Source organism: Pseudomonas brassicacearum, from assembly GCF_003732225.1.
Lineage (GTDB): Bacteria > Pseudomonadota > Gammaproteobacteria > Pseudomonadales > Pseudomonadaceae > Aquipseudomonas > Aquipseudomonas brassicacearum_E.
The window spans coordinates 403,700-519,042 of record NZ_MOBJ01000006.1 but is presented as its reverse complement, the minus strand read 5'-3'; the positions used below and the strand labels follow the sequence as shown (position 1 = coordinate 519,042).

Sequence of the window (115,343 nt, the reverse complement as noted above, 5' to 3'; positions counted from 1 at the left end):
AACCGGTGAAGTCTTCAGCCTTGACGCCTTTTTCGTGGTCGTTGACGCGCGAGTCGATGGACGCATCGAGGTCACTGAACAGCTCGGCAATCGGCTCGATCGACTCGTAGTACACACGGGTGGGCGCATAGAGTTTCTGAGCGGTAGCCAGGTCACCTTTTTTCACTGCGTCGGTGAATTGCTGGGTGTGGCTGGCAAACCCGTCGAGCTGTTCGGTGACGTAGATTTTGTAATCCGAAATCGGTCCCACCAGATCCAGCGGCGCTGTGGCAGCGAAAGCCGAAAGTGGGGCGTGGAGCAAGCCAAGGGCAACCAGCAAAGCAAGAGGCGACTTTTTCATGGGACGTTTCCGTGGGTTTGTTGTGATTAGGGGTTAAGCCGTGGTTTTCGGTTGAGTGGCATTGAGCAATGAACGACCGATGAAGTCCTTGTCGCCGGTAACACCTGGCAAGGTGAAGAAATAGCCGCCGCCGATAGGCTTGAGGTACTCCTCCAGCGGCTCGCCATTGAGTCGGGTTTGCACGGTGATGAAACCGTTGTGCAGATCGGCCTGGTAGCAGATGAACAGCAAGCCCATTTCCAGCTGACCGTTTTTGCTCACGCCGTTGGAGTAGTTGAACGGTCGACGCAGGATCAGGTTGGCCTGGGTCGCGGCAGTGCGCGGGTTGGCCAGGCGGATGTGCGCGTCCATTTTGGTCAGCTTGCCGTGCGGATCCTTGGCGTAGTCCGGGACCTGGCTTTCATGGCTGCCGCCCATGGGCGCGCCGGTACTTTTGACCCGACCGAGAATGCTTTCCTGTTCTTGCAGCGGCGTGCGGTCCCAGCGCTCGACAAGGTTGCGGATAATCCGCACCGCCTGATAACTGCCATTGGCCGCCCAGGCCGGCTCATCGCTGCCCGGTTGCACCCAGACAATCTGCTCCATGGTTTTGTTATCGTTGGAATCGGGGTTGGCCGAGCCGTCACGAAAACCGAGGAAGTTGCGCGCGCTCTGCGCAGGTGTCCCAGGCTTGGCCGGCGCTTGCGGCGGCACGCTGCCTTCCTGTTTCCAGCGCACCAGCAGCAAGTCCGGCAGGTTCTTCACGATGTCGCGCAAGGCGTGAATATTGGTGTCCGCGGTGTTGGAGCAGAACTGCAGGCTCAGGTCGCCGTGGCAGAGCTCGGGTTGCAGCGCATCATTGGGGAAGCCGACCATGCGGATCAACCGCTTGGGCTTGGCGCTGGCCAGGCCGAAACGCTCGTCGAACAGCGATTCACCCACCGACACGGTGATGGTCAGGTTGTCGGGTGTCACCACCGGGCCGAGAATCCCCGAGTCCATGGGTGGCAATTTCGGGTCGACCTGAGCCACCGGGCCGCCGGTCATCAGGAACGCGATGCGCTGGTTCAGCGTGCGAAACAACCGCTCCAGGTCTTCGCGATCGGTGGCCAGTACGTCGAACGACACCAGCATGCCACACGCCGGGCGCGGCGTGACGATGCCGGTCTGGTGCGGGCCATGGAAGTCATGGCGATCCTGGGTTTTGTCGCTGTTCGGTGCTTCAGTGACTTGTGCCGGGCTGGCGGCCATGGCCGGGCAGCTCAAGGCGCTGCCCGCCAACGCGACGCCGGCGGCGCCCATGCCCAACAAGACGCGGCGACGCTGGGCATTGATCTGATCTAAATCGTTCATCTGATTTTTTGTCTTCTGCTTACAGGCCGGAAAGGCCAAGGGCGGGATCGATTCCATCGAGTGCATCGGCCAGAGCCTTGGCCTTGTCGGCGAGTCGTGCGCGTTGATCGGCGCCGACGCTGTCGTAACTGCTGTAGCCGTCCTTCACTCGCAAGCCATTGAGTTCGGCATCGAGAGCGTGGGTGGCCGTGTCCAATCGGGTCAGCAACGCTGCGGCAGACTTGGCCAGTAACGGACGCAACAGATCGAGCACTTTGCGGGTGACCTCAAGGTTGGCGGCAAATCCGTTGAGGTCCGTGTGGCTGTAGCGTTCTTCTTCGCCGCTGTTGGCTCGAACATCGGCCATGTTGCGGATGTTGCGTGTGACGATGCTCACCAGTTGCTCCGGCGGGAGCGACTGAGCCAGCAGTTGTTGCTTGAGCTGGGTGACATCGGCCAGCAGGCGCTGAGCGATCGGCGCCAGACCTTCGATTTTTCGTTGCTGGAACAGCGCGTATTCGAGGCGATGGAAGCCGACGAAATCCGGATCCTGCTCGCGCTTTTCAAAGTAATCGGCGCGAGCATTGATGACCTTGTCCAGTTCCGCCAGACGTTGAGCCGCCGGCGCGATACGTTGATAGGCAACGCGGGCCGGCACGTAGAGCGCCTGGGCCTGGCTCAGGTCACCGGCGTCGATAGCCTGTTGCAACGCGGTGACAGCGTTAATCAGTGCAGTGCCCTGACTGCTCAGGTAAACCCGAAATTCCGACAACGGGCCGATAAACGCCACCATCGACGGCCGTGCCTTGGCCGCAGCATCGGATGCCGCGGTGGGCGTGACGTGCAGGGTGCCGCGTGGGTTACTGAGCAGACCGCAGGTAATCGCGTAGTCGCCCGGCAACAGGTTGGCGGTGATCACCTGACTCAGGCCGGGGGCGATGTTTTCCCGCTCTACAAGCACCAGCACGCCGTCGAGGACTTCCCATTCAACGGCACGATCCGAGCGGTTGACGATGCGGAAACTGCTGTGACCCGCCGGGACGCTCAGAGCATTTGGCTCGCAACTGTGCGGGTTAATAGTGACGGTGATCTCGTCGTGGTTGATCTGGCGCTTGGCCGCGGCCATTTGCGACGCGTAGTAGAACAACCCGCCAGCGGCGATCATCACGATCACCGAACCGGCCACCGCCCAACGCAGGGCGCGGGGAGGCGAGGTCTGAAGAGGGGCCTGGTTTGACATGAATGCCCTTAATGGCTGGAAACGGAAGAAGGTGGCGTGGTGGCCGGTTTGGCAGGCGCGCTGCCCGGAAGGAAGAACATCACCAGAGCGACCACCAGATAAATCAGGTACGCGCCCAGGGTGCTGACGGTCGGTGCATCCTGATAACCGAACATGCCGGCCAGCACTGATCCGAGCGGGCCATCCATCGGCAGGGTTGCGCTGAAGTCGAACAGGACCGTTTGCAGGTGATTCCACAGCCCGGCTTCGTGCAGTGCCCGCACCGAGCTTGCGAGAATGCCGGCCGCCACTACCAGAATGAACAACCCGGTCCAGCGAAAGAACACGGCCAGGTTCAGGCGCATGCTGCCGCTGTAGATGAGGAAACCGATGACAATCGACAGCGCCAGGCCGAGCAGGGCACCGGCAGGCGCTCCCGGACCTTCGCTTTGCTGGAATACCGCCAGCAGGAAGAACACGGTTTCCAGACTTTCCCGGGCGACGGCGAAGAACACCATGGCAATCAGTGCAGTGATCTGGTGTTTGGAACCGGCCATCGCGTGATCGAGGGAAGCGTGCAGCGAGTGTTTGATCGAGCGCGCCACTTTGCGCATCCAGAACACCATGGAGCTCAGAATGCCGACCGCCAGCAGGCCGATCACGCCTTCGAAGAGTTCCTGTTGTTTTTGCGGGAACTCGGCGCTGACCAACTCCAGGCCACCACCCACCAGCAGGGCCAGCGCGACGGCGAGGAAAACTCCGATCCACATGGCGGGCATCCATTGGCCGCGTCCGGTTTGCTTGAGGTAACTGGCAATGATGCCGACGATTAACGCCGCTTCAACGCCTTCGCGCAGCATGATCAAAAAGGGAACCAGCATTCAGCACCGCGTTGGCTATAGAGTGGAAGCTAATTTGTAACATAATGATACTCATTACTAAATAGAGATGATTGGCATTTAGCTGAACGGTGACTGAACAACATAAAAGATCACAGCCCAACGTAGGAGCTGCCGAAGGCTGCGATCTTTTGATCTTAAGAAATCAACGCCTGCGCTAAGATGGCCGACCAACAAAAAAGGGTTCACCACGCTCAATGTCGGAAAAAGACACCATCTCCATTCACCTGGTGCGCGAAGCACTGTTGCAAAGCTGCGAGCCGGGCGTGGTCAGTGACGAGATCTTGCTCAAGGTCGGGATTGAGCCACGCTTGCTGGACGTGGCTGACGCTCGTGTTCCGGCCACGGCCTATGCACGACTCTGGCGGTTACTGGCACGGCGCATGGACGACGAGTTCTTTGGCATGGACCCGCGCCAGCTGAAATCCGGCAGCCTGGAATTTCTTTGTCGTTGCGCCATGGCGCAGCCGACGCTGGCAGCGGGATTGACGTCCGGGCTGGGGTTTCTGTCGTTGATGCTTGAACGCATGCCGGCGCAGCTGGTTCATCAGCAAAGCCTGGCGGAAATCGTCCTGCTCGAAGACGACCAGGACCCGCGTCGCGCCTTCACTTATTTCACCTACTGGATGATCGTCCATGGCGTTGCCTGCTGGCTGGCGGGACGACGGATACCGATTCTGGCGATCGAACTGCGCTGCGCGGAACCGGACTTCTGTGATGACTACAAAGTGATGTTCTCCGAGAACCTGCGTTTCGACCGACCGCGCACCCGGATGATTTTCTCGGCTGATTGCCTGGATCTGCCGATCAAGCGCAGCAGCGACGAACTCAAGCGCTTTTTGGCCCATGCGCCGGCCAATATCCTGGTCAAGTACCGCGATCCGCAAAGCCTCGCCAGCCGGATCAAACACGATTTGCGGCAACTGCCGGCCGAACAGTGGCCGGAAACCGACAGCCTGGCGCAGCGCCTGTGCATGTCCGCATCGACATTGCGTCGACGGTTGGCGGAAGAAGGGCAGACCTATCAAGGCTTGAAGGACAGCGTGCGCAAGGAGCTGGCGATTGTCTGGCTGGCCGAACCTTCGATCAGCTTCGCCGAGATCGCCACGCGGCTCGGGTTCGCCGATGCCAGTTCGTTCTACAAGGCGTTTCGCAAATGGTCGGGGTCCAATCCCGGGCATTACCGCAGTTTGATCCTCAACGAAGCCCACTGATCCAGACCTTGTATTGATCGGTCTGGCCTCTTCGCGAGCAAGCTCGCTCCCACAGGGGAACGCGTTCCAAATGTGGGAGCGAGCTTGCTCGCGATGACGTCCGCCCAGACGCCACATCTCTTGAATCTTGGCCAAACCAGTCACACAACTTGAAAGCTTTGACCATTGTCCCGCGCCGCCCGCGGAGCGAGTATTTCCTGGATTTTTACGGTTCCCCCAACCTAATAAAAATACAGAGGGATTCTGGCAATGCGCGATTACCTGTCTGCGACTTCACAGTTCAATTATCAGCACACCGTCGAGGCGGCGCTCAAAGGCTCGTTGACGGCCCTCAACGCCTGCGTTGAATGCTGCGACCGCCATGCGTTGCCCGGACGCATCGCCTTGTTCTGGGAGGGGCGCGACGGTGCCAGCGCCACGTACACCTTCAGTGATTTACAGGATAAAGCCGCGCGCTTTGCCAATTTCCTGCTGGCTCAAGGCGTGAAGAAGGGCGACAAGGTCGCCGGTCTGCTGCCACGCAATGTCGAATTGCTGATTGTGGTGTTCGCCACCTGGCGTATCGGCGCGGTCTACCAGCCGCTGTTTACCGCCTTCGGCCCGAAAGCCATCGAACATCGCCTCAACAGTTCCGGCGCCGCCGTGGTGGTGACCGATGCGGTCAATCGCCCAAAGCTCAGTGAAGTTGCCGACTGCCCGATCATCGTCACCGTAGGTGGCCCGAAAGGTCAGGGCATCGTCCGCGGCGATTTCAGTTTCTGGGCCGAACTGCCCAACTATTCCGCCCAATGTGAACCGCTGCTGCTGACGGGAGAAGACCCGTTCCTGCTGATGTTCACTTCGGGCACCACCGGCCCGTCGAAAGCCCTGTCGGTGCCACTCAAGGCAATCGTCGCATTCCAGAGTTACACCCGCGACGCGGTGGACCTGCGACCTGAAGATGCGTTCTGGAACGTCGCCGATCCGGGCTGGGCTTATGGCATCTACTTTGGTGTGACCGGACCGTTGTCCATGGGCCATCCGATCACCTTTTACGATGGTCCGTTTACGCTCGAAAGCACCTGCCGGGTGATCAATAAGTACGGCATCACCAACCTCACCGGTTCACCGACCGCCTACCGTTTGCTGATCGCTGGCGGCGATGAGTTCGCCCGTTCGATCAAAGGCAAACTGCGCATTGTCAGCAGCGCCGGCGAACCGTTGAACCCGGAAGTGATCCGCTGGTTCGCCGACAACCTCGACGTGGTGATCCACGACCATTACGGCCAGACCGAACTCGGCATGGTGCTGTGCAACCACCATGGCCTTGAGCATCCGGTGCATGTCGGTGCGGCGGGCTTTGCCTCGCCCGGCCACCGGATCGTGGTACTGGATGAGGCCTGCAACGAATTGTCGGTCGGTCAGCCGGGGATCCTCGCCATCGACCGCACGCAATCGCCGATGTGCTGGTTTGCCGGTTACGAAGGCGCGCCAACCAAGGCCTTCGTCGGTAACTATTACCTGAGTGGCGATACCGTCGAACTGAACCCGGACGGCAGCATCAGCTTCGTTGGCCGCAGCGATGATGTGATCACCACTTCCGGCTACCGGGTTGGCCCGTTCGACGTGGAAAGTGCATTGATCGAGCACCCGGCAGTCATCGAGGCGGCCGTGATCGGCAAGCCGGATCCGGAACGCACCGAGCTGGTGAAAGCCTTCGTCGTGCTCAGCGCGCGATACCGTGCTTCGCCCGAGCTTGTCGAGGAGCTGCGCCAGCATGTGCGTAAGCGCTTGGCGGCGCACTCATACCCGCGTGAAATCGAATTTGTCAGCGAGTTGCCGAAAACCCCAAGCGGCAAATTGCAGCGCTTTATCTTGCGCAATCAGGAAATCGCCAAGGCTCAAGAGGCCACGGCGAAGAACGTTTCAGCTTGAATCCAAGGAAACAATGATGCAGATCGAAAACAAGGTTTTTCTCGTCACCGGCGGTGCGTCGGGCCTGGGCGCGGCCACGGCTGAAATGCTGGTGGGCGCCGGTGCCAAAGTCATGCTGGTGGACTTGAACGCCGAAGCCGTCGCCGCTCAGGCAAAACGGCTCGGCGCGCATTGCGTCGTGGCGGACATCAGCCAGGAGGCGGCAGCAGAAGCGGCGGTGCAGGCAGCGGTTGCAGCCTTTGGCGGCCTGCACGGGCTGGTCAACTGCGCCGGTGTGGTCCGTGGCGAGAAGATCCTCGGCAAGAACGGCCCTCACGCGCTGGCCAGTTTCAGCCAGGTGATCAACGTCAACCTGATCGGCAGCTTCAACATGCTGCGCCTGGCCGCGGCGGCGATTGCCGAAACCGAAGCCAATGAAGACGGTGAGCGCGGAGTGATCATCAACACCGCCTCGGTGGCGGCTTTCGACGGCCAGATCGGCCAGGCTGCTTACGCGGCGTCCAAAGGCGCGATTGCCAGCCTGACCTTACCCGCCGCGCGTGAACTGGCGCGCTTCGGTATCCGCGTGATGACCATCGCTCCGGGCATCTTCGAGACACCGATGATGGCCGGCATGACCCAGGAAGTTCGCGACTCGCTGGCCGCTGGCGTGCCGTTCCCGCCGCGCCTTGGTAAACCGGTTGAGTACGCCGCGTTGGTCAGGCATATCATAGAAAACAGCATGCTCAACGGCGAGGTGATCCGTCTCGACGGTGCCTTGCGTATGGCCGCCAAATAAGGAGTATTTGTCATGACTATGTCCCACGATCCAATCGTTATCGTCAGCGCCGTCCGCACCCCGATGGGCGGTTTTCAAGGTGAGCTGAAAAGCCTCAGCGCGCCACAACTGGGCGCTGCGGCGATCCGCGCTGCCGTCGAACGCGCCGGCGTGGCTGCCGATGCAGTAGAAGAAGTGCTGTTTGGTTGTGTGCTGTCCGCCGGCCTCGGTCAGGCCCCGGCACGCCAGGCTGCGCTGGGCGCCGGGTTGGACAAATCGACCCGTTGCACCACCCTGAACAAAATGTGCGGCTCGGGTATGGAAGCCGCCATCCTGGCCCACGACATGTTGCTGGCCGGCAGTGCCGACGTGGTGGTTGCCGGCGGGATGGAAAGCATGTCCAACGCACCGTATCTGCTGGACCGCGCCCGCAGCGGTTACCGCATGGGCCACGGCAAAGTGCTCGACCACATGTTCCTCGACGGTCTGGAGGACGCCTACGACAAGGGCCGCCTGATGGGCACCTTCGCCGAAGACTGCGCCGAGGCCAACGGCTTCACGCGTGAAGCGCAGGATGACTTTGCAATCGCTTCGACCACCCGCGCACAGCAGGCGATCAAGGACGGCAGTTTCAACGCCGAAATCGTCCCGTTGCAGGTCATGGTCGGTAAAGAGCAAAAGCTCATCACCGATGACGAACAGCCACCGAAAGCCAAACTGGACAAGATCGCCAGCCTGAAACCGGCGTTCCGCGACGGCGGTACAGTGACGGCGGCCAACTCCAGTTCGATTTCCGACGGCGCGGCGGCATTGCTGCTGATGCGTCGTTCAGAAGCTGAAAAACGCGGCCTGAAACCACTGGCAGTGATCCACGGTCACGCGGCGTTCGCTGATACGCCGGGGCTGTTCCCGGTGGCACCGGTGGGCGCGATCAAGAAACTGCTGAAGAAAACCGGCTGGTCGCTGGATGAAGTCGAACTGTTCGAAGTCAATGAAGCCTTCGCGGTGGTCAGCCTGGTGACCATGACCAAGCTGGAAATCCCTCACAGCAAGGTCAACGTTCATGGCGGCGCCTGTGCGCTGGGCCACCCGATCGGTGCTTCTGGCGCGCGGATCCTTGTGACCTTGCTCTCGGCCTTGCGCCAGAAAGGCCTGAAACGCGGCGTTGCAGCGATCTGCATCGGCGGCGGTGAAGCCACGGCCATGGCCGTTGAATGCCTGTACTAAGGCCCACGCCAATCCCTGTGGGAGCGAGCTTGCTCGCGATGGCTGACTCACATTCAACATTCCTGCTGAATGACACACCGCCATCGCGAGCAAGCTCGCTCCCACAGGTTCTCGCATTCAGGTTTGATTTTTAAGGACTTGGCATGATTCCCAATGACGAACAACTACAGATCAGCGATGCGGCCCGGCAATTCGCCCAGGAACGGCTCAAGCCGTTCGCTGCCGAGTGGGATCGCGAGCACCGTTTCCCCAAAGAAGCCATCGGCGAGATGGCCGAACTGGGCTTCTTCGGCATGCTGGTGCCGGAGCAGTGGGGCGGTTGCGACACCGGTTACCTGGCGTACGCCATGGCCCTGGAAGAAATTGCCGCCGGCGATGGCGCCTGCTCGACCATCATGAGCGTGCACAACTCGGTGGGTTGCGTGCCGATCCTCAAGTTCGGCAACGACGATCAGAAAGAGCGCTTCCTCAAACCGTTGGCCAGCGGTGCGATGCTCGGGGCGTTCGCGCTGACCGAGCCGCAGGCCGGTTCCGACGCCAGCAGCCTGAAAACCCGTGCCCGGCTGAACGGCGATCACTACGTGCTCAACGGCTGCAAGCAGTTCATCACTTCCGGGCAAAACGCCGGGGTGGTGATTGTCTTCGCGGTCACCGACCCGAGTGCCGGCAAACGCGGAATCAGCGCTTTCATCGTGCCCACCGATTCACCGGGCTACAAGGTTGCACGCGTTGAAGACAAGCTCGGCCAGCACGCCTCGGACACCTGCCAGATCCTTTTCGAGGACGTGAAGGTGCCGGTGGCCAATCGGCTGGGAGAGGAGGGCGAAGGTTACAAAATCGCCTTGGCCAACCTTGAAGGTGGACGTGTCGGAATTGCCTCGCAATCGGTCGGCATGGCCCGCGCCGCATTCGAAGCCGCTCGCGATTACGCCCGTGAGCGTGAGAGTTTCGGCAAACCGATCATCGAGCATCAGGCAGTAGCCTTTCGACTGGCGGACATGGCCACGCAAATCGCCGTCGCCCGGCAGATGGTGCATTACGCCGCCGCCCTGCGTGACAGCGGCAAACCGGCGCTGGTGGAAGCCTCGATGGCCAAGCTATTCGCCTCGGAAATGGCCGAAAAGGTCTGTTCAATGGCGTTGCAAACCCTCGGTGGTTACGGTTACCTGAGCGACTTCCCGCTGGAGCGGATCTACCGCGACGTGCGGGTTTGTCAGATCTATGAAGGCACCAGCGATATTCAGCGCATGGTCATTTCGCGCAATCTTTGAGAAGGAACGCTTGCATGAGCTACGAAACGATTTTGTTGGAAGTCCAGGGCCGCGTGGGTCTGATCACCCTCAACCGCCCACAAGCCCTGAATGCCTTGAACGCGCAGATCGTCAGCGAGTTGAACCACGCGCTGGACGGTCTGGAAGCCAATCCGGAAATCGGCTGCATCGTGCTGACTGGCTCGAAAAAAGCTTTTGCCGCCGGCGCCGACATCAAGGAAATGGCCGAGCTGACCTATCCGCAGATCTACCTCGACGACCTGTTCAGCGACAGCGATCGGGTTGCCAACCGCCGTAAGCCGATCATTGCCGCTGTCGCCGGTTTTGCCCTGGGCGGCGGTTGTGAGCTGGCGCTGATGTGCGATTTCATTCTGGCCGGCGACAACGCCAAATTCGGTCAACCGGAAATCAACCTCGGCGTGCTGCCGGGCATGGGCGGCACCCAGCGCCTGACCCGAGCGGTGGGCAAGGCCAAAGCCATGGAAATGTGCCTCAGTGGCCGCTTGATCGATGCGGTGGAAGCGGAGCGCTGCGGCATCGTTGCGCGCATCGTGCCGGTGGATGAGCTGTTGGATGAAGCGCTGAAGGTTGCAGCGCTGATCGCCAAAAAATCCTTGCCGATTGCGATGATGGTCAAGGAGAGCGTTAACCGTGCCTTTGAAGTCAGCCTGTCCGAAGGCGTGCGCTTTGAACGTCGGGTATTCCATGCGGCGTTCGCCACACAGGATCAGAAAGAAGGCATGGCAGCGTTTATTGCCAAGCGTGAGGCGCAGTTCCAAGGTAAGTGATGTAGCGTTCTCACCGACGTCATCGCGAGCAAGCTCGCTCCCACAGGATCTCATGAGTATTGGAGATCCAATGTGGGAGCGAGCTTGCTCGCGATGCTTTTAGGGCCTCAAACCAGATAGTTCTTGAGTTCCCGCGCAATCACCATCCGCTGAATCTCGCTCGAGCCTTCGTAAATCTGCGTGATCCGCGCATCGCGGTAGTAGCGCTCCACCGGATAATCTTCCAGATAACCGTAGCCGCCGTGAATCTGTATGGCGGACGAGCAGACCTTCTCGGCCATCTCCGAGGCAAACAGCTTGGCCTGCGAGGCTTCCGACAGGCAGGGCTTGCCGGCGCTGCGCAACCGTGCGGCGTGGAGGATCAGCAAGCGCGCGGCGTTCAGTTGCATGTGCATGTCGGCCAGCATGTTGGCGATGCTTTGGTGTTCGATGATCGGCTTGTCGAACTGCACCCGGTCTCGGGCGTAGGCCAGCGCTGCTTCGAAGGCTGCACGGGCGATGCCCAGTGCCTGCGCGGCGATGCCGATGCGACCGCCTTCGAGGTTGGACAAGGCAATCGCCAAACCCTTGCCGCGCTCACCCAGCAGGTTGGCTTCGGGGATAGTGCAGTTGTTCAGCGTTACCGCGCAGGTGTCGGAAGCGCGGATGCCCATCTTGTGTTCGCTGCGGTCGACGATAAACCCCGGGGTGTTGGTCGGCACCAGAAACGCTGACAAACCTTTCTTGCCCAGGTCCGGATCGGTCACCGCAAACACAATCGCCAGTTTTGCCCGTCGACCGTTGCTGACGAACTGCTTGGCGCCATTGATCACCCACTGGCCGTCGCGCAGTTCGGCGCGGGTGCGCAGGTTGTGCGCTTCGGAACCGGCCTGCGGCTCGGTCAGGCAGAAACAGCCGATGGCCTGACCGCTGGCCAGATCCGCCAGCCAGATCTGTTTCTGTTCTTCAGTGCCGTAGTTGAGGACCGGCCCGCAGCCCACCGAGTTGTGAATACTCATCAAGGCGCCGGTGGCGCCGTCGCCGGCAGAAATCTCTTCCACCGCCAGCGCGTAGGCCACGTAGTCGACGTAAGTACCGCCCCATTCCTCGGGAACCACCATGCCGAGCAAACCCAGCTCGCCCATTTTTGCCACCAGCGCGTCGTCGATCCAGCCGGCTTTTTCCCAGGCCTGGGCGTGGGGGGCGATTTCGCCGCGGGCAAAATCCCGGGCCATGTCGCGGATCATCACTTGTTCTTCGGTCAGTTCGATATCGTGCATGGCTCAGCTCCCGCTCTGGTCAAAACCGCTGAAGAAACTCGCAACCTGTCTGGCGTCCAGCGCCTGCACGGTCGGAGGATTCCAGCGTGGGCTCTTGTCTTTGTCGATCAGCAAGGCGCGGACGCCTTCGATCAGGTCGCCGCGTTCGAACCACTGACGGTCCAGATGCAGTTCGAGGGCGAAGCAGTTTTCCAGGCTCAGCTGACGACCACGTCGCAACATCTCTAACGTTACACCCATGGCCAGCGGTGAACGACTGTCGAGCAGGTCGGCGGTGGTGATTGCCCAGTCGTGGCTGTCGGCAATCGTAACGGTGCGCAGTTGCTCAACGATGCTCGGCACATCCGGCAGGGCGAAGAAGTGGTCGATGGTTGGCCGCAGTGCCTGCAAGGGTGCGTCGGGCAGTTGCTGTACCGCGAGTTTGGCCAGCAGACCTTGCAGGTCCTTGAGCGGGGTGTCGTGCCACTTGAGGCTGTCGAGGCGTTGATCCAGTTCGGCGAGTTTTTCGCTTTCCAGATACCAGTCGGCCAACCCGCAATACAGCGCATCGGAGGCGCGAATCTGCACACCACTGACGCCAAGGTAGATACCCAGCTCGCCGGGAATCCGTGGCAGGAAGTAGCTGCCGCCGACGTCCGGGAAGTAACCGATGGCCACTTCCGGCATCGCCAGACGGCTGCGTTCGGTAACCACCCGCAGGTCTGCGCCTTGCACCAGGCCCATGCCGCCGCCGAGGACAAAACCGTCCATCAACGCCAGTACCGGTTTGCGGTAATGGTGGATCGCCAGGTCGAGGGCGTATTCCTCGACGAAGAAGTCTTCATGCAGGGTGTCGCCGCTTTTGAAACTGTCGTACAGCGAGCGGATATCGCCGCCGGCGCAGAAGGCTTTCTCGCCAGCACCGCGCAGCACCACGGCGTGGATGTGCGGGTCACGGGACCAGGCATCGAGCTGCTGGTGCAGGCTGCGGACCATGTCCAGGGTAATGGCATTGAGGCCGGCGGGGCGATTGAGGGTCAGGTGGCCAATGTGGTTGCGGACCTCGGCCAGCACTTCGTTGGCGGTGGCATCAATGCCTTGGGTCGCCTGGGATGAAACCTGAGCAGTCATCGCTAACTCCCTGCTTTTATTGTTCTTTATAGAAGTGTTCGCGCGCGAACGATGCCGGATCGTAGCAGTGCAAATTTGCGATGTACAACCCGGATAGATGCAGGTCCGGTCTGCATTTTTGCAATACCCGCAGGCTCATCCATCGCATAAATACCCCAATAGGGCATTCACGACAGAATCGGCTGTGAAAATGCCGACATCAGCACAAGCGAGCTGTCTGCGACGGCTCTTTCGACACCTCGACACAATCGTCTGTTGGCATTCTGGCCTTCCATTCGAAGCCGTCTGCGCCAAGGGTTTCAGGGTGGGGTGTGGCCGGCCTTTGGCGGTGCACCGAACACAAACAATAAGAACGCTGCTGCGGCAGATGCCGCATCGACTCTCTGTTCCTGCCCATAAAGGCGTCCAGGCCTGCGTGCCCGGTCGCGATAATTCCAAACAAATCGGGACTTACGAAGATGAAAACCCAATGGCTGACTTTGCCTGTACTCGCGTTGCTGTTCTGCTCGGCCGGCGCTAGCGCCAAGGAGTGGACCGAACTGCGCTTCGGCACCAACCCAAGCTACCCGCCGTTTGAGTCGACCACCGCCGACGGTGGCGTGCAAGGCTTTGGCGTGGACCTGGGCAACGCGATCTGCGCCGAACTGAAGCTCAAATGTGTGTGGGTCAGCAATGACTTCGACGGGCTGATTCCTGCGCTCAAGGCCGGCAAGTTCGACGCCATCGAGTCGTCGATGACCGTCACCGACGCACGCCGCAAGCAGATCGACTTCACCGACCGCCTGTACGCCGGGCCGACCGCCATCGTCACCCGTAAGGATTCAGGTCTTGAACCCACCGCCGAGTCGCTCAAGGGCAAGACCATCGGCTTCATGCAAGGCACCATTCAGGAAACCTACGCCAGGGCCAAACTGGCGCCGGGCGGGGTGAAACTGCGCGCCTATCAGAACCAGGATCAGGTCTACGCCGATCTGGTTTACGGCCGCCTCGATGCTTCGATTCAGGACAAGCTGCAAGCGCAGATGAGCTTCCTTACATCGCCACAAGGCGCCCAGTTCAAGAACAGTGAAGGCATCAGTGATCCGCTGGTGCCGGCGGACATTGCCATCGGTGTGCGCAAGGATAGCGACGAGCTCAAAGGCATGCTCAATACCGCCATCAAGGCCCTGCACGAGAAGGGCATCTACGCGCAGATCCAGAAGAAATACTTCGGCGATCTGGACCTTTACAACAACTGATCAGCGCACCTGAGGCATTGGGCCGTGGTTCACGACCCAATGCCTCGCTGTGGTGCTTCAAGACAGGTGACTTGCGTGAATACCTTCCTCAATGCTCTGGGTCTGGATCTCTCGGCCCTGCAAGGCTATGGCCCACTGTTGCTGCACGGTACCTGGGTGACCCTGAAACTCTCGGCGCTGTCGCTGGTGGTTAGCATGCTGCTGGGCCTGCTCGGTGCGGCGGCCAAGCTCTCGCCACTGCGGCTGCTGAACCTGCCGGCAACCTTTTACACCACGTTGATTCGCGGTGTACCGGACCTGGTGTTGATGTTGCTGATCTTCTACAGCCTGCAAGGCTGGCTGAGCAGCCTGACCGAATTCATGGGATGGCCGTACATGGAAATCGACCCGTTCGTGGCCGGTATCGTGACCCTGGGGTTCATCTACGGCGCTTATTTCACCGAGACCTTTCGTGGCGCGATCCTCAGTGTCCCTCGGGGGCAACAGGAGGCCGGCGCCTCGTTTGGCCTGAGCCGCTGGCAGCGTTTTCGCTATGTGGTGTTCCCGCAAATGATGCGCTTCGCCTTGCCGAGCCTGGGCAACAACTGGCTGGTGCTGCTCAAGGCCACGGCGCTGGTGTCGATCATCGGTTTGTCGGACCTGGTCAAGGTCGCGCAGGAGGCCGGTAAAAGCACCTTCAATATGCTGGACTTTTTGTTACTGGCGGCAGCGCTGTACCTGCTGATCACCAGCGCCTCGAACTATGTTTTGCGCGTCCTTGAACGGCGCTACAACCAGGGCGTACGGGGGATGACACGATGATTGAATTGATCTCTGAATACTGGAAACCGTTCCTGTTCAGCGATGGCTACACCTTCACCGGTTTGGCCATGACCTTATGGCTGCTGGTGGTGAGCATCGTGCTCGGGTTCTGTCTGTCGCTGCCGCTGGCGATCATGCGCACGTCCGGCTGGGGCCTGCTGCGCTGGCCGGTGCAGCTGTTCACTTATGTGTTTCGTGGCACGCCGCTGTATATCCAGTTGCTGATTTGCTACAGCGGGATCTACGGCATCGCGGTGGTCCGTTCGCAGCCGTTGCTGGAAGCGTTCTTTCGCGATGCGATGAATTGCACCTTGCTGGCCTTCACTCTCAATACCTGCGCCTACACCGTGGAAATTTTCGCCGGGGCGATTCGCAGCATTCCCTACGGTGAAATCGAAGCCGCCCACGCCTACGGCCTGAGTGGCTGGCGCTTGTATGTGAAGTTGATTCTGCCCTCGGCGTTGCGTCGGGCGCTGCCGTATTACAGCAACGAAGTGATCCTGATGCTGCACGCCACGTCCGTGGCCTTCACCGCGACCATTCCGGACATCCTCAAGGTGGCTCGAGACGCGAATGCCGCGACCTTCATGACCTTCCAGGCATTCGGTATCGCCGGGCTGCTGTACCTCGGGCTGTCATTCGGCCTGGTCGGCGCGTTTCGTCTCGCGGAGAAGCGTTGGCTGAATTTCCTCGGGCCGGCTCACTGAAATCTGGAGCCGGCTTTTTTCCTCCCTCTTTCTGTCCAGAACGCTGTCGCCAACGGCAGCGCTCCAGGAGTGTTCCATGTACAAGCTGACCGTTGAAAATCTGTATAAACGCTTTGGTGACAATGAAGTGCTCAAGGGCGTCTCGTTGAATGCCCGCGCCGGTGATGTAGTGAGCATGATTGGCGCCAGTGGCTCCGGCAAAAGCACTATGCTGCGGTGTATCAACTTTCTTGAACGGGCGGATGATGGCGCCATCGAGCTGGACGGCGAGCGGATTGTCACCCGTCAGGCTCCCGGTGGCATGCGGGTTGCCAACCCGGCGCAGTTGCAGCGCTTGCGCACGCGGCTGGCGATGGTGTTTCAGCACTTCAACCTGTGGAGTCATCTGACGGTGCTGGAGAACATCACGCTCGCGCCGTGCAAGGTTCTGGGTGTCAGCCGCAAGGACGCTGAAGCCAGCGCCCGGGCCTACCTCGACAAGGTTGGTCTGCCGCAACGGGTGGCCGAGCAGTACCCGGCATTCCTCTCCGGCGGCCAGCAGCAACGAGTGGCAATTGCTCGCGCGTTGGCGGTGGAACCACAGATTCTGTTGTTCGATGAGCCGACCTCGGCCCTCGACCCGGAACTGGTGGGTGAAGTATTGAAGGTGATTCAGGCCTTGGCCGAAGAGGGCCGGACCATGCTGATGGTGACCCACGAAATGGGCTTTGCCCGGCAGGTGTCCAGCCAGGTGCTGTTCCTGCATCAAGGCCGGGTCGAAGAGCAGGGCGATGCAACGATTCTCGACCAGCCAAAAAGCGAGCGTTTGCAGCAATTTTTATCGGGCCGTTTGAAGTGAGGCAAAACGTACATGGCGGATATCCGCGATATGTCGATCGTGCTTGATCGAATCGATCAGGCGATCATTGAGGTGCTGCGCCACGAAGGGCGCATCACCTATCAGAAGCTTTCCGAGCGCGTGCACCTGACGCCAAGGCCATGCCTTGAACGAGTGCGCAAGCTCGAACAGCTCGGCGTCATTCGCGGCTACGGGGCGATTCTCGACGAGAAGAAACTGACCCCCGGTTTGTCGCTGCTGGTGCTGGTGGCGCTGTCGAACCAGAGCGGACGCGCCGCGCAGAAAGCTTTCGAAGCCAAAGTCCGTGCCTGCCCGCAGGTGCTGGAGTGCCAATTGATCAGCGGCGCCTTCGACTACAGCCTGCGGATGCGCTGTCGCGACATGGAACACTACCGGGTGCTGACCGAAGTCTGGTTCGACGACCCGGACCTGCATATCGACAAACTGGTCAGCCACCCCGAGCTGGCAATGGTCAAGACCTCCACCTAGAACGGCTAAGCGCCGACTTCCCAAAGTCAGCTGATTCCGTAGCAGCTGGCGCAGCCTGCGTTCGGCTGCGCAGCAGTCGTAAATGCTGACGACTCGGTGAGTCTGAAGCACCGCAGAGCATGGTTTTACGAGTGCTGCGCACTCGAACGCAGGCTGCGCCAGCTGCTACGGTAATCATCGATTTCAGACGATTTATCACGCCCACCAAATCGGCTGCAAGCCCCCTCGTTTTCAGCCATTTTCAGCACTGCCTCCCTCCTTATCAGCCGGGTTTTTCCGGCGCCGAATCAGACAATGAGCACCTCTCAACCCTCATTGATTCTGTGCCCATGCAAACCACAAATACCGTTTTGATGATTCGCCCGACACGTTTCTCCTTCAACCAGGACACGGCCGCCAACAACCGTTTCCAGCGTCCGGCGGCTGCGGCCGAAGACGTACAACTCAAGGCCCTGCAAGAGTTCGACGGTTACGTTGCGGCCCTGCGTGAACATGGGGTTGAAGTCATGGTGCATAACGACAGCGAAGCACCGCATACCCCGGATTCGATCTTTCCGAACAATTGGTGGAGCAGCCATCCCGACGGCACGCTCGTGCTGTACCCGATGCAAGGCCATAACCGTCGTCTTGAGCGCGACAAAGGCGTACTCGACTGGCTGCGCAATGCCTACCGCGTCGAGCAATTGCTCGACCTCTCCGGCCTTGAGCAGCAGGAAGTGTTCCTCGAGGGCACCGGCAGCATGGTCCTCGATCGGGAGCAGCGGATCTGCTACGCCGGGTATTCGACCCGCACTCACGCCAAGGCCCTGGATCAGGTGATCGAGCACCTCGGCTATGAGCTCTGCGCGTTCAACGCGGTGGACCGTCACGGCGTGGCGATCTATCACACCAACGTGATGATGAGCGTCGGCACGAAACTGGCGGTGGTCTGCCTGGAATCGCTCAGCGACCTGGACGAGCGCAATGCACTGCGCTCACGCCTGGAACGCAGCGGCAAGCAAGTCTTGACCCTGAGCTTCGATCAACTGGAGTCCTTCGCCGGCAACATGCTCGAAGTGCACAACCGTGCCGGCGAGCCCTTACTGGTGATGTCGCGCACGGCCTGGCGGTCGCTGCATGCCGACCAGCGCCGGATGGTCGAAGCGTATGCCAAACCTTTACCCGTAAACATCGACACCATCGAGCGGATTGGCGGCGGCAGCGCGCGCTGCATGCTCGCGGAAGTCTATCTGCCTAAACGCGTGAGCCCACAGGAGCACCATTGATGATCGTCCGTCCTGCAACGATGAATGACCTGCCGGCGCTGCTGGCACTGGCCCACAGCGCCGGCACCGGTTTGACCACCTTGCCGGCCGATCCCGGGCGTTTGCGTCAGCGCCTGGAATGGGCCGAAAAAACCTTCGCCGGTGAAGCCGAACGGGCTGATGCCGATTACCTGTTTGTGCTGCAGGCCGACAACGGCGAGGCCGTCGGTATCTGCGCCCTGGCTGGCGCGGTTGGGCTGCGTGAACCTTGGTACAACTACCGGATGGGGCTGTTTGTCGCCGCTTCGAAAAATCTCGGGATCAATCAGCAATTGCCGACGCTGTTTCTCGGCAATGACATGACCGGGCAATCGGAACTCTGCTCGCTGTTTCTGCACGCCGGGCATCGCAGCGGTTTGAATGGTCGTTTGTTGTCCAAGGCGCGGTTTCTGTTTCTCGCCGAGTTCCGTCAGTACTTTGGCGACAAGGTGATCGCCGAGATGCGCGGTTATTCGGATGAAGAGGGTGTCTCGCCGTTCTGGGAAGGGCTGGGCCGGCACTTTTTCAAGATGGATTTTGCCGACGCCGATTACCTCACCGGGCTAGGCAACAAGACCTTTATTGCCGAGCTGATGCCCAAGTTTCCGCTGCCGACCTGCTTGCTGCCCGAGGCTGCGCGGGCGACGATCGGCCGGGTTCATCCCAACACCGAACCGGCGCTGGGGATGCTCAAGGCTGAAGGGTTCGAGCACAAGGACTACATCGACATCTTTGACGGCGGCCCGTTGATCGAGTGCGCAACCGGCGACATCCGCGCCGTGCGCGACAGCCAGGTGTTGCAGTTGAGCATCGGTACGCCGGGAGAGCAGGCGGCGGTCTATCTGATTCACAACCGCCAGTTCGCCGATTGTCGGATCACCGCCGCGCCAGCGCGGGTCGCCGCCGGGACCTTGATTGTCGATGCACAAACCGCCAAGGCACTGGGGTTGAGTGCCGGAACTTCGGTGCGGGCGGTGAGCCTGGCAGTGCCGGCGCGGCAGTTGTCGGCGGCTTAGCGGCTGCCGAACGCTTCACCGATGCTGCGGCGTTTAGCGTGCAACTCGCTGGCGTGGATCAACTGCTCAAGGTCCTCAGGCGTGACGTCGAAGAACTCCTGCATGTCGGCCAGGGCCAGCTTGAGGTCTTCGGCGGTAATCGCCAGCGCGTCTGTGGGTGGATGATCGGCAGGCACCACGGCAACCGGTTCGCTGTGGCCCTTGGGGTAACGGATCCGCGTCAGGTTGTTATAGGCCAGGGCACTGAGCAGCATGCACGTCGCGGCGAGCATCACCGGCCCGAGCGCGCGCCAGTCCATGGCGATGGTCGCCGGGTCCGCCAGCACCAGCAGTAACGCCAGCGCTCCGGCCGGCGGGTGCAGGCAACGCAGCCAGCACATCAACATCAGTGCCATGCCGGCCGCCAGACAGGCGCTGCCCAGCGTGCGTCCGAGCACACGGGCCACCAGCAACGACACCACTGCCGCGCAGAGGTAGCCGCCAAGAATCGACCACGGTTGCGCCAGTGCACCGGACGACACCGCAAACAGCAATACCGCCGAAGCGCCCAACGGGCCGATCAGGTGCAAGGCCACGTCCATCCCGAACACCTGGCCGCAGACCCAGACACTCAGCAGTGTGCCCAGAGACATGCCGATGGCAGCACGGCTCCATTCGGTGGGACGGGTGTTGATGGCAGCGGGTATCCAGCGAGCGAGCATAACGAAAACGATCCAGTGGCAAAGAACAGGCAAAAAGAAGGGCTTGTCTGGATCACCAGAAAGCCCTTTAAGCGTTCCAACATTTGGGGGAGGAACCGGCACAGTGTGCCGATCTATCCGCCAGCTGACAAATTCATATTAATGCGGTTTGAATGCATTATTTTTGAAGTATGGCGACGCGTCGGCCGCTCAAGAAACACAGCAGACCACCCATGGCCGTCATTGCACTGAGGGCATAGAACATCGTAGCCGGTGCGCTGTGGGTCAACAAAAAGCCGCAAATCACTGGACTCGCCGCGCCACCCAGTGCCGCGAGATTCTGTGCGCCGTAGTAGCTGCCGCGCAATTCTTCCGGGGCCAGGGTGTCGACGAACAGGAACTCTGCCGGGTAGATGATCATTTCGCCCAGGGTGAAGACAAACATCGCCAGGCACCACTGCAGCAGGTTCTGCGCGAAGCTGAAGCCGATCAGCCCGAGGATGAACAGGCTGCTGCCAATGACAATCCAGTAACGCAACTGTTCACGCTTGAGGAAACGGCCGATCTGGTACTGCAAGAGAATCACGCTGATCGCGTTGCAGGCGAGGATCGCCGCCATGGTTTGCAGCGCAATGTGCTCGTTTTGCGTCACCAGCAGGTATTGCGACAGGTACAGGGTGAAACGCCCGTGAACCACGGTACTGAGCAGACAGCCGCAGGTGAACATGATCAGCGTGCGGTCGTTTTTCAGGGTCACCAGGGTTTTAAGAAAACTTTGCGGTTGGCCGAGCGCTGCGTCCTTGGCCGATCCGGGAATTCCTCTCATCAGGAAGGTGCTGAAAAAAGCGATGCCACCGGCAATCAGGAACGGTGCCAGTGGCTGCACGCCGGCGATCACCACCCCAAGCATCGGGCCGGTGGCATAGCCGATATTGGTCAGGGTGTAGCGCAACGAAAACGCCTTGGCCCGCTGGCCCATCGGCAGGTTTTCACTGAGGATGGCTTTGGAACCGATCAGAAACAGTGCCGAAGCGGTCTCGGTAATCACCAACGTCAGCGTGGTCAGGTAAAGGTTGTGGGCGAAGGTCAGCAGGACGAAGCCGACAGAACTGGAGAGCATCGCCAGAATCAGCAACCGGCGTTTCTCCAGGCGGTCGATGATGTAACCGCCATACAACGCGAGCAGGGTGGCGATGAACACCGCGATGCCCAGCAGCAGGCCGACGTCTTGCTGGTTCAGGCCCAGCTTGTTGCTGAGGAACAGCGTCAGCAGCGGGCTGGTGATAGCGCGGCTGACGACGATGGTCAGCGAGCAGATCATCAAGCGACGAATAACGAGCGAGTAAGTGGCCACGGTGGTGCGGATGTCCTTATTCAGATTTGGCAATGCGGCGACGCCATTCGCGAGCAAGCTCGCTCCCACAAGTGCTGCGGTGCTTGTGTGGGAGCGAGCTTGCTCGCGAAGAGGCCGGTCCTGACAACCGAGGGCTCATGCCAGCCACTGATCCAGTTCCCAAACCGACTCCAGTTTTTCCAGTTGCCACAACCGTTCCAGCAACCCGGTCGCCTGTTCCTCCGACATCACCCGCGTCGCCAGGCTGAGAAACTTCTCCTCCAGCGCTGCATCACTCAACGGATTCCCCGGCGCGCCCAACGGGGCTTCGACACACAGGCTGGCCTCGCGGCCATCGCGGCTGCGAATGCTCACGACTGGCTCGCCATCCTCTGACAGTTGCGGATCCACTACAAGGTGAATGCGCGACATCCAGTGAGCGATTTCTGACGCACTGCGTTGTTGGTCGTCGTAAGCCTCAAGCCGGCAATGACCATAGACCAACCGAGCGGCCAGGGCATACGGCAGACTCATTTGCGCGGCGGCCAAACTGCTGACATCACGTGCGCCGCACATCTCGTTGAGAAAACCGCACAGCGACACCTGGACGTCCTCCAACTGATCGGCCTCGATCTGCAATTGCTCAAGCAACAAACCCAAGGCATCGATGGCCGAATGCGTGCCACGGCAAGAGGCATAAGGCTTGATCGAGCAGCGGGCGAGTTTCCACACCACGCCAAGCTCCGCGTCCAGCGCCTCGGGCTGCGCGTGTTCGGCCGCGAGGGTCTTGAGAAAGCCGCCCCAGACGTTGTCGAACAACTTCGTTGGTCCGCTGATCCCTTGCTCGGCAAAGCGTGCCGCGAGCAGGCCACCTTCCGCCGCCCGGCCGCTGTGAAGCTTTTTGCTTTGCGAGCCATCGTGGATAAACGCCCAGAGACCGCCGCTGAAACTGCCGGCAATGCCCAGTGCGGCGAGAGTCTGTGCCTGATCAAGACCGAGTATTCGCGCACTGGCCGCCGCCGCACCGAACACGCCGCAGGTGGCGGTCGAGTGCCAACCGGCGCCGTTGTGCGCCGAGTAACCGCCACAGGCCTCAAGCACGCGCCGACCGATCTCATAACCGATCACCACGGCGGTGATCAGCTCGCGACCGCTCACGGGGGCGGGACTCAGGCTGACCGCCGCCATCACTGCGGGCAGCACCACCGCGCCGGAGTGATCGCAGCCGCCGGTATCGTCCAGTTCCAGCGCATGGGCGGCAATGCCATTGAGCATCGCTGCCTGCGCCGCACCGACATGCTGCTCGGTGCCCCAGACCAGCGTTTTGCCGTTTTCATTGGCAAAGGTTTGCCGGGCGGCGACGGCAATTTCACTGGCGGCCCCGGCCAGGGCCGCGCCGACGGTATCAAGAATGTGTCGCCTGGCTTGTACCACCAGTGCCGGCGGCAAGTCTTCGAAACGGCTCTCGACGCAGAATTGCGCCAGACGCTGCAATCGTTCGCTCATGGCAAGTACGCTCGATAATGCCGCTCATACACGGCTGACGGATGCTCTTCGTCCATCGGTGCGGCGCGCTCGGCCCACCACTGGGCGACTTCGCCCGCCGTGGCGATCCACACGTCGTTGTGTTGCTGGATACCCAGCAGCAACTCGCGCAGCACACCGATGCGCCCTGGGGTCGCGATGATTTCCGGGTGCAGGCGCAGCACGTAGCACAGGCCAAAGCGATGAAACCCGGCGAAGTCCATTTGCAGGTTGCCCAAGGTGTGGCTGTAAGAGGCAATCCGCGATTGCGCGGGTGGCACCGCCGGGCTCAGGTTGAACGCGAAATAGGGTTCGTCCTCCAGCTCATAGTGCAACGGCAGTTCGATCACCTCGGGCGCCGTCGGATGGGCGAACGGCAGATCATCGCCGCGCCAGCAGGACGACCAGCGAATACCTTGCTCGCGCAACGCTTCGGTAAACCCCGGCGCCCAATTACCGGCGGGAATCCGGAAACCCGTTGGGCGCTGGCCGGTAATGGCCGTGAGAGCCTGGCAGCCGTGCTCAAGGGCGGCGGTCTGCTCAGCCAGGCTCAGGGTGTCGTAGTTCTGGTGGCGATAACCGGCGCAGGCAATTTCATGGCCACCAGCCTGAATCGAGCGGATATGTTCCGGGTTTTCTTCGGCAACGATGCCCGGTACGCACCAACTGCTGGAAACACCCAGTTCCTTGAACAGTACGAGCAAACGTTCGACCCCACGCTGGGTGCCGTAGCGCCACACCGATAGGGTCTTGTCGCGACCGGCGACTTCCGGGGCCTGGGTCAGGATGCCGTGCACATCGTTATAGTCGACGGTCAACACCACCGCGCAACGGTAGCCTTTGGGCCAGACAGTCGACTCAGCCATGTTGATGCTCCTTGAGCCACCAGTGGGCGACATCGCGGCAGGTGGCGAACCACACGTCATCACGCGTGCGCATGTGCTCGAAGAGTTTCTCCAGCAGCAGAATGCGCCCCGGTTTGCCGGTGATCTTGGGGTGGAAGAGGGTGGTCAGGCACAGCCCTTCATTCATCGCGCCGTCGTATTCGCGGCACCAATTGTCGAGGGTCAGCTCGTAGCTGGCGGTACGGTCCAGCCCCGAGGGAAAGTCCGGCGCACGGGTGTAGGCGATGGAGGCGTAATCGTCCATTTCCCAGCGGCCGGGGATTTCCACCAGCGGGGTTTCATAGCCCGGGACTTTCACCAGATACGGACGGTCATCGCCGCGCATGCTGCTGGAGTAAGTGACGCCGGCCTCCACCAGCATGGCCGGTGTCTCGGCCCGCCAGTCTCCGGACGGAGTGCGAAAGCCTTCTGCGCGGATGTTCAAATGCTGCCAGAACACCTCGCGGCATTTATTCATGACGTCCTTTTGCTGTTCCAGTGTCAGCGCATAGAAGGACTCGTGTTTGTAGCCGTGGTAAGCCACTTCATGCCCGCGCTCGATGATCGACTGGCACTGTTTCGGCCAGTTTTCCACGACCCAGGCCGGGACGAAGAAGGTCGTCGGGATGCGGAATTCGTCGAGCAGATCGAGAATTCGTGGCAAGGCCCGATACGGTCCGTAACCGCCAAAACCGAAATACTCGGGCTTGTGCCAGATCGAACCGTTGAGCATTGCATCGCCGGTTGGGCCGTCGAGATCGAAGGCCAGGGCCAGGCAGGCGCTGTGGCCGTCGGGCCAGGTGGGTTGGGGCGAGGAGGACATCGTGGCGCTCCGTACATTTATAATGTGTTACACGGATCCTGTGGGAGCGAGCTTGCTCGCGATGACGGCAGCACATTCAAAATGGATGTGACTGAACGTCCGCTATCGCGAGCAAGCTCGCTCCCACAAAGGGCATCCCTCAGATGCTTATTTCCCGGCGTTGATGGTCACCGTCTTGATCGCACCCAACTCCAGATCCCACTTCTTCAGGATCGCCTGATAGCTGCCGTCATCAATCATGCTCTGCAACGCCACTTTCACTGCCTCACTCAACTCAGGCTTTTTCTTGCTGACGCCCAGTCCGCTGAACTGCACCGAGATCGGCGCCCCCACGGTCTTGTAGGTGTCCTTTTCCTGGGTCTTCAGATAAGACAGGGTTTCGCTGCCCTGCATCGCCGCGTCGATGCGGCTCTGGCGCAGTTGCGCACGGGCGTCGGCGGAGCCTTCGGTGCCGATCACGTTGATCGCCGGTTTACCCTTCGCCTCGCAATTGGCCTTGCTCCACTCGGCGATTTCCGCCGGGAAGGTGGTGCGTCGGCTGGTCCCGACTTTCTTGCCGCACAGGTCGGCAATTTCATTGGTGTCCTTGTTCTTTTGCAGGGTGTAGAACTGCGGCCCGCTGGTGAAGTAGTCAACGAAGGTCACGCTCTGCTGACGCTCGGCGGTATCGGTCATGCCCGACAGCACCACGTCTACGCGATCAGTGGTCAAGGCATTGATCATTTGCTCGAAGCCGGTTTCCTGCCATTTGATCTTCACGCCCAGACGCTCGGCCAAGGCATTACCCAGGTCGTAGTCCAGACCGGTGAGGGTGTTGGTGGCCGGGTCCTTGAAATCCATCGGCGGATAGTTGGGCATGATCGCCACGACGATTTCGCCCTTGGCCTTGATGCTCGCGGGCAAATCAGCTGCCCAGGTCACCGAAGAGGCCATCAGACCAGCCAGTACTGCAGGGATAAGAAGGTTTTTCATGGTCGTTCTCTTTTTGAGTTGTCGTTAGGTGCGAACGGCAGAAATGAAGCTTTGGGTGCGCGGGTTTTGTGGACTTATTAGTATTTCTTCGGGGCTTCCAGCCTCCACGATCTGCCCGCCGTCCATGAACACCATGCGATTGGAAACCTCGCGGGCGAAGCCCAGTTCATGGGTGACGACGATCATGGTCATGCCGGTCTGCGCCAGATCGCGCATCACCGACAGCACCTCACCGACCAGTTCCGGGTCGAGTGCCGAAGTGGGTTCATCGAACAGCATCAGCTTGGGCCGCATGGCCAGCGCCCGGGCAATAGCTACCCGTTGTTGCTGACCACCCGAGAGTTCGATCGGGTAGCTGTTGCGCTTGTCGGCCAGGCCGACGCGGGCCAGCAGCTCCAGTGCATCTTCGTGCGCTTCCTTGGGCGAGCGCTTGAGCACCTGGCATGGGCCTTCGATGATGTTTTGCAGCACGGTCATGTGCGGAAACAGGTTGAAACGCTGGAACACCATGCCGGTGGCCAGGCGTTGGCGGGCAATCTGCGACTCGTTGAGCTCGTGCAGTTTGTTGCCGGCAATGCGGTAACCGACCAGTTCGCCGTCGACCCAGAGGCCGCCCTTGTCGATTTTTTCCAACTGATTGATGCAACGTAGCAAGGTGCTTTTGCCGGAGCCGGATGGCCCGATGATGCACAGCACTTCGCCCTGTTCGACTTCGATGTTGATGTCTTTGAGCGCGTGGTATTGGTCGTAGTACTTGTTCAGGCCAACAGCCTTGACGATGCTTCTCATGTTCAATTCTCCTGCGCGACTCACGAGCGCTTGCCGGCGCCACGAGCAAAACGACGCTCCAGACGGCTTTGACCAAAGGACAAGACGGTGACGGCGGCCAGGTACCAGATCCCGGCGACGATCAGCAGCTCCATCACGCGGGCGTTGGCGTAGTAGATGTTCTGGGCGTTGTAGAGCAGTTCCGAGTACTGGATCACACTGGCCAGCGAGGTCATCTTGACCATGCCGATGAACTCGTTGCCGACCGGCGGAATGATGATGCGCATGGCCTGCGGCAGAATGATCCGGCGCAGCGCTTGCAGGCGCGGCATGCCGATCGACTTGGCGGCTTCGTACTGGCCGGTGTCCACCGAGAGCAGGCCGGCACGTACCACTTCAGCGGTGTAGGCGCCCTGGTTGATGCTCAGGCCCAGCAGCGCCGCGACGAAGGGTGTCATCAGGCTGACGGTATCGAGCTGGATCACCCCGGGAATGCCGATGGTGGGGAAAATCAGCGCCAGGTTGAACCACAGCAGCAGTTGCAGAATCAGTGGCGTACCACGGAACAGCCAGGTGTACGTCACCGCGACATAGCGCAGGATCGGGTTCGCCGACATGCGCATCACGGCGGTAATCACCCCGAAGACAATCCCCAACGCCATCGCCAGCACGGCCATGACGATGGTGTTGAGCAAGCCGAACAAAATCGCCTGGGAGGTCAGGAACTGGCCGATATACGACCACTCGATCTTGCCCTCGGCAAAGGCCCTGACCAGACCGACGATGGCGACGACGATCAGCGTGGCGAAGAAGATCCGCCCGTAATAGCGCCGCGGCACATGCTCGTACTGGGTGATGTCGAACTGGTTTTCGGCCTGTTTACGCTCCGCGAGGAGCTCTGCCTGAGTCTGGTTCATTTGGGTTCTCCGAACACCGCCCTTCCTGATGCAGACGGTGTGTGTGGTTCTTCAGGTTAAACGCAGCCCCTGTGGGAGCGAGCTTGCTCGCGATGGCGGCATTACATTCAACATCAATGTTGGCTCATCCGCCGCTATCGCGAGCAAGCTCGCTCCCACAGGTTCTGTGCAGTGCTTCAGAGGCGGAAGCCCTGATAATTTTCGGTCCATTGCTGTTGTGCGGCGAGGGCGGTTTTCAAGCGACCGATCTGTTCACGGACCTGTTGCGGCGCGGTGCCGCCCCAGCCACTGCGCGCAGCGATGGCGGCTTCCAGAGTCAGACTGTCGCGGACTTCGGGCGTCAGTCGTACATCAATCTCGGCGAGCAGCGCTGGCGAGGCTTCCCAAAGTTCGATGTCGTGTTTTTCACAGGCCTGAACCAGCGCGCCGGTAATTTCGTGGGCTTCCTTGAACGGTACGCCGCGTACCGCCAGCCAGTCGGCGACCTCGGTGGCGAGGGTGAAGCCCAGCGGTGCCTGACGCCGCAGTTCTTCGACATTGACCTTCATGGTTGCAACCATCCCGGCCATGGCCGGCAGCACCAGCAGCAGGGTGTCGACGCTGTCGAGTACGCCGTTTTTGTCTTCGCTCAAGTCGCGGTTGTAAGACAGCGGCAGGGATTTGAGGGTCGAGAGCAGACCGGTCAGGTTGCCGATCAAACGGCCGGCTTTGCCACGCGCCAGTTCGGCAATGTCCGGGTTTTTCTTCTGCGGCATGATCGAACTGCCGGTGGCATAGGCATCGTCCAGCGCGACCCAACGAAATTGCCGTGAAGACCACAGGCAAAACTCTTCGGCCAACCGCGAAATGTTCACGCCGAGCATGCTCGCCACGAACAGGAACTCGGCGACGTGGTCGCGACTCGCCACCGCGTCGATGGAGTTTTCACAGACACCGCTGTAGCCCATTTCCTTGGCAGATTGCTGTGGCAGACGGGCGATGGCGGAACCGGCCATGGCTGCCGCGCCCAACGGCGACAGGGAAGTGCGCACATCCCAATCGACCAGACGTTGCACGTCGCGCAGCATCGACTGCGCGTGCGCCAGCAAGTGGTGGGCGAACACGATCGGCTGCGCCTGTTGCAGGTGAGTGAAGCCTGGGCAAATGCTTTCAATGTGTTGCTCGGCCTGGTCGACCAGCGCCTGTTGCAAGGCCAGCACTTCAGTGGTCAGGGTGCGAGCGTGATCACGCAGAAACAGCCGCAGATCGTTGGCGGTCTGGTCGTTGCGCGAGCGTCCGGCGCGCAGCTTGCCGCCCAGTGCGCCCAGGCGTTCGGTCAGCAGGCGCTCGATGAAGGTGTGGACGTCTTCGTCATCCAGCGTCGGGCTGACGAGACCTGCGCGGAAGTCTTCGCCGATGCGCTCCAGCGCATCGAGCATGGTTTGGGTTTCTTGCGCATCGAGCAGCCCGGCGCGCTGCAGTTCCCCGGCATGAGCCTTGGAACCGGCGAGGTCGTAAGGGGTGAGACGGAAGTACCGCTCAGGGCAGCGGGACAGGGCCGCCAGGGCTTCGGACGGGCCGCTTTTGAAGCGCGCGCCCCACAAACGATCGGTTGCTTGAGTCATTGTTATTTTTCCTCGTCGGTAATACGAACTGATGTCGTTACGCAGAGCCTTGAACGCTCGCCGGGATCTTCCGGGCGTGGTTCGGCTCATGCAGTTTTCAAGAGGGCAGTTGCAAATGGCGAGAGCTGATCGAAGTGTCAGCTTTTAATAGTTTCGAATCAGCGACTTGGCGCTGACTGGGGGGAATTATTGGGAGTTGCCAAGCCTGGTTTTCTGTGTTCATTATTATTGGCCAGCGTTATTTTTGTTGTTGGACACAGGTTGTTGAATCGGGCGCCAGAGGTAAATAAGCATTATGGAAACCCCACTTTCCAATTCTGGAAACCCGCCGTTGAAAACGGCCCATCGAGCCCCTTTGGCCCTCAGCGGGCTGGACTTCAAACTGCTCAAAGTGTTCAAGGCAGTGGTCGAGGCCGGTGGATTCAGCGCCGCTCAAAACGAGCTGAATGTGGGGCTTGCAGCCATCAGCAAACAGATCTCCGACCTCGAAATTCGCATCGGCATGCGCTTGTGTACACGGGGGCGAGAGGGGTTTTGCCTGACCGAAGAAGGGCGTCTTGTGTACCAGGCGTCGATCGATTTATTTGCCTCGGTCGATAACTTTCGAGACCGGCTTAGTTGTGCGCAGAATGAATTGATCGGGGACTTGGGGGTAGGGGTTATCGACAATACGATTACCGATGAAAACTCTCCGTTAGTTGCAGCGCTTAAACGAATAAATGAAGAGTCACCGAAGGTCAGATTTCAACTTCATGCCTCGCAACTGGATGAAGTGGAAAGAGGCGTTGTTGAAGGTCGTTTAGTCGCTGGGATAGTGCCAGTCTATCAAAAAAGAGAAGAGTTCGATTACTTCGCGTTGTATGAAGAAAGGTCCGAAGCTTACTGCGCGGTGGGGCACCCGCTGTTCACTGTTCCGGACGAGGAGATGGGCGAAGATGTGCTCAAGCATCACGAGTTCATCAACCATCGCTACGCCATTCACCGCGACAAGCTGACGTTTGCCCGGTACGACAGTTTTTCCGCTTCGGCGTCGCAGGTCGAAGCGGTCGCCATGCTGATAAAAACCGGGCGTTTCCTGGGTTTTCTTCCGCAGCACTATGCGGCGCCACTGGTTGCACAAGGCACGTTCAGAGCCTTGCGGCCGGACCTGATCAGCTTCAATACAACGTTCAACCTGATCCTGCGGCACAACACGGTGCGCAGTCCTTTGGTCAAGGCATTTGCCCGGGCGTTGGGGGTGGATCTGAAGGTGAGTGTCTGATGTCAGGCCATTTGCCGTGGTCATTGAGCGCGAAAGTCTGTCTGCTCGATAGCCGTTGATAGGGTGGCGGAGTTGTCGCAGGATTTGGCGCTTATAACGTCCACGTGGGGGTGTCGATCACTTTTTTGCAAGTGCTCGGCGGACAATTAAAACAGCACGTCTGTTTTACCCGTTCAGCCTTGTCAGATTAAGCAATCCCACGCTATCTGATTACCGCATATTATGTCCCGTTAGAAAGGAGCCCCACGAAGTGAACAAACGGATTTACATAAGCGGCGCATCTGGGGCCGGAGTGAGTACTCTGGGGGCTGCACTGGCCGCAAAGCTTCAAGTGCCTCACTTTGATGTCGATGATTACTATTGGTACCCGACAGAACCACCCTTCGAGCGATCACGACCTCCCGCAGAGAGAGTCAATCTACTCAACCGTAGTCTGGCTGATGGTCAATGGGTACTCTCCGGCTCATTGGATGGTTGGGGAGACGAAGTGATTCAATCCGCCCATTTGGTCGTCTTCATTGATACTCCGACATTGCTCCGAATAGAGCGTCTAAAGGCCCGTGAATCACAGCGCTATGGTCAACGTATTCTTCCAGGAGGGGACATGCATGCGAACCACCAGGCGTTCCTCGCGTGGGCCGAAAGTTATGAAAAAGGCGTTCAAGCTGGCCGCAGCCGACCACGACATGAGCAGTGGTTCAAGCAGTTGACCTTACCTTCCCTTAGGGTCAGCGGAGAGTTACCGATTGAGTCGTTGCTCGCAGAGGTGCTTGCTGCATTAGGTGTAGCGTCTCGTGCTTGAAAACAGCCCGGCTCGCATCTCATCGCGATGGGCTCACGTTATGCCTCAGCGATTTCCTAAGGACAAAAACCCGTTCCTTGTAGGGGGCTTCTGAAACTCCGGCGGCGGGTTGTTTGCCGGGAGAGCGCGTCCCTACACTCGCCGCGAACGCTTCAAGGACCCTACCGCACCGAGGCCTGAACATGCTCAACGAACTGCGCACCTTCTTCGACCACAGCCGGCATAAGCTCTGGGTCCGCAATCTCCAGGCCCACCTTGACGTCCTGGCCTTCGAGGGCGAAGAGCGCCTCAGCCAGCCGTTCACCTACCGCGTGGAATTTACCAGCACCGAACACGACCTGGCCGCCGAACAACTGCTCGGCCAGGACGCCTGTTTCAGCCTGCACGCGCCGGCGAAAAAGGCGACATTCCTCGACCCGCCCACCGTCAAACCGTTGCGCACCCTGCACGGGGTGATCAGCGGCTTCAAGCGCCTGTCCGGTTCCAACGACGAAGCCCGTTACGAGCTCACCCTGCAACCCCGTCTGGCGCTGCTTGGCCGTGGCCGGCAATTTCGGATCTACCAGCACCAGTCGGTGCCGGAGATTGTCGAGAGCATCCTGCGCAGCCGCCACGACTTTGAGGGGCAGGACTTTCTGTTCCGCTTGGTGCGCGAGTATCCCAAGCGCGAACAGGTCATGCAGTACGGCGAAAGCGACCTGGCCTTCATCGCCCGGCTGCTGGCCGAGGTTGGCATCTGGTACCGCTTCACCAGCGACGAACGCCTGCGCATCGACGTCGTCGAGTTTTGCGACGACCAGCGCGGCTATCAGTTCGACGTGCAGTTACCGTACCGCCCGCCCGCCGGGCTGAGCAGCGGCCAGGACGGTGTGTGGCAACTGCAATCGAGCCACGTGGTGGTGGAAAAAAATATTCACTTTCGCGCCTACCACCCCCTTGATGCCAAGGCCCACCTCGACGGCGCCGTCGACCAGAGCCGTGGCGCCAAAACCACCTACGGCGAGGCCTACCACTACGCCGAACCCTACCGCGTGCTCGGCAATGCCCTGGCCCAGGACGAAGACCTGCACAGCGAAAGCGGCTACTTCTACGCCCGCCTGCGCCACGAGCGCTACCTCAATGGCCAGACCCGACTCAGCGGCCTCAGCAGCAGCGCCACCCTGGCCCCCGGCCAGGTGCTGAAAATTTCCGGCGGCGCGTCGCAGGCCTTTGCTCCGGGGGCGGTGATCATCGCGCTGAGCACCCGCGCTGCGCGTGATCGCAGCTTCGACGTCAGCTTCGAGGCCATGCCCTATTCGGAAACCGTGTGCTTTCGCCCGGAGATACCGGCCAAACCGCAAATCGCCGGCACCGTGCCGGCCCGCGTCAGCAGCCCGCTGGCCCACGACCGCTACGCCGAGATCGACGCGCAAGGGCGCTACCGGGTCAGCTTCCTGTTCGACCGCGATAGCTGGAAACCCGGGCGGGAAAGCCTGTGGCTGCGTCTGGCCCGACCCTACGCCGGCGACACCCACGGCCTGCACCTGCCGCTGATTGCCGGCACCGAAGTGGCGGTGGCCTTCGAACAAGGCGACCCGGACCGCCCCTACATCGCCCACGCCCTGCACGACAGCCAGCACCCGGACCCGGTCACCCTCTACAACTACAAACGCAACGTGCTGCGCACCCCGGCCAACAACAAACTGCGCATGGACGACACCCGCGGCCAGGAGCACGTCAAGCTCAGTACCGAGCACAGTGGCAAGAGCCAGCTCAATCTCGGGCACCTGGTCGATGCCAAGAAACAAAAACGCGGCGAAGGCTTTGAACTGCGCACCGATGGCTGGGGCGCGATTCGGGCGGGCAAGGGGGTGTTCATCAGTGCCGATGCGCAGCCCAAAGCGCAGGGGGACATGTTTGAAATGAGCGCTGCGTTGGCGCAGCTCAATAACGCCTTGCAACTGGTGAGTGCCCTGGCGCAAAGCGCCTCTGTATCGGGTGCATTACCGGCAGACGCCCAGTCGCAGCAAGGGCTACGGGAGGCGTTGATACGCCTCAAGGACGCTGGCTTGATCGCCTCGGCACCCGCCGGCATAGCGCTCACGACGCCGGCCAATATTCAACTTTCAGCAGGGAAAACCCTCACCGCTACGGCGGGGGAGAGTGTCGATGTCAGTGTATTCAAGCGCTTCAGCGTGGCCGCCGGTGAATCCATAAGCCTGTTTGCCCAGAAGCTGGGGCTCAAGCTTTTTGCCGCCCGCGGCCCGCTGGATATCCAGGCACAAAGCGATGCGATGACCTTGCAAGCGGATAAGGCGCTGACGCTCAACAGCATCAATGGCGAAATCATGCTTGACGCACAACAGGGCATCACGTTGGTCAGTCGAGGTGCCTACATCAAACTCAAGGACGGCTCCATCGAGATTGGTGCACCGGGTGAGTTGCGCATCAAGAACGACAACATTGCCTGGGGCGGCGCTGCCTCGCTCGACAAGGCCCTGGCAGCCATGGTCCTGGAAGACCCTATTTATAAAAATCCAATGCAGGGCGGATTCCAGGTCAGGGACAAGGTGAGCGATGAGCCCAAACCCTACGTGCGTTATCGCATCGAAGCCGCCGAATCCGGCAAGGTCTGGAAAGGCACCACCGACAGCCAGGGTTTCACCGAGCGGGTCTACACCACCACCCCGGAAAAACTCTCGCTGATCTACGACATGGAAGAAGAGGAAGAGGAAGAAGAACTCGACGGCATCACCCTGCGCCTGGGGCTGTTTTTCGATGGCACCGGCAACAACCAGGCCAATGCCGGGGCCACCGAACAATGCCGACGCGAGGACCTGGTGCTGTTCGACCAGAGCGAGCTGACGAGCATCATCGAGCAGTGCAACCAGTACGGTTTTGACGGGTTCGACGGCAATGGCTTCGACCGGGCGCCGGATAGCAGTTATGGGAATGCGCCGAGTAATGTGGTGCATTTGTTCAGGTTGTATCCGGACAATACGGCAACACCGGTAACGCCCGCTGCGCAGATCGGTTATGTGCCGGTCTACCTGCCGGGCATTGGCACTAGCAGTGGCGGCAAGGACGTGCTGCACGGCCTGTTGACGGGACGGGGGGAAACCGGGGTGGTGGCGCGGGTTGAGCAGGCGCCGGCTGCGATAGAGGCGACACTGATCGACTTCGTCACAGCCAATCCTGGTACCTCCATTCGGCGTATCGAGTTCGATATTTTCGGCTTCAGCCGCGGCGCAGCGGCGGCGCGGCATTGTGCCAACGAACTGCTCAAGCCGGGTCGCGGTTTGTTCGGCGAGCTGCTGCAAGCCGGTCGCTTCGGACTACAGGCCAGTTTCGACCCGGCGGTGGACGTCAGCCTCAACCTGATCGGCCTGTTCGACACCGTCGCGGCCATCATGGGTTCGGACCTGAGCGTGGCCAACGACGACAACCCCGGCGTCAACCTGTACCTGCCGCCCGGTTGCGCGCAGCAGGTCATCCAGTTGCAGGCCCGCGACGAGCGTCGGCACAATTTTGCCCTCAACAGCGTGCTGGACGGCCATCGGGAAATCAGCCTGCCTGGGGCGCACTCGGACATTGGCGGCGGCTATTTGCCGCGTGCCCGCGAGCGGCTGTGGCTGACGCCGCCCCGCCGGGTCACGCAGGAAGCCAACCGCCCGGTGCAGGCGCATCTGGAATGGGCAAAGGCCCGGACCCAGATGCTGGCCCTGGAGGCCAGCGGTCTGGCCGGTGATGAAGGCCACCTCTCCATCCATACCTGGTCGATGACCCCGGCGCCGCAGGGCAAGAACAGCGAGGACAAGGATGACTACCTGCTGACCATCGCGCTCGACCGGCCGGTGCGCGGCGAGTTGTCGCTGATTGCCCTGCGGGTCATGCGTGAGCTGGGGGTGCGTCATGGCGTGCCGTTTGACGTCATCGATGACCAGGACCGACGTTTCCGGTTGCCCGAAGAGTTGCAACCGATTGCCACCCAGATCCTGGATCAGGTGCTGGGGGGCGTCGAGGTCAGCCTTGATCGTGCGCAGGAGCGTTTGTTGCGTCGCCGCTATATCCACCAGTCCGCCCATTGGCTCCCCAGCACGGGGGTGATGGCCATGAAACCGACGCCGGACAACACGCGCAAGGTCTATCCCAACCAGCCACACAAGGGCTATCCCGAATGAAGCGCCTGAGCCTGCTCCTCGGCCTGCTGTTCAGCCTCAGCGCCTGCGCCAACGGGCCTCAACCCCCGGTGCCGCCCAAGCTGCCGTACAACAACTGGTACGTCGGCCTGGCCGCGCCGCGCCATATGGAAGTCTGGGTCGAGACCGTGGATGTGCTCGATCAGCGCGGGCTGGCGTTTTTCAATGTGCATGCTGGCGTCGCCAGTTACACCGGCAAAGTGGAAGGCTGGCACCAGGGGGGGGGGGAAATGATGCCAGTGACCAACGTCGACCTGCCGGAACGGCTCTTTCTGCGCTGGCAATCGCTGGTGGAGCCGCAGGCCTACAAGATCAGGATCCCGATTCCGCAGTGGGTGCGCGACGAAATGGTCAGGCCGGAGCGGGTGTTTTGCGAACCTGCTCAGAAAGAAATGACGCTTTATCGCAACAGAATAACTTTGGGCATGGCTCCCGGCGGCATCGCCAAAGTCTGGGTGGGTGCCGGTTGCCTGGGGTACAAGGAAGTCGGGCGCTTTCAGGCTGAGGTGGAGCCGCTGGGGCCTCATCGGAACGGCAACGGTATTTATTACCGGGCGCCGAACCCCGAGGCTCAGGCCTACATCGACCAGCATGGAATCCCCTATGGCTCTTGGTAAGTTACTGGTGAATTTTGACCCGGCGGTGGACGTCAGTCTCAACCTGATCGGCCTGTTCGACACCGTCGCCGCCATCATGGGCGCGGACCTGAGCGTGGCCAACGACGACAACCCCGGCGTCAACCTGTACCTGCCGCCCGGTTGCGCGCGGCAGGTCATCCAGTTGCAGGCTTGCGACGAGCGTCGGCACAATTTTGCCCTCAACAGCGTGCTGGACGGCCATCGGGAAATCAGCCTGCCGGGGGTGCACTCGAACATTGGCGGCGGCTATTTGCCGCGTGCCCGCGAGCGGCTGTGGCTGACGCCGCCCCGCCGGGTCACGCAGGATGCCAATCGTCCGGTGCAGGCGCATCTGGAATGGGCAAAGGCCCGGACCCAGATGCTGGCCCTGGAGGCCAGCGGTCTGGCCGGTGATGAAGGCAGCCTTGAAATCCATGCCTGGTCGATGACCCCGGCGCCGCAGGGCAAGGCGCAGAACAACAACGATGACTACCTGCTGACCATCGCGCTCGACCGGCCGGTGCGTGGCGAGTTGTCGCTGATTGCCCTGCGGGTCATGCGTGAGCTGGGGGTGCGTCATGGCGTGCCATTCAAAAGATTGGAGGAACGACCTGATCTGGCGCTACCGGCGGAGTTGCAACCCATCGCCACCCAGATCCTGGATCAGGTGCTGGGGGGCGTCGAGGTCAGCCTCGATCGGGCGCAGGAGCGTTTGTTGCGTAGCCGCTATATCCACCAGTCCGCTCACTGGCTACCCAGCACGGGGGTGATGGCCATGAAACCGGTGCAGGACAACACGCGGAAGGTCTATCCCAACCAGCCACACAAGGGCTATCCCGAATGAAGCGCCTGACCCTGCTCCTCGGCTTGCTGTTCAGCCTGAGCGCCTGCGCCAGCGGGCCTCAACCCCCGGTGCCGCCCAAGCTGCCGTACAACAGTTGGTACGTCGGCCTCGCCGCGCCGCGCCACATGGAGGTCTGGGTCGAGACCGTGGATGTGCTCGATCAGCGCGGACTGGCGTTTTTCAATGTGCATGCTGGCGTCGCCAGTTACACCGGCAAAGTGGAAGGCTGGCACCAGGGGGGGGAAACGATGCCGGTGACCAACGTCGACCTGCCGGAACGGCTCTTTTTGCGCTGGCAATCGCTGGTGGAGCCGCAGGCCTACAAGATCAGGATCCCGATCCCGCAGTGGGTGCGCGATGAGATGGTCAGACCGGAGCGGGTGTTTTGCGAAGCTGATCAGAAGGAGGTAACGCTTTATCGCAACAGAGTAAATCTGGGGATGGCTCCTGGCGGCATCGTCAAAGTCTGGGTGGGGGCAGGTTGCCTGGGGTACAAGGAAGTCGGGCGATTTCAGGCTGAAGTGGAGCCTCTCGGGCCATACATAGGCAAGAGCAACGGTAAATACATACCCATAGAGCCAGAGAACAAGGCCTATGTTGACCAGCATGGAATCCCCTATGGCACTTGGTAAGTTACTGGCGAATCTCGACCCGGCGGTGGATGTCCGTCTCAACCTGATTGGCTTGTTCGACACCGTCGCCGCCATCATCGACAGTTTGAGCGGCGACCTGAGCGCGGCCAACGACGACAACCCCGGCGTCAACCTGTACCTGCCGCCCGGTTGCGCGCGGCAAGTCATCCAGTTGCAGGCCCGCGACGAGCGCCGGCACAATTTTGCCCTCAACAGCGTGCTGGACGGCCATCGAGAAATCAGTCTGCCCGGCGTGCACTCGAACATTGGCGGCGGCTATTTGCCGCGTGCCCGCGAGCGGCTGTGGCTGACGCCGCCCCGCCGGGTCACGCAGGATGCCAATCGTCCGGTGCAGGCGCATCTGGAATGGGCAAAGGCCCGGACCCAGATGCTGGCCCTGGAGGCCAGCGGTCTGGCCGGTGATGAAGGCAGCCTTGAAATCCATACCTGGTCGATGACCCCAGCGCCGCAGGGCAAGAACAGCGAGGACAAGGATGACTACCTGCTGACCATCGCGCTCGACCGGCCGGTGCACGGCGAGTTGTCGCGGATTGCCCTGCGGGTCATGCGTGAGCTGGGGGTGCGTCATGGCGTGCCATTCAAAAGATTGGAGGAACGACCTGATCTGGCGCTACCGGCGGAGTTGCAACCGATCGCCACCCAGATCCTGGATCAGGTGCTGGGGGGCGTCGAGGTCAGTCTCGATCGGGCGCAGGAGCGTTTGTTGCGTCGCCGCTATATCCACCAGTCCGCCCATTGGCTCCCCAACACGGGGGTGATGGCTATGAAACCGGCGGCGGACAACACACGTAAGGTCTATCCCAACCAGCCACACAAGGGCTATCCCGAATGAAGCGCCTGACCCTGCTCCTCGGCTTGCTGTTCAGCCTGAGCGCCTGCGCCAGCGGGCCTCAACCCCCGGTGCCGCCCAAGCTGCCGTACAACAGTTGGTACGTCGGCCTCGCCGCGCCGCGCCACATGGAGGTCTGGGTCGAGACCGTGGATGTGCTCGATCAGCGCGGACTGGCGTTTTTCAATGTGCATGCTGGCGTCGCCAGTTACACCGGCAAAGTGGAAGGCTGGCACCAGGGGGGGGGAAAACGATGCCGGTGACCAACGTCGACCTGCCGGAACGGCTCTTTCTGCGCTGGCAATCGCTGGTGGAGCCGCAGGCCTACAAGATCAGGATCCCGATCCCGCAGTGGGTGCGCGACGAGATGGTCAGGCCGGAGCGGGTGTTTTGCGAAGCTGATCAGAAGGAGGTAACGCTTTATCGCAACAGAGTAAATCTGGGGATGGCTCTTGGCGGCATCGTCAAAGTCTGGGTGGGGGCAGGTTGCCTGGGGTACAAGGAAGTTGGGCGTTTTCAGGCCGAGGTCGAGCCGCTGGGGCCTCATCGGAACGGCAACGGTATTTATTACCGGGCGCCGAACCCCGAGGCTCAGGCCTATATCGACCAGCACGGGATTCCGTATGGCACTTGGTAGGGGCTAGCCCTGCGGGTCATGCGTGAGCTGGGCGTGCGCCATTGCGTGTCGTTCAAAAGTCTCGAAGCACGACCTGACTTGGCGCTACCGGCGGAGTTGCACCCCATCGCCACGCGGATCCTGAATCAGGTGCAGGGGGGCTTCGAGGTCAGCCTCGATCCTGCGCAATAACGCATGGCACACCGTCGGGTACCCGGCAATCCATGCGAGATTTCTGCTTCCAGCACCGCTTTCAAGCGCTGATCGAGACTGGAAAACGGCAGTGTTTGAAAACCGAATCGCCGATAAAACAGCTCATTCCATGGCAGTTCACGAAAGGTCGTCAGCGTCAGCGCGGTCAATCCGTTATGGCGCGCGTGCTCAAGGGCGGTCTGCAACAACCTGCGTCCCAGGCCCTGACCCTGAAACCCGCTGCTGACGGACACTTCCTGGATATGCAGTTCGGTATCGACGGTATGGGCGCTGAGAAAACCCACGATTGATGCATCGGCCGCCTCGGCAACCCAGATCAGCGCGCAACGAATATCATGCTGGTGCTGTTCGACGCTGGTCACGGGGGCGTCGGCAAGCCAGGCAAGTTCGGGATCATTACGGAAGAGTGCGGCAGCTGAACGCTCTACGGCGGGCAGTGCGCTGGCATCGGCGAGTTGGGCACGGCGGAGGGAAGGAGTCATGGGCGCAAGCTTAAGCAAGCGCCCTGACGAAGTGCAACCGGTTCAGGGTTGCACGGGTACCAGATGCAGCAGGACGTAATCGTTCTTGTCGAAGGTCCCGTTAAGCACCGGCTGCAATGTCGCCAGCCGAGAGCCTTTCAGGGCCTCGTAGTCGCTTTTGTCCATCACCAGCCAGGCAGGGCCTGTCAGGTTCTCCAGCTCTTGCACTGAAGAAGTGAAAACCGGGAGCAGGTCGTGATCGACGTTGACCATGAACTTGATGGCCTTGGCGTCTTTGCCCATGGCGTGCAGCACCACGGGCGCCGGATCTTTCTGGATCAGCTCAACGGCTGCACGGCTGAACGTGCGGGTGTCGAAGAGCGTACGCTCCACCGGCTCGAACACCAGAATGTAGGTCGACCACAGCGCCAGCACCGCGGCGAACGCCAGGCCCACCGCACGCATACGCGGCTTGAATAACAGCCCCAATGCGACTGCCTGCAGCACACCGAGTATCGCCATCACCGCCGTCATCGAGGTGAGATGCTCCGGAAAGCGTCGCTTGGCCACCACCAGCCCAATGATCAGCAAGCCAGGCATCAGCAACCACAGGCCCTGCATCAGGCCGCGTAACCACTGAAATACCCGACCCTGCGCACTCTGGAACGGATACGCCGCGACGATTGCCGCCATCGGCAGCATCGGCAGCATGTAGCGGGCTTTTTTCGCCATCGGAATCGACAGGCCAATCATCACGATCAGCCCGGCAGCCGTGCACAAGGTCAGCAGACGCAACGCCGGTCCACGGTCGTTGCGCCCGACCAGCAACACCGCGGCCAGCACCAATGCCGCCAAAGGGTACGCCAGTGCGTAGTTGCCCAAGGAGCTGCTGAAGTAATACAGCGCGCCACTCGCACCTTCGCGACCGTCCATGCGCCCCATGAACTGCATGCGGATCACGTCTTCTACGAAGGTCGGGCCACCACTGACGTGTGCCAGCCACAGCAACAGGCCGATACCGGCTGCCAGCAGCAACGCAGCCAGCAAGCCGACGCTGATCATCCGGCGCCACTGGCCATTGAGCAGGTAATAAGTGCACAACACACCGGTAGGTACCACTAAACCGATCGGCCCACGAATGGCAAAGCCCAGTACCAGCAACACGAGTATCAACAACAGTCGTCGTGGTGCCTGGAAATGGTCAGCGGCATAGCCCAGATAGAACACAGCGAAAGTCACGGCCGCGACCATCTGGTCGAGGGACACGGCGCGAGTTTCGGTGATGAACATATTGCTGAGCAGCATCAGGGCGATGCTGATCAGCGCCCAGGTTCTGGAGTAGGGCGCTACCAGTCGGTACATCAGCGTGACAATCGTTGCCGAGGCAATGGCGCTGGGTAACCAGGCCGTCAACGCGTTTACCTGGCCAAAGGGCAACGAAAGCAGCCAGGTAAAAAACGTCGAAGTGGCCCAGTAATCAGCGTAAGGCTGGCCATAGGTGGTCGGGAAGAATCCCGGCCCATGGCGCAGCATTTCCTGGGCAAACAGTACAAACCGCGAGTCGAATCCGATCGCCGATTGCTGGTAGACCCCGGCGCAGAACAGCAGCAGCGCCAGTAGCCCCAGACCTAACGATTGTTGACGGATCCCTGTCGATGGATATGCGTGCACGCGGCCTCCTGGGCTTAGACGGAAGAAGCTGGCCACTGTTGCTGAGGGATTGGCAGATTGCGCGACTCGCCACGACCCATCGGGAAGTACTTGAAGCCTTTGCGTGCCAGGCGATCAGCGTCATACAGGTTACGCCCGTCGAAGATCACCGGGGCTTTGAGACGCTCCTCGATCAATTTGAAATCCGGCGCCTTGAACTGTTGCCATTCGGTGCAAACGATCAAGGCGTCTGCGCCTACCAGCGCGGATTCCGGGGTGCCCATCAGCGACAGGTTCGGTTGATCCGGGTACAGGTGTTGGGTTTCCTGCATGGCTTCAGGGTCGAAGGCCCGTACGTGTGCACCGGCAGCCCACAAGGCTTCCATCAGCACCCGGCTTGGGGCATCGCGCATGTCGTCGGTGTTGGGTTTGAACGCCAGACCCCAGAGGGCGAAGGTCTTGCCTTTCAGCTCACCTTTGTAGAACGCATTGATGCGTTCGAACAGCTTGTGTTTCTGCCGCTGGTTGATGGCCTCGACCGCTTGCAACAGGTCGCTGGAGCAATTGGCTTCCTGGGCGCTGTGGATCAACGCGCGCATATCTTTCGGGAAACACGAACCGCCATAGCCGCAGCCAGGGTAGATGAAGTGGTAGCCGATGCGCTGGTCTGCACCGATGCCCATGCGCACGGCTTCGATATCCGCACCCAGGTGTTCGGCCAGTTCGGCGATCTGGTTGATAAAGCTGATTTTGGTCGCAAGCATGCAGTTGGCTGCGTACTTGGTGAGTTCGGCGCTGCGCAGGTCCATGAACATGATGCGGTCATGGTTGCGATTGAAGGGGGCGTAGAGGTCGCGCATCACTTCACGGACTTCTTCACGTTCGCAACCGATGACGATGCGGTCAGGGCGACGGCAGTCACTGACGGCCGAACCTTCCTTGAGGAATTCCGGGTTGGAGACGATATCGAACTCCAGGGTGCGCCCGGCTTTCTTCAGCACTTCTTCAATGTGCGCGCGCAGGGTGTCGCCGGTGCCGACCGGAACAGTGGATTTTTCCACCAGAATCAGCGGCTCGACCCGATGGCGCGCGACGGCGTCGCCCACGGACAGAACATATTTCAGATCGGCCGAGCCGTCCTCGTCCGACGGCGTACCGACCGCGATGAACAACACCTGGCCGTGCTCGATCGCCATCTTCTCGTCGCTGGTGAAGTGCAGGCGCCCGCTCTCCAGGTTCTCCTTGACCATGCTTTCCAGCCCTGGTTCAAAGATAGTGACGTGGCCTTTCTGCAGCATTTTGATCTTGTTCTGATCGACGTCCATGCACACGACATCATGACCGACTTCAGCCAGGACAGTCGCCTGCACCAGACCTACATAACCGCTACCAATTACACTGATTTTCATGAGGCATTCCTGACTTCTGGGGCGCTGGCAGTTCGAGAGTTAATAGTGATGACACCGAGGATGACCAAGGCCACCCCGAGTGTTTTGGAAAGACTGAAGTTTTCGTTGAACAGCGGCAGGCTGGCGGCCAACAGATACACCAGTGCATAGCTGATACTCAACAACGAGTAGGCCCGGCCCAGGGGCAGATCGCGCAGCGCGGCGAGCCAGCACAACATGGACAGGGCGTAAGCGCAGATCGAGGCAAGCACCACGCCGAGCGCGAGCAGGTCGATACTGCTGTTGCTCAGGGCCTGCAGCCACTGATCGGGCAGCGGTAAATGGCTCATGCTCCAGCGCATGCCCAATTGGGCTGCACTGACCAGCGCCACGCTGCCCATGGCAAAGCTGATTCCGCGACGAAGGCTCATGCGTGCCTCCCGAGCAGAACGACGCCGGCGATGATCAGCGCAACACCGATCCAGTGACGACGATCAATGGTTTCGTGGAAGACGAAGTGGGCGGCCAGGGTGATCAGCACAAAGTTGAGGCTCAACATCGGGTAGGCGACACCGACCTCCAGACGCTGCAACACCAATAGCCACACCAACAGGCCGAAGCCCAGGCTGGCCAGGGCCAGCCACAGCCACGGCGAGAGCAGTTTCTCGCCCCAGCCGGAGTCTTTGCCGCGCCAGCTTTCGACGGCGTATTTCTGGGCGATCTGACCCAGACAGGTCAGCAGGCAGGCCGACAACAGCAGTATCAGGGTCATGGCGCGCTCTGCGGGATGATCAGAATAACCATGTTGCCTTGCTCGTAATGCTTGCCATCTTTAGGCAGCAGTTCGAGTTCGCGGATTTCGTCGTCACCCTTGACGCGCATGACCACGCCGACCGGGCCGGTCTTGCGGGCTTCGCTCATCCACTGCTGCACATGCTCGGTATCGACCCGACGTGCAGCGGCATCCGGATAATCCAGGCCGTATTTCACTTCGCCGATGGTGTTGTACAGGGCCACTTCAGGGCGTTGCAGACGCCAAGCCACAGCAGACGCAGCCCCCAGGTCATTGCTCAGCAGGCTTTTGGTCTGGCTGAGTTCGTCAATGTGCTGGAGGACAAACTGGTCGGGCATCTTGTTGTAGACCACCGAGTGCGGCAATGCGGCCGGCAGAATGGCGATCAGCAGCCAGCTGCCGATTGCTGGTGCAGCCCATGCGCTGAACGGTCGGAATACCAGCAGCAGGTTGGACAGGATCCAGCCCATGAGCACGATGAACACCAGCACCAGGTTGTGCATTTCATCGACATACACGGGGTTTTTCAGTTGCAGGTAAACCATCGCCAGCAGGGTGGTCAGACCGATGACCAGGTTCAGCAGGCCGTTGATCCTGAACAGTCGGCTTTGCCCCAGGTTCAGTCGGTCAATCAGTGCATTCCCCATCAACAGCGCCAGAGGCAACAGGCACGGCAGAATGTAGGCCGGCAACTTGCCTTTGCTGAGGCTGAAAAACGCCAACGGAAGGACCAGCCACAGCAACAGGAATCCGCTGCTGGCCTGACGCCTGGTTTGCCAGGCTTGTTCGAGCGCCGAAGGCAGGAACGCCACCCACGGCAAGCTGAACGCTACCAACATCGGCAGGTAGAACCACCAAGGGGAGGCGTGCTGCGCATCGTCACCGGCAAAGCGGCGGATGTGCTCGTGCCAGAAGAAGAAACGCCAGTAATCGGGCTCCTGCGCATGCACGGCCAGGGCCCACGGCAGGCTGATGACAATCGCAACCACGATAGCCACCGGGCCGTACACCAGCAGTTCACGCCAGCGTTTTTGCCAGATCATGTAGGGCAGGGCGATCAGTACCGGCAGCAACCAGGCCAGGAAACCCTTGGTCAGAAAGCCCATGCCGCAGGCCAGACCCAGGCTCGCCCAACTCATCAGCCGCGCATTGCGACTACTGCTGTCCAGCGCAAACCACAAGGCCACCAGGCTAAGGTTGACCCAGAAAGTGAATTGCGGGTCGAGGTTGGCGTAGCCCCCTTGAATGGCGATTACTGCGAAACTCATATACAGCAATGCGCTGGCGATGCTTTTACGCGGATCGTTCCAGAGCCTGCGTGCGATCAGGTAAGTCAGCATGATGCTCAAACCGGTCGAGAGTGCCGACGCAATGCGCACCCCGAACAGGTTGTCACCGAACAGGGCCTGGCCGATCGCGATCATCCAGTAACCGGCAATCGGCTTCTCGAAATAACGCAGGCCCATGAAGTGCGGCGACACCCAGTTGCCACTCAGGAGTATTTCCTGACTGACCTGGGCGTAGCGGGTTTCATCCGGAATCCACAGACCATGCGTGCCCAGCGGCAACAGATAGACCAGACCGAAAGCGATAAGCAGTAACGGCAAAGCCCAGCGTTTGCTCATGCGCCTTGCACTCCCAACCATCCTTCTCGGCCTTCAAGGGCACCACGTATTACGCGGCCTTGAGGCAGGGTTGTCGGCTGGGCGGGCAATAAATCACCCAAAGGCTGGAACTGGATGCCGCGCTGACGCGCGTCGACCAGCAACTGACGGAAATCGTTAGCCATCAGAATCCCTTCTACCTCCGCATGTATCGTATATACGTTCAGCTTCGAGGGGCTGAATCGGTCAAGAATGTATGAGTTGAACTCATTGGCTGCTACGACGGGACCCACCACTTCATCGAAGGTTGGCAAGTCGACCGGAATTTGTGGCGTGCCGAGGCTACCGTCTGCCAGCCGTGGCTGGAACAGGCTTTGTCCGCGACAGTCGCTGTTGTAACGAAAGCCAAAACGTTGCTTGGCTTCGATGACCCGTTCATCGGCGCGCCAACCGGCGGCCGCCGAACAGTCCACGCTCTGCCCGAGAATATCGCTGAGCGTGTCTACGCCCCGGCGAATCTGCTCGATCAGGTCAGCGTCGCTCCAGCGCCCTGCGTTGGCTTGCCAGCCGTGGTGATCCCAGGCGTGCAAACCGACTTCATGGCCAGCCGCGAGGGTCTGGCGCATCAGGTGCCCCAGGTCACGGCCGATGGGTTTGCCGGGCCAGGCAGTGCCGGCCAGCAAAATATCCCAGCCGTACAGACCCGCGGCATTGGAGCGGAGCATTTTCCAGAGAAACTGCGGACGGATGAGGCGCCATAAATGGCGCCCCATGTTGTCCGGACCAACGCTGAAAAAAAACGTCGCCTTGACTTGTGCTTCATCGAGCATCTCCAACAACCGGGGTACCCCCTCACGGGTACCTCGGTAGGTGTCGACATCGATCCGAAGACCTGCCTGCATCAGCGCTTGTCCGCGATTTCGAGCATGGCTTCGCGCAGGAAGAAGTCCAGCGTGTTACCGATGGTTTCGCTCATCTCGACGGTTGGCGTCCAGTCCAGCAGGCGCTTGGCGTTTTCGATGCTTGGCTTGCGGTGTTCCACGTCCTGGTAGCCAGCGCCGTAGAACGCCTTGCTCTCTACGTCGCGGAAACCGGCGAACGGAGGGAAGTTGGCGCGCAGCGGGTGAGCTTCGAACTGACGCAGCAGTTCTTCGCCCAGCTGACGGATGCTGGCTTCGTTGTCCGGGTTACCGATGTTGATGACCTGACCGTTGCACGCGTCATTTTCGTTATCAACGATACGCGCCAGAGCTTCGATACCGTCGGCAATGTCAGTGAAGCAACGCTTCTGCTCGCCGCCGTCGAACAGACGGATTGGCGTGCCTTCCACCAGGTTCAGGATCAGCTGGGTGATGGCGCGGGAGCTACCGATACGTGCCGAGTCCAGACGGTCCAGACGTGGGCCCATCCAGTTGAACGGACGGAACAGGGTGAAGTTCAGGCCCTTGGCGCCGTAAGCCCAGATCACGCGGTCCAGCAGTTGCTTGGAGACCGAGTAGATCCAGCGTTGCTTGTTGATCGGGCCAACGATCAGATTCGAGGTGTCTTCGTCGAAGTTCTTGTCCTGGCACATGCCGTAGACTTCGGAAGTCGACGGGAAGATCACGCGCTTGTTGTACTTCACGCAGTAGCGAACCAGTTTCAGGTTCTCTTCGAAGTCCAGTTCGAATACGCGCAGCGGGTTGCGGGTGTATTCGATTGGGGTGGCGATGGCCACCAGCGGCAGAACCACGTCGCACTTCTTGATGTGATATTCGATCCACTCGGAGTGAATGCTGATATCGCCTTCGACGAAGTGGAAGTTTGGATGGCTGCGCAGACGCTCGATAGCGTCGGAACCGATGTCCAGACCATAGACGTCGTACTTGTCGTCACGCAGCAGGCGCTCGGACAGGTGGTTACCGATGAAGCCGTTGACGCCAAGGATCAGTACGCGGGTGCGACGCGGGGCACGGCCCGATTCAGCGCCACGCAGTACGGAACCGTCGACCAGACCCAGTTCATTGGCCAGTTGCGGGCCGCTCAGGTACAGACCGTTTTCGTTACGCTGACCCGAAGTGACGACCAGGGAGTCTTCGCCGCAAGCGATACGCAGAGGGTCGACGCTGATCACGCGGCCTGGTGCCAGACCTTCGTTGCCTTTGACGACTTCAGCGCTCCAGACAATCAGTTTGTGCTCACCCACGGCGCAGAAAGCACCCGGGTAAGGTTGGGTCACGGCGCGAACCAGGTTGAACAGCTCTTCAGCCGGTTTCTTCCAGACCAGCTTGCCGTCTGCCGCAGTACGACGACCGAAAACAGTGGCCTTGGATTCGTCCTGGGCGGTTTCGGTGATTTTGCCCTGAGCCAGCAATGGCAGGGTGTCACGCAGCAGGTTGGAAGCGGCTTCGCGCAGCTTGCCGTGCAGGGTCAGAGCGGTATCGGCACGCTCGATCGCAACGCGTTGCTGGGCGATGATCGCGCCAGCGTCGGCACGCTTGACCATGCGGTGCAGGGTCACGCCGGTTTCGGTTTCGCCGTTGACCAGTACCCAGTTCGCTGGAGCGCGGCCACGGTAGGTTGGCAGCAACGAGCCGTGCAGGTTGAACGCGCCTTTGCGGGCGGTAGCCAGCAGTTGCTCACCCAACAGGTTGCGGTAGTAGAACGAGAACAGGTAGTCCGGGTTCAGTTTGGCGATGCGCTCGATCCACAGTGGGTGGTTGGCGTCTTCCGGTGCGTGCACAGGAATGCCTTTACGGGCGCACAGTTGCGCGACCGAGCCGTAGAAGGTGTTTTCCTTCGGATCGTCGGCGTGGGTGAACACGGCAGCAATCTCGAAACCTGCGTTGAGCAGTGCTTCGATACCTGCACAGCCAATGTCGTGATAGGCGAAAACAACAGCTTTTGAACTCATGGCGAAACCTGATCAGTAGGGGTGGAAGGCAGACCGTCGACAGTGACAACGGGAGCAGGAGCAGCGGGTTGGTTACGTAGGATTTTTTCAATAAAGAAACGCGGTCGGGCGCGAACATCGCTGTACATGCGGCCCAGGTATTCACCCAGAAGGCCCATGCCGATGAACTGGCCACCCGTGAACACAAAGAGCACGGCGAACAGGACGAAGGTGCCGCCACCCGCCCAGCTGGCGCCGAAGATCAGGCGCAGGAAGATCAGCAAAAAGGCAAACAACATGCCCAGCGCCGCCAGACTGAAGCCAATGATGCTCAGCAGGCGCAGTGGGGTAGTGGTCATGCAGGTCAGCAGATCGAACATCAGGCTGATCAGGCGCATCGGGCTGTACTTCGACTCGCCATGCTCGCGCTCGGCGTGCTGCACCAGAATCTCGGTGGTGTGGCGGGCGAAGCTGTTGGCCAGGATCGGGATGAAGGTGCTGCGTTCACGGCAGGCCAGCATGGCGTCGACGATGGTGCGGCGGTAGGCGCGCAGCATGCAGCCGTAGTCGCTCATGGCAACGCCGGTGGAGCGTTGCACCGCCAGGTTGATCAGCTTCGACGGCCAGCGGCGCAGGGCCGAGTCCTGGCGATTGTTGCGCACAGTGGCAACCACGTCGTAGCCCAGCTCGGCTTGTTCCACCAAACGGGGGATTTCTTCCGGCGGGTTCTGCAGGTCGGCGTCGAGGGTAATGACCACATCGCCTTTGCAATGCTCGAAACCAGCCATGATTGCCGCGTGCTGGCCGTAGTTGCGGTTAAGAATGACCGCAACCACTGAACTGCCTTCACGCTGAGCGGCGTCTTCGAGAATTTGAGCCGAGTTGTCGCGGCTACCGTCATCGACCAGTACGATCTCGTACTCGTGCTTGAGTTGCTGACAGGCCGCTTCGGTCCGGCGTAGCAGTTCAGGCAAGCTTTCTTCTTCGTTGTAGACCGGGATAACGATCGACACGCAGTTAATTGGATATGGCTTCAAAGGCTTCAGTCCAGAATGTTTTCAATGGCGCCAACGACGCGTTCGACATCGTCGGTAGTCATGTCGGGGAACAGCGGGATCGAGCACAGCCGTGCCGAGTTCCACTCGGTGTTGGGCAGATGGATGTCCGGGAATCGCTGGCGGTAGTAAGTGTGCAGGTGGGTGGCCACAAAGTGAATACCCGTACCAATATTCTGTTCTTGCAAGGCTTTCATGAACGCCTCGCGGTCCATCCCGCAACGTTCAGCGTCGATGCGCAGTATAAACAGATGCCAGGCGTGTTGCTGCGGGTAAGTGGTCGGCACACTCAGTGGTTGTACCGGCAGGCCTCCCAGGCGTTGCAGATAGGTCTGCGCCAGCGCTGTACGCTTGGCGTTGATTTCGTCGAGACGCTGCAATTGCACCAGCGCAATGGCCGCGTTGATGTCGGCCAGGTTGTACTTGAATCCCGGCTCGATGACCATGGCCTGAGGTTTACGGCCATGGGTCAGGCGATCGTAAGCGTCTACGCCGAGGCCATGAAACTTGAGCATGCGCACACGATCGGCCAGCGCTTGATTGTCGCTGACGAACATTGCGCCCTCGGCGCAGGTCATGTTCTTGATCGCGTGGAACGAGAAGATTGCGGTGCCCTGAGCGCCAATGGCGCGGCCACGGTAACGGGTACCGGCTGCGTGGGCGGCGTCTTCGATGACGGCGATACCGTGCTTGTCTGCCAGCGCATAGAGCGGATCGAGATCGAACGCGGCACCGGCGTAGTGCACCGGGATGATCGCTTTGGTGCGTGGGGTAATGGCGGCTTCGATGGCCTGGACGTCGGTCATCAGGGTGTCGCGGTCGACGTCGACAAACACCGGGGTGGCGCCCAACAGGCAGATCATGTTGGCGGTCGAGACCCAGGTCTGCGACGGCGTGATCACTTCATCGCCAGGGCCGATACCCAGCGCCAGCAGCGTGATGTGCATGCCGCCGGTGGCCGAAGACAGTGCTACGGCGTGCTTGCAACCTACGTACTGTGCGAATTGCTCCTCCAGTTCCTGGTTCTTCGGCCCGGTAGTGATCCAGCCGGAGCGTAAAACCTGCTCGACGGCGGCGATTTCTTCATCACCGATACTTGGGCGAGAGAAGGGGAGAAAAGCCTGATTCATGTGGACCTCGGGTTTGGAAGTGTCAACAGCCCTGGTAGGCGGTAAATCAGCGGTCACATGCTGCGAATCAGCTCGAAGCGCTGCTTCGAAGCGTCGTCCGTGACAACGTAGACGTAAAAAACGAAAAGTATATCAATCAGTTAACCAATCTTTTGGGAAAAGTGCACTAATTGACTTATTTTTTGTCGGTCGGCAGATTGAACGATCCAAAGGCATCGCTCCGGATGCGCAGAGGGTAATCTCGAAAATGTGAAAGGGACATGAAAAACCGGTATCGAGAATGTTTAACTGTAACCTTTACAGCAAATGTTCAGGGTTTTTCATAGCTTAAAGTCCTTTCTGACAGCTCTCGCCATTTTTTTGGCACTGCGAAAAAGCCCATCATATGGCCTGTGCATCGCTGATCCGTTACCCTGTTGATCTCCATTTCCCATCGTTCTCAACACAAATTTCGTACGTTGAGGGGCGCTCATTTAAGGCCGGTTCAGTTTGATTGATCTACCCGACACCGCATTGCCTCGCTGCGCCACCGCCCAGCCAGAAATGACAGCCATTCGGTCGGCCAAGCCCAACTCTCTGACGTTTTATCTGGCGCGTCTTGCCCCTTCAAGTCAGCTGACCATGCGCTATGTGTTACAGGATGCCGCAGATCGACTGGGCTTTGAAGAGCTGAACATCGAAGAGATCCCTTGGCACGAACTTCAACCCGAGCATGTTATCGCACTGGTCGCGACGCTGCGCAGTGACGGTTACGCCCCCAACACGTCCTCGCTGTACGTCAACGCTGTGCGCGGCGTGATGAACGAAGCCTGGCGCCTGAGCCTGATCAGTCACGAGCACCTGCTGAAGATGCGCTCGGTCAAAGGCATCGCCGGCACCCGGTTGTCTCAGGGGCGCAACCTCAAGCGCACGCTGATTCGCGACCTGATGGCGGTCTGCGCTGCCGACCCAAGGCCTCAGGGTCTGCGCGATGCCGCGATCATTGCGATTCTCTACGGTTCGGGGATGCGCAAGTCCGAGTCGGTGAACCTGGACCTTGCGCAAGTCGACTTTGCCGAACGCAGCCTGCGGGTCACGGCCAAAGGTAACAAGCAACTGATCAAATATGCGCCGAGCTGGGCGTTCGCCAAGCTGCAAGCGTGGCTTGATTTGCGTCGGTCGCTGTTGTCACCAGGGCAGGAAGACGATGGGTTCCTGTTCAACCGGATTCGCCGCGGCAGCCACATCACCCGCGAGCGGATTACCAAGCACGCGATCTATTACATTGCCCGACAGCGCGGTGCGCAGGTGGGGGTGAAGATCATGCCTCACGATTTTCGCCGTTCGTTCATCACCCGGGTGATCGAGGAGCATGACCTGTCGATCGCCCAGAAACTGGCCCATCACAGCAATATCCAGACGACCGCCAACTACGACGTGCGTGATGACAACGAGCGGCGCCGGGCGATTGATCGATTCGACCTCTGAGCGGGATCGATCAGGGTGCCGCAACTGCCTGTCGGCGAACGGGCTCGCTCAGTACGTGCGCATGACCCAAGGTCGAAATGTGCACCAGACTGCCTGCTTCCGGTGCGTGTACCCCGGAGCTTCGAACCAGTAGCGAACGGCTCGCTGACTCTCCATTCTTCGCGGGTGAGGGCAGTTTCAGTTCCACCGTCAAGGTGCAGGTATTGCCGCCAAAGTCGCGATCGGTCACCACCCCGATACAGCCGTTCACCTGTTCCAGATCTGCGGCCTGACTGGAAATCTGCAATTGCTCGGGCCGCAACATGATCTGCGCCGCGCCGTTTTGCGAGGTGTTGGAGACATGAACCCGTCCCAGGTCGCAGGTCGCGTGGCCATTTTCGACCCATGCCGGCATGACTACGGCATCGCCGAGGAACAGCGCCGTTTCTTCATCATGAGGGCGCAGGTACAGGTCCATCGGTTGTCCGGTCTGCACCAGCCGGCCTTGACGCATCACGGCCAGTTGATCGGCGAATGACAGCGCTTCGGACTGGTCGTGGGTAACCAGAATGGTGGTCACGCCGGTGTCTGACAGAAGCCTGGCAACCATCTTGCGCATGGACGCCCGCAGGCCGGTGTCCAGTGCAGAGAAGGGTTCATCCAGCAGCATCAGCCGCGGCCGTTGCGCCAGGGCGCGGGCCAGGGCTACCCGCTGTTGCTGGCCACCGGAAAGTTCGTGCGGCCAGCGTTGGCTCATGCGCGAATCCAGCGCCACCATGTCCATCAACTCGGCGACGCGAGCTTGCTTCAAGGCGGAGTCACCCGAGAGTCCAAAGGCGATGTTGCCGGCAACCGTCATGTGCGGAAACAACGCGCCGTCCTGCGGTACATAACCAATCATGCGCTGATGCGCGGGGACTTCGGTCGAACCGTCGACCAGTGTCTGGCCGTTGAGCGAGATGCTGCCCGAATCGGGAAACTCGAACCCGGCAATCATCCGCAGCAAGGTGGTCTTGCCCGAGCCGGAAGGGCCGACGATAGCCGTGCGGCTGCCCGCGGGTACCGACAGGCTGACGTTGTCGAGGGCGGGCAGGGCGCCGAAGGTTTTGTAGATGGAGTTCAGTTCGAGAGCGTTCATCGGCCTGCCGTGCGTTTGGATTGATGATAGAGAAGCGCGGTCAACGGAAGCGAAAGCAAAATCATGATCAGCGCGTAAGGTGCCGCTGCGGCGTAGTCGATTTCGCTGGTCATGGCCCAAAAACCGGTGGCCAGGGTGCGGGTGCCACTCGGCGAGAGCAACAGGGTCGCGGTCAGCTCATTGGTAATTGCCAGGAACACCAGCGCCGCACCGGCGGCTGCGCCCGGTGCAGCCAGGCGCATGGTAATCAGCCAGAGCGCCTTGCCCGGCGAGCGGCCCAGGCTGCGGGCGATGTTTTCCAGCTCTACCGGCGCCTGGGCAATGCCCGCACGCAAACTGACCAGCGCGCGTGGCAAGAACATCAGCAGGTACGCCAGCAGCACGGTGATGGTGGTCTGGTAAATCGGCCGGGCGAAGTTGATGGTGACTGTCACCAGTGCCAGCGCCACGACGATTCCAGGTAAAGAACTGGTGATGTAGTTGCAACTTTCCAGAATGCGATGCAGGCGTCCCGGTGAACGTATCGACAGCCAGGCCACCGGAACTGCCGCGCAGGTGGTGATGACCGCGCCAACGCTGGCCAGAACCAGGGTTTGCTTCAACGCAGGGAGGATTTCCGACATGCGCCAGACCTCCGCGCCACCGGCAATCAACCATTGGGCCAGGGTAATCAGCGGCACGCCGAGTGCCAGCACGCTGCTGATGATCGGCAGCAACAACATGACGGCTTTGGTGTTGCGTGTCAGACGCTGGGTACGTTGCAGGCGCGCGCTGCCGGAACCGACCCGAGCGTAACGGGCATGGCCACGGGAGGCTGATTCGGCGGTCAACATCAGCAGGCAGCACAGCGCCAGAACCCCGGCCAGCATGTTCGCCGCCGGACCGTTGAAGGACGACTGAAACTGGTCAAAGATCGCCGTGGTGAAGGTGTCGAAGCGAATCATCGCGTACAGGCCGTATTCGGCCAGCAAGTGCAGCCCGACCAGCAAGGCGCCGCCACAGATGGCCAGGCGCAGTTGCGGCAGCACGACCCGGAAAAACACCGCCCAGGGTTTTAGCCCCAGCGATTCGGAGACATCTTCGATGGCCGGGTCGAGGCGCCGCAGGGTGGCGGCGATTGGCAGGTAGAGGAACGGGAAGTAGGCAATAACCGAAACCAGTACCCCGGCAAACAACCCGTGAATCGGTGGTACCAGGCTGACCCAGGCATAACTGTGGACAAAGGCCGGCACCGCAATCGGTGCCGTTGCCAGTACCGACCAGAGGCGGCGGCCCGGCAGGTCGGTGCGTTCGGTCAACCAGGCGAGCGCCACGCCCAGCGCGATACATAAAGGAATCGTGATCACCACCAGTAGAACGGTGTTGATCAAAAGTTCGGCGACCCGAGGTCGCAAGACCAGCTCGGCGATAGTCGCCCAGCCGGTCTTGATGGAAATGCCGATGACAAACGCCAACGGCAGCAGCGCCAGCAACGACACCAGAATGGATATGGCCACCACCCACGAGCCGCTGCGCCTCCCGGAGGCGCGGCGAGGGTGTTGACGAGGGGTGGCCAGAGTCGTCAGATGGACGACTTCGGTAGCTTCTGGCAGCGCGACTGGCTTGGACATCGGATTACAACAGCCCCGCCTGAGTCATCAGCTCGACAACTTTTTTGCTGTTGAGCCTGGAGGCGTCGACGGCAGGCGCGTCAAGTTGCGCCAGCGGTACCAGTTTCGGGTTCGACTGTGCATCCTTGCCTACCGCGTACTCAAACGAGTTGCCGGTTTTCAGAACGGCCTGACCTTCTTTGCCGGTGATCCACTTCAGGAACGCCTGAGCTTCTTCCTGGTGTTTGCTGGAGGCCAGAACAGCACCGCCGGAGAGGCTGACAAACGCGCCCGGATCTTTGTGCTTGAAGTAGTGCAGCGAGGTGTTCTTGCTGTTTTCGCCGGTTTTGCTCTGATCGACGAAGCTGTAGTAGTGGTAGATCACGCCGCCTTCGATCTGGCCGGCGTTGACAGCCTTGAGCACAGCGCTGTTGCCGCGGTAGGCGGTAGCGTTGGCTTTCATGCCCTTGAGCCATTCCAGGGTAGCGGCTTCGCCTTTGAGTTCGAGTACGGCGGCGACGATGGCCTGGAAGTCGGCGCCGGCAGGCGAACCGGCCCAACGACCTTTCCAGCTTGGGGAAGCCAGGTCCATCAGAGACTTCGGCAGATCGGCTTCGGCCAGCTTGCTTTTGTTGTAGACAAACACGGTCGAACGAGCAGCGATGCCTACCCATTTGCCATGGGCCGGACGATAGGCTGAACCGATTTGTTCAAGGGTCGAAGGGGCGACTGGGGTAAACAGCCCGGCGTTGTCCACCAGCACCATGGCTGGGGAGTTTTCGGTCAGGAACACGTCAGCCGGGGAGGCCGCACCTTCTTGCACGAGCTGATTGCCCATTTCGCTGTCGTCGCCGTTGCGCAGCGTGACCTTGATTCCTGTTTCACGGGTAAAACCTTCGACCCAGGCCTTGGTCAGGGTCTCATGCTGAGCGTTGTAGACGACGATGCCGTCGCTGCTTGGCGCAGCAAAGACATGGCCGGCACCCAATAGAGCGGTGGCGAGCAGCGCGGTTTTCAGAAACGAAGGAAGACGAGGATTCATTTTGTTAGCAGCTCCTGCAGTTTTTTTAAGAATCAGGTGGGCAAGCCTGTCAATCAGTTCCCGCGATCCCTGCAGCTTGCTCAAAACAATGCGAATCATTCGCATGCTTTTCGTGCGCCGGCAATTTAGTGTGGGATATGTGAAAAAAACGTCAAATAAATTATTAATCAATGTCGTTTGTATTTAGATTGAGCAGCTCAGGGGGGAGTTTGAAGGACAGAGCTGCTTGAATTCAAACGATATCGTCGACGAGGCTCACTGATTTCACGTGAGTAGTGCTGGAAAGGATCGAGAGGCCCACTGGGCCTCTCGATCCTTTTTCATTGGGCGGGGGCGTTGGGGATGAAGGCGACGCTGGCGTCCGAGCGCGGATGCATCAGTCGTTCACCGTTGTCGGGTTGCGTGACGACGGCCTGATGGTCGACAGTCAGGTAGTTCAACGGCAGCTGATCGCCACGTTTGTAGTGCGCCACAATGATGGTGCGTTGCGGGTCCCACTGCTGACCGCTGGTCTTTTCCAGCCACGACATGAACTGTGCGCTGTTGCCTTCACGAGGGAAGTCCTGGGTATCAGGCACGTAGTAGAACGGCGCACCGTCGTTTTGCAGGTAGATCGGGACTTTGTTGTCGACCTCGACCATCACCATCCGCCATTGATTCCACGGAGCGATCAGGCTCGCTTGAGCCTTGACGTCCTTGCCGAACTGCACGACGCCACCACCACCGTTGCTCCAGGGCACGATAATCCCGAGTATCAGCAATAGCAGGACGGTCGTGACGCCAAAGCCGATCTTCAACCCGCGTCCTTCGACTTTGCCGGCAACACGCCGTTGTTCCATGCGCCGGGTGACCCACCAGGCCGCCAGCAGTTGGGCAAATGGCACCAGTGGCAAGACGTAATAACTGCGTCGACTACCGCTGGCGGTGAAGAACAGGAACAGCAAGCCCAGACCCCAGATCAGCCAGCGGGCATTAGGTTCGAGCGTGCGCCAGTTGCGAGCCGCGACCCACAGCCCAAGCACCCAGAACGGTGCCCAGGGCAGGGTATAAACCGGCAGATAGATCAGGTAGGTGTAAATCGGCCCGATGTGGTCGAACGGCTGGAAAAACCGCACCACGTTTTCCCGGAAGACCAGCCCCAGACCACTCTCGGCGGAGGTGGGTGCGCCGTAGATATTCGACAACACGAACGGTACTGCGTAGACCACGCCGCCAACCAGCAGGGCGACGCATACGCGCAGGTTGAGGTGACGTTTCCAGCGGCCGTCTTGTAGCAGATGGGGCAGTAGCACCAGCCCCGGCAGGATGAAACCGATCAGGCCTTTGAACAGCGACGTCACGGACAGCAGCAGGAAGAACACGCAGTAGCGACTGAGTCGGGTGTCGTCCGGTCCGCGCCAATACCACCAGACCGCCGCCAGCACGCCGCACACGGTCAGAATGTCAGCCGTCGCGACCCGCGCCCAAAAGACGAAGTAGAAGGTGGTTGCCAGCATCCAGCCGGCGATCAGACCGGTGCCTTTGCGAAACAGCTGCTCGCCGATCAGGTAGACCAGCCAGACACTCAGCCAGGCTGAAATCACCGACGTCAGGCGCAAGGACCAGTGGCCAAGGCCACCGGTGAACCAGGTGGTGGCGGTAATCAGCCAGTAGGAGGGCAATGGCTTGTCGTAATAGGAGCCGCCCATGAGGTACGGATCGAAGTAGTTACCGCTTTGCAGCATCTGCAACGTGATGTTTGCCCAACGGGTTTCCGGGCCCCAGAGTTCCCGTGTGCCCAGCCCCAATAACAGGAGAAGCGCTGAAACCCCAAGCAGGATCAGCAGCGCGCGTGTTTCCGTTTCCCGCGACTTCATGTGGTATTTCCCTAGGTCTCGACCGCCAGCCGCAGGATTGCTCCGTGCCTATGGACGCCGCGACCTGCGCGCCAGGGTCAGAAAATGCAAATCATCTACTTGCCGGGTGACGATATGGATATCGTCACCCGGCAATCCAGCGCTTCAGGAATCTTCAGGGCAGTTTCGGGAAAATCAGGATCTCCAGTTCGCCCCGCTTGTAGTGCTTGCCGTCGATCGGCAGCAGCAAGACTTCCTGCTCTTCCAGGGCGTTTTTCACCCGCATGACCACGCCCACCGAACCCTTTTTACGGGCTTCGGTCATCCACTGCTGGACACCGTTCATATCAATTTTGCGGTGTTCCGCCTCTGGGTAAGCCGCGCCATACTGCAGTTCGCCGACGGTGTTGTACAGGTCGACTTGCGGGCGTTTCAGGCGCCAGGACAATGCCGAGGCCGCGCCCAGATCGTTACTCAACAGTGACGTGGTCTCGCTCAACTCCTGAACATGCTCGGCAATGAACTGGTCAGGCATTTTGCTGTTGATGATTGTGCTTGGCATCGCGGCAGGCAACAAGGCGACCAGTAGCCAGATCCCCAGCGCCGGGGTGGCCCAATAGACCAGCGGCCGAAGGGCTTGCAGGGCGTTGGCAATGATCCAGCCGGCCAGCACGATGAAGCCCAGCGACATAGGGAACATTTCGGTGTTATCGAAGATCTGCCTGGTGATCTGCAGATAGATCAGGACAATCAGGGCAATCGTCGCGATTGCCGCGTTGAGCAAACCGTTGATGCGAATCGACCGGCCACGGGCCTGGTTCACCAGATCGATCAAGGTATTGGCCATCAGCAAGGCCAGCGGCAACAGGCAAGGCATGATGTAGGTTGGCAGCTTGCCCTTGCTCAGGCTGAAAAATACCAACGGCAGGAGCATCCACAGCAGCAGGAAGCCCGTGCTGTTCTGGGTCTTGTTTTTCCAGGCCTGGGCCAGCGTCGATGGCAGCAGGGCCGCCCACGGCAGGCTCGAAACCACCATGATCGGCAGGAAGAACCACCACGGCCGGGTGTGTTGGGCATCTTCGGCGGCGAACCGGCGAATGTGCTCGTGCCAGAAGAAGAACCGCCAGAAATCGGGTTCCTCGTTATGGATCGCCAGTACCCACGGCAGGCTGACAACAATGGCGACAACCATCGCTACCGGGCCATAGCGCAGCAACTCACCAAAGCGCTTTTGCCAGATCATATAAGGCACGGCGATCAACACCGGCAGCAGCCAGGCGAGAAAGCCCTTGGTCAGGAAACCCATGCCACAGGCGAGGCCGAGCAAGGCCCAGGCACCGAGTTTGCCGCGTGGGGTTTGGTTATCCAGGGCAAACCACAGGGCAACCAGGCTCAGGTTGACCCAGAAGGTGAACTGCGGATCGAGGTTGGAGTAGCCAGCCTGACCTGCGATCAGGCCGAAGCTCATGTAGAGCAGGGCCGCAGCGAAGCTCTTGCGCGGATCGTTCCACATCCGACGGGCGATCAGATAAGCCAGCCATACACTCAGCCCGGTGCTGAGCGCCGAGGCAATGCGCACGCCAAACAGGTTCTCGCCAAAGATCGCCTGACCGATGGCGATCATCCAGTAACCGGCAATGGGTTTCTCAAAGTAGCGAAAGCCCATGAAGTGCGGGGACACCCAGTCACCGCTCAGCAACATCTCCTGGCTGATCTGCGCGTAACGGGGTTCGTCAGGGATCCATAACCCGTGGCCCATCATCGGCAACAGGTAGAACAGGCCGAAGGCCAACAACAGGAAGGGTAAAGCCCAGCGCTTGATCATTTGACTCGTGCTCCCTGCGACTTCATGCGACGGTTCGGATTGCTGCGTGGGCAATCAGTAAAGTGATGCGTGACGAGTATGATTTTTCGCTTCATGAGGCGGCCTTGATACCGGAAGACATTGCTCGGTTTTTAGTGTTTTGGTTATGACGTTCGGTGCTGTGCAGGCCTTCTTCAACAAAGACGTACGCAGGGCGCAGACATCGCTGCAGCGACGAGCCGGCCGTATTATTCGGCAAAAGAAAAAAGTCGACGCATGACATTGGAAAAAAAAGTTATTCAACTTGTTTCAAATGCACGCTAGCGCTGACGAACTGTCGTAATGGCGACTTTTTTTGAGTTCGTTGACAGCGCCGGCGTGTACCGACCAGAAGCACTATTTGCTGGCGAATCGTTTATCCAGCACGGTTGGCCAGTCCTGGGAGTTCACAATGCCGAGGATTTTCAACTGCCCATCGGCGGTAACCGAGACGAACAGGGCGCTGGTGTACTCACTGGTGGGGGCATGCTTGAAGCCGGTTTGCTTCTCGAAGTCACTGATGCAGCCGCTGTGGGTGACCAGGACCAGGTTGCGATGCGCGGTTTTGTGTGCGACGACATCGTCACGCATGGCCTTGCCGCACTGGGCCAGCCATTCCTGATGCGTCGCCTCTTTACCGAACATGTATTTCGCGGTTTGCATCGTACGGGTCGCCGGGCTGCTGAACACATCGGCATGGTCCATGCCCAGAGCGTTGAACCCCTTGCCGACATCTGTCGATGCCGCACTGCCTACCTGGGTAATGCCATCGGCTGGGCCCAGGCAAGGATTTTTCGACTGATCGCAACGTTCGGCATGTCGAACCAGCACGACCACGTCCCCAGCCTGCCAGTGTTCGAATACACCAGCAGTTGCCATGTGATCTCCTTCCGCCAGTATTGCAGGCGAGTGGGGCCACAAGACGAAACCGGTGACCATTGCTGCCACGACCACTGCCGACACTGCGAGGGTCACTTTCATGAAGCGGTTTTTGATCGCCCGTTTAGGCGAGTCCTTGGGCATTGCAGAATTAACCACGCCTTTCACCTGTAAATAGTATTGGGACGAAGAAGTTCGACACCGTTCAAGCAGGCAGCTTAGTCAGTACATAAGAAACGCGAGCATTGAAGGTCGAATTGTGCCGGCCAATTTAGGGGCAGGCAGGTGGGGGATAAGTGAAACGAATGTGAAAATTTCGCTGGGGCTCTTAACCTTCCCTTAATCAAGGCTAATTAGTTGATTTTAGATGCATTGCCAGCCATGGGAACCGCCTCGCCGGGACCGTGAGTGTGGTCGTCGGGGAGGCGGTAAATACCCGCTTGGGCGCAAATGTTTCAAATTGCTGCTTGGGGCGGTTTTCCCAGCAGATCGATTCGGCAACCCGGGGCCGCATCGTAAACCGCCAGTTTCATGTCGTGTAATCGCGCCACGGCCGAGACCATGCTCAAGCCCAATCCGTTGCCGGGTGTGTGGCGGCTCAGTTCTGAACGGTAGAGCCGGCGAAATACCGCCTCGCGCTCGGCTTCCGGAATGCCCGGACCGTTGTCGGTTACCCGAATACCGACGCCTGCTTCATCGGCAATAACCCTGAGATTGACGCTGCTATGGTCGGGGGAGAACTTGATCGCGTTATCCAACAGGTTGCAGCACGCATCGAACAGCAATTGGGCATCACCGGCGATCAGCGCGGACTCCGTACTGGCATGGAACGCCAGGCTGATGCCGCGCTCCTCGGCCAACGGCTCATAGAGCTCACAGGCATCGGCGCCAATCAGGTTCAGATCGATCGGCGCAAAGTGGCTGCGTCGCGCACTGTCTTCAATCTCCGAAATGCGCAGCAAGGCACGGAACGTCATCAGCAAGCCCTTGGCCTCGGCCAGCGCCGAGTCAATGCTGGCGGCGTATTCGTCCTCGCGCAGACCTCGGCGCTGTGCGCGCTCAAGGCCCGCGATCAGCCGGGTCAAGGGCGTGCGAAGGTCGTGGGCGATGTCGTCGCAGACACCCTTGACCTCGCTCATCAACCGTTCCAGCTCATCCAGCATGCTATTGACGACGTGGGCGAGGCGGTCGATGTCATCGTTGTTGCCCAGCGTTGGCAAACGGCCACTCAAGTCGCCTTCGATAATGCCTTTGATCGAATCGCTCAACCTGTCGAGCCGGCGCCGCGCCGAGTAGCCCAGGCCGATCGCACCCAGCAGGCCGACCACCAACAGCAGGACCCCGCCGGAAATCAGTGCATGGACAAGAAGTTCGTCGAACTCGCGGATATCGTGCATATCCTGGGCGACCAGCAGCGTTTTGCCGTCTTCCAGTTTATGGGCGATAAACCGCACGGGACGGGAGCGATCGTTGCTTTTTTGCCAGTCAAACTCGGTGGGGCGATCATATTTTTTGAACGCTGGCAGTTGATGAATGGCGCCGGCAATGTACTGGTTGTTTTCATCGAACAAACTATGGGGCAGGCGACCTTCTGTATCCGAAATGGCGTGTTTGCGGATTTCCTCTTCCCGCAGTTGCGGGGTTTGCTGGCTGCGACTTTCTACCTGACGATAGAGCGCCGTGTCGGCCTCGGTCTTCAGGTAAAACGCGGTCTGCCAGTAGATGTAACCAAACAGCGCCAGAAACGAGCAACCGAACAGCCCCAGAAACATCAGGCCCGTGCGAAAACTGATGGTGCGCGGAATCTCACTCAGGTGAACGGAGAACATAACCGGCCCCCCGAATGGTGTGGATCATCTGCGCTTCGCCTTCGGCGTCGATCTTGCGACGCAGGCGACCGATATGCACTTCGATGACATTGGTGCGCTCGTCATAGCTGTAATTCCATACGGCTTCAAACAACATGGTGCGCGTGACCACCTGTTCGGCGTTGCGCATCAGGTGCTCCAGCAGTGCGTATTCACGCGGAACCAGCTCGATGGTTCGATCGCCACGGCGAACACTGCGCCGTAACAGGTCGACGTGCAGGTTGCCGACGCGCAACTGATTGTCCGGTTCGCGGGTAGTGGGTTCGGCACGGCGACGGCTCAAGGCGTCCAGCCGCGCGGTGAGTTCGATAAACTCGAAGGGCTTGGTCAGGTAGTCATCGCCACCGGCGCGCAAACCTCGGACACGTTCGTCCAGCGCACTCAGGGCACTGAGGATCAACACCGGCGTGCTCACGCTCGCCGCCCGCAAGGCAGTCAATACGCCCAGCCCATCGATGCCGCCGGGCAGCATCCGGTCGAGGACGATCAGGTCGAAGGGCTCGCTCAGGGCTTTGAGCAAACCGTCGCGGCCGTTGTTCACACAGGTGACCGTAAAGCCGTGGTCCTGCAGGGCTGCTTCAATTTCGCGAGCGGTGGAGTTGTCGTCTTCGACGACCAGAACGTGGGTCATGGGAGTTGAACCGGCCACTTGAACGAGTGAGAGATGGCATAGTGTGTCAAATCCAGGCAGACGCCAACGTCGCCGCCAGATAAATAAAAGTTTAGTTTTTTGTTAAGAGAGGAAGCTCCTTGCGCATTCTAGTCGTTGAAGACGATGCCCAGACCGCTACCTACCTGTTGCGTGGGTTGACGGAAAGCGGGCATGTAGTGGACGTCGCCGAAGAAGGCAACGATGGCCTGGCCATGGCCCTGGAAGGGATTCATGACGCGCTGATTGTCGACCGGCGCTTGCCGGGGCTCGACGGTATCGCGCTGGTGCGGGCAATACGCAGTCGCGGCTTGCGCATTCCGGTGTTGATGCTCAGTGCTCAGTCGACCACTGCGCAAAAAGTCGAAGGCCTGCAAGCCGGTTGCGACGATTACCTGGCCAAACCCTATGCCTTCGCCGAGGTGCTGGCGCGACTCGAGGCCTTGTTGCGCGGTGCCGATCAACCGAGCGCGACCGGGCGCAAGCTGGAAGTCGGCGAGCTCGAACTCGACTGCGCGACGCGTACTGCGGTGCGTCAGGGTCGCAGCATTGTCTTGCAACAGCGTGAAGCGCTACTGCTTGAGAAGCTCATGCGCCACAGCGGCCAGGTGGTGACCCGCGACATGCTGCTCGACAGTGCCTGGGATTACGCTTTCGACCCCAATGACAATGTCATCGACAAACATATCCATCGGCTGCGGCGCAAACTCGACGAGGGTTTCGAGTACTCGCTGATCAAAACCATTCCGGGTGCGGGCTACAGCTTTCAGGGCGGTGGTCCCGAGCCCGATTAAACAAAAGTTTACCTACAGGCGAACGCTCTGCTAGGCGCTGTTGGCTATCTTCGGCTGATTCGTGGACTTGCTCCACAAACGTTTCAGCCGGAGATCGCGTGCCAATGTCAGTTGCAACCTCACCGAGGCGTAACTTCTTATCAATATCGGTGCTGCTGGGCGTATTGATGCTCGGCGGTTGCTCGATGGTACCCACTTACCACCAGCCGGACATGCCGCTGGCGGCAAACTGGAACGGCGCCGAGCAAACGTCTGCCACGCGAGGAGGGCAGTGGTGGAGCGAATTCCACAGCGCTGAACTGAATGACCTGATCGCCCGCGGCCTCTCGGCCAACTACACCCTTAAAGCCGCAGCCAGCCGCATCGAAGAAGCCCGCGCTTCGGCTCAAGTCGTCGGCGCCGGGCAATATCCGACGCTGGCGCTGGGTGGCAACGTTCAGCGTCAGAACAACTACGGCACCACCAGGAAAAGCAGCGTGTTCGCCCAAGCGACCTACGAGCTGGACTTCTGGGGCAAACAGCGCGCCGCCGCCGATTCCGCCGATGCGTTGGCCAATGCCAGTGTGTTCGATGCGCAAACCCTGCGCATGAGTCTGGGGGCGAGCATTGCCGACAGCTACTTCCAGGTCTTGTCACTGGAAGAACGGCTGCGCCTGGCCCAGTCGATTGCCGATGACGCCAAGCAGGTACTTGACCTCGTCGAGGTCCAGGCCAGCCAGGGCGCGGTATCCAATCTTGAAGTCGCGCAGCAACGCAACGCCCTGCAAACCTTCCAGGCCGCAATGCCACCGTTACGTCAGCAGCGCGATCTGGCGCTTTACCAATTGGCGGTACTGGTGGGTGAGACGCCACAAGGCTTCCACCTGCAAAGCTCCGGTCTTGATGGCTTGCAGGTTCCGCGTCCGTCTGCTGGCTTGCCGATCGGCCTGCTGCGTCAGCGGCCCGATGTGCAAGCAGCTGAAGCGCGACTGGTCTCGGCGAACTTCGATGTCGGGGTCGCCCGCGCGGCGTTCTTGCCGAATCTGTCGCTGGACCTGATCGGCGGTATCGACACGATTGCCGGTGGCACTATCTGGAGTGTCGTCGGCACATTGGCCCAACCGGTATTTACCGGCGGCCAGCTCAGCGGCCAATTGCACGTTGATCAGGCCCACGTGCAGGAACTGACCGCCAGTTACCGTGAATCGGTGATCGAGGCGCTGCAAGACGTCGAAACCCAACTGAGCGCTACCCGCGAACTGGACAAAAGCTATGCCTTGAATCAGGCCGCGGTGGACTCTGCCCGCGAGGCCGCGAGGTTAGCGCAGGTTCGTTATCGGTTGGGCTCCACCGATTTCCAGACCTTGTTGATCGTCGAGCGCACCCAGTATCAGGCCGAAGACACGCTGTTGCAGGTGCGCTTGCAACACCTGCAGGCCGCCGTCGGTTTGTTCCGGGCGCTGGGCGGCGATTTCACGCCCGACACCCTTGCTTCCCTTTCTCCTTCCCAGGCGTCTCACCCATGAATACTAAGCCACGCGTTGCGAACCCTCGCCATCGAGCACTTACCTGGGCGCTGTTGATCCTCCTGTTGGGCGCAGGTGCAGGTGGATTTCAGTGGATCAAACGAGCCCAGGCCGCGCCCACCAAGGCCGAAGCCACGGCAGTCCCGGTGCAACTGACGCAAGTCAGCCAACAGGACTTGCCGATCTGGCTCAGTGCGATAGGCAACGTCCAGCCGCTCAACAGCGTCAATGTGCGGGTTCGGGTGGATGGCGAGTTGCAGAAAGTCCTGTTCAAGGAAGGCCAGACGGTGAACGCCGGCAGTCTGTTGGCGGTGATCGATCCACGGGTCTATCAGGCTCAAGTGGCACAGGCGCAAGCGCTGGTGGCCAAGGATCAGGCTCAGTTGGCCAACCTGCGGGTCAATCTCGACCGGGCCAGCAAACTGGCGGCTGCCAAGGCCGGGCCGACCCAGGACGTCGACACCTATCGCGCCCAACTGGCAGCGCAACAGGCCACGGTGCAGGCCGATCAGGCGGCACTGGATAACGCGCGCCTGCAACTGGAGTTCACTCAGGTCAAGGCGCCGCTGACCGGGCGCACCGGTCAGCGCTTGCTGGATGTTGGCGCTATCGCTCATGGCGCGGAAGCCACAGGCCTGGTGACGATTACCCAGATGAATCCGATCTCGGTGGCCTTCGCTGTCTCGCAGGATGAACTCCCGCAGATTCTCGAAGAAAACGCCAAGAACGCCTTGCAAGTGGTCGCCATGACCCGCGACGGCCATCAGGAAATCGCTCGTGGCCGTCTGAGCTTCATCGACAGCCAGGTCGCTGCGGCCAGCGGTCAGATCCAGTTGAAGGCCGAGTTCGACAACAGTGCCAACCAGTTGTGGCCCGGCGAGTTGGTCAGCGCACGCTTGCTGGTCAGCACCCGTCAGGACGTCACGGTAGTGCCGGCCAATGCGGTGCAGTTCGGTCGTCAGGGCAACTTCGTCTATGTGGTGGGTGCCGATCAACGAGTGCAGCCGCGTCAGGTCGATGCCGCCGCCGTGGTCGATGGCCAGCAGTGGATTCGTCAGGGCCTGGCGGCTGGAGAAACGGTGGTAGTGCAGGGCCAGTCACGCATCGCGCCAGGGGTCAAAGTCGCACCGATCAAGGCTGACGAAGCCGCTGCGCTGGCTGCTGCCACGCCGGTGGAGAGTGCACGATGAACGGACTCGCCGGACTGATTCAACGACGCGTCGGCCTGAGCCTGTTGGCACTTGGGGTCATGCTGCTCGGGGCTTTTGCTTACTTTCAATTGCCGGTGGCACCCCTGCCCACGGTTGATTTTCCGACCATTCAGGTCACCGCCAAACTCTCCGGGGCCAGCGCCGAGACCATGGCTTCATCGGTCGCGACGCCACTCGAAAGAGCCTTTGCCGCCGTTCCGCAAGTCACCTCGATGACCTCATCGAGCGCGGCCGGCAAGACCCAGGTGGTCTTGCAATTCGACCTGTCACGGAACATCGACGGTGCCGCCCAGGACGTGCAGACCGCGATCAACACCGCCACCCCGAACCTGCCGAAAACCATGACCAGCACCCCGACCTTCAACAAGGTTAACCCGGCCGAAGGCACGGTGCTGTCGCTGGCGGTGACGTCGCCGACGCGCACACTGCCGGAACTCGACCGGTACGCGGACAACTACATTGCCCAGCGTTTGTCGCAGATGCCCGGCGTCGGCCTGGTGGATTTCCATGGTGAACAAAAACCGGCGGTGCGTATTCAGATCGACCCGGATGCGTTGGCCGCACGTGGCCTGAGCCTGGAAGACGTGCGCAGCGTGATCGGCGTCAGCACCGTGGATCAGCCTAAAGGCACCCTTGACGGGCAGACCCGTTCCGTCACTCTCGGCGCGACCGACCAGATGCTCGACCCGCAGCATTACCGGGATCAGGTGATTGCCTATAAAAACGGCATGCCAATTAAACTCGGCGACCTCGGCCGAGTGATTGCCGGTGCCGAAGACACCCAGCAAGCCGCACAGTTGGGCGGTGAGCCGACAGTGATCGTCGACATTCACAAACAACCGGGGTTCAACCTGCTGTCGACCATCGCCACGATCAAGGCCAAGCTGCCCGAACTGACCGCTTCATTGCCGCGTGATGTGCAGGTCCAGGTGGTGGGCGACCGCACCCAGACCATCGAAGCCTCGGTCAATGACATGCAATTCACCTTGCTGCTGTCGATTGCCCTGGTGGTCGTGGTGATCTTCGTGTTCCTGCGCAAGGCCACCGCCACCCTGATTCCCAGCCTGACCATTCCGCTGTCGCTGGTGTCGACCTTCGGCGTCATGTATTTGCTCGGCTACAGCCTCGACAACCTGTCGATCATGGGCCTGGCGATTGCCGTCGGTTTTGTGGTGGACGATGCCATCGTGGTGATGGAAAACATCGTGCGCCATCTGGAAATGGGCAAGTCACGCCTGCAATCGGCGGTCGATGGCTTGCGCGAAGTGGCGTTCACCATTGTCTCGATGACGGTGTCGCTGATCGCGGTGTTCTTGCCGATCCTGTTGATGTCGGGGATCGTCGGGCGCCTGATGCGCGAGTTCGCGGTCACGGTCAGCGTGGCGATCATCATGTCCTGCATCGTCTCGCTGACCATCACGCCGATGCTTTGTGCCTGGCTGCTTAAACCGCATGCCGAAAGCGAGGAGGGGCGTTTCGCCCAGGCTTGCGAGCGGGTGTTCACTGGCTTGCACGACGGCTATCGCCGCAGTCTCGACTGGGTCCTCGACCATCAGCGCCTGACCCTCGGCGTGGCATTGGCGACATTGCTGGCGACAGCGGTGTTGTACGTGAGCATTCCCAAGGGCTTCTTCCCGCAGCAGGATAACGGCCTGATCCAGGGCGTGGCCGAAGCCGCTGCCGATATCTCGCCGCTGGCCATGCGTGAGCAGGTCAACCGCGTTGCCGAAGTCGTCGGGCATGACCCGGCGGTGGCCAAGGTGTATTTCTGGATCGGCCCGAACCCGACGGTCAGCCAGGGCAAGGTGATGATCAACCTCAAACCGTTCAGCGAGCGCAACGACAGTGCCCGCGAGGTGATCAGCCGCTTGCAGCCGGCCCTTGATCAGCTGTCCGGGGTCAAGGTCTACCTGCAGGCTAACCAGGACATCCAGATCGGTGGCCGCGCCAGCAAAACCCAGTATCAGTACACCCTTCAGGACCCGGACAGTGCCGAACTGGATCACTGGAGCGGAGTGTTGCTGGAAAAACTCAAGACTTTGCCGCAACTGCAACACGTGACCTCTGACCAGCAGCAGGCAATCCCACAGGCAACGCTGGTCATCGACCGGGCCACGGCGGCGCGCCTGGGCGTGACGGTGCAGGCCATCGACGACGTACTGTACGACGCCTTCGGGCAGCGTCAGGTGGCGACGATGTTCACCCAACTCGACCAGAACCATGTGGTTCTCGAACTGGACCCGCACTGGCAGACATCGACCACCACGCTGGAACATTTATATGTGCGCGCAAGCTCGGGAACCCTGGTGCCATTGAATCTGTTGGCGAGCATCAAGACCGAGCAGGTGCCGATCATCATCAACCACCAAGGGGTATTTCCGGCCATTACCCTGTCGTTTGACCTGGCGCCCGGCCAAGCCTTGAGCGATGCGGTCAGTGCGATCAATCAGGCGTCCCTGGCAGTGGCGATGCCTGACTCTGTCGTCGGCAGTTTCCAGGGCACCGCCCAGGCGTTCCAGGACTCGCTGAAATCCCAGCCGTGGCTGATTCTGGCGGCGATTCTGACCGTCTACATCGTGCTGGGCGTGCTCTACGAGAACGCGATTCACCCGTTGACGATCATCTCGACCCTGCCGTCCGCCGGGTTCGGCGCGCTGCTGGCACTGATGCTGTGTGGACAGGACCTGTCGGTACTTGGGATGATCGGCATTATTCTGCTGATCGGTATCGTCAAGAAGAACGCGATCATGATCGTTGACTTCACGCTGTCGGCCCAGCAACGTGGCCTGTCCGCCAGAGACGCCGTGCGTGAAGGGTGCCTGTTGCGGCTGCGGCCGATCCTGATGACGTCACTGGCGGCGTTGCTCGGTGCGGTGCCCCTGGCGTTTGGCCACGGTGCCGGCTCAGAGCTTCGCCAGCCGCTGGGCATCGCCATCGTCGGTGGCCTGGCGGTCTCGCAGATCCTGACCTTGTACACCACACCGGTCGTCTACCTTTGGTTTGAGCGTCGGCGTCGCAGCCAAAAACTCGTCGCGCAAGACATCAAGGTGTGAAGCCGGCATTCGAACACTGGAAAGACATGGACTCCAAACAGAGCCTGACAAAAAGGATCGTGATTGTTTTCGCACTGATGACTGCGTTTGTCGCAGGGGTCTTTGCGGTCGGCATTGTCGTGACCGTGCACGTCGTTGAAGGAAAGCTCACCATGACCAGTCTGAGCGGTGGGCTGCAACGTTTGCTGCTGATGGACAACACCGATGACTGGACCCATCGACCGGAGAAAGACGAGCTGTTTTTCTTTGAGGGCGGGCTGGGCGAGATGCCCCCCGACGAACAGCTCAAGGCGCTGCATCCGGGCTTTCAGGAAATTGTCTATGACGGCGAGGACTACTACGCCATGGTGCGGGTGGTCGACGGTCGCCAATACATCCTGCTGAAAGATCAGCGAAGCCACGAACAACGCGAACGGGTGTTGTACGCGGTGGTCATTGTCGGGTTCGTGTTGAGCATCCTGCTGGCGATTCTGTTGGGTTGGCTGCTGGCTCGACGCGTCATGGCGCCAGTGATTCGTCTGGCGCGCCAGGTGCGTCACCGCGACCAGTTGCTGGAACTCGCACCACCACTGGCGCCCGAGTATGCCGTCGACGAGGTCGGCGAACTGGCGATTTCCTTCGATCAAACCCTGGGGCGGCTGCGCGCGGCGCTGGGCCGGGAAAAACTCTTCACCAGCGATGTGAGCCACGAATTGCGAACCCCGCTGATGGTGCTCGCCAGTTCGTGTGAGCTGTTGCTGAGCAATCGTGCCCTGGATCCGCGCTCCATGGCTCAGGTCAGCCGTATTGCCAGGGCCAGCGATGAAATGCGGCAACTGGTCGACACGTTCCTGATGCTGGCGCGTGACCGGGACAGCGAGTCCGGCAACGGTGTCAACGCGTCCTTGAAAGAGGTCGCCGACAGCCTGGCGGAAATTTGGGGCCGGCTGATCCGGGAAAAAGGTCTGGAGTTCATCTACATCAACGAGCAGGCCTCAAACACCCACTACAACCTGACGTTCCTGCAATCGGTGATGGGCAACCTGCTGCGCAACGCCTGGCACTACACTGATCATGGTTTTATTCGCCTGACCCTGCGTGACCACGGCTTCAGCGTGGAAGACAGCGGGATCGGCATTCCGGAAGAAAAACGCCACGCGATGTTCCAACCCTTTGTCAGGGGCGACGAACACCGGGGCGAAGGGCTGGGCCTGGGACTGTCGCTGGTTCAGCGGATCTGCACCAACCAGAACTGGCGAGTGGAACTCACCACCTGTGAACCCCACGGCTGCCATTTCGCCGTGGACCTGACAGAGCGTCAGGAGCAAGTCCTGCTCTGACGGATGCGGTGCAGGACTGCCCCGTAGCAGCTGTCGAGCCCGCGAGGCTGCGTTCGGCTGCGAAGCAGTCGTTGAATCAGGCAATGCGCTCTTCCAGGCAAACCGCGGGTTCGGGATTTACGAGGACTCCGTCCTCGAACGCAGCCTCGCGGGCTCGACAGCTGCTACGGGGGTAGCCATGCACCGCATCTCAATTTATGTCCGTTGGTCGGTTTACCTGACAGGCCTGTCGATTTGAGCTTCAGTGGATCGACTACTTGGTAAACCGATGATGCAATTCAACGAGGAGAGTGATCATGTCCTATGTCGATGGTTTCATTGCTGCCGTACCTACCACCAACCGCGATAAATTCAAGCAACACGCCGAGTTCATGGCCGCCATTTTCAAAGAGAACGGCGCATTGAGCGTCACCGAATGCTGGGGGGACGACGTGCCCGAAGGCAAGGTGACCTCATTCCCGATGGCGGTGAAACTCAAGGAAGGCGAGACCGTGGTTTTCTCGTGGATCGTCTGGCCGGATCGCAAAACACGCGACGCCGGGATGCAACAGTTTATGGCCGACCCTCGAGTCCGCTCGGAGGGCAACTCAATGCCCTTCGATGGTCAACGGATGATCTTCGGCGGCTTCGAGACGATCGTAAACGTGTGAGGTTCGCGTGACCCAGGGTGGGGCGAGCAAGGACGTCGCCCCATTCCTATTCCTGAACGGTGATCCTGCAGCTCTTGCGATTGTGGATCTGCTGATCCGTCGGCCGCTCTCTGACAAACTCAAAGCGCGGTTCACCCTCGCTGTACGTGACCAGCCAACCCCACTCCAACTCGGACTCATCTTGCCCAGGTTTAGGCGGCGCAGCCCACCATGGCTCTTTGCTGACAATCTGGCGCATACCCCCTCCACGTGGTTCGGGTCCCTTCAACTATAACGTGGATAGCCTGGGGTGCCAGATTGCGTTGTCACCACAGGCTTTCTGAAGGACTTGTCTGTAGTCATTGCCCCTCAAAGATCGCAGGAAAAATCCGCAATAAATCAGGGTGATTCTGACTTTTCAGTCGTCCACTCAATCCCTCAAATCTCTCATGCAAAATCGCCCGCCCTCATTTTGCTAGAGACATCGGATGCTCGCGCCAGCCCATCAACCGTGCTTCACGCTGACCCTCAATAGCCTTCAGAAGGGTCAGTGCTGATGGACCGCGTTGCCCGGTTCGAGCAGGAACTCGACAGCTTCAAAGACACCCTCAGCCTCTACCGCCAACAACTCGACCATTGGTTCCTCCGGGCCGCCGACAAGGTCAGCCACGCTGCCGATATGCCGTCGCTGATGGGCATGGATCGGCGGATCAAACTGGGGAACACCAGCACGACGGTCAGCACCGGTGATGACGATTTTATCTCCAGTGTGGCGCAGTGTCCGGCCAGCGGCATTCTGGAAGTCGAGAGCAAGTTCGAATCGGTCTATGACATTCCGTTGGGCAACATTCAGATCGAGGTTGTGCCGGCTGACGGTGGGCCGAGTACATCGATTGATCTCGATGAATTCGGCAAGGGGCAGTTCAAGGGCGAGGCCGGAAAGTTCTATCGGGTGCGGGTGCATGGGGCCGTCACGCCGAAGCAACTCGATGAGCTGTTTGGCGCTTATGATGGGTTGAGCGAATCGCTGGAAACCTGGCTGCGCAACGAGTGGAAAGGCTTCAAGCCGCAGTGGTCGCAACAGTCCGCTTCGGCCTCGCTGCTGGCGGTGGGCAACGGATTGCTCGCCGGCAGCTGGGCGGCCATCGAAGGAGTGTGGGACAGCATCGGGCTGATTGGCGAGATACTCAAAGACCCGACGAAGTTTCCCGAAAGGCTCGGCAGCAGTGCCGATGCTCTGGCCGCTCTGGCGCAAAAATCGCCAGAGGTGATGGAAAAAGCCCAACTGCTGGCCAGTGACGAAGCGGCGCTGTGTTTGTTGTTGCGTACCGCGAGCCTGTGGCTGGAAGCGTTGCCGCCGAGCCAAATTGCCGGGTCTACGGCGCAGACGGTTTCGAAGCTGGTGGTCGAGCTGGTGGTCGATCTGCTGATCGGCATCGTGCTGAGCTTTTTCGGCGTGGGTGTCGCCTACCTGTCGGTGCGGCTGATGCGCTACGGCCAATACATCGTCGACGCCGGCCTGCGTTTCGTTGCGGCGATGTTCAAGATCATCGACAGCTTCATGGGCTACGTCGACCGCTACAAAAAAGTCGCGGCCCGAGGCGTCGCCGCCGGCCTGAAAAAAGGCGTGATGCAACTGCGTTGGGACGGGCGCCGCAACACCACGCTCAAGCCCAACCAACACCACGACAACGCCCCCGATCAGGCGAAAAACCCCAACGGTGCCAGCGCCGACACCGCGAACAAAACCGCCACCCACAACTGCCCGGTGTCGATGGTCACGGGAGAAGAGTTGCTGACCCTCACTGACGGCGAACTGGATGGTGTGCTGCCGTTCGACTTCACCCGGCTCTATCGCACCAGTGCGGCGGAGATTGATTGCGGCCTCGGCTACGGCTGGAGCCATAGCCTGGCGCATCGACTGGAAATCGACGGCGACAACGTCATCTGGATCGACCACGAAAACCGTCGCAGCACTTTCCCATTACCGAACGTCGAGCGTCCGGCGATTCACAACAGCCTGTCGCGGGCGGCGATTTACCTTGGGGGCGACGCCGATGAACTGGTCCTTGCTCAGGCCGGTGAAACACCGCGTTTTTATCACTTCCGCGACGGACGCCTCACGGTCATCAGCGACGCCTACGACAACCGTCTGCGCATCAGCCGTGACCGCTTCGACCGGATCAAACGACTCGACAACGGCGCCGGTCGCGCCTTGCTGTTGCGCTACGACCGCCAGCATCTGATCGCCGTCGACTATCAGGTCTTTCACCCGGCCGACAATCTCGACGACGCCTGGCAGACCGAGCAAACGCTGGTCGCCTATCGCTACGACGAACGCGATCGACTGATCGAAGCCAGCAACGCGGCGGGCGAAAGCGAGCGTTACGACTACGACGGTCAGGCGGTGATTCTCCAGCGGCAACTGGCCGGCGGCGCGAGTTTTTTCTGGGAATGGGAGCGCAAAGGCAAGGCCGCTCGCTGCGTGCGCCACTGGGCGAGTTTTGCACAGATGGATTCGCACTACGTCTGGGGCGATGACGGCAGCGTCACGGTGTTCAATGCCGATGGCAGCGAAGAGGTTTACGTTCACGACCAGCAAGCGCGGCTGGTGCGCAAGGTCGAGGCGGGCGGTGCCGAACACCTCAAGGCCTACGACGATGACGGCCGGTTGATCGCCGAGCAGGACCCGCTCGGCGCCGTCACTGAATACCGTTACGACGAGGTCGGTCAGCTGATTGCGTTGCTGCCACCGGACGATGAACCGACGGCCTACGAGTACCGCAACGGCCACCTGCATATGCGCTCTCGTGGAAAAGCTGTCTGGACTTACCGCCGCAACGAGCAGGGCGATATTACTGAACAGGTCGATCCCGATGGACATGTCACCCATTACAGCCATGACGCCAAGGGTTTGCTCGTCGGCATTCGTTATCCAGACAACAGCCGCCACGTTTTCAACTGGAACACCCTCGGGCAACTGATCGAAGAGCAGCTGCCCGACGGTGGTCGGCGGTATTTTGTTTACGACACGTTGGGCCGGCAGATTACCCGTCAGGACGAATACGGTGCCGTCACCCACTACCAATGGGATGCCGTCGGACGACTGATTCAGACAACGCTTCCCACCGGTGCCAGTTGCGCCTTCAGCTACAACGCTTACGGAAAAATCATCGCCGAACGCGATGAACTGGGCCGCGTCACGCGCTACGAATACGCCGATGACTTGCACCTGGTCAGCCGCCGGATCAATGCCGACGGCACGCAACTGCGTTATCGCTACGACAACGCGCAGCTGTTGCTGACAGAAATCGAGAACGAGTCCGGCGAGAAGTATCAGCTGGACTACACGCCCAACGGCCTGATCCAACAGGAAACCGGTTTCGACGGCCGCCGTACCGCCTACGCCTACGACCTCAACGGCCACCTGCTGGAGAAAACCGAGTTCGGCGATGACGGGGCGCAACGGGTTACCGCCTATCAACGGGACTCGGCAGGGCGGTTGCTGGTCAAGACCCTGCCCGACGGCGTCAACGTCGAGTATTGCTACGACCGCCTTGGCCGACTGGTCAGCGTCGATGACGGTCACGACCACCCGCTGGAGTTCGAGTATGACCAGCAGGACCGGCTGATCACCGAACATCAGGGCTGGGGCACCTTGCGTTATGGCTACGACGCCTGCGGCCAGCTCAATCGTCTGCGCCTGCCGGACAACAGCACGCTCGATTATCACCACGCCAAGGGCGGCGCGCTGACGGCTATCGACCTCAACGGCGCACGACTCACCACTCATCAGTTCGAATTCGGCCGCGAGCGACAGCGCCAGCAAGGCCTGCTGCTCAGCGAATACGCCTACGACGATCAGGGACGTCTGAAAGCCCACGCCGTCAGCCAACAGCAAAAAAACCTGTACCGCCGCGACTATGCCTACAGCGCCAACGGCAATCTCGAGCACATCACCGACACCCGGCACGGCCAACGCAGCTACCAATACGACCCGCTGAACCGCCTGACTCGCGTCCGCCACACCCGAGACAACCCACCGGAAACCTTCGCCCACGACCCGGCGGGCAACCTGATCATGCAGGACCGCCCCGGCCCGACGAAAATCCAGGGCAACCGCCTGCTGCTGCAAGGCGACCGCCATTACGACTACGACGCCTTCGGCAACCTGATCCGCGAACGTCGCGGCACCGCACAGAAACTCGTCACCGAATACCGCTACGACTGCCAGCACCGGTTGATCGGTATCACGCTGCCGGATGGCAGAACCGCCAGCTACCGCTATGACGCCTTTGGCCGTCGCATCGCCAAAACCGTCGACGGCCACACCACCAAGTTCTTCTGGCAAGGCGACAACCTCGTCGCCGAAAGCAGCAAAGAACACTACCGCAGCTATATCTACGAACCCGGCAGCTTCCGCCCGTTAGCCCTGCTCGACGGCAAAGGCCCGCGCAAGGCCTGCCCGTTCTACTACCAACTCGACCACCTCGGCACCCCGCAGGAACTGACCGACTACAGCGGCGAGATCGTCTGGTCCGCCACCTACAAGGCCTACGGCAAACTCGCCAGCCTGAAGCACTTTGGCGAAGAGCAGCTTGAGCAACCGTTGCGCTTTCAGGGACAGTACTTCGATGCTGAAAGTGGCCTGCACTACAACCGGCATCGCTACTACAATCCGGATATTGGTCGGTACCTGACACCGGACCCGATCAAGTTGGCGGGCGGGTTAAACGGGTATCTGTACACCCCGAATCCGACGGGTTGGGTGGATCCGCTGGGGTTGAATGGCTGTCCGGGCGGGGATGGGTGTAAGCCGTCGGGTGGAGTGGAAGACCCGGCGGGGAAGGCGCGGGTTGATGAGGGTGAGCCGAAGGTTCCAAAACCAAAAGGGGAACCTCAAAATTTTGGAAGTGAGGAAAAACTTCATAGTCATTACGAAAAACACGGTGCGGAGTTTGGAGCGCTGAGCAAAGAGGAGTATTTGCTCATAGCTCGCGATGTTGTGAGTCAAGGAACTCGCGTTGATTACAAATATCAGGGAGAGATACGGGCGGGTTACTTGCAGCTCATGGGTAATAATCGTAGAGGTGATGCGAAATTTGCTTTTGTCGGCACAAACAACAATAAGGAAATTACGACTTTGCATACAAAAAGCGGGAAGGATTTCTGGAAAACTGTAAATGGTGACGCGCACGACAAGGTGCTGAGGCCCTCGAATGAGTAAAACAGAACGTGCGCTGGTGATCGCGATAAGTGAGGCAGTCGAGGAAGAGGTTGTGCTACTCGTTAACGGTACTCTCGTTAAGTGCTTTTTGAGTTATTGCCCTGGAAATATTGAGGTGGGAGGAAGCTATGACATTGAGATGGACATGGTTCTTCCTGACGACAACTTCATCGTAATGGCTGAGGAGAAAGGGTCCATGGTTGAAATGTGCGATGAGGGCTTTTCGTGTTTTCTCTATGGTTTTTTGGATGGGGGCGTTTTCAAATCATTCATTGAGTTTTCGGATCAGGATATTCACTACGAATACCCGTCGTTCAATGAGAAATTTGTAAGGATTAAAGTAGATCGGATTGACGTGGCTTTCTGCAGTTAACGCAGACGGATCTATTTGCCTACGACCGCTTCGCGCTCGATCGCGGGCAAGCCATGGGTATCTGCACATTTTTCAGTTCCGGTCAGATCACCCGTAGGAGCTGCCGCAGGCTGCGATCTTTTGGCGTCCGCAAGGGCCCGAAGATCAAAAGATCGCAGCCTGCGGCAGCTCCTACGGGAGATTTGGCGGTCATCAGAGATGTGTAGATACCGATGGCGCGATGGCGGTCGGTCAGGCGGTGAAGTTTCTGGGCAAGCTCGTCGGAGATTTCCCGCAGGTTGTAGCGGTGTTCATGAACTGGTGTGAAATGAGTTCCATCGATAGGCTTCAGGTGTCACTGCACATTCAGTGGCGGGGTGTAGGAACCCTTCAAAACTATGAGAGACGCGTAAGCGGCAGCTTCCATTTCTACTAGAGGCTTCAATATGAACACTTATAACCCCGATCCACCCTACGTCCCGCCAACCTCCCATCCCGCCAACCGCTACATGGCCCTCACCAGCAACTGCTCTGACATGCCCACCTTGTTCGTCGATACCCACGCGCCGCTCGATATCCTGCTCAGCGCAGCTGGTTATCGCATTCGTGCGGTGACTCAGGTGCTGGAGAACCTGGCTATGCGGGGGGAGATTGCCAGTGATTCGGTGATTTTGAATGATTTCGCGTTGCTGTGTGCGATTCCGCTGCGCGATGGCTGTGATCTGCTGGATGTGCTCGGGAGACGGTTGCCGGAGCCCGTTTCGGATTCAGTTAAATAGCGTGTTCGGTGCGGTCCGTCTTCTTCTCAATCCTGCGACATGCTTTTCACGAATCGCTCACATACGGGAGCGCAGATTGAGCTGACAAAAGGATTTGACCCCATCAAACAGAAAACCCGCCATGTGCGGGTTTTTTGTTTTTGATTGGTTTTTGTGGCGACTCATGCGGCTCCCACTGAAGCAAACCGACCAAAGCTCATCGCTTTGGCTAGGCAGATGCTCGACGCTCACTGACATGATCAAACTCCAAGAGAGGCGTCATCAGAAGTGAACTTCGGCGGACTTGATGCCAATGGCCCGAAGCTCATGGATCAGGTCATCCAGGTGTCCAAATGACTCGATTTCCTCGTTGTCATTGACCAGAAAATAGCTGCTTCCCGCGTCTTTTTTGAACAGGATGATCCACTCGTGCGTGTTGGCCGGGTTAACGATCACATGCGTGTCGAAGTGCATGCCTTCACCGTGTTTGGTTTTGACCTCTTCGCGTTTCATGCGGATCTCCGAGCGTGGACTCATTCTGTCCATGAACATGATTTTGGACCGTTTAGCAGTAGATTTTCAACGCACCTTCTGCGAGTTTTCGACCAATCACCTGACGGACATCATCGTCATGGGAACGGTGCAGCATAGAGGTTTGAACAAACGCTTGGGCAGCACCGCCGAACATCTCTTGCATCAAGCGCCGTGCAGTGTGCTGGCGATCAAACCGGGCGAGTTGTTGCAGTCATAAGTATTGAATCGTCCCTGGAGCGCCAGTGTGCGGTGCACCAAGGGGCGTTTTTTACAGCATGAGGCGGTAAATGACCTGGCGGGCATCGTCAGGATCGCTATGGGTTTCAAACCCCAAGAATTTTGCCAAATCACGCATGGGCGCATTGCTTGAGGCATCAATGGAATACATCTGATGAAAACCGTTTTTACGCCATTGACGACAGTCGAATCTGATCTGGATCAGATACTTGGTGCGGGTGCCATCAATTGCCCGGATTTGATGTAAATCAACTGCATTGGGGGGCAATGAGCGCAGTCTTGGAGCATGCCGGCGGGATAGACCGGTGCCGAGCCGAGGTGTGTGATGGGTCAATATCAACGTTTACTGCTGATCGCCGACCGAACCCTGCATCAATCTCCAGCCTTGCTGCGCGCGGTCGCCCTGGCCAAGGCGAGTGGGGCGGTCTTGCATGTATGTGCCTTTGTCGAGCCGGTGCCAATCGTTCATTTGTGGGATGAAAAAGTCGATGAGGCGGCTTTTCAGAGCTATCTGCGTCGCTATCGTCGCTGGATGTCGGAGGAAATCCAGCGGCTGAGCGGTGAGGGACTGAAAGTCTCGGTGGAAGTGCTCTTCACCACCCATCCGCTGCTGGATATCTTGAAGCATGTCGAGGAGTTCAAGCCTGACCTGCTGATCAAGGACGCCACGTTGGAGCCGGTGCTCAAACGGGTGTTTATCACGCCACTCGATTGCCATCTGCTGCGTGAGTGCCCGGTGCCTGTGCACTTGGTCAACCAGGCCCGTTACAGTTTGCCTCATCGGATCGTGGCAGCGGTGGACCCCTTCGACCCGCAGACCCAGATCAGTGGCCTCAACGACACTATCATCCAGACCGCGAACGCCCTTGCCGTGCAGTGCGATGCACCGCTGCATTTGCTGTACGCCTATGACCTGTCGCCTGCCTTCAATGGTGATGCTGCATTGGTCAACGAAGGATGGGGCGTGGATTTCATCGAGGAGCTGCGTGAGTCCCTGCATCTGGCCTTTGTGACCCTGGCTGACCGCTATGGTGTACCGCCTGAACGTCGGCACTTTGTCATGGGTCAGCCGGTTCGGGTATTGAGTGAGTTTGTCGAGGAGTACCTGGCCGATGTGGTGGTGATGGGTACTGTGCACCGGGTTGGGCTGGATCGGCTGATCGGCAGCACCACCGAACGAGCCCTTTATTCGGTGCCGGGAAGTATTCTGGCGGTCAGGTCACCCGGTTTGGCCGTCAGGGAGTGAGCACGATTGCACCTTTGACCTGGCTGTCTTCAGGTGCGTCAGCGCTTGATTGGCATCGTCAGAGAGGCGCTTCCCGGTGACAGCCTGCGATCAGATGCTTGAGCCCCTCCATATTCAGGACTTTGACGTTACGACCGGAGATTTCGACCAGTGCCTGATCGCGCAGATGGGCAATGCCTCGGCAGATGGTTTCCAGACGCAGCCCCAGGTAGGAACCGATCTCTTCGCGACGCATCTTCAGCACAAACTCCAGGGACGAATAACCGCGCAGGTTAAGCCGCTGCGACAGGTTCAGCAGAAAGGCCGCCAGGCGTTCGTCCGAGTTCATCTTGCCCATCATCATCAGCATGTCGTGATCACGCACTATTTCGCGGCTCAGGAGTTTGTTCAGGTTGTGCTGCAGCGAAGGCAGCTCATGGGCAAGCTTTTCCAGCTGGGTGAAATGGATGGGACACACTTCGCTGTCCTCAAGGGCGAAAGCATTACAGGCGTGCTGGTCTGCGCTGATGGCGTCCAGACCGAGCATCTCACCGGGTATTTGAAAGCCGGTCACCTGCTCGCGACCATCAATAGAAAGCACATTGGTCTTGAAAGAGCCTATGCGTACCGCGTAAAGCGAGCGCAATGGATCGCCCGTGCGATACAACGCAGCGCCTTTTTTAACTTTCATGCGCTGGACGATCAGGGTGTCCAGTCGCTCTACTTCCTGGCCGGTCAGGCCAATTGGCAGGCACAACTCCAGCACGCTGCAGTTGGAACAGGCAGCCTTGAGGTAATGAACGTGAAGTGGCCGAACCTCAGACGGTGACATGACGCACCCCTCTATGAATGTATCAAGCATAGGTGTTGAGAACCCGGGCAAGCTCTTAATGTGTAAACCGGGGGGAGGGTGTACGACAAACGGAGATGGCAAGGATTGATCCTTACGGAGGTGCCTGTGTCGGTTGCGGCGACGTCGAGGAGGAATTGAGGGGTATCAATGGAGGGAACTCTTCGGGAGTCAGTGTTTCCTTTTCCAGCAGCAGGTGGGCGCCGGCATCCAGGTCGGCCCGACGACTGTCGAGCAGCGTTTTGGCACGGCCATAGGCTTCATCCAGCAAGGCACGGATGCCCAGGTCGATTTCCCGTGAGGTTTGCTCCGAATAGTCCTTCTGGCCAAATCCGGCCATGTGCTCGCCCAAATAGGTAGGATTTTGCCGTTCCAATACCGACTGACCGAGTTCGGCACTCATGCCGAAACGGGTGATCAACTGCCGGGCGATGTCGGTCGCCCGGGCCAAATCGTCGGCGGCGCCTGTGGAGATCTGGCCATAGACAATGTACTCGGCAGCCCGGCCGGCCATCAGTACGGCTATTCGATCCTTGAGCATCTGACAACTGATCAGGAAGTGATCCTCGGTCGGTCGCTGCAAGGTATAACCCAGCGAGCCAATGGAACGGGGGATGATCGAGACTTTGTGTACCGGGTCCATCCCCGGCAAGGTGCCAGCGGCCAAGGCATGCCCCATTTCGTGATAGGCCACCACCAGGCGTTCATCAGGCCTTAGCAGGCTGCTCTTGCGTTCGACACCCGCGACGATGCGTTCCACCGCAGCCGTGAAGTCGTCGAGGTTGACGGTCTGGCCTCCCCGGCGGGTGGCAACGATGGCGGCTTCGTTGATCAGGTTCGCCAGGTCCGCACCGGTGAAGCCCGTGGTGATTTCGGCGATACGTTCGGAGTCGATGTCGGGCGCCACGGTGATTTTTTTCAGATGGACCTTGAGGATGGCCTGTCGGCCTTTTCGATCGGGGCGGTCGATCACCAGTTGACGGTCGAAGCGACCGGCCCGCAACAGCGCCGGATCAAGGATCTCTGGCCGATTGGTCGCCGCCAGCAGGACCACACCTTCACGCGGGTCGAAACCGTCCAGCTCGGCCAGAAGCTGGTTAAGGGTCTGCTCTTTTTCGTCGTTGCCACCCAACGCACCGACACCGCGCATTTTGCCCAAGGCGTCGAGTTCGTCGATGAAAATAATGCAAGGTGCCGCTTGCCGTGCCTGCTCAAACAAGTCGCGCACTCGAGCGGCACCGATACCGACGAACATTTCGACGAATGCGGAACCGGAAATCGAGAAAAACGGTACTCCGGCTTCACCGGCGATAGCCTTGGCGACCAGGGTCTTGCCGGTGCCAGGTGGGCCGACCAGCAGGGTGCCCTTGGGAATATGGGCCCCCAGACGTGCGTATTTGGCCTTGTCCTTCAGGAACGAGACAATTTCCACCAGTTCGGCCTTGGCTTCATCGATGCCGGCTACATCGGCGAAGGTGACGCCGGTATCACGCTCGACAAATACCTTGGCCTGTGACTTGCCGATATTCATCAGCCCGCCAATGCCCTGTTTTTCAGCCATGCTGCGAAACAGGAAATGCCAGAGCGCCATGATCATGGCAAAGGGCAGGAGCCAACCCAGCAGCCCGTTCAGCAGTGTGTTTTCGCTGACTCCGGTAAAGCCGACACCTGATGGAGCCAATTCAGCCGCCAGCGTGGGGTCGACCCGCACGGTGGTGAACAGGTCACGGCCGTCGATGGGCTCTTGCAGCTTGCCGCTGATCTGGTCCTTCTCGACCCGCAACTCGCTGACCTTATGCTCGTCCAACAGTTGCAAGAACTGACTGTAGGGGATGCTCTGCACAGCATGACGTTCAACAAAAAAAAAGCTGAGCGAGCGCAAGAACTATAAAGGTGATAGCGAAGTAGGAAAGATTCCACTGGTGATTCTTCTTCATGGCCTTGGCTCAGGGGGAAGACGGGCGTGGGCGGGCACCCTGCGCATCGGCTCAATCGTCCAGTGCTGAGGCTCAAGCCCTTTGGGCATCTGAATACGATTCTAGACGCCATCAGCTCGAGCGCCGGATTTACGCTGAACATCGAGCTGTCAGGCTCCGTAGCTCGCAACGGGCTGCAGGAGCCTGGTATCGACTTGCGGTTCTACGCTTGGGAGTCGGGCACTTTTTGGTCTTAGGCGCACAACAATGGTTTTTTGTGATTTTTATCAACCTCATCAAACGCCTGCCGCTCAGTATCGATACTCATCAGTGATGTTTTTCGTCGATCCGTTTACTGATGGAAAGCCAGCAAAGGAGTGCTGTTCATCAGACTCAACTGACAAAGCGTCTGCCGACGAGGTGTGTGATGTTCGAAATTAACCGTTTACTGCTGATCACCACGAGCGAAATGTCACGTACCCCCGCTTTTGATCGGGCGGAGTCCCTGGCGAAGGCGGCCGGTGCGATGTTACACATCGTCGCTTTCGATTACGTCGAAGCATTGGCCGTTGCTGGCCTGTTTGACCATCAGTCCATGGCGCAGGCACGCGAGGGGTACTTGCAGGTGCACCGTCACTGGCTCGAGCAGCAAGCACGGTTTGGGCAGTGCAAAGGCCTTGACGTGACCACTGAAGTGGTCTGGGCCAAACCGAGTATCGAGGAGGTGCTTGAGTACGTGAATGACTTTCGGGCGGACATCGTGATTAAGGATGTGCAGTGCGTATCGGCATTTAAACGGGTTTTCTACAGGCCGCTGGACTGGCTACTGCTACGTGACTGTCCGGCCCCGTTGCACCTGGTGACCGATGCGAAAAATCCGCTGCCCTCGAAAATACTGGCGGCTATTGATCTTTCCCATCTTGAAGAGCTGACGCAGGGTCTTAATGTCCAGATCCTCGACATTGCTTCGACGCTGGCCCTGTCCTGTGGTGCGAAGTTGCACTTGCTCAATGTCAGCGGCTGGACCATGGCGGGTGACCTTGGCGTGAACCTGCAAAACCTGACTATGGAAGAAAGCTTGAGAGACGCTGTCAACGACGCCCAGGAAGAGGCCTTTGATACGCTCGGCGAACGCTACGGGGTAACACAGGTACGACGGCATCGAGTGACCGGTACTCCCCACACAATGATCGAGCGCTTCGCGGCGAATAATGCATTCGACATGATTGTGATGGGCACCGTGCACTATCGGGGCGTTAACGTATTCATCGGCAGTACCGCCGAGAACACCCTGAACCGGGCTCCCTGCAGTCTGATGATCGTCAAGCCGCTGTCTTGATGGGGCATAGCGGTGGCGGAATACCGTGACAGCGTTTAGTCCCGTCCTGATAACGCGGGCCACCTGCAGGTACCCGTTGTCAATAGAGCAAGTTCTCCTGCCGTAGTCGCGCGAAGCGTTCAAGCGCCGCTGCGTCGAGCGCTTGCGCTGCGTCAGGCGTCACGCCGTCGCTGATCGCTTGCCACACGGTTTGCGAGCCGATTGAGTCGCGGGTCGCCGCAAGATCTAACGTGCCCGGATAGAGCGCATGCAGTGTGGCGAGCAGTGCCAACCCCAGGTTTGCTACGGGACGTCCCTCAGGCACCGGGGCGCGAGTAATGCTCACGCCATGACAGAGCTGACCGTGCCAGGTTGATTCGGTGGGCACGAAGTCGATCGGCTCGAAATGCGCGCCGAGGTCGAGGGCATTCAGCGCGTGTGCGAGCCGGGTCGCGTTGATCCAAGGTGCGCCGATCCACTCGAACGGATGCGCTGTGCCGCGTCCCACGCTCAGTTTTGCGCCCTCAAGCAAACCGACATCCGGGTAGAGGTCGAGCTGGGGCAGGGTGCGCAGGTTTGGCGAGAGCGGCACCCAACCGAGACCGGTGTCGGTGAAGGTCATCGCGCGCCGGTATCCCTGCATTGGCACAACACGCAGATCGGCGCCAATGTGCTTGTTGCGGTTGAACAGACTCGCCAGTTCGCCGACCGTCATGCCGGGCTGCAGCGGCGCCGGGAAATAGCCGGTGAACGATTCGCGGCGGCTGTCCAGCACCGGTCCGCCGAATCGCTGCGCACCCAGCGGATCAGGCCGGTCCAGCACGAACAGCGGAATGCGCCGCGCCGCTGCGGCCTCGAGTGCGTAGCCAAGCGTCGTTTCGTAGGTGAAAAAGCGCACGCCGGCATCCTGAATGTCGAAGATCAGCGCATCCAGTCCAGAGAGCGAGCCGGCCGGAAAGCGCCGCGCCGCGCCGTAGAGGCTGTGTACGGTGAGGCCCGTCGCCGTGTCGAGGGTGTCGCCGACTCGCTCGTCCATATCGATATTCAGCCCATGTTCCGGCGAGAACAGCGCTGCCAGCGTGACGTCTGGCGCGTGCGCGAGTACGTCGATGGTGCGCCGGCCCTCGGCGTCGAAGCCGCTGCGATTGGTGATCAAGCCCACGCGCTTGCCGGCGAGCGGCGCAAACCGCTGTGCCTCGAGCACGTCAATGCCGGTCTGTACCGGGCCCGTCGAGGTCGGCAGGCGATCGGCGGCACTCAGTGCCGGCAACGTCGATGGCAGCAACCGGCCGATTTGCGCGACGCTCGCAGGCGGGGCCCGGCTTGCCAGCAGCGCGAGCAACTGCGCACGCAGCGGGCGGGCGTCACCGCGGTCGTCCGGGTACACACGGTTGGTCAGGATAACGATGAATTGGCGTGTCAGCGGATCGATCCACAGGCCTGTGCCGGTGTATCCGGTGTGGCCGATCATGCCAATCGGCGGCAGACGGTCATGGTTCGACGCGAACGGTGCGGCCAGATCCCAGCCGAGTCCGCGCCACGGCGCCGTCGCGAGCGGCGAGGCGGCACTCGTGAGCGCGGCGATGCTCGCTGGCCGCAGAATCTGCACGCCGCCAGCGCGCCCCTCGTTGAGCATCATCTGCGCGAAGCGGGCGAGGTCATCCGCGGTGGAAAACAACCCGGCGTTGCCGGAGACACCGCCCATCCATTCGGCCGTCGGATCGTGCACGCGGCCGCGGCGGATGCCGGCCTTGTTCGCGAGTGTCGGCGCACTGCGGGCCGCTCGCCCGGGGTCCGGCACAAAGACTGTGTCACGCATACCGAGCGGGCCGAAAATCTGAGCCTGGCAATACGCGTCGAGAGTGCGGTGCGTGATGCGCTCGACCAGTTCGCCAAGCACCACGAAATTCAGGTCACTGTAAATGACACGCTCACCTGGCGCGCTACGCAAACGCTGCGCCGCGATGGCGCTCAACACGCCTTCGCGGTCCGGATGCAGTGGTCGCACAGGCAGGTCTGGCAGCAGCCCGGAGGTGTGCGCCAGCAGATCACGCACCGTTACCGCGTCTTTGCCGAATGCCGCAAAGGCCGGCCAATACTCTGCAACGTGTGCGTTCAGGTCGATGCGGCCGGCTTCGGCCAGTTGCATAATCGCCGTGGTGGTCGCGATGACCTTGGTCAGCGACGCGAGATCGAACTCGGTACTCAGCGTCATCGGTTCGGGCTCGGGCGTTGTCGCGCGTTGCCCGAAGGCCTGACGATAGAGCACGTGCGTGGCGTCCCCGATCAGGACGACGGCACCTGGAACGCGTCCGGCGCTGATCTGCCCCTCGACGATCTGTGCGGCTTGCAGGCGCGCCGCCGCATCGAAATCGGCGGCTCCCGCGATCTGCGCCGCCGCTATTCCAACCAGCATCGCCCAGCATTGCAGCGCACCGATCAACGGTGCGGTAAATCGGCGGCGTCGTAGTGATTGCGTGGGTTCCATAACATCCATCCATCGGTGCCGGCTGCATCGGCGGCGTTGACCTGCGCACTGATCGCCGCTGCGTCAAACAGGCGACGATCGAACGCATAGTCGCGAAAGGCCTGCAGCCACGGACGAAAACGCACGCCCGGCAGACGGGTGCGCTTCATCGCCTCCGTCAGGGAGCGCCTGACGATCTGGCCGGGATCGGTGACCGGGTCGGTCAAGCCCGGGAGCCCCCAGGTAAAACCGGACGGGTAGAGCATCGGCGAAATATAGTCGAGCGGCTCGCCGAGCAATTCGATTTGTTGGCCGATCGCGGTATCGTCCAGATTCCAGCAAACGTAGCCGAAGATGTCCGCGGAGACGAATACATTGTAGGGCGCGAGCCGTGTGCGTGCGGCCTGCAGGAGGCCGACGATCGCCGCAGTCCGGTTGCGCCGGGTATTGGAGAGGACAAAGTGAAGCCCGCTCTTGTCAGGAAAGCGCACATAGTCGAACTGGACCTCGTCGAAGCCCATCCGCGCCGCCTCCTCGGCAATATCGAGATTGTGCTGCCGTACGGCGTACGAAAACGGATCCATCCATTGCAGGTTCTCGCCATCACGCCACGGCTCGCCTTCGGTGGTGTGCACGCTCCACTCCGGATGCGCGGCGGCGAGCGGGTCGTCCTTGAACACCACGATGCGTGCGATCAGATACAGGTGTTGCGCATGCAGCTCGGCCAGTAGCGCCGGAAAGTCCTGTGCCTGTGGGGCGTGCACTGTCACGTGTGCTGCCGCGCCGATCGCCTCGCGCGCCGCGCTGCGATACGGCGTCAGGCCGCGGTCGCCCTTGACGTCGATCACCAGTGCATTGATCAAGGTGTTTGCGGCAAGGCTGACGGCACTATTGCGCAGCGCCTTGCTGGTCACGCCGAACACCGACAGGTAGAGCGCTTTCGGGCGAAACGGGGTCAACGCGAGCGTCACGGGCGTATCGCCGGACACCTTGGCTTCGGCGCGCAGATACCCAGGGGCGCGGGCCGCGATGCTCTTGACCGCCTCGGCAATCTCGAACCGCCCGCGTTCGTCGGTGCGCATCACGCCAGCCGATGTCGTGATGATTGCGTCGGCGAGCGGATTTTGCGTACTCGAGTCGAGCACGACGCCAGTGATGCCCTGGGCGGCTTGCTCGGTCAGCAGGGCAATGACGGCGGTGAGCAGCGTCGGGAGCGCATAGCGCCTCACTGCGCGGATGAAGCTCATCGTGCGCTCCCCGTTGCGGGTATCGGCGGGGTGTTCGGTTCGCCGAGCAGGTGCGCGAATGCGCTGGCGCCGTAGGCATCGGTCATCAGAAAGCGCGGCAGCGCGAGCAGCCGTGCATGCCGGTCCGCCTTGTGCGCGTCCAGTGTGAAGGCAACGATGTAACCCCCGTCGGAGGCGAGTGTGATCAACTCGTCGTCGTAGATCCCGAACGGCCACGCGAGCATGTCGATATGCGTACCGGTTTGCGCCTCTAGACGTCGACGGGACTTGTCGAGTTGCATGCGGACAAATTGCTGGAAATCCGCTGGTGTACGGTGTCTGCGCTCGACCTTGAAATTGGGATGCCAGTACGTGTGCGACTGGATGTCAAAGAGCCCGGTCTGTTGCAGGCTACTCAATTGCTCCCAGGTCAGCGCATAGGAGGCGTTCGAGATCGCCGATGGATAGATGAACAGCGTGACCGGAAATCGCTCGCGCAGCACGATGGGCAGCAGCTTTTCGTATACCGAACGATGCCCGTCGTCGACGGTGATCGCTACCGGTTTCTGCGGTAACGTCGCATTTGGATCCTGCAACCAATCGACCACTTCACGCAGCGGCACGATGTGGTAGCCATGCTCGTGCAGGACACGTAACTGGGTTTCGAAGGTGCTCATGCGCACGGTCATCGAGTCGTCCAGTGTCTGCGAAAAACGGTGGTAAACGAGGATCGTGACGCGCTGTTCGGCGCTCTGCGCGGCTGCGTCCGCGCCCAAGGCCAGCCGGCAGATGCACACCAGCATGGCGCACACCAGAAGCCGAATCGAACCATTCATATAAGCAACCCACCGTACGGACGCTCAGAGGGATCCGGTCCGAACACTTGGATTAATCATAGTGCAGGGACTGTGTTGCCGATGGCGGTGACTTGATATAAATCAAGACCAGGGAGACTTCATGGGAGAACGCTGACTCGCCTTGCCCCGTGGCGGTGTTCCGGTGGCGTATGAGGTCGCCACAGCCCTGGAGGTTCGCCGATGGCCGCGATCCACGCTGTGCGTCTGCAAGCGCCATCGCGCATCGTCGTTGCCGTGCCCGTGGCACCGCTTGAGACGGTCGAGGCGCTGCGCAGCGAAGTGGATGAGCTGGTTTGCCCGCTGATTCCCGAGTGGCTGATGTCGATCGGCTATTGGTACATGAACTTCGCCCAGACTTCGGACGAGGAGGTCATCGATCTTTTGCATCGAGCCTGGCAAAGAGATTCCGGTACGGGTATTGCCCCTCAGGAGGATTCCGATGCTTGAGTCTCACTAGCATTCTGGAAGTCACGATCACAAAGCCTGCAGTAACCTTGTTCAGCACCGTCGTGCTGTTTGCTTCCGGCAAAGCCGCGCCGATGGTCGGTGGAATGGTCACGGCGCCGTTGCTTTCGTTGTTTGTCATCCCGGCGGCTTATCGGTTGATGCGCCGCCGAAATCTTTCAGGCACTTGATTCACATTGAACTTGAGGAGGCGGCGAGATACACCCTGTGCCGACTATCAAGCCAGTCCAGAACTGATTCGACACGCGTGCTCTCATCCATGGCACTCGCCAAGGGCTGCATCTCGATGGCGATCTTCGGGCGAGATCCATTCAGGTCAGCCAGTTCAGTGAGCCACGGGTAGTTTTGAATGTTATTGATTACAAACTGGTGACTTTTAGGTGCTTGAGCTTCGCCCACCTGAGTGACCAATGTGCTGTCTGTTTTCTCTGATTTGATTTTGTCAGTCGAGTAGGCGGCGCAATCTTTATTCAGAATCTCCAGCATTTTCGCCAACGGCGCGGTAATCATGAGGATCTTTGCAAGCCCACGACTCTCTTGAAGACAACGCTTGGCAGCAAAGGCATGAAGTTGGGTTGAAAGCCGGCGGACGGGGTGTGCCAGGGTTCGCTTCTTTTCCAGAACGTTAATGATGTCACCCACGCTGACACCACCGGCCTGCAAGCCACGAACCTTTTCCAGCTCGGGAGTTTTCACCAAGCGCAGGGGAGAGCGAAAAATCCCCATGTGTGTGGTTATCGGGATGTCCGGATGTGTTGTAACAGTCATGCACATCTCGATGTTGGCAAAGGACTTGGCAGTGGGGGCGCTCTTGATTGATCCAAACGTGGCGATGGCCACCCAGACCTGGCTGCGAGGTGTTCTTTCAAAACAATCCAACGCATCCATAAATCCTTTTACGGCCTGTTGGTAGCCATACACGGCGACACCAGAGAAAAGGTTGGAGGCGATGAATCGCATGAGCTTTGCGTAATTTCTCCAAAAATCCATATTTTCGGCAGTAAGACTGATGAACTTGAACGAGATAGGCGAGACTTTCGGCAATGGCAAAATAGGTGCCAGTGGTGTGGTCAACGGTGTGGCGCAAAGGCTGGACGGTGTAGGGCCTGGATAGGGTATGACCTGGCCGCGACAAAATGGGCAAAGTGGAACGGACGCAGCTTCTTCTTCGAATACTTTTACGCAAGGCAGGCATTGATAAAGTCCCATGAAGGTCCTTCTCCGATAAAGGTCTGCTGCGGCCCACTGGTCTGGATCGTTGGTGGGGGGCGATCAGAACAACAGTGTAGTTAAAGATCGTGTAGGTGGGCGACCCGTCTGAAACCTTCATTGGTTTCTGTTCTTGCGCTTGATCCGGTATCTCGCAGCGACGAACGGCCCTGGGCTATGACTTCAGCTCCTATGTCGCCAGAGAGGGGGCGAGATGCTTGACTCCAACAACGTTGTCGACGGCGAGACCTCCGAGCCAAAGCGTCCTTGGTAAAAAGCCGTATGCCATGCGAAGTTCGACCGTCTCGAGTGGAAGTGGGGCGTGCGAATGCTACCAGCCGCGTCCGCCAGCTTAGCACTCAGCTTTACTTTCCCTTGATACACATGCCGCTTCAGGTAGAGATAGCACTTGCTGGATAATCTTCTAGACCTCGCGACAATTATGGTCATGCCACGCACGATCCGAGCACGCTTTGATCGAGGACGGCGAGGTGCTGGTGGTGGGCTGAGCATATTTGCAGTTAGGGGGCGAGGTCTTCTGCGATGTGTCGCAGCAGCGGAGCATCAAGTCTCGCCGACTTGGAGGAGGGGCGAACCTGTCATCCGAAAAGGCCGCAAAGTCCGTTCAACGTTGTTGGCAGCGGCGTTTTCTCGTTTCGTTTCAATGAGGCAGCTTTGACAGTCCAATGAAACGACGAAATTAATATAACTAAACTAAACAAGCATTTAGTTCAGTTATAACTATATAGCATCAAAAGAGTAGGGTAGCTCATCCTTGAACGCTATCTTCCAAAAATGGACGACATCGCTCAAGGTGAGAAAATCAGCATCTGCCAATAAAGGAAAAAACATCAATCGGCATGGAGCTCCTGCTCAAAAGCTTCATCTCATTGCCTGATCAGAACCAAGGGACATCTGGCGAAACTTACAAGCTTGATCCGGCAGCGCTTGCCAAGGCTCACCAGCAGCTGCTGAGCATCGGCAAAACTAACCGCAAGAATCCTGACAAGCATGATTTGCTGACTTCGCTGCAGCTTGGCCTTGGACAGCCAAGAAGATTGCTTTGAGAGATACCGCAATGTATTCACCAACAGCCGGTATCCGTATGAGTCCGACAGCGCGAAATTCTCTGACCCGATTCTGATGAGAATGCTGCGGTGGACGTTGGCCAACGTGGTTGGATATCACAAAGAGCGCGGATCGCAGGATGCATTCATTCTGAGTTACATCGCCAAGCAGCAAGCTGGACCAGGTGATGCGTAAGAGGCAGTGCCTGCCTTCAAATCTGACCACTCGAGCCCCCCACGTAAGAATACGAAGGTACGCATAATGTATATTATGTTAAATCATGTGTCTGAATGGAACTTTTCCATTGTCATGTCCAATATCACTAACCTCCGGTGACGTTTGCACAGAACCCCGTTTCTCGAAAATTCAGCACCTTGAACATCCATGCTCATCCCGTTAGCGGCCAAGAGGGTACGGGTCGTCTTCGACGCTGTAACTTACGAGTGTTAGCAATTCGAACTGAATGCCATCCGCCTTCAGGGCAGTCGCAGCCGTGCGCATTTCCTCATCGAGCCGACTGCCTTTCTCCATGACAGCCAAAATAGCCCGATCCGGTCTAAGTCGCTTTGCAAGGTGAACGAAGTCTTCAATATGCGCCGCCCGTAGACTGCGCCACGCCGACTTCACCTCGCAGAGGATGGATTCGCCATCAACGATAGCAAGCTGATCCGCCTCCACATCCGAATTTCTGGAGTCCAGCGAGTAGCCAAAGCAAGTCGGCCCCAGATACATGAACGACGAACGCGCTCGATCACACAGAGCTGACAGGAGCCAAACGAGTGGCAAAACACTATGGGAGCGAAGGCTTTCAATGAGGAATTCGTTCGGTCGAAAATACCAGGGAATCCCGACGGGCAACTCAGTTTCAGTTCGACAAACATCACACACGAGAGACGGCGACAACGCCTGAAAATCAGTCCAATTCCGATGCTGACAGGTGTCGCAGCTCCAAGGGTATCCTTGAAAGAGCATCCGACGTGTCCTCATTTCGGCGAGCCGATCATCAATCGCCTACTGCTCCATCGCATCCCAATCTATCCCGTCCTCTTCAATATCCGATTTAGGTAATGGGTGTTCCGCCCAAGACCGCTCTCTGTGTACTTTCCAACACTTTCGTAAATAGTCGAGTGAGACGTGCATTCGAGGGACTTTGATTGACTGCGCGGCTTTCACGATCAGCGCAGCGAGGGTTTCACGTTCACTTTCCAGCTGAAGATCGAATACCGGTCGTCCTTTCGCACGCTTAGCAAGCGCGTTCGCAGTAGCTTTGACGTCTGCATCCGCAAGGTTGGGTGCACCACCTAAACTAGCAACCTGTCGTCTATAGATACTAGACGAAAAGCATTCCCCCTCTATGATTAACCGTATCAGCGGCTATATTAACCCTGATAACCGACAATTCTAAGGCAATGCGGAATTAGACCCTTTTCATTGAAAATCTGATATGGAAATCAACGATGCTAGACGGTACCAAACTCTCCCTATTTACTCAAAATAGCTATCGATTTTCGACTTCTGATGAAGGTCGACCTACCTCACTATACTTTGAAGACAATCTTGGCAACCAAGGACGATGGCGCAGAGGACACCACCAAGGTGAGCTGCTTTGCTATCAAGGTCAATCTCTACGTTTATTCATTGAGCCGGAAGCGGTGGAGAGTTATCTGTTCGGCTTAGAGGCTCACAATATTCGACTACCTAAACAGCAGCAGCCACGATTCGGTAATCGTGCATATGGTGATTATCTGGTTTTGCAACGCGGCGTTATCGTTCGAGGTATATCGCTCGCTCCGATTCAAGGGTGGCATGTGCTAGAGCTGTGTTCACCGGATTATTACGCCCGCCATGGCTCATCTGGGACAGTTGAACTAAATGATCACACAGCACCAGCAGCAAACTACGCAACGATTCCTAATATTCAGAATACCGTTGATTGGACTCTGTAGGCCAACTGAACATTGAACGCCGAGCCCCCAAGGTAGATCACAAGTGCCTTGTGCGCATTATGACGCTTGCGCTGCTCATGGCCCCCGAGTGAACTGGTCGACCTCCCCACTGTGGATGACGCGAGTCACTCCAGTAGATAAATCAGCCGAGGCTCAATTGAAGTCGCAGAGACCTCAAGCAGAGCCAACGTTACCGGCAGCTTGAAGCGTCGTCGCCCTGCACTGCCGGGATTGAGGTAAAGCTGCTCACCACGCCATTCTATGCATGGCTTGTGGGAGTGGCCGGTGATCACCAGCTTTATGCCAGGATCGAGTACGACCGGGATATCGGCAAAGTCATGCACCAACAGCGCCTGCCATCCGTTGACGTCGAAACGTAGTAGATCAGGGAAATTTTCTGCCCATGCTTCGTCTTGGTCATTGTTGCCGCGTACGACGTGCAGAGGAGCGATAGTCGCCAGTTGATCAAGAATCTCCGGGCTACCAATGTCACCCGCGTGAATGATCTGCTCACAGCCCATCAGTGCATCAAGAGCTTCAGGGCGAAGCAAACCATGGGTATCGGAAATTACGCCAACCTTCATGCAATCTCCAGAACAGGCTCAGGAATTTGACTGCAGTGTAATGGGGTGAGCGCCTTCGATGTGCAGGGTCTTCGTTACAGGCTGTTTTGCGCCAAAAGCTGCCTCTCAGTAGAGAGAAGTCGGCTCCTGACATCTACCTTTACTCACTGCTTCCCATCCACTCATTTGATCGATCAACGGCTGTTTTGAACAGTTGCCATTCTGTACTGCGGCAGTTATTGCAACTCGAATCGTCGGTAATCATTGTTCGTAGAATGACCCGACCGCTGCGAATGATGATCAGGTGCTGGATGCGACCTAGAGGTCGCACTATCAGTTGTTTGCAAGCTGAGCCACTTCGCCGGATGACACGAGAGCCTTCAGTGACGCATCGAACTGCTTCAGCGCGTTCAATTGCAGCTCGGTTTGCTGGTTGATCTGCGCGGCGATCTCTGGAGCCGCTTTGCCATGAACCCAGACCGAAGGCATTTGTTGTTCACGCGAGCCTTCGGCCTTGCCGATGTATTGCAGGTTCGAATCGTAAAACTTGGCCATGAATCGCGCTTCAACCTGGTTGTTGCGCTTCGACACCAGACGGCTGTAAGTGTCCAGCATCACCACCACGTCAGGATGGGCTTGCACCAGCGCGTCGAGGTTGTCGTATACCGTTACCGAGGCGAATTCTTTCTGTAACGAACCCATGAGCCAGTTGATCGCGAGTTTCGGATCGGAGCTGTTGACGAACGCGTTGCTGATGCGCGAGTCGAGCGCAGGGTTCTTCGCGCCGTTCAGCGCTACCGAATGGTACTGCTCCAGGTATTCGAGGGTGTTGACGGTGTTTTCGCTGTAGAGCACACCCACCGATTGAGCGTGCTGCAGGCCGATGGTGCTGTCGACCACTGGTAAAAAGTGGCAGGACTGTTCGGCCGCGTAGGCCGGCGCTGTGGCCGCAACGCTACCGGTCAAAATGGCGACAAGTGCCAGCAAGGTAGAAATTCTCATCGCACAGTTCCTTCAGAAGCGCCTTTGGTATAGCGCCATCCTCCTCCTTTGCCGGCAAAACAGAACGTGCATTCCTTGATGGTAACTATCGACCGAACGAATGGTGGGAAGCCTATGAGCTACAGTTGTGATGAGCGTGGGCAGGCTATACCTCACATGTCGGTATCGTCTGTCATCAAATGCCAAGTCACTGACGCTCAATGAAAAGCAGTCGTTTTGCAGGTGACGATACTGGCTTGCTAATCGAAGTCGGTCAGTTAATTGAAAACCCACTTACGCATTACATCGGATACCTCTCCTCCCCCATGGGTGTATGTGGGGCTGCTGTCAGATACATCTCAGTAAAAAAACAAAGAGAGAACAGCATGAAGTTCAGTCTTGTTGATAACGGCAACCCGAGTCGCCGGCGCGTTCTACGCGATGCCTTCGTCCTGGCTTTGGCAGCTTCGCCATTGGCAAACCTTGCCAAGGCAGCCGACGAAACACCGGAAGAAGTGACCTTTGCTGCCGGCCCACGGCCGCTGGTGCAATACCCGCAAAAACGACCGTTAACCCTGGTGACCACCCGCCCGCCGCACCTTGAGACCCCATTCCCGGTCTTCAACGAAGGGCCCATCACGCCGAATGACGCCTTTTTCGTGCGTTACCACCTGGCCAATATCCCTACCAGCATCGATCCGGACAGCTACCGTCTGACGATCAAGGGCTCGGTCAACACGCCGCTGTCACTTTCCCTTGCAGAACTCAAGACTCTGGCCGAACCGGTAGAAGTGGTGGCCGTCAATCAGTGTTCGGGTAACAGCCGTGGCTTCTCGATGCCGCGCGTGTTCGGCGCTCAGCTGGGTAATGGTTCAATGGGTAATGCCCGCTGGGTGGGGGTACCGCTCAAGGCGGTATTGGAAAAGGCGGGAGTGAAAGCCGACGCCAGGCAAGTGACATTCCGAGGGCTCGATAAGCCAGTGCTGCCGAGCACGCCGGAGTACATCAAAGCTCTGGACATCAGCCACGCCATGGACGGCGAGCCCATGATCGCCTGGTCGATGAATGGTACCGACCTGCCATTCCTCAACGGTTATCCGATACGTCTAGTGGTGCCAGGCTATTTCGGTACGTACTGGGTCAAGCACCTGAGTGAGATCGAAGTCGTCGACCATACCTACGACGGTTTCTTCATGGCTAAAGGTTACCGCGTCCCGGACAACGATTGTTTCTGCATCGCCCCCGGCACCACTGCGGTGCAAACGTTGCCGATTTCCAGGTTGCCGGTACGTAGCTTCATCACCAGCGTCAAACACGGCGATGTGTTGCCGCTGAAAAAAAACGTGGTGCTCAAGGGCATTGCGTTTGACGGCGGCGTTGGGGTCAACAAGGTGGAAGTGTCGATCGACGGCGGAAAAAGTTGGCGCGAAGCCAAGCTTGGGCAGGATCTTGGCCGTTTCTCCTTCCGTGAGTGGACGCTGCCGATCACCTTTACCAGCAAGGGCGCCACACAGTTGATGGTGCGAGCCAGCAACAGTGCGGGCGAGACGCAGCCGCTGCGAGCCGACTGGAACCCCGGTGGCTACCGCCGCCATGTCGTAGAAACCAGCCACGTGACCGTCGCCTGAGGGGGCCCCGCATGAAACGCATGACCACTTTGCTGTGCGCGGCTCAGGTTTGTTTGGCTACCATGGCTAGCGCAGCGCCATTATCGATCACGTTGCCCCCCGAAACGGCTGTGTTCAAACCCAGTGCTCTGCCCGGCTACCCATTGGCTCAACAGAAGTGCTCCACCTGCCATTCTGCCGACTACATCAACTTCCAACCTCCCGGCATGAGCCTGGCGCAGTGGACTGGGGAAGCGAGCAAGATGCAGCACGTGTATGGGGCTCCGATCAGCGATCAGGATGTGAGCATCATCGGCGCCTACCTTGCGGTGACCTACGGGAGTGCCCATGCGAGCGATGCCGATGTGCAGGCTGCCTCGAACCCGTCGGCAGGCCAGACCCCGGCGGCGCCTGTAGCCAAAGTCGACGCCATGGCCTTGCTGCAGAGCAACTCCTGTCTGACCTGCCACGCGATCGATCATAAGGTCGTAGGCCCGGCCTATCACGATGTGGCTGCCAGGTATGCCAATGACCCGCAGGCACTGGCCAAGGTAACCTCCAGCATTCAGCACGGCGGTACCGGCAAATGGGGGGATATCCCGATGCCGCCTTTCACGCAGTTAAGCCCGGGCGATCTGCAAACTCTGGCGACTTTCGTACTGCATCAATGAGTTCATTTGTTGAAAAGGTGCTTAAGCCAACAGGTTTCAGTTCACTCGATTGCGCCCGCTGCGCTTGGCTCGATAGAGCGCATCATCGGCACGAGTCAGAAGGCTTTCCACATTGTCACAAGCTTTGGCGAGGGCGACACCAAAGGATGCAGTTACCGTGTCGAGCACCTCATCCGTGCCACGAGCCTTGATCCGCAGCGCCTGAATTTTCAGGCGTAGCTGCTCAGCGAAAGTCTGAGCACTGGTGAGATCAACACACTCCTGCAGGACTACACAGAACTCTTCACCACCATAGCGCGCCGCCAGAGCCTGAGGTGGGAGTGAGTTCCGTAACACCTGACCAACATGCTCAAGGACGCGGTCGCCCAAAGGATGGCCATACTGGTCATTGAACTGCTTGAAATGATCGATATCCAGCATGACCAGTGCCACCCCCTTGGCGTTGATCAGCGCACGCTCCAGCGAGCGGGTGAAGGTGGCACGGTTCAACACCTTAGTCAGACCATCCAATGATGCGGCTAGTTGGGCTCGCTCAAGCTTGTCTCTCAAACTTTTGATTTCATTTTGCGCAGAGTGCAGTTGGGAGAGGAAAAGCTCTTGCTGATCCCGCATGACCTGAGTGCTCTGTTGCAGCTCACTCAGAATGGCGGGCAACCTCTTGTCGACCGGCTCCGCGAGCATTTCCATACAGTGCCCAAGACTGGCTTGAAAGTTGACGCTGCCATTCACGCTACGCGAGATATCACGCTCCATGTCGTCAACCAGATTGATCGCTTGTTGTTGCCCTGCGCGAGCATCCTCCAGTTCGTCACGAATGATGTAGTCGCGAAAAAGCTTCATCGCGGATTCTGGAGGGAAACTGTCGAAGTCTTTGACCACCCTGTCCAGATGGCGATTGAGCTCTGGTTCCTGACCTTTGCTGTAGGTGTACCAGAGCGCATAGTGCACGGGATTAGGTGGAATGTTGTGACGCACCATCAGTGGTACGGCCTGCTTCAGCAGAGCCGCCGCTTCGCGGGAGTTCTCTGGATACAGCGCTAGGGCAGTCGCACGCGTCTCTGATTGGCTCATAACGTCACTGTGGTTGGATTTTATTGGCATATATGAAGTCGCGGCAGCATATCCTTACGTACACCACGCGGCCATACATAATGTATGCCTACTGCCTGTTGAGATGGGTGGTTGTGGGCGATCTTGATGGTTTCATATCGCCTTGGCGTGCCTGGGTAAGGCGATAGAAATCACTGCGGCCAATAGGACAAAAGCGCTGGAAACCCATAGGCAAGCGACCAGCCCATAGGCTTGGAACACCCATCCTGACAATACCGTCCCGATCAACCGCCCCATGGCGTTGGACATGTAATAGAACCCCACATCCAGGGACACGCCGTCTTCTTTGGCGTAAGACACAATCAGGTAGCTGTGCAGTGATGAGTTCACGGCGAACAGTACGCCAAACAGCATTAGTCCACCCAACAAGACGACATGGGCCGACAGATCAGTGTTCAAACCGATGGCGATAGCGGCGGGCAGAACGGCCAGCGACAGAGCCCAAACGAAGGCTGCGCGACCATCGGGGACTTCTCCGCGTTCCTTGCCGGTAATCGAGGGCGCCAAGGACTGCACGATGCCGTAGCCGATCACCCAGGCGGCGAGAAAACCGCCGACCTGCCAAAAGTCCCATCCAAACGCAGTGCTCAGGTATACCGGCAGAGCCACCACGAACCAGACATCGCGTGCCCCGAAGAGAAACATACGCGCCGCAGAAAGGATGTTGATTGCCCGGCTCTTGGAGAGAATGTCGCGAAACTTTGGTTTGGCCTTTGCCTTGCCCAAATCCTTCTTGAGCAGAAACAGACTGCCTATCCAGATCACGCCCAGCATTGCCGCCATGGCCACAACCGCACTCTTGAAACCCAACAACGCGAGCAGCGCTCCCCCGAGGAAAAAGCCCACGCCCTTGAGTGCATTCTTGGAGCCGGTGAGGATGGCCACCCATTTGTACAGCGTGCCTTGCTGACTCTCCGACACCAACAACTTGATCGAACTCTTGGCGCTCATCTTGTTGAGGTCTTTGGCGATACCCGACAGCGCTTGAGCGCCCATTACCCAGGGAATGGTCAGCCATGCCGATGGCACCGCCAGCATCAACAAGGCAATGACCTGTAACGCCAGGCCGACATTCATGGTTCGGTTCAAGCCCAACCAGGCACCGAGATAGCCCCCTAGCAGGTTGGTGATGACACCGAAGATTTCGTAGAACAGGAAAAGAAACGCAATCTGCAAAGGCGAGTAGCCCAACGCATGGAAGTGCAGCACCACCAACATGCGCAGTGCGCCGTCCGTGAGGGTAAATGCCCAGTAGTTACCGGTCACCAGCAGGTACTGGCGCACATCCTGGGAAAGGGCTGACAACGCCTTCATGCTGACTTCCTATCCCTGCTGGTCGGCAAGACCGACCAACCTGGCCAGTTCGACGGTACGGTTGGCGTAACCCCATTCGTTGTCGTACCAGGCGTAGAGTTTGACCTGGGTGCTATTGATGACCATGGTCGACAGCGCGTCGATGATCGCGGAGCGCGGGTCGGTGCGGTAGTCGATGGACACCAGCGGACGCTCCTCGTAACCGAGGATATCCTTGAGCTCGTTTTCGGAAGCATCTTTCAGTAACCGGTTCACTTCTTCAACAGTGGTGGCACGCTCAACTTCAAAGACGCAATCGGTCAACGAAGCATTGGCCAGCGGTACACGCACGGCATGGCCATTCAATCGGCCACGAAGCTCAGGGAAGATTTCAGCAATGGCGGTAGCTGAACCGGTGCTGGTGGGAATCAAGCTCATGCCCGAAGCACGAGCCCGACGCAGGTCTTTGTGCGGTTGATCCAGAATGCTTTGGGTATTGGTCAAATCATGGATAGTGGTGATCGATCCATGGCGAATGCCGAGTTTCTCGTGGATCACCTTCACCACTGGCGCCAGACAGTTGGTGGTACACGACGCAGCAGTGACGATGCGATGTTTCGCAGCATTGAACAACTGATGATTGACGCCCATGACGATGTTCAAGGCGCCCTTCTCTTTCACTGGAGCACTGACCACCACGCGCTTCACACCTTGATCCAGATAAGCCTGGAGCACCGCGACGGTCTTCATCTTGCCACTGGCTTCGATCACTAGATCACAACCCGACCAGTCGGTTTCGGCGATGGTTTTATTGGCGCTGATTTTTATGTGCTTGCCACCGATCACAACGTTATTGCCCTCGGCGCTGGCCTCATGCTGCCAGCGGCCATGAACTGAATCGAAGTTCAGCAGATGGGCATGAGTGATCGCGTCGCCTGCCGGGTCGTTGACCTGCACAAATTCAAACTCGGGCCAGTCCCATGCGGCACGCAGCGCCAGCCGACCGATACGTCCGAAACCGTTGATACCTACTTTGATGGTCATGCGCTACGGCATCTCTGATTACATACGGAAATACGAATATATGAATTATCGTATATCTAGTAAAGCAGAGAGTTCTGAAAATCAGCGCTTCGATTGCCTACTCTCCCGATAGCGCTCAGAACTGCGCTGCTTCCAGCTCGTAGAGGCATTCGCTGCCAGCCTTGACCGAAGCACTCAGCGAGTGGATACGCGGCAGCAGTCGGGCAAAGTAGAAGCGCGCGGTGCCCAGCTTGCTGGTGTAGAAGTCACCCTCGGCCTGTTTGCCCATGGCCGCTTTGGCCATCAGTGCCCACATGTAGGCATAAGCGGTGTAGCCGAACACCTGCAGGTACTCGACCGAGGCAGCGCCGATTTCGTTCGGGTTGTTCTGTGCCCGATCCAGCAGCCACCCGGTCAACTCGTCGAGGGTGTCCACGGCGGCGCTCAACGGCTTGCAGAACTCGCCGAGGTCAGTGCCGGCGTTGGCGATGAAGTGGCGAATTTCAGCAGCGAACAAACGGTAAAGCGCCCCGCCGCTGCCGACGATCTTGCGCCCGGCCAGGTCCAGTGACTGGATGCCGTTGGTGCCTTCGTAGATCTGGGTGATCCGCACATCGCGAACCAATTGTTCCTGCCCCCACTCGCGGATGTAGCCGTGGCCGCCGAAAATCTGCTGGCCGAGCACCGTGGTTTCCAGCCCCATGTCGGTGAGAAACGCCTTGGCCACCGGAGTCAGTAACGACACCAGCTCTTGGGCGCGGGTGCGGGTTACCGCCTCTTCGCTGTACTTGGCGGTATCCAGTTGCAGGGCGACGTAGCTGGAAAACGCCCGCCCGCCTTCGTTCAAGGCCTTCATGGTCAATAGCATGCGGCGTACATCCGGATGCACGATGATCGGATCGGCGGCCTTGTCCTTGTTCTGCGCGCCCGTCGGCGAACGGCTTTGCAGACGGTCACGGGCGTATTCGACCGCGTTCTGGTATGAACGCTCACCCAACGCCACCCCCTGGATACCCACGCCCAGACGTTCGTAATTCATCATGGTGAACATCGCTGCCAGGCCCTTGTTCGGCGCATCGACGATCCAGCCGGTCGCGCCGTCAAAGTTCATCACGCAGGTAGCGGATGCCTTGATGCCCATCTTGTGTTCGATTGAACCGCAGGACAGCGAGTTGTGTTCCCCCAAGGATCCGTCGGTGTTGACCAGTACCTTGGGCACCAGAAACAGGGAAATACCTTTAGGGCCGGCGGGCGCATCCGGCAGTCTGGCCAGCACTAGGTGAATGATGTTTTCGCTCAGGTCGTGCTCGCCGCCGGTAATGAAAATCTTGCTGCCGCTGATCGTGTAGCTACCGTCGGCCGCGGGCTCGGCTCGGGTGCGAATCAGGCCCAGGTCGGTGCCGGCATGGGCCTCGGTCAGGCACATCGAACCGGTCCAGGTGCCGGCGTACATGTTCGGCAGATAGCGTTCCTTGAGCGCCTGACTGGCATGGGCATTGATCGACAGGCACGCGCCGGCGGTCAGCATCGGGTACAGGCCGAACGACAGGCTGGCGGAATTGACCATCTCCTCGACCTGGGCCGAAATGGCCTTGGGCATGCCCATGCCACCGAACTGCGGGTCGCCGCCCACACCCACCCAACCGCCTTCGGCGAACGCCCGGTACGCCGCGACAAAACCGTCCGGGGCGGTCACCGTGCCATTGCTCCACGTACAGCCTTGTTCGTCGCTGCTGCGGTTCAGTGGCGCGATCACTTCGGCACTGATCTTGCCGGCCTCTTCAAGGATCGCGACGGCCGTCTCTTCATCGATCACCTCGGCCAGGCCGGGCAGTCGGGCCCATAGCCTGGACACCTCGAAGACCTCGTTGAGGACAAAGCGCATGTCGCGCAAGGGAGCTTTGTAATCAGACATCGTTGGCTTACTCCGCAATAGTCTGGGCGTGATGCATGCCCGAAGGTTGGGTTGGGACGGTTTCACCGGCATGCCCCTGAGGGGCCTCCGGAACAGGGTGACGATCAAGCGACACCCCCCGCAGCAGGAAATGCGACAGGGCAGGAATCAGAATCAGCGCACCGAGCATGTTCCACAGGAACATGAAGGTCAGCAGGATGCCCATGTCCGCCTGGAATTTGATCGGCGACCAAACCCAGCACACCACACCGGCCGCCAGGGTGATGCCCACCAGACCCACCACCCGGCCGGTAAACGACACGGCGTTGCGGTAGGCCTGAGTCAGCGGCAGGCCCTGACGCTGGTAATGCAACTGCACACTGAGCAGGTACAACGCGTAGTCCACACCGATCCCCACGCCCAGCGCGATCACCGGCAGGGTCGCCACCTTCACGCCAATGCCCATGACCACCATCAACGCCTCGCAAAGGATCGAGGTCAGCACCAGCGGTAACAGCGCAACCAGCGTGGCGCGCCAGCTGCGGAAGGTCATCAGGCAAAACAGCGTCACCGCCGCATAGACGTAAAGCAGCATGGTGCGATTGGCCTCGCGCACCACGATGTTGGTCGCGGCTTCAATGCCGGCGGTCCCGGCAGCCAGCAGGAACTGGCGGTCATCGCTGCTGTTTTCCCGGGCGAAGGTGTCGGCGATCCCGACCACCGCATCCAGGGTCTCGGCCTTGTGGTCCTTGAGAAAGGCAATCACCGGCATCAGTGAGCAGTCGGTATTGAACAGCTCCGGGGAGTTGACCGAGGCTTGCTGCGCGGCGTAGTTCAAGACGTCCTGGTTGCGCTGGATACTGTTGAGCTTGGGGTTGCCCTCATAGCTCCCCGCTGTGATCTGGCGCACGGCATTGACCAGCGAGGCCGTCGCCTGCACGCCCGGATACTGTTGCAGCTCCCAGGCCAGACGGTCGGCGAGGACCAGTGTCTTGTAGCTCAGGCAGCCTTCCGGAGGTGTCTTGATCATCACCGCGAACAGGTCGCTGGATAACGCGTAGTGACGGGTGATGTAGGCGTTGTCACGGTTATAGCGAGAATCGGCACGCAACTCCGGTGCACCACTCTCGAGGTCGCCAATCTTCAGGTGCAGGCTGATCACAAAGCCGCCGATGCCCATCAAGAGTGCGATCAGAACGGCGCCCGTGGCCCACTTGGCCGTGGTGAAACGGTCGAGCCAGTCCCACAGTTTGCCAAAGCCTTTGTGCCCGTCCGCCCGGGTGTCGATTTTCAGGGCGCGCTCTGCAGCCTTCGCACCGACGCCAACATAGGAAAGCGCCACCGGCATCAGCAACAGCGAGGTGAAGATCAGTACCGCAACGCCGATACTGGCAGTGATGGCAAGGTCCTTGATCACCGGAATGTCGATCAGCATCAGCACGGCGAAACCCACAGCGTCGGCCAGCAGCGCGGTGACGCCGGCAATGAACAGACGGCGAAAGGTGTAGCGCGCGGCGATCAGTTTGTGGGTGCCACGAGCAATGTCCTGCATGATGCCGTTCATCTTCTGCGCCGCGTGGGACACACCGATGGCAAAGATCAGGAAAGGCACCAGCACCGAGTACGGATCAATGGCATAGCCCAGCCAGGCGACGATGCCCAGTTGCCAGATCACCGCGACCAGCGAGCAGCCGACCACCAGCAAGGTACTGCGCACGCAACGGGTGTAGAGGAAAATGATTATCAGCGAGGTGACCACGGCCAGTCCGAAGAACATCATCACCTGAATCAGGCCATCGATCAGGTCGCCCATCAGTTTGGCGAAACCGATCACCCGGATCTTGTACTGGCCCTTGCCCTCTTCCCCGGCTTTGCGGGCGGAGCTGTCGCCGGCGAACTCGATCCTGTCGCGCAACTGCTCTTCAAGCATCTGCGAGAACCCGTGGTAGTTGATGCGCTGACCACCGGCGGCAGCCTTGTCCAGCAGCGGTACGACCAACATGCTCGACGTGAAGTCACTGGCCACCAGACTGCCGACGATCCCGGCGCGGGAAATGTTCTGGCGCAACTGTTCTATTTGCTCGGGCTTGCCCTCATAGGCATCGGGCATTACCGGGCCACCCTGGAAGCCTTCCTCGGTGACTTCGGTCCAGCGCACCGCCGGGCTCCACAACGACTTCATCCAGGCGCGGTCGACGCCTTCGGTGAGGAACAACTGATCGTTGACCTGTTTAAGCACGTCCAGGTAAGCGGGGTCGAAGATATCGCCCCGGGTGTTCTCCACGACCACGCGCACCGAGTTACCCAAGCCGCGCAGTGACTGGCGGTTTTCCAGAAAGTTCTGGATGTACGGCTGGCTCTGCGGAATCATTTTCTCGAAGCTGGGGCGCAGTTCCAGACGTGTTGCGGCCATGTAGCCCAGCACCACAGTGGCCAGCGCCATCAGCAGCATGAACAGCGGGCGATAGTTGAACACCATCCGCTCCAGCCGGTTGCCGGAGTGGCGGTCGAAGTCACGCACGTCGCGGATCACCGGCATGGTGTCTTGCTTGATATTGCCCATGTCTGGGTTCTCGCTCTAAGGGTTCGAGGTCTTATTCGATGGACAATGTCTGTGCACCACGACTGCCCACCACCACCAGCGCGCCATCGGCGGCCTGAGTGGCGCCGGCCACCGGTGACGGTTCGGGTTGCCGCATCAGGTGCATGTCCGCGCCAGTCCCTTGACTGACCAGCATCTGTCCGCCTTGGGTGAACAAGCGATAATGACCGCTGGCGTCGACGATGCCGGCGGTGATGCTGACGTGAAGGCCGCTGTCCAGCGCAGTCCAACTGAGGCCGCCGTTCGTGCTGCGCAGCACGTTGCCGCGCAAGCCATAGGCAATCACTTCACCGGGCTTGCCAACCACGCCGAAAAAGCTGCCCTGATAGGGTGTTTGCACGGCGGCGAAACGCTGATGAGCCTCATCCCATTTGAGCAACAGGCCTTGCTCCCCAGCGATGTACAGCCCGTCGCCAGTGGAGGCGATGGCGTTGAGGTGAAAACCCTGCGGGTTGTCGGTACGGTCCTGAAACGGTGTCCAGTTCTGGCCACCATCCTCGGTGCGCAGGATCAGGTTGAACACACCGACCACATAACCAAGGTTGTCGTTGGCGAACCAGACATCGAGCAAGGTTTTATCCGCGCCCTGCTCCACCAGCCGCTGGCCTTCGGCGGCCAGCAGTGGCCATTGTTCGTTGCCGGGTTCTGCACTGGCCAACGCCCCATAATGCTTGACCAGCAAGGCACCGATCTGGCGGCCGTCCAGTTGCTTGCGCCAGGTAACCCCGGCGTCGCTGCTGTGCAACACCACGCCGTCGTTGCCGACTGCCCAGCCCTGCATGGCGGAAGGAAAATTCACCGCAGTGAGATCGGCACTCACCGGCACCGCGGCTTGCTGCCAGTGTTTGCCGGAGTCATCGGAATAGAGAATGTGGCCACGTTGCCCGACCGCAATCAATCGCTCACCAGCGCGCGCCATGCCGGACAACGGGCTGCTGACAGCCAGGGCGCTGGCCCTGGCCGGCAGATCCAATACATCGACATAACTGGCCGCCTGGGTGAGCCCCTGCAACATTGCAAACAAGATGCCTAGCGCCAATTGCAGGTACTTTTTGTACGAACACATACCGCGTCCTCTTCAGATAGCCGCGCCGGGACACACAACCGTGCAGCCCGACGTTCAAACCTGGTGTTCGCATTAGCGAATGCCGGAACCCGCCAGGGACTCCGGCGACCACTGCGCCTTGGAGAGCGGATCGGTGTACCTGATGCCGCCGTAAGGCCCCACCACACCGTTGATGTTGTAGGAACCACCGACCAGGTCGTAGATCATGAAGGGTGTGGAATCCGGGATCTGCTTGTCATAGCTTTGGCTGAGGAACGCGAAGGAACCACGGTACAACTGACCACGGGCGTCATACTGATCTGAGGCCAGAGCGGTCCAGCTGTCTTCATCCAGGTAGAAACGACGCTTCTGATAGATGTGCCGCGCACCGGCCTTGAGGTTGCCTTCCACCACCCAGACCCGGTGTTTTTCCCAGCGCACGTAGTCAGGTGCCAGATGATTGGCGGTGGTCAGCGACTTGGGGTCCTGGGCGTAGGTCAGCTTGTAGGTGTTGTAAGGCACGATCATTTCCTGCTTGCCCACCAGCTTCCAGTCGTAACGGTCCAGTGCACCGTTGAACACAAAGACATCGTCGTAGGTGCCCGCACCGGCGGTGCCGGGGTTAGGCGTGTCGTAGGCCAGGTTCGGCGCCAGCTTGACCCGACGCTGGCCAGGCAGGTACTGCCAGGCGCGGCGCGGCTGTTGCAACGGGTTGGCGGCGTCCTTGAGCATCACCGCTTCGCCGGCCCGGCGCGCAGGTCCGGTGTAGGACAGCTTCATCTGGTAGTACACGTCGGCGCTGCTGATCGGCTGCGCCAGGTTTTCGTAGATCGGATAGGAAATGAACGCCTGCCCGGTAGTTGCCAGGCTCGGAACGCCTGCGGAGTCGACGTTCCAGGAGTCGTACTTGGAGTTGATGCTGACCCCCTGATAACGCAGCAGGAAGTTCCACATCGCCTCGTTGCCCGACTGCGGGATTGGAAACGGCACTCCGGGCAGCACGTTGTCGATCGCCAGCCCACCTTCGAGGGATTTGGCGCCAGTCGCATTTTTCACGCCATTGTCCAGCACAGCCTTGGGCAGTGTGACGGTGCGGTGAGTCGGATAGACATTGACATGGAAGCTGGGGAAACGCCTGGCCAGTTCTACCGTGGTCGCCGTCAGCTCGCCTTTGTACTGATCGACGTTCTTGCCGTCGATCACCAGCAGTGTTTTTTCGTCGACAAAGGGGTCCGGGCGCATGCTGTCACCGGCTTTGAAGCTGGCCGGTGGCGTGGTCAGGCCACCCGAATAGGCGGGAATGGAGCCATCGGCGTTCCCGGCTTTTTCCGCCCCGACCAGGGTCAGGTTGCTGCCCAGTCTGGCGGCTTCCTGAGCCGATACAGCGGCCTGTGCCTGAGCGGCAACGGCCATGGTCAGAGAAACGGCCAGCAATGTGTGCACGAATTTCATCTTGTTGTTCTCCTGCTTAGGTGACTAAGCCATGGGTGAATCAAAAGGTGGTTTTCATCGTCAGGTAAACGGCGCCACGGTCCGCAGTAGTTGCGCCACCACCGGAAAAGGCCGAGTAGCCACCGCCATAACACGCGTAGTTCTGGTTGCCGCTGAAGGCGTTCGGCGTGGAGCCGTCCCCGCTGCCAGCATTGGCCGCGCCGGTACTCACACCACTGACATCACACTTGTCGGTCTTGCCGAAGGAGTCCACGTACTTCAGGTCGACAAAGTATTTGTTGTAAACAACGGCACCGACGCCGACCGCATAGTTACCGGTGTCTTTCGCACCGCCGCCGGATACCGGTGACACACCGGCAAGCCCCATGTTGATGGACATCGGCATGTTGAAGTCGACACCAGGAAGTACCTGGTACCAGGTCGGCGTGAAGTTGGCTGCGATGCCCCAGTTGTCCCGAGTCGGAGCATCGACGCCGCGGTAGCTGCTATTGCCCTTGTAGAGCGCTTCGTTCTTGCTATCGAGCTTGAGCAGATTGCTGTAGTACAGCTCGGTGAGCAGGGTTGCCGAATCAAATACGGGCGTCTTGGGAAAGGTCATCAGACCGTTGAGCGTCCAGTGCAGCGTGTCGCCGGTGGCGCTCATGCTGTCGCCCTTGCTCGGGACGTCATAGACGATGCCGGTCTGCGCCGTACGAGCAGGCAACAGACCCAGACCGGCGCCCAACCCTAGCGGCCCGGTGGAACTGAGAATCGCCGGGATGCTGGCAAGCGGCATGTTGTGACGAATGTTCAGGTCCGAGCCCACACTCACACCGCCCACATCCTTGGACAGGCTCAGACCGAAGATGTGGATATTGTCGGCATAGGCCAGTTGATAGGTGCTGGTGCTCAGCGAGTTAAGCGTGTTAACGACCGCCGGCACCATACCCGCTGGCGGAGTCCCGTTGGGATTGGCCGACGTCAGCCCGGTAGCGTTCAACCAGGCTTGAGGCAAAATGTCCGAGGTCTTGCGGTAATAGACGCCGAGCGTGCCGTCCAGCCAGGCGGGCGACCACTTGGCCATCACGCCCCAGTCTCCGCTTTTATCCGGCGTCAGATCGTGTCCCCGACGCACGTTGGTCAGCCCATTGCAGGGGGCCAGGCCGCAGCCCAGAGGGCTGCCGGGTACCACGGCATTGGTGTTGCCCAGTAGGAAAGACTGCGCGCCGAAGCCGACCAGATCGGAACCGCCATAGTAGGTACCGGCTTCCGGCAGTCGGGCAGCATCCCAATCCAGGAAGTACTGGGCGCCAACGGTCAACTCCGGATTGACGGTGAACGACATCGACAGCTGATTACGCGGAACGAACAGTTCCTTGGCTTCGGTACCGGGCGAGGCCGCCAGTTTGGCCAGGTCCAGGCCAGACTGGCCGTAGCTGATCGAGTGCACGGGGTTGAGAACGGTCTCGCCCCAGAACACGTTGTGCTGACCCGCCTTGACGCTCAGCAGGGACTCTTCGCCCACTTCGGTGCTGTAGAAAACGAAGGCATCAAGAATTTCGCCGGAGGGACCGGTGTAATAACGCTGGGCATAGTTGCTCAGGTGGGGACTGCCATTGCCGACATTGTCTGTAGTGACCGCGGCAAGGCGTGGGTCGTTGGCGACCAGGCCCGACCTTGCGTCGTTGCCGTTGACGAACGGATTGGAATTGGAGCCGGTATTTTCATACGCCTTGTCGTACCAACTGGCGGCACTGAGGCGAAAGCCCATGCTGTTCTTGTAGACCACATCCATCTCGGTCAACAGGTCAATTCGGTTGGTGATATTGGTCCCGGACTTGCGAAAGTTATAGTCGCCATCGTTGTTGTTCGGTGTCCCCAACATGCGCTTGTCGGCGCTCTCGGTGCGCACGCCGTAGTTGTATTTGACGGTGTTATCCAAACGCGCGGTCCAGTCCGGGTTACCCGTATCGAGTTCGACCGCATGGGCCACCGGCATGGCTGCGGCCAGAATGGCCGAGGCCAACAAGGTGTAACGCGAGGGTGTAAACCCGTGACTCTTATTGTTGTGCATTGCGTTGCCTCCGCCTTTTTGTATTTGTTTTAAGCGCAGCCGCCCTCACGCAACCCCTTGTTCCAGGGGTTTGCGTTTTTCAGGAATGAGGGCAATTGCCGGATGGCTAGCGGCCAGCCGGCTCCTGAACTAGCGGTCCAACTCGAGGATGAGTGCTTCGGCTTGTGGCCAGCGGCCATAACCCGCAGCCGGATTGAGATGACCCACCGCGCCCAGATTGAGCAGTTCGGCACCCCAGCCTTTAGCCAGGCGAGTGACGGCATCCAGGCTGGCAAGGTGATCGTTGGTGCTGCCGGCCACCAGGCTGCGGAACGGCAGCGGGCCTTGGGGAAGAGGATCCCAACCCTGGGTACGCAGGGTTTGGGCGGATGGGTAGCCTTGCGGCCAATCGGCATCAAGATCCGGTGGCGCGGCCAGCAGAGCGCCCTTGATTGGGCGGCTATGTCGCGCAGCCCAGTGCGCGACCATCAACACGCCGGCGCTGTGGGCCACCAGAATCACTGGCCCTTCGATCTGCTCCAGTTCGTGCTGAATCGCCCGGACCCGGGCGCTGCAGTCGAGCTTGTCGGTTTCAAGCGGCGGCACACTGCGCACCTTGCTCAGCCTGGCCTCAAGCAACGTTTGCCAATGCTCGGCAACATGCTCGCGCAGGCCCGGTACGATCAGAACGGTTGCGGCAGTTTGCAGTTTGTCCACGTCAACACCTTCGCTTTCTCGATGACTCGACCGGCTCTATCGCCAGAAGCTTTTTGTAGTACCGACATTAAAGAGCGCCCACCCGAGGCGCTTTTCATTGGACGTCAGCCACTTTTCTTTTGATGACAGATTTCCAGGCGTTGGAGTGGCGCGACCACTGGTCAAAAAACCGACAGGTCCGCTCAAGGCCACTGTAATCAACGGGTGAGCGTCAATTGATCCATAAGTCGGTGGTGAGTCCCGACAGATCCGCAGGAACACCATCGATGACGTCACAACTGTTCAATTGATGATGTGCTGGATATAGTCGCCACGCTCATTTCCATCGGAATCTGCCCAGGAAAGACCTTCGCATGACCAAGCTTGTTCGCGCCGCCGTCTTGACCAACTACCTGGAGGTCACTCAGTACCTGGGGTTCAACCCACGCGATTTACTGGCGGCCGTCGGCCTGAGCAAGGCCCAGTTGCAAGCCCCTGAACACCGGATTCCCATCGATGCCGCCGTGCGCTTGCTTGAAGAGTCGGCTACCGCCAGTGGCTGCCAGAGCTTCGGCCTGAGCATGGCCGAGTCGCGCCAACTCTCGGACTTCGGTGTGGTCAGCCTGCTGCTCAGCCACCAGCGTACGCTGCGTGATGCTTTGCAGGTCGTGGTGCATTACCGTCATTTGATGAACGATTCGCTGGCCATTTTCATTGAAGAGGCCGGCAAGATGGTGATCATTCGCGAGGAGGTGGTCACCGAATCACCGATGCCCTGCCGACAAGCCACTGAGCTGGCAATCGGGGTTATGTTCCGCCTGTGCGCCGCCTTGCTTGGCACACACTGGCACCCCTACAGCGTCAACTTCACGCATCAGGCCCCCGACAACCTGCAACTGCATCGTCGCCTGTTCGGTTGCACTCTGGAGTTCGGCAGCGAGTTCAATGGCATTGTCTGCTCAGATGCCAGCCTCGACATGACCAATCCCCATGCCGATCCGGCCATGGCTCGCTACGCCCAGAGTTACCTCGACTCACTGCTGAGCCACGAAGGACCGTCGATGCTGTTCGAGGTGCGCAAAGCCATCTACCTGTTGTTGCCGATGGGACGCGCCACCATCGAGCAGATCGCCCAGACCCAGGGCATGAACGTTCGGACGCTACAGCGCCGCCTCAAAGACGATGGCTGCGCCTTCAACGACCTGATCAACGATGTGCGCCGCGATCTGGTACTGCGTTACCTGGAAAACCCGAATTACTCGCTGGGCCGGATCGCCGACATGCTCGGTTACTCCATGGCGAGCTCCTTCACACGCTGGTTCATCTCCCAGTTTGGCATGCCTCCCGCCGCGTGGCGCAGCGCACAAAAACAGGCCATCAAAGCACCGATGGCCCCGACCACCCTGCCCGGCTCCACCGAACCCTGAACCGATTGAGATAGACGCAGGGATTGCAAAAAAAAACGGCGACTGCTAGTACAGTCGCCGCAAAAGAACCGGTGTTTGTGACACCGGCCGAGAGTCCCACCGCGCCATGGAGGCAACGCAGTGCAACGCTCAGTAGCAGCTGGCGAAGCCTGCGTTCGGCTGCGTAGCAGTCGTAAAAACTGAGTGCGCGGTTTTCCTGAAGCACCCTATCGTTTGAATTCACGACCGCTGCGCGGCCGAACGCAGGCTTCGCCAGCTGCTACAAAAAGGTTTGCCGCAGCCAGTATTTCTTAACGGGCTTAGAAGCCCCAGTGCAGCAACAACAGCACCAGCACAGCAAGGAACACCGTCTCCCCTACCATCAGCAGGATGGGCTTGATGCCGACTGCGGCCAGCTCCTTGAGCTGAGTCTTCATCCCCAAGGCGCTGATGGAAACCACCAGGCACCAGCGCGACAGTTCGTTGACCGAGCCCTGTACCACTGGAGCGACCCAGCCGGTGCTGTTGATACAGGCCAGAATCAGAAAACCGACGGCGAACCACGGTAGCAGCGGCGGTCGTTTGCCCGCCGTATCGGCGCCCTGCATACGGGTGATCAGGGTGGCGCAGAGGATCACCGGCAGCAGCATGGCGACCCGCATCAGCTTGACCACCGTGGCTATGTCACCGGTCTCGGTCGACAGGCTGTAACCGGCACCGACCACCTGAGCGACATCGTGGATGGTGCCGCCGAGGAACATCCCTGCCATTTGGGGTGACAACGACAGCCAGTTGGCAATCATCGGATACAGGATCATCGCCGTGGTCGACAGTGCCGACACCCCAATGACGGTGAACAGCGTGGCACGCTCTTTCTGCGGATGATTGGGTAACGCCGCCGCTAGCGCCAGTGCAGCCGAGGCGCCACAGATCGCGGTTGCCCCGCCGGTGAGCATGCCGAACAAACGCTGAAAACCCAGCGCCTTGGCCGCGACCACCGAAACGCCAATCGTCACCACCACCAGAATCACCACCAAGGCCACTGGCTTCCAGCCAAGAGCGGCAATCTGCTCCAGTGTGATGCGCATGCTCAGCAGCGCCACGCCAATACGCAACACGGTGCGGGCGGTGAACTCGATGCCGGCCTTGCACGCGCCGTCACTGGCCAGGAAGTTGAGCGCCATGCCCAGCAGCAAGGCGAACAGCATCACCGGCGCACCATAATGCTCGGACAGAAAGGAGGCTGCCGCCGCCACAATCAGACTGACGATGAAACCCGGCGCCAATTCGCGCGTTCGGCTATGGACACGGGTGAGAGCGATGGTGCTCATGGCACGGACTCCTCAGAAACAATGACGATGAATGCCTGGCCGTCGACGACCTCGACCGGGTAGTTGGCGACTTTGAGTTGGGTTGAATTGAGCAAGTAGCCGCTGCGCAGATCGAAGCGCAGGCCATGGGCGCAGCATTGAATCACCCGCCCCTCAAGGCGCCCGCCACACAGCGAGGCGCCCTGATGTGGGCAATCGTCGTCGATGGCAAACAGATCGCCCTCGACGTTGAACAACGCCAGGCTTTTGCCCTCGAACTCAACCAGCGCACGGCCTCCCGCCCGCGGGAGTTTTCCGGCAGGCACGGGTACACGCCGGCTCATGCCGGTAGCCGCGCGCGATGGCTATCGAGCAAGGCTTCGCCCATTGCGCCAAGCAGTTCCTCGGCAGGCTGCGCGCCTACCACCGTCAGGCGACGGTCGAATTGAAAACACGGCACACCGCTGCCAGCTCCTGCCTCGTTGCCGACGTAAGGATCGCCGTCACCTTGCAGAACGGAGGCCATGGCATCAGCGTCGAAGCCACACGCCTGGGCGATGGCGATCAAGGTCTCATGACAACCCAGGTCCTCGCCGTACTGGAAGTAGGCAGCGAACAGACGTTCAAGCAAGACATCACGCTGTGCCGTACTGCCCAGCACAGCGGCACGCTCCAGCAAGCGATGGGCATCAGCGGTATTGGGCATGGTGGCGATGCGGCTCAGGTCGATGGGCACCCCCACCGCCATCGCGGCTTGCTGCACCTGAGCCTGGCGCAGACTCACCGCTTCGGCACTGCCCAGGCGCTTGCGATAAAACTCGGCAAAGGGCTCGCCCTGTACCGGCAGTTGCGGCAACAACTGCACCCCGTGCCACACCGTGGTGATTTGCACATCCGGTTGCTGGATGCGCAGCAAATCCTGCGCACGTTCCAGTTGGCGCTTACCGATCAGGCACCTCGGGCAGATGAAATCGAAGAACACATCAATACGTAAACGACCACTCACACCTTCACCTCCAACACGGCTTCGCTCACCGACTCGTTGACACGCTCTCCCGCAAGGCGGGCGATATCTTTGTGGTAATGACACTTGGCATAAAAGAACACCGCCGCTGCCGCGATGCTGACCAGTGGCACCCATTGAAAAGCAGCATGCAAGCCGATGAGGTCGGACACCTTGCCGGTGATGAACGGCCCCGGGGCCAACCCAAGCATGTTGTTGGCCAGGGTCAGCGTGGCGAAGGCAGTGCCGTGGACTGAATAATGAGTCAGGTTGGCAACCATCGCTCCGGCAGGTCCGGTGGTGCCGGCGGCAATCAGCATTCCCAGACAGATCAGCACCAGTTGCGCTGGCCCCGCCGGCAAGGCGAACGCCGCCGACAGCAGCAGGCAACTGCCCAGGCAAAACGCGATGGCCAGAGCGACCTTGCGTTCCGGTGAGTCGCGACACATGCGGTCGCTGAGCATGCCGCACAGAATCATTCCCGCTCCGCTGCACAGCACGATGATCGCCGCGACACCGCCCGCCTTGTCTGTACCCATGTCGTAATAACGATTGAGGTAGCTGGGCATCCACACAATCACGGTGCCGCCAACGAACAGTTGCAAGCCACTGCCGATATAGGCCGCGACCACTGAACGGCTGGAACACAGCGTGCGTAATGGGCGCTTGACCGCTGCAACGGCCTTGTTTGCGGTGAGGGCTGCGCGTTGGGGGGCGATGCGCGCCTCCTTGACGATGATCGGGTAAAGCACGGCCAGTAGCAGGCCGAACAGCGCCATGCCAGCGAACGACCAGCGCCAACCCAACTTGGCGGCGATTACACCGCCTAACGCCATGCCCAATACTGAACCGAACATGCCGCCCGCCATGAAGGCGCTGGCCAGGGTTGCGCGCATATGTTTGGGAAAGACCGAAATCACTACCGCGATGCCAACGCTGCCGTAGGCCGCTTCGCCGACACCCACCATGAAGCGGGCAATAAACAGCTGCTGGTAGTCCTGCGCCAAGGCGCAGCCCAGTGTGGCCAGACTCCACAGCAGTGCCATCAGTGCCAGACTTTTTACTCGTCCGAAGCGATCCGCCATCAATGACAGAGGGAATGTCAGCAGGCCAACCATCAAGGCGACAATGCCACTGAGCAACCCGAGCTGGCCGTCGCTCAGTGCCCACTCGCCCTTGAGCATCGGGAATACCGCGTTCAGCACCTGACGCGACATGTAATCGGAAATCAACAGGCCGAACGTCAGTGCGAAGACGATCCAGGCATATTTGCGCGCAATACCGACACCACTGGCGTCGTCATCGTCTGCGGCGATTGGGTGAAAGGCCATGCAGCCTCCTCGAAACATTGTTGTATTTATTGTTATCGAGCGTGTTGCAATGCAGCGAACGAGAGGCCGTCGACCTCCCGCCCTCGCTGTCGATCAGTCGCGTTGCGGCACACCTTTCTGGCCAGCCTTGCGGTTGGGGGCCATGCCGTTGGCCAACAGGGTTTCATCGATACTCTGGTACTGCACACCGATGCGGTAAATTTCACGGGCTTCTTTACCGGTGGCGATTGCGCGACCCAATTCATGGGCTACGCGCACGGTTTGCTCGATCTGCTGCACCGAGCTGAAACGCTCACCTTTGTGATCGATAATCGTGTCTTCAATGCCCACCCGTGGATGCATCCCCATGGCCATTGCCATGACATTGAACGGCAGCACGTTCTTCAGCAGCGATTCGGCGGTCAGGGTACAGCCGTCCGGAGCGCGGTGGACAAAGTTGAAGAAGTTGAACGGATTGGGGCCATCGAAACCGCCGCCGATGCCGATCCAGGTCAGGTTCAACGGTCCCATGTACACGCCTTTGCGCACCAGGCGCTCAAGGGTTTCCATGGCATGCATGCCGGTCAGCTGGAAATGCGGCTGCACACCCGCCGCCATCAGCCGACGCAGATGCTCCGCGACCCAGGCCGGGCCCGCCGGCACGGTCATCTCGCTGTAGGCAGCCTGATAGGCCGGGTTAGCCAGGGAAGTGCCTTCCAGGTATTCCGGATAGAGCAG

Annotated in this window: 96 protein-coding genes and 5 pseudogenes (2 of these 101 running past the window's edge); 42 read left to right on the top strand and 59 right to left on the bottom strand. The window is 59.6% G+C overall.

Annotation, left to right across the window (positions count from 1 at the left end; all coding sequences use genetic code 11):
- The 4 genes in view from efeO (BK659_RS09080) to efeU are tightly spaced (at most 33 nt apart) and all read right to left on the bottom strand, a layout consistent with a single transcriptional unit that may run on beyond the window.
- A protein-coding gene (gene efeO, locus BK659_RS09080) for an iron uptake system protein EfeO (RefSeq protein WP_123424726.1) crosses the window boundary here: on the bottom strand, positions 1–340 show its 5' portion. 485 nt of this gene lie to the left of the window's left edge; the window shows 340 of its 825 coding nt (coding positions 1–340); its start codon is at positions 338–340; its stop codon lies off the left edge, out of view.
- Between the two features lie 33 nt (positions 341–373).
- Positions 374–1,672, bottom strand: a complete 1,299-nt coding sequence (efeB, locus tag BK659_RS09075; RefSeq protein ID WP_123424907.1) for an iron uptake transporter deferrochelatase/peroxidase subunit — start codon at positions 1,670–1,672, stop codon at positions 374–376.
- 19 nt (positions 1,673–1,691) lie between these two features.
- On the bottom strand, positions 1,692–2,891 hold the full coding sequence (gene efeO, locus BK659_RS09070) for an iron uptake system protein EfeO (RefSeq protein WP_123424725.1): 1,200 nt from the start codon (positions 2,889–2,891) through the stop codon (positions 1,692–1,694).
- 8 nt (positions 2,892–2,899) lie between these two features.
- Complete coding sequence (efeU, locus tag BK659_RS09065; RefSeq protein WP_123424724.1) at positions 2,900–3,751, bottom strand: iron uptake transporter permease EfeU; 852 nt, start codon at positions 3,749–3,751, stop codon at positions 2,900–2,902.
- 215 nt (positions 3,752–3,966) lie between these two features.
- Here efeU and BK659_RS09060 point away from each other — a divergent pair, with 215 nt between their 5' ends.
- From BK659_RS09060 to BK659_RS09030, 6 genes are all read left to right on the top strand, one after another.
- A complete protein-coding gene (locus BK659_RS09060; RefSeq protein WP_123424723.1) occupies positions 3,967–4,983 on the top strand; it encodes an AraC family transcriptional regulator in 1,017 nt (338 codons plus the stop codon).
- A gap of 249 nt (positions 4,984–5,232) precedes the next feature.
- Positions 5,233–6,897, top strand: a complete 1,665-nt coding sequence (locus tag BK659_RS09055) for an AMP-binding protein (protein WP_123424722.1) — start codon at positions 5,233–5,235, stop codon at positions 6,895–6,897.
- 16 nt (positions 6,898–6,913) lie between these two features.
- Positions 6,914–7,675, top strand: coding sequence for an SDR family NAD(P)-dependent oxidoreductase (locus BK659_RS09050; RefSeq protein WP_019690523.1), 762 nt, complete (start codon positions 6,914–6,916; stop codon positions 7,673–7,675).
- A 12-nt stretch (positions 7,676–7,687) separates the two neighbouring features.
- Positions 7,688–8,881 carry an acetyl-CoA C-acyltransferase gene (locus BK659_RS09045; protein WP_123424721.1) on the top strand — a complete coding sequence of 398 codons (1,194 nt, stop codon included), beginning with the start codon at positions 7,688–7,690 and terminating at the stop codon, positions 8,879–8,881.
- Positions 8,882–9,024: 143 nt separating this feature from the next.
- Positions 9,025–10,152, top strand: coding sequence for an acyl-CoA dehydrogenase (locus BK659_RS09035; protein WP_123424720.1), 1,128 nt, complete (start codon positions 9,025–9,027; stop codon positions 10,150–10,152).
- Positions 10,153–10,166: 14 nt separating this feature from the next.
- Positions 10,167–10,940 (top strand): enoyl-CoA hydratase, encoded by a 774-nt coding sequence (locus BK659_RS09030; protein ID WP_103316480.1) that lies wholly within the window; start codon positions 10,167–10,169, stop codon positions 10,938–10,940.
- 107 nt (positions 10,941–11,047) lie between these two features.
- Here the strand turns inward: BK659_RS09030 and BK659_RS09025 are convergent, their stop codons facing one another.
- Complete coding sequence (locus BK659_RS09025) at positions 11,048–12,199, bottom strand: acyl-CoA dehydrogenase family protein (protein WP_123424719.1); 1,152 nt, start codon at positions 12,197–12,199, stop codon at positions 11,048–11,050.
- 3 nt (positions 12,200–12,202) lie between these two features.
- The gene (locus BK659_RS09020) at positions 12,203–13,309 is read right to left on the bottom strand and encodes an enoyl-CoA hydratase/isomerase family protein (RefSeq protein ID WP_123424718.1); all 1,107 of its coding nucleotides are present in this window, start codon (positions 13,307–13,309) and stop codon (positions 12,203–12,205) included.
- A 458-nt stretch (positions 13,310–13,767) separates the two neighbouring features.
- Here BK659_RS09020 and BK659_RS09015 point away from each other — a divergent pair, with 458 nt between their 5' ends.
- The 7 genes from BK659_RS09015 (at position 13,768) to astA (ending at position 19,681) form a co-directional block, all read left to right on the top strand.
- Entirely contained in the window at positions 13,768–14,547 is a 780-nt protein-coding gene (locus BK659_RS09015) for a transporter substrate-binding domain-containing protein (protein WP_123424717.1), read from the top strand.
- Between the two features lie 39 nt (positions 14,548–14,586).
- Positions 14,587–15,348: an ABC transporter permease gene (locus BK659_RS09010; RefSeq protein WP_404942519.1), complete on the top strand. Its 762-nt coding sequence runs from the start codon at positions 14,587–14,589 to the stop codon at positions 15,346–15,348.
- On the top strand, positions 15,345–16,055 hold the full coding sequence (locus BK659_RS09005) for an ABC transporter permease (protein WP_123424715.1): 711 nt from the start codon (positions 15,345–15,347) through the stop codon (positions 16,053–16,055). Before BK659_RS09010 ends, BK659_RS09005 begins: the two co-directional genes overlap by 4 nt.
- A 76-nt stretch (positions 16,056–16,131) precedes the next feature.
- Positions 16,132–16,893: an ABC transporter ATP-binding protein gene (locus BK659_RS09000; protein WP_123424714.1), complete on the top strand. Its 762-nt coding sequence runs from the start codon at positions 16,132–16,134 to the stop codon at positions 16,891–16,893.
- A gap of 12 nt (positions 16,894–16,905) precedes the next feature.
- Positions 16,906–17,382 carry an Lrp/AsnC family transcriptional regulator gene (locus BK659_RS08995; protein ID WP_054597482.1) on the top strand — a complete coding sequence of 159 codons (477 nt, stop codon included), beginning with the start codon at positions 16,906–16,908 and terminating at the stop codon, positions 17,380–17,382.
- 329 nt (positions 17,383–17,711) lie between these two features.
- On the top strand, positions 17,712–18,647 hold the full coding sequence (gene ctlX, locus BK659_RS08990) for a citrulline utilization hydrolase CtlX (RefSeq protein ID WP_123424713.1): 936 nt from the start codon (positions 17,712–17,714) through the stop codon (positions 18,645–18,647).
- Entirely contained in the window at positions 18,647–19,681 is a 1,035-nt protein-coding gene (gene astA, locus BK659_RS08985) for an arginine N-succinyltransferase (RefSeq protein WP_123424712.1), read from the top strand. Before ctlX ends, astA begins: the two co-directional genes overlap by 1 nt.
- Here the strand turns inward: astA and BK659_RS08980 are convergent.
- From BK659_RS08980 to argH, 9 genes are all read right to left on the bottom strand, one after another.
- Positions 19,678–20,382, bottom strand: a complete 705-nt coding sequence (locus tag BK659_RS08980) for an HPP family protein (protein WP_123424711.1) — start codon at positions 20,380–20,382, stop codon at positions 19,678–19,680. The genes astA and BK659_RS08980 overlap by 4 nt on opposite strands.
- Before the next feature lie 157 nt (positions 20,383–20,539).
- On the bottom strand, positions 20,540–21,715 hold the full coding sequence (locus tag BK659_RS08975) for an MFS transporter (protein WP_123424906.1): 1,176 nt from the start codon (positions 21,713–21,715) through the stop codon (positions 20,540–20,542).
- 135 nt (positions 21,716–21,850) lie between these two features.
- On the bottom strand, positions 21,851–23,200 hold the full coding sequence (locus BK659_RS08970; protein ID WP_123424710.1) for an MmgE/PrpD family protein: 1,350 nt from the start codon (positions 23,198–23,200) through the stop codon (positions 21,851–21,853).
- Complete coding sequence (locus BK659_RS08965) at positions 23,197–24,084, bottom strand: polysaccharide deacetylase family protein (protein WP_123424709.1); 888 nt, start codon at positions 24,082–24,084, stop codon at positions 23,197–23,199. Before BK659_RS08965 ends, BK659_RS08970 begins: the two co-directional genes overlap by 4 nt.
- The gene (locus BK659_RS08960; RefSeq protein ID WP_123424708.1) at positions 24,077–24,925 is read right to left on the bottom strand and encodes a polysaccharide deacetylase family protein; all 849 of its coding nucleotides are present in this window, start codon (positions 24,923–24,925) and stop codon (positions 24,077–24,079) included. Before BK659_RS08960 ends, BK659_RS08965 begins: the two co-directional genes overlap by 8 nt.
- 147 nt (positions 24,926–25,072) lie before the next feature.
- Positions 25,073–25,897, bottom strand: a complete 825-nt coding sequence (locus tag BK659_RS08955) for an ABC transporter substrate-binding protein (RefSeq protein ID WP_123424707.1) — start codon at positions 25,895–25,897, stop codon at positions 25,073–25,075.
- Positions 25,898–25,921: 24 nt separating this feature from the next.
- Entirely contained in the window at positions 25,922–26,686 is a 765-nt protein-coding gene (locus BK659_RS08950; RefSeq protein WP_123424706.1) for an amino acid ABC transporter ATP-binding protein, read from the bottom strand.
- 20 nt (positions 26,687–26,706) lie between these two features.
- Positions 26,707–27,582 carry an amino acid ABC transporter permease gene (locus tag BK659_RS08945; RefSeq protein ID WP_123424705.1) on the bottom strand — a complete coding sequence of 292 codons (876 nt, stop codon included), beginning with the start codon at positions 27,580–27,582 and terminating at the stop codon, positions 26,707–26,709.
- Positions 27,583–27,758: 176 nt separating this feature from the next.
- Positions 27,759–29,186: an argininosuccinate lyase gene (gene argH, locus BK659_RS08940; protein ID WP_123424704.1), complete on the bottom strand. Its 1,428-nt coding sequence runs from the start codon at positions 29,184–29,186 to the stop codon at positions 27,759–27,761.
- 295 nt (positions 29,187–29,481) lie between these two features.
- Here argH and BK659_RS08935 point away from each other — a divergent pair, with 295 nt between their 5' ends.
- The 9 genes and pseudogenes from BK659_RS08935 (at position 29,482) to BK659_RS27930 (ending at position 39,007) form a co-directional block, all read left to right on the top strand.
- Positions 29,482–30,447 (top strand): LysR family transcriptional regulator, encoded by a 966-nt coding sequence (locus BK659_RS08935; protein WP_123424703.1) that lies wholly within the window; start codon positions 29,482–29,484, stop codon positions 30,445–30,447.
- A 250-nt stretch (positions 30,448–30,697) separates the two neighbouring features.
- The gene (locus BK659_RS08930) at positions 30,698–31,249 is read left to right on the top strand and encodes a P-loop NTPase family protein (RefSeq protein ID WP_123424702.1); all 552 of its coding nucleotides are present in this window, start codon (positions 30,698–30,700) and stop codon (positions 31,247–31,249) included.
- A 182-nt stretch (positions 31,250–31,431) separates the two neighbouring features.
- Positions 31,432–33,711: pseudogene (locus tag BK659_RS27945) on the top strand (type VI secretion system Vgr family protein); the annotation flags it as partial.
- 1,694 nt (positions 33,712–35,405) lie between these two features.
- A complete protein-coding gene (locus tag BK659_RS08920) occupies positions 35,406–36,044 on the top strand; it encodes a DUF2931 family protein (RefSeq protein WP_123424700.1) in 639 nt (212 codons plus the stop codon).
- On the top strand, positions 36,031–36,888 hold the full coding sequence (locus BK659_RS08915; RefSeq protein WP_185015300.1) for a DUF2235 domain-containing protein: 858 nt from the start codon (positions 36,031–36,033) through the stop codon (positions 36,886–36,888). Before BK659_RS08920 ends, BK659_RS08915 begins: the two co-directional genes overlap by 14 nt.
- A complete protein-coding gene (locus BK659_RS08910; protein ID WP_123424698.1) occupies positions 36,885–37,520 on the top strand; it encodes a DUF2931 family protein in 636 nt (211 codons plus the stop codon). The genes BK659_RS08915 and BK659_RS08910 overlap by 4 nt, the downstream gene beginning before the upstream one ends.
- A complete protein-coding gene (locus BK659_RS08905; protein WP_185015299.1) occupies positions 37,507–38,373 on the top strand; it encodes a DUF2235 domain-containing protein in 867 nt (288 codons plus the stop codon). The genes BK659_RS08910 and BK659_RS08905 overlap by 14 nt, the downstream gene beginning before the upstream one ends.
- Entirely contained in the window at positions 38,370–38,633 is a 264-nt protein-coding gene (locus BK659_RS27935; protein ID WP_259740230.1) for a DUF2931 family protein, read from the top strand. The genes BK659_RS08905 and BK659_RS27935 overlap by 4 nt, the downstream gene beginning before the upstream one ends.
- Positions 38,624–39,007 (top strand): DUF2931 family protein, encoded by a 384-nt coding sequence (locus BK659_RS27930; protein ID WP_259740229.1) that lies wholly within the window; start codon positions 38,624–38,626, stop codon positions 39,005–39,007. The genes BK659_RS27935 and BK659_RS27930 overlap by 10 nt, the downstream gene beginning before the upstream one ends.
- Before the next feature lie 125 nt (positions 39,008–39,132).
- Here BK659_RS27930 and BK659_RS08895 read toward each other — a convergent pair whose 3' ends face one another.
- From BK659_RS08895 to arnB, 10 genes are read right to left on the bottom strand one after another with little or no spacing between them, the layout of a single operon-like run.
- A complete protein-coding gene (locus BK659_RS08895; protein WP_123424696.1) occupies positions 39,133–39,681 on the bottom strand; it encodes a GNAT family N-acetyltransferase in 549 nt (182 codons plus the stop codon).
- Positions 39,682–39,723: 42 nt separating this feature from the next.
- On the bottom strand, positions 39,724–41,331 hold the full coding sequence (locus BK659_RS08890) for an ArnT family glycosyltransferase (RefSeq protein ID WP_123424695.1): 1,608 nt from the start codon (positions 41,329–41,331) through the stop codon (positions 39,724–39,726).
- 14 nt (positions 41,332–41,345) lie between these two features.
- Positions 41,346–42,719, bottom strand: a complete 1,374-nt coding sequence (locus BK659_RS08885) for a UDP-glucose dehydrogenase family protein (protein WP_123424694.1) — start codon at positions 42,717–42,719, stop codon at positions 41,346–41,348.
- A complete protein-coding gene (gene arnF / locus BK659_RS08880) occupies positions 42,716–43,129 on the bottom strand; it encodes a 4-amino-4-deoxy-L-arabinose-phosphoundecaprenol flippase subunit ArnF (RefSeq protein ID WP_123424693.1) in 414 nt (137 codons plus the stop codon). The genes BK659_RS08885 and arnF overlap by 4 nt, the downstream gene beginning before the upstream one ends.
- Positions 43,126–43,470 (bottom strand): 4-amino-4-deoxy-L-arabinose-phosphoundecaprenol flippase subunit ArnE, encoded by a 345-nt coding sequence (gene arnE / locus BK659_RS08875; RefSeq protein ID WP_123424692.1) that lies wholly within the window; start codon positions 43,468–43,470, stop codon positions 43,126–43,128. Before arnE ends, arnF begins: the two co-directional genes overlap by 4 nt.
- A complete protein-coding gene (gene arnT, locus BK659_RS08870; RefSeq protein ID WP_123424691.1) occupies positions 43,467–45,116 on the bottom strand; it encodes a lipid IV(A) 4-amino-4-deoxy-L-arabinosyltransferase in 1,650 nt (549 codons plus the stop codon). Before arnT (BK659_RS08870) ends, arnE begins: the two co-directional genes overlap by 4 nt.
- Positions 45,113–45,997, bottom strand: a complete 885-nt coding sequence (arnD, locus tag BK659_RS08865; protein WP_123424690.1) for a 4-deoxy-4-formamido-L-arabinose-phosphoundecaprenol deformylase — start codon at positions 45,995–45,997, stop codon at positions 45,113–45,115. Before arnD ends, arnT (BK659_RS08870) begins: the two co-directional genes overlap by 4 nt.
- Positions 45,997–47,988 carry a bifunctional UDP-4-amino-4-deoxy-L-arabinose formyltransferase/UDP-glucuronic acid oxidase ArnA gene (gene arnA, locus BK659_RS08860; RefSeq protein ID WP_123424689.1) on the bottom strand — a complete coding sequence of 664 codons (1,992 nt, stop codon included), beginning with the start codon at positions 47,986–47,988 and terminating at the stop codon, positions 45,997–45,999. The genes arnD and arnA overlap by 1 nt, the downstream gene beginning before the upstream one ends.
- Complete coding sequence (gene arnC / locus BK659_RS08855; protein ID WP_123424688.1) at positions 47,985–49,004, bottom strand: undecaprenyl-phosphate 4-deoxy-4-formamido-L-arabinose transferase; 1,020 nt, start codon at positions 49,002–49,004, stop codon at positions 47,985–47,987. The genes arnA and arnC overlap by 4 nt, the downstream gene beginning before the upstream one ends.
- A 5-nt stretch (positions 49,005–49,009) precedes the next feature.
- Positions 49,010–50,152, bottom strand: coding sequence for a UDP-4-amino-4-deoxy-L-arabinose aminotransferase (gene arnB, locus BK659_RS08850; RefSeq protein ID WP_123424687.1), 1,143 nt, complete (start codon positions 50,150–50,152; stop codon positions 49,010–49,012).
- Between the two features lie 543 nt (positions 50,153–50,695).
- Here arnB and BK659_RS08845 point away from each other — a divergent pair.
- A complete protein-coding gene (locus BK659_RS08845; RefSeq protein WP_123424905.1) occupies positions 50,696–51,619 on the top strand; it encodes a site-specific integrase in 924 nt (307 codons plus the stop codon).
- A gap of 10 nt (positions 51,620–51,629) precedes the next feature.
- On the opposite strand, the gene BK659_RS08840 is transcribed toward BK659_RS08845, so the two are convergent.
- The 8 genes from BK659_RS08840 to BK659_RS08805 all read right to left on the bottom strand — a co-directional run bounded on the left by BK659_RS08840 (position 51,630) and on the right by BK659_RS08805 (position 62,423).
- The gene (locus tag BK659_RS08840; protein ID WP_123424686.1) at positions 51,630–52,736 is read right to left on the bottom strand and encodes an ABC transporter ATP-binding protein; all 1,107 of its coding nucleotides are present in this window, start codon (positions 52,734–52,736) and stop codon (positions 51,630–51,632) included.
- Positions 52,733–54,328, bottom strand: a complete 1,596-nt coding sequence (locus BK659_RS08835; protein ID WP_404942523.1) for an ABC transporter permease — start codon at positions 54,326–54,328, stop codon at positions 52,733–52,735. Before BK659_RS08835 ends, BK659_RS08840 begins: the two co-directional genes overlap by 4 nt.
- Positions 54,329–54,350: 22 nt before the next feature.
- Positions 54,351–55,367 (bottom strand): iron ABC transporter substrate-binding protein, encoded by a 1,017-nt coding sequence (locus tag BK659_RS08830; RefSeq protein WP_123424903.1) that lies wholly within the window; start codon positions 55,365–55,367, stop codon positions 54,351–54,353.
- 320 nt (positions 55,368–55,687) lie between these two features.
- Positions 55,688–57,223, bottom strand: a complete 1,536-nt coding sequence (locus BK659_RS08825; RefSeq protein WP_123424685.1) for an ArnT family glycosyltransferase — start codon at positions 57,221–57,223, stop codon at positions 55,688–55,690.
- A gap of 154 nt (positions 57,224–57,377) precedes the next feature.
- Entirely contained in the window at positions 57,378–59,027 is a 1,650-nt protein-coding gene (gene arnT / locus BK659_RS08820) for a lipid IV(A) 4-amino-4-deoxy-L-arabinosyltransferase (RefSeq protein ID WP_123424684.1), read from the bottom strand.
- A gap of 375 nt (positions 59,028–59,402) precedes the next feature.
- The gene (gene pmrG, locus BK659_RS08815; protein WP_475847474.1) at positions 59,403–59,984 is read right to left on the bottom strand and encodes a lipopolysaccharide core heptose(II)-phosphate phosphatase PmrG; all 582 of its coding nucleotides are present in this window, start codon (positions 59,982–59,984) and stop codon (positions 59,403–59,405) included.
- A gap of 395 nt (positions 59,985–60,379) precedes the next feature.
- A complete protein-coding gene (locus tag BK659_RS08810; RefSeq protein WP_123424683.1) occupies positions 60,380–61,753 on the bottom strand; it encodes a sensor histidine kinase in 1,374 nt (457 codons plus the stop codon).
- Entirely contained in the window at positions 61,731–62,423 is a 693-nt protein-coding gene (locus tag BK659_RS08805; protein WP_123424682.1) for a response regulator transcription factor, read from the bottom strand. The genes BK659_RS08810 and BK659_RS08805 overlap by 23 nt, the downstream gene beginning before the upstream one ends.
- 119 nt (positions 62,424–62,542) lie before the next feature.
- Between BK659_RS08805 and BK659_RS08800 the strand changes: the two genes are divergently transcribed.
- From BK659_RS08800 to BK659_RS08775, 6 genes are all read left to right on the top strand, one after another.
- Positions 62,543–63,235: a response regulator transcription factor gene (locus BK659_RS08800; RefSeq protein WP_123424681.1), complete on the top strand. Its 693-nt coding sequence runs from the start codon at positions 62,543–62,545 to the stop codon at positions 63,233–63,235.
- Between the two features lie 104 nt (positions 63,236–63,339).
- Positions 63,340–64,740: an efflux transporter outer membrane subunit gene (locus BK659_RS08795; protein ID WP_259740227.1), complete on the top strand. Its 1,401-nt coding sequence runs from the start codon at positions 63,340–63,342 to the stop codon at positions 64,738–64,740.
- Positions 64,737–65,930, top strand: a complete 1,194-nt coding sequence (locus BK659_RS08790) for an efflux RND transporter periplasmic adaptor subunit (protein WP_123424679.1) — start codon at positions 64,737–64,739, stop codon at positions 65,928–65,930. The genes BK659_RS08795 and BK659_RS08790 overlap by 4 nt, the downstream gene beginning before the upstream one ends.
- Positions 65,927–69,004: an efflux RND transporter permease subunit gene (locus BK659_RS08785; RefSeq protein ID WP_123424678.1), complete on the top strand. Its 3,078-nt coding sequence runs from the start codon at positions 65,927–65,929 to the stop codon at positions 69,002–69,004. The genes BK659_RS08790 and BK659_RS08785 overlap by 4 nt, the downstream gene beginning before the upstream one ends.
- A gap of 26 nt (positions 69,005–69,030) precedes the next feature.
- Entirely contained in the window at positions 69,031–70,323 is a 1,293-nt protein-coding gene (locus BK659_RS08780; protein ID WP_123424901.1) for a sensor histidine kinase, read from the top strand.
- A gap of 296 nt (positions 70,324–70,619) precedes the next feature.
- Positions 70,620–70,973 carry a DUF1428 domain-containing protein gene (locus BK659_RS08775; RefSeq protein WP_123424677.1) on the top strand — a complete coding sequence of 118 codons (354 nt, stop codon included), beginning with the start codon at positions 70,620–70,622 and terminating at the stop codon, positions 70,971–70,973.
- Between the two features lie 46 nt (positions 70,974–71,019).
- On the opposite strand, the gene BK659_RS27925 is transcribed toward BK659_RS08775, so the two are convergent.
- Positions 71,020–71,211 carry a hypothetical protein gene (locus tag BK659_RS27925; protein ID WP_123424676.1) on the bottom strand — a complete coding sequence of 64 codons (192 nt, stop codon included), beginning with the start codon at positions 71,209–71,211 and terminating at the stop codon, positions 71,020–71,022.
- A gap of 297 nt (positions 71,212–71,508) precedes the next feature.
- Between BK659_RS27925 and BK659_RS08765 the strand changes: the two genes are divergently transcribed.
- The 3 genes from BK659_RS08765 (at position 71,509) to BK659_RS08750 (ending at position 77,310) form a co-directional block, all read left to right on the top strand.
- Positions 71,509–76,179 (top strand): RHS repeat-associated core domain-containing protein, encoded by a 4,671-nt coding sequence (locus BK659_RS08765; protein ID WP_123424675.1) that lies wholly within the window; start codon positions 71,509–71,511, stop codon positions 76,177–76,179.
- Positions 76,172–76,552, top strand: coding sequence for a hypothetical protein (locus BK659_RS08760; RefSeq protein WP_123424674.1), 381 nt, complete (start codon positions 76,172–76,174; stop codon positions 76,550–76,552). The genes BK659_RS08765 and BK659_RS08760 overlap by 8 nt, the downstream gene beginning before the upstream one ends.
- 425 nt (positions 76,553–76,977) lie before the next feature.
- Positions 76,978–77,310: a hypothetical protein gene (locus BK659_RS08750; protein WP_123424672.1), complete on the top strand. Its 333-nt coding sequence runs from the start codon at positions 76,978–76,980 to the stop codon at positions 77,308–77,310.
- Positions 77,311–77,571: 261 nt separating this feature from the next.
- On the opposite strand, the gene BK659_RS08745 is transcribed toward BK659_RS08750, so the two are convergent.
- Positions 77,572–77,802, bottom strand: coding sequence for a hypothetical protein (locus BK659_RS08745; protein ID WP_123424671.1), 231 nt, complete (start codon positions 77,800–77,802; stop codon positions 77,572–77,574).
- Positions 77,803–77,881: 79 nt separating this feature from the next.
- Here BK659_RS08745 and BK659_RS27920 point away from each other — a divergent pair.
- Positions 77,882–78,040: pseudogene (locus tag BK659_RS27920) on the top strand (universal stress protein); the annotation flags it as partial.
- Between the two features lie 51 nt (positions 78,041–78,091).
- Here the strand turns inward: BK659_RS27920 and BK659_RS08735 are convergent.
- A pseudogene (locus tag BK659_RS08735) lies at positions 78,092–78,232 on the bottom strand (GNAT family N-acetyltransferase); the annotation flags it as partial.
- 153 nt (positions 78,233–78,385) lie between these two features.
- On the opposite strand from BK659_RS08735, the gene BK659_RS08730 reads away from it, so the two are divergent.
- Positions 78,386–79,306 (top strand): universal stress protein, encoded by a 921-nt coding sequence (locus BK659_RS08730; RefSeq protein ID WP_123424670.1) that lies wholly within the window; start codon positions 78,386–78,388, stop codon positions 79,304–79,306.
- Positions 79,307–79,364: 58 nt separating this feature from the next.
- Here the strand turns inward: BK659_RS08730 and fnr are convergent, their stop codons facing one another.
- Both fnr and ftsH read right to left on the bottom strand, forming a co-directional pair.
- Positions 79,365–80,117 carry a fumarate/nitrate reduction transcriptional regulator Fnr gene (fnr, locus tag BK659_RS08725; protein ID WP_123424669.1) on the bottom strand — a complete coding sequence of 251 codons (753 nt, stop codon included), beginning with the start codon at positions 80,115–80,117 and terminating at the stop codon, positions 79,365–79,367.
- 112 nt (positions 80,118–80,229) lie between these two features.
- A pseudogene (gene ftsH / locus BK659_RS08720) lies at positions 80,230–82,072 on the bottom strand (ATP-dependent zinc metalloprotease FtsH).
- A 406-nt stretch (positions 82,073–82,478) separates the two neighbouring features.
- Between ftsH and BK659_RS08715 the strand changes: the two are divergent.
- The gene (locus tag BK659_RS08715) at positions 82,479–83,390 is read left to right on the top strand and encodes a universal stress protein (RefSeq protein ID WP_123424668.1); all 912 of its coding nucleotides are present in this window, start codon (positions 82,479–82,481) and stop codon (positions 83,388–83,390) included.
- Positions 83,391–83,469: 79 nt separating this feature from the next.
- Here the strand turns inward: BK659_RS08715 and BK659_RS08710 are convergent, their stop codons facing one another.
- From BK659_RS08710 to BK659_RS08700, 3 genes are read right to left on the bottom strand one after another with little or no spacing between them, the layout of a single operon-like run.
- Positions 83,470–85,857, bottom strand: coding sequence for a serine hydrolase (locus BK659_RS08710; RefSeq protein ID WP_259740226.1), 2,388 nt, complete (start codon positions 85,855–85,857; stop codon positions 83,470–83,472).
- Positions 85,809–87,083, bottom strand: coding sequence for a putative glycoside hydrolase (locus BK659_RS08705; protein ID WP_123424667.1), 1,275 nt, complete (start codon positions 87,081–87,083; stop codon positions 85,809–85,811). The genes BK659_RS08710 and BK659_RS08705 overlap by 49 nt, the downstream gene beginning before the upstream one ends.
- Positions 87,080–87,898 (bottom strand): polysaccharide deacetylase family protein, encoded by an 819-nt coding sequence (locus tag BK659_RS08700; protein ID WP_123424666.1) that lies wholly within the window; start codon positions 87,896–87,898, stop codon positions 87,080–87,082. The genes BK659_RS08705 and BK659_RS08700 overlap by 4 nt, the downstream gene beginning before the upstream one ends.
- 189 nt (positions 87,899–88,087) lie before the next feature.
- Here BK659_RS08700 and BK659_RS08695 point away from each other — a divergent pair.
- Positions 88,088–88,366, top strand: a pseudogene (locus tag BK659_RS08695) (phosphoribosyltransferase); the annotation flags it as partial.
- Entirely contained in the window at positions 88,363–88,554 is a 192-nt protein-coding gene (locus tag BK659_RS08690; RefSeq protein ID WP_123424665.1) for a hypothetical protein, read from the top strand. The pseudogene BK659_RS08695 and the gene BK659_RS08690, both read left to right, overlap by 4 nt.
- Position 88,555: 1 nt before the next feature.
- On the opposite strand, the gene BK659_RS08685 is transcribed toward BK659_RS08690, so the two are convergent.
- On the bottom strand, positions 88,556–89,593 hold the full coding sequence (locus tag BK659_RS08685) for a hypothetical protein (protein WP_148050426.1): 1,038 nt from the start codon (positions 89,591–89,593) through the stop codon (positions 88,556–88,558).
- Positions 89,594–90,453: 860 nt separating this feature from the next.
- On the opposite strand from BK659_RS08685, the gene BK659_RS27915 reads away from it, so the two are divergent.
- Positions 90,454–90,660: a hypothetical protein gene (locus BK659_RS27915; protein ID WP_259740225.1), complete on the top strand. Its 207-nt coding sequence runs from the start codon at positions 90,454–90,456 to the stop codon at positions 90,658–90,660.
- A gap of 397 nt (positions 90,661–91,057) precedes the next feature.
- Here BK659_RS27915 and BK659_RS27625 read toward each other — a convergent pair whose 3' ends face one another.
- Positions 91,058–91,633, bottom strand: a complete 576-nt coding sequence (locus BK659_RS27625; RefSeq protein WP_148050425.1) for a hypothetical protein — start codon at positions 91,631–91,633, stop codon at positions 91,058–91,060.
- A gap of 485 nt (positions 91,634–92,118) precedes the next feature.
- On the opposite strand from BK659_RS27625, the gene BK659_RS27620 reads away from it, so the two are divergent.
- A complete protein-coding gene (locus BK659_RS27620) occupies positions 92,119–92,607 on the top strand; it encodes a hypothetical protein (RefSeq protein WP_148050424.1) in 489 nt (162 codons plus the stop codon).
- Between the two features lie 125 nt (positions 92,608–92,732).
- Here the strand turns inward: BK659_RS27620 and BK659_RS08670 are convergent, their stop codons facing one another.
- Positions 92,733–93,191: a metallophosphoesterase family protein gene (locus tag BK659_RS08670; RefSeq protein ID WP_123424662.1), complete on the bottom strand. Its 459-nt coding sequence runs from the start codon at positions 93,189–93,191 to the stop codon at positions 92,733–92,735.
- Positions 93,192–93,503: 312 nt separating this feature from the next.
- Entirely contained in the window at positions 93,504–94,172 is a 669-nt protein-coding gene (locus tag BK659_RS08665; RefSeq protein ID WP_123424661.1) for an ATPase, read from the bottom strand.
- 365 nt (positions 94,173–94,537) lie between these two features.
- On the opposite strand from BK659_RS08665, the gene sorA reads away from it, so the two are divergent.
- Positions 94,538–95,779: a SorA family sulfite dehydrogenase catalytic subunit gene (gene sorA, locus BK659_RS08660; protein ID WP_123424660.1), complete on the top strand. Its 1,242-nt coding sequence runs from the start codon at positions 94,538–94,540 to the stop codon at positions 95,777–95,779.
- Positions 95,780–95,790: 11 nt separating this feature from the next.
- On the top strand, positions 95,791–96,429 hold the full coding sequence (gene sorB / locus BK659_RS08655) for a SorB family sulfite dehydrogenase c-type cytochrome subunit (protein ID WP_123424659.1): 639 nt from the start codon (positions 95,791–95,793) through the stop codon (positions 96,427–96,429).
- Positions 96,430–96,465: 36 nt separating this feature from the next.
- On the opposite strand, the gene BK659_RS08650 is transcribed toward sorB, so the two are convergent.
- The 9 genes from BK659_RS08650 to BK659_RS08610 all read right to left on the bottom strand — a co-directional run bounded on the left by BK659_RS08650 (position 96,466) and on the right by BK659_RS08610 (position 109,597).
- A complete protein-coding gene (locus BK659_RS08650) occupies positions 96,466–97,500 on the bottom strand; it encodes a GGDEF domain-containing protein (protein WP_185015297.1) in 1,035 nt (344 codons plus the stop codon).
- Positions 97,501–97,632: 132 nt separating this feature from the next.
- Entirely contained in the window at positions 97,633–98,853 is a 1,221-nt protein-coding gene (gene arsJ, locus BK659_RS08645; RefSeq protein ID WP_123424657.1) for an organoarsenical effux MFS transporter ArsJ, read from the bottom strand.
- Positions 98,854–98,862: 9 nt separating this feature from the next.
- Positions 98,863–99,876, bottom strand: a complete 1,014-nt coding sequence (locus tag BK659_RS08640) for an ArsJ-associated glyceraldehyde-3-phosphate dehydrogenase (protein ID WP_123424656.1) — start codon at positions 99,874–99,876, stop codon at positions 98,863–98,865.
- A gap of 115 nt (positions 99,877–99,991) precedes the next feature.
- A complete protein-coding gene (locus tag BK659_RS08635; protein ID WP_123424655.1) occupies positions 99,992–101,770 on the bottom strand; it encodes an acyl-CoA dehydrogenase C-terminal domain-containing protein in 1,779 nt (592 codons plus the stop codon).
- A gap of 7 nt (positions 101,771–101,777) precedes the next feature.
- Positions 101,778–104,312, bottom strand: a complete 2,535-nt coding sequence (locus BK659_RS08630) for an efflux RND transporter permease subunit (RefSeq protein WP_123424654.1) — start codon at positions 104,310–104,312, stop codon at positions 101,778–101,780.
- 31 nt (positions 104,313–104,343) lie between these two features.
- Positions 104,344–105,417, bottom strand: a complete 1,074-nt coding sequence (locus BK659_RS08625) for a WD40/YVTN/BNR-like repeat-containing protein (RefSeq protein ID WP_123424653.1) — start codon at positions 105,415–105,417, stop codon at positions 104,344–104,346.
- Between the two features lie 72 nt (positions 105,418–105,489).
- Positions 105,490–106,848, bottom strand: a complete 1,359-nt coding sequence (locus BK659_RS08620; protein ID WP_123424652.1) for a DUF1329 domain-containing protein — start codon at positions 106,846–106,848, stop codon at positions 105,490–105,492.
- 40 nt (positions 106,849–106,888) lie between these two features.
- Positions 106,889–108,901, bottom strand: a complete 2,013-nt coding sequence (locus BK659_RS08615) for a DUF1302 domain-containing protein (RefSeq protein WP_123424651.1) — start codon at positions 108,899–108,901, stop codon at positions 106,889–106,891.
- A 129-nt stretch (positions 108,902–109,030) separates the two neighbouring features.
- A complete protein-coding gene (locus BK659_RS08610; protein ID WP_123424650.1) occupies positions 109,031–109,597 on the bottom strand; it encodes an RBBP9/YdeN family alpha/beta hydrolase in 567 nt (188 codons plus the stop codon).
- Positions 109,598–109,950: 353 nt separating this feature from the next.
- Between BK659_RS08610 and BK659_RS08605 the strand changes: the two genes are divergently transcribed.
- On the top strand, positions 109,951–111,003 hold the full coding sequence (locus BK659_RS08605) for an AraC family transcriptional regulator (protein WP_123424649.1): 1,053 nt from the start codon (positions 109,951–109,953) through the stop codon (positions 111,001–111,003).
- A gap of 299 nt (positions 111,004–111,302) precedes the next feature.
- Here BK659_RS08605 and BK659_RS08600 read toward each other — a convergent pair whose 3' ends face one another.
- The 5 genes from BK659_RS08600 to BK659_RS08580 all read right to left on the bottom strand — a co-directional run.
- Positions 111,303–112,313: a YeiH family protein gene (locus BK659_RS08600; RefSeq protein WP_123424648.1), complete on the bottom strand. Its 1,011-nt coding sequence runs from the start codon at positions 112,311–112,313 to the stop codon at positions 111,303–111,305.
- Positions 112,310–112,636 (bottom strand): Rieske (2Fe-2S) protein, encoded by a 327-nt coding sequence (locus BK659_RS08595; RefSeq protein ID WP_123424647.1) that lies wholly within the window; start codon positions 112,634–112,636, stop codon positions 112,310–112,312. The genes BK659_RS08600 and BK659_RS08595 overlap by 4 nt, the downstream gene beginning before the upstream one ends.
- The gene (locus tag BK659_RS08590) at positions 112,633–113,298 is read right to left on the bottom strand and encodes a DsbA family oxidoreductase (RefSeq protein WP_123424646.1); all 666 of its coding nucleotides are present in this window, start codon (positions 113,296–113,298) and stop codon (positions 112,633–112,635) included. The genes BK659_RS08595 and BK659_RS08590 overlap by 4 nt, the downstream gene beginning before the upstream one ends.
- The gene (locus tag BK659_RS08585; RefSeq protein ID WP_123424645.1) at positions 113,295–114,626 is read right to left on the bottom strand and encodes an MFS transporter; all 1,332 of its coding nucleotides are present in this window, start codon (positions 114,624–114,626) and stop codon (positions 113,295–113,297) included. The genes BK659_RS08590 and BK659_RS08585 overlap by 4 nt, the downstream gene beginning before the upstream one ends.
- A 93-nt stretch (positions 114,627–114,719) precedes the next feature.
- A protein-coding gene (locus BK659_RS08580) for a beta-keto acid cleavage family enzyme (protein ID WP_123424644.1) crosses the window boundary here: on the bottom strand, positions 114,720–115,343 show its 3' portion. It continues 429 nt past the right edge of the window; the window shows 624 of its 1,053 coding nt (coding positions 430–1,053); its start codon lies off the right edge, out of view; it ends in the stop codon at positions 114,720–114,722.

What these genes read in the sequence shown, in the direction of transcription:
- BK659_RS08765 (WP_123424675.1), top strand. Translation starts at nt 71,509, where the DNA reads ATGGACCGCGTTGCCCGGTTCGAGCAGGAACTCGACAGCTTCAAAGAC.
- arnF (WP_123424693.1), bottom strand. Translation starts at nt 43,129, where the DNA reads ATGAGCCTTCGTCGCGGAATCAGCTTTGCCATGGGCAGCGTGGCGCTG.
- astA (WP_123424712.1), top strand. Translation starts at nt 18,647, where the DNA reads ATGATCGTCCGTCCTGCAACGATGAATGACCTGCCGGCGCTGCTGGCA.
- BK659_RS08980 (WP_123424711.1), bottom strand. Translation starts at nt 20,382, where the DNA reads ATGCTCGCTCGCTGGATACCCGCTGCCATCAACACCCGTCCCACCGAA.
- arnA (WP_123424689.1), bottom strand. Translation starts at nt 47,988, where the DNA reads ATGAGTTCAAAAGCTGTTGTTTTCGCCTATCACGACATTGGCTGTGCA.
- BK659_RS09055 (WP_123424722.1), top strand. Translation starts at nt 5,233, where the DNA reads ATGCGCGATTACCTGTCTGCGACTTCACAGTTCAATTATCAGCACACC.
- BK659_RS08935 (WP_123424703.1), top strand. Translation starts at nt 29,482, where the DNA reads ATGGAAACCCCACTTTCCAATTCTGGAAACCCGCCGTTGAAAACGGCC.
- BK659_RS08885 (WP_123424694.1), bottom strand. Translation starts at nt 42,719, where the DNA reads ATGAAAATCAGTGTAATTGGTAGCGGTTATGTAGGTCTGGTGCAGGCG.
- arsJ (WP_123424657.1), bottom strand. Translation starts at nt 98,853, where the DNA reads ATGAAGGCGTTGTCAGCCCTTTCCCAGGATGTGCGCCAGTACCTGCTG.
- BK659_RS08965 (WP_123424709.1), bottom strand. Translation starts at nt 24,084, where the DNA reads ATGGCTGAGTCGACTGTCTGGCCCAAAGGCTACCGTTGCGCGGTGGTG.
- BK659_RS08715 (WP_123424668.1), top strand. Translation starts at nt 82,479, where the DNA reads ATGTTCGAAATTAACCGTTTACTGCTGATCACCACGAGCGAAATGTCA.
- arnB (WP_123424687.1), bottom strand. Translation starts at nt 50,152, where the DNA reads ATGAATCAGGCTTTTCTCCCCTTCTCTCGCCCAAGTATCGGTGATGAA.
- BK659_RS09015 (WP_123424717.1), top strand. Translation starts at nt 13,768, where the DNA reads ATGAAAACCCAATGGCTGACTTTGCCTGTACTCGCGTTGCTGTTCTGC.
- fnr (WP_123424669.1), bottom strand. Translation starts at nt 80,117, where the DNA reads ATGTCACCGTCTGAGGTTCGGCCACTTCACGTTCATTACCTCAAGGCT.
- sorA (WP_123424660.1), top strand. Translation starts at nt 94,538, where the DNA reads ATGAAGTTCAGTCTTGTTGATAACGGCAACCCGAGTCGCCGGCGCGTT.
- BK659_RS09050 (WP_019690523.1), top strand. Translation starts at nt 6,914, where the DNA reads ATGCAGATCGAAAACAAGGTTTTTCTCGTCACCGGCGGTGCGTCGGGC.
- BK659_RS08805 (WP_123424682.1), bottom strand. Translation starts at nt 62,423, where the DNA reads ATGACCCACGTTCTGGTCGTCGAAGACGACAACTCCACCGCTCGCGAA.
- BK659_RS09010 (WP_404942519.1), top strand. Translation starts at nt 14,587, where the DNA reads ATGCCTCGCTGTGGTGCTTCAAGACAGGTGACTTGCGTGAATACCTTC.
- BK659_RS09060 (WP_123424723.1), top strand. Translation starts at nt 3,967, where the DNA reads ATGTCGGAAAAAGACACCATCTCCATTCACCTGGTGCGCGAAGCACTG.
- BK659_RS08625 (WP_123424653.1), bottom strand. Translation starts at nt 105,417, where the DNA reads ATGTGTTCGTACAAAAAGTACCTGCAATTGGCGCTAGGCATCTTGTTT.
- BK659_RS08790 (WP_123424679.1), top strand. Translation starts at nt 64,737, where the DNA reads ATGAATACTAAGCCACGCGTTGCGAACCCTCGCCATCGAGCACTTACC.
- BK659_RS08810 (WP_123424683.1), bottom strand. Translation starts at nt 61,753, where the DNA reads ATGTTCTCCGTTCACCTGAGTGAGATTCCGCGCACCATCAGTTTTCGC.
- BK659_RS08585 (WP_123424645.1), bottom strand. Translation starts at nt 114,626, where the DNA reads ATGGCCTTTCACCCAATCGCCGCAGACGATGACGACGCCAGTGGTGTC.
- BK659_RS09000 (WP_123424714.1), top strand. Translation starts at nt 16,132, where the DNA reads ATGTACAAGCTGACCGTTGAAAATCTGTATAAACGCTTTGGTGACAAT.
- BK659_RS08825 (WP_123424685.1), bottom strand. Translation starts at nt 57,223, where the DNA reads ATGAAGTCGCGGGAAACGGAAACACGCGCGCTGCTGATCCTGCTTGGG.
- BK659_RS08670 (WP_123424662.1), bottom strand. Translation starts at nt 93,191, where the DNA reads ATGAAGGTTGGCGTAATTTCCGATACCCATGGTTTGCTTCGCCCTGAA.
- BK659_RS08685 (WP_148050426.1), bottom strand. Translation starts at nt 89,593, where the DNA reads ATGGGACTTTATCAATGCCTGCCTTGCGTAAAAGTATTCGAAGAAGAA.
- BK659_RS08600 (WP_123424648.1), bottom strand. Translation starts at nt 112,313, where the DNA reads ATGAGCACCATCGCTCTCACCCGTGTCCATAGCCGAACGCGCGAATTG.
- BK659_RS08640 (WP_123424656.1), bottom strand. Translation starts at nt 99,876, where the DNA reads ATGACCATCAAAGTAGGTATCAACGGTTTCGGACGTATCGGTCGGCTG.
- BK659_RS08750 (WP_123424672.1), top strand. Translation starts at nt 76,978, where the DNA reads ATGAACACTTATAACCCCGATCCACCCTACGTCCCGCCAACCTCCCAT.
- BK659_RS27620 (WP_148050424.1), top strand. Translation starts at nt 92,119, where the DNA reads ATGCTAGACGGTACCAAACTCTCCCTATTTACTCAAAATAGCTATCGA.
- BK659_RS08945 (WP_123424705.1), bottom strand. Translation starts at nt 27,582, where the DNA reads ATGAACCAGACTCAGGCAGAGCTCCTCGCGGAGCGTAAACAGGCCGAA.
- BK659_RS08615 (WP_123424651.1), bottom strand. Translation starts at nt 108,901, where the DNA reads ATGCACAACAATAAGAGTCACGGGTTTACACCCTCGCGTTACACCTTG.
- BK659_RS08760 (WP_123424674.1), top strand. Translation starts at nt 76,172, where the DNA reads ATGAGTAAAACAGAACGTGCGCTGGTGATCGCGATAAGTGAGGCAGTC.
- BK659_RS08970 (WP_123424710.1), bottom strand. Translation starts at nt 23,200, where the DNA reads ATGAGCGAACGATTGCAGCGTCTGGCGCAATTCTGCGTCGAGAGCCGT.
- BK659_RS08700 (WP_123424666.1), bottom strand. Translation starts at nt 87,898, where the DNA reads ATGAATGGTTCGATTCGGCTTCTGGTGTGCGCCATGCTGGTGTGCATC.
- BK659_RS09005 (WP_123424715.1), top strand. Translation starts at nt 15,345, where the DNA reads ATGATTGAATTGATCTCTGAATACTGGAAACCGTTCCTGTTCAGCGAT.
- ctlX (WP_123424713.1), top strand. Translation starts at nt 17,712, where the DNA reads ATGCAAACCACAAATACCGTTTTGATGATTCGCCCGACACGTTTCTCC.
- pmrG (WP_475847474.1), bottom strand. Translation starts at nt 59,984, where the DNA reads ATGGTCACCGGTTTCGTCTTGTGGCCCCACTCGCCTGCAATACTGGCG.
- arnD (WP_123424690.1), bottom strand. Translation starts at nt 45,997, where the DNA reads ATGCAGGCAGGTCTTCGGATCGATGTCGACACCTACCGAGGTACCCGT.
- BK659_RS08705 (WP_123424667.1), bottom strand. Translation starts at nt 87,083, where the DNA reads ATGAGCTTCATCCGCGCAGTGAGGCGCTATGCGCTCCCGACGCTGCTC.
- argH (WP_123424704.1), bottom strand. Translation starts at nt 29,186, where the DNA reads ATGACTCAAGCAACCGATCGTTTGTGGGGCGCGCGCTTCAAAAGCGGC.
- BK659_RS08745 (WP_123424671.1), bottom strand. Translation starts at nt 77,802, where the DNA reads ATGAAACGCGAAGAGGTCAAAACCAAACACGGTGAAGGCATGCACTTC.
- BK659_RS27625 (WP_148050425.1), bottom strand. Translation starts at nt 91,633, where the DNA reads ATGCTCTTTCAAGGATACCCTTGGAGCTGCGACACCTGTCAGCATCGG.
- BK659_RS08775 (WP_123424677.1), top strand. Translation starts at nt 70,620, where the DNA reads ATGTCCTATGTCGATGGTTTCATTGCTGCCGTACCTACCACCAACCGC.
- BK659_RS08605 (WP_123424649.1), top strand. Translation starts at nt 109,951, where the DNA reads ATGACCAAGCTTGTTCGCGCCGCCGTCTTGACCAACTACCTGGAGGTC.
- BK659_RS09045 (WP_123424721.1), top strand. Translation starts at nt 7,688, where the DNA reads ATGACTATGTCCCACGATCCAATCGTTATCGTCAGCGCCGTCCGCACC.
- BK659_RS08845 (WP_123424905.1), top strand. Translation starts at nt 50,696, where the DNA reads ATGACAGCCATTCGGTCGGCCAAGCCCAACTCTCTGACGTTTTATCTG.
- BK659_RS08955 (WP_123424707.1), bottom strand. Translation starts at nt 25,897, where the DNA reads ATGAAAAACCTTCTTATCCCTGCAGTACTGGCTGGTCTGATGGCCTCT.
- BK659_RS08730 (WP_123424670.1), top strand. Translation starts at nt 78,386, where the DNA reads ATGGGTCAATATCAACGTTTACTGCTGATCGCCGACCGAACCCTGCAT.
- BK659_RS08920 (WP_123424700.1), top strand. Translation starts at nt 35,406, where the DNA reads ATGAAGCGCCTGAGCCTGCTCCTCGGCCTGCTGTTCAGCCTCAGCGCC.
- BK659_RS08960 (WP_123424708.1), bottom strand. Translation starts at nt 24,925, where the DNA reads ATGTCCTCCTCGCCCCAACCCACCTGGCCCGACGGCCACAGCGCCTGC.
- BK659_RS09035 (WP_123424720.1), top strand. Translation starts at nt 9,025, where the DNA reads ATGATTCCCAATGACGAACAACTACAGATCAGCGATGCGGCCCGGCAA.
- BK659_RS09030 (WP_103316480.1), top strand. Translation starts at nt 10,167, where the DNA reads ATGAGCTACGAAACGATTTTGTTGGAAGTCCAGGGCCGCGTGGGTCTG.
- BK659_RS27935 (WP_259740230.1), top strand. Translation starts at nt 38,370, where the DNA reads ATGAAGCGCCTGACCCTGCTCCTCGGCTTGCTGTTCAGCCTGAGCGCC.
- BK659_RS08785 (WP_123424678.1), top strand. Translation starts at nt 65,927, where the DNA reads ATGAACGGACTCGCCGGACTGATTCAACGACGCGTCGGCCTGAGCCTG.
- BK659_RS27915 (WP_259740225.1), top strand. Translation starts at nt 90,454, where the DNA reads ATGGAGCTCCTGCTCAAAAGCTTCATCTCATTGCCTGATCAGAACCAA.
- BK659_RS08650 (WP_185015297.1), bottom strand. Translation starts at nt 97,500, where the DNA reads ATGAGCCAATCAGAGACGCGTGCGACTGCCCTAGCGCTGTATCCAGAG.
- arnE (WP_123424692.1), bottom strand. Translation starts at nt 43,470, where the DNA reads ATGACCCTGATACTGCTGTTGTCGGCCTGCCTGCTGACCTGTCTGGGT.
- BK659_RS09020 (WP_123424718.1), bottom strand. Translation starts at nt 13,309, where the DNA reads ATGACTGCTCAGGTTTCATCCCAGGCGACCCAAGGCATTGATGCCACC.
- BK659_RS08780 (WP_123424901.1), top strand. Translation starts at nt 69,031, where the DNA reads ATGGACTCCAAACAGAGCCTGACAAAAAGGATCGTGATTGTTTTCGCA.
- BK659_RS27930 (WP_259740229.1), top strand. Translation starts at nt 38,624, where the DNA reads ATGCCGGTGACCAACGTCGACCTGCCGGAACGGCTCTTTCTGCGCTGG.
- BK659_RS08795 (WP_259740227.1), top strand. Translation starts at nt 63,340, where the DNA reads ATGTCAGTTGCAACCTCACCGAGGCGTAACTTCTTATCAATATCGGTG.
- BK659_RS08905 (WP_185015299.1), top strand. Translation starts at nt 37,507, where the DNA reads ATGGCACTTGGTAAGTTACTGGCGAATCTCGACCCGGCGGTGGATGTC.
- efeB (WP_123424907.1), bottom strand. Translation starts at nt 1,672, where the DNA reads ATGAACGATTTAGATCAGATCAATGCCCAGCGTCGCCGCGTCTTGTTG.
- BK659_RS08710 (WP_259740226.1), bottom strand. Translation starts at nt 85,857, where the DNA reads ATGGAACCCACGCAATCACTACGACGCCGCCGATTTACCGCACCGTTG.
- BK659_RS08595 (WP_123424647.1), bottom strand. Translation starts at nt 112,636, where the DNA reads ATGAGCCGGCGTGTACCCGTGCCTGCCGGAAAACTCCCGCGGGCGGGA.
- BK659_RS08910 (WP_123424698.1), top strand. Translation starts at nt 36,885, where the DNA reads ATGAAGCGCCTGACCCTGCTCCTCGGCTTGCTGTTCAGCCTGAGCGCC.
- BK659_RS08620 (WP_123424652.1), bottom strand. Translation starts at nt 106,848, where the DNA reads ATGAAATTCGTGCACACATTGCTGGCCGTTTCTCTGACCATGGCCGTT.
- BK659_RS08630 (WP_123424654.1), bottom strand. Translation starts at nt 104,312, where the DNA reads ATGGGCAATATCAAGCAAGACACCATGCCGGTGATCCGCGACGTGCGT.
- BK659_RS08995 (WP_054597482.1), top strand. Translation starts at nt 16,906, where the DNA reads ATGGCGGATATCCGCGATATGTCGATCGTGCTTGATCGAATCGATCAG.
- BK659_RS08915 (WP_185015300.1), top strand. Translation starts at nt 36,031, where the DNA reads ATGGCTCTTGGTAAGTTACTGGTGAATTTTGACCCGGCGGTGGACGTC.
- BK659_RS27925 (WP_123424676.1), bottom strand. Translation starts at nt 71,211, where the DNA reads ATGCGCCAGATTGTCAGCAAAGAGCCATGGTGGGCTGCGCCGCCTAAA.
- BK659_RS08895 (WP_123424696.1), bottom strand. Translation starts at nt 39,681, where the DNA reads ATGACTCCTTCCCTCCGCCGTGCCCAACTCGCCGATGCCAGCGCACTG.
- sorB (WP_123424659.1), top strand. Translation starts at nt 95,791, where the DNA reads ATGAAACGCATGACCACTTTGCTGTGCGCGGCTCAGGTTTGTTTGGCT.
- BK659_RS08840 (WP_123424686.1), bottom strand. Translation starts at nt 52,736, where the DNA reads ATGAACGCTCTCGAACTGAACTCCATCTACAAAACCTTCGGCGCCCTG.
- BK659_RS08665 (WP_123424661.1), bottom strand. Translation starts at nt 94,172, where the DNA reads ATGAGAATTTCTACCTTGCTGGCACTTGTCGCCATTTTGACCGGTAGC.
- BK659_RS08950 (WP_123424706.1), bottom strand. Translation starts at nt 26,686, where the DNA reads ATGAGAAGCATCGTCAAGGCTGTTGGCCTGAACAAGTACTACGACCAA.
- arnT (WP_123424684.1), bottom strand. Translation starts at nt 59,027, where the DNA reads ATGATCAAGCGCTGGGCTTTACCCTTCCTGTTGTTGGCCTTCGGCCTG.
- BK659_RS09025 (WP_123424719.1), bottom strand. Translation starts at nt 12,199, where the DNA reads ATGCACGATATCGAACTGACCGAAGAACAAGTGATGATCCGCGACATG.
- efeU (WP_123424724.1), bottom strand. Translation starts at nt 3,751, where the DNA reads ATGCTGGTTCCCTTTTTGATCATGCTGCGCGAAGGCGTTGAAGCGGCG.
- BK659_RS08635 (WP_123424655.1), bottom strand. Translation starts at nt 101,770, where the DNA reads ATGTCTGATTACAAAGCTCCCTTGCGCGACATGCGCTTTGTCCTCAAC.
- efeO (WP_123424725.1), bottom strand. Translation starts at nt 2,891, where the DNA reads ATGTCAAACCAGGCCCCTCTTCAGACCTCGCCTCCCCGCGCCCTGCGT.
- BK659_RS08830 (WP_123424903.1), bottom strand. Translation starts at nt 55,367, where the DNA reads ATGAATCCTCGTCTTCCTTCGTTTCTGAAAACCGCGCTGCTCGCCACC.
- arnT (WP_123424691.1), bottom strand. Translation starts at nt 45,116, where the DNA reads ATGAGCAAACGCTGGGCTTTGCCGTTACTGCTTATCGCTTTCGGTCTG.